The following is a 115343-nucleotide window of genomic DNA, read 5'->3' as shown; positions in this document are numbered from 1 at the left end:
ATTATAGCGCCCCAAAATAAAAAAGTGTAGAATTTTCGTTTTGGGGTATTTTCTTTTCTTAGCTGGATAGGTATGTGGAGAGATTTCTTCAGAAAGAAAATAGGTTGTATCAAATAGGTAATAGTGGATTTTAGAAAAATTTTGAAAATCAATTGACATCCGCCACTACTCAGTCATACAATGTACTTGTAATAAGTAATACTGAATAGTGTAGTTTCTCAAGATGTATGCAGTAAGCAATAGGTAATAGCGGATTTTAGAAAAAATTTGAAAATCAGTTGACATCCACCACTACTCAGTCATACAATGTACTTGTAATAAGTAATACTGAATAGTATGGTTTCTCAAAAGCTATTCAGTAAAAAATTCGCCTTAGTACTCTGTAATACTGAATATAAGTCAGACAGAATAGGGGGTAAAGGAGGATCAGAATATGGAAAATTTAACCGAAATGCTGAAAGGTTCGTTGGAAGGTTGTGTGTTGGAAATCATCAGTCGCCGTGAAACGTATGGCTATGAGATTACACGTCATCTGAATGATCTTGGGTTTACCGAAGTTGTGGAAGGAACGGTCTATACCATCCTCGTACGATTAGAGAAGAAAAAGCTTGTGAATATTGAAAAGAAACCGTCAGATATGGGGCCGCCTCGAAAGTTTTATTCGCTTAATGAAGCTGGCCGTCAGGAGCTTGAATTATTTTGGGAAAAGTGGGATTTTGTATCATCAAAAATTAACGTCTTGAAGTCAAACTAGCTTCATAAGATAAGATATTGTGTCCGATATTTTTGGGGTTTCTTGTTCTGCTTTATAAAAAAGGAGGAAAACTAATATGATGGAAATGTTCAAAAAATTAATTGGTGATAAAAAAGAGTATAAAATGATGATGGCACGAGTTGGAGCCTTGCCGGAGGACTATCAGTTTGTGTTTAAGAAAATTCAAAACTATATGTGGAATTTCTCAGCGGGTAATGGAATGGATATGCTGCACATACAGTATGAATTAATCGATTTGTTTGAAGCTGGTGCGGCGGAAGGAAGACAAGTGCTTGAAATCACTGGGGATGACGTAGCTTCCTTTGCTGACGAACTAGTGGCAAACGCTAAAACTTACGTCTCCAAGTATCGTGAAGATTTGAATGAGAGTATCATGAAGAAATTGAGAAAAAAATAAATGCAATAAATAATACCGACTGATTAGCTGGTTACACATATGAATTGCCACCATAGCTATTCAGTTATATTTTTAACTCGGTACTAAGTAGTACAGATTATCAGTAATACTGAATAGAGGGGTGTAGGCAATTTATCTTCGCAAAACATTTTTTATAAGGAGGAAAAGTATGAGTAATGTAGCCATTTCTGTAAAAGGGTTAAAGAAATCTTTTAAAGACAAGGAAGTTTTAAAAGGGGTGGATTTTGAGGTGCAGCGGGGTGAAATTTTCGCACTGCTGGGATCAAATGGAGCGGGCAAGACGACAACGGTCAACATCCTCTCGACGCTGATGAAGCAAGATAGTGGTGAAGTAGGTATTTGCGGTTTTGACGTCCAGCGTCAATCGGATCATGTTCGTCAAAGTATCAGTCTGACAGGGCAGTTCGCAGCTTTAGACGGTATGCTCACGGGGAGAGAAAACTTGATAATGATCGCCAAGTTGCGTGGAGTTTCTAGTCCTGCCCAAGTCGCTGACGATTTGCTTGCAAGATTCAGCCTAACTGATGCAGCTAACCAGAGGGCAGATCAGTATTCGGGAGGGATGAAGCGTCGGCTTGATATCGCCATGAGCTTGATCGGGACGCCAGCAGTCATTTTTCTCGACGAACCGACGACAGGGCTTGACCCTGAAGCACGGATTGAAGTGTGGGATACCGTCAAGGAACTTGCTGGCGGTGGCACAACCATCTTGCTCACGACTCAGTACTTGGAGGAAGCCGAACAATTGGCGGACCGTATCGCTATCTTGCATGGCGGAAAAATTATCACGACTGGTACTCTTACAGAACTTAAAGAGATGTTCCCACCGGCAAAAGTGGAGTATATCGAGAAGCAGCCGACATTGGAAGAAATTTTCCTTGCGATCATCGGCAAAAAGGAGGAGATGTAAATGAAGAGCAAAACAGGGGTATTATTAGGGCGCTTAATGCGTAACATCATGCGCAGTCCGGATACGATTATTACGGTAGCGATTACACCGATTATGATGATGCTGTTGTTTGTCTACGTATTTGGAGGCGCGATAAAGACAGGAACGGATAACTACGTCAATTATTTATTGCCGGGAATTTTGCTAATGGCTATCGCATCCGGTGTCGCTTACACATCCGTACGGTTGTTTACGGATGTAAAGAGTGGGCTGATGGCACGTTTCATTACTATGCCCATTAAGCGTTCGTCGGTATTATGGGCTCACGTATTAACATCACTTGTTGCTAATGTGCTTACTATCGTGGTGGTTATCCTTGTTGCGCTCTTAATGGGCTTCCGTTCCAGCGCTAATATTCTGGATTGGCTTGCGGTAGCTGGAATACTGGGGATGTTTACGCTGGCGCTGACATGGCTCGCTATCATTCCTGGGTTGACAGCGAAGTCTATGGAAGGGGCGACAGCCTACTCGTACCCACTAATTTTTCTGCCTTTTATCAGTTCGGCCTTTGTTCCTACCGAAACTATGCCAAAAATTGTTCGTGCGTTCGCTGAGAATCAGCCTGTGACTTCAATTGTGAATGCGATTCGTGCCCTCTTATATGAAGGGACTGTTGGCAACGATATTTGGATTGCAATCGCTTGGTGTGTGGGCATTATGGTTATCGCTTACTTCTTCGCGGGTAAAGCATTTAAACGTCAGTTAGGGTAAGTGCACCATCGGTTCGGTTCTCTATGGAAACTAAACTTTCCGGAAAAATATATGTGGGAAAATGGATTTAAATCACATGATTCTTAGTTATTGCTATAATTATTGGTATTCTTACTGGTTACACAGTTGGTACGTAAGTAGGTTCAGGCGTTGAGAAAAATCAGCCTGAGAGAGTTAAAGGGGAAGAGATAATATTTTGACTGCAATTCTAATCGTCATAAAATCAATGCAATGCACAAAATTTCTTCGTAAAAGAGAAGAAAGGGTCCTGACTAATCAGGATCCTTTTTTAATGTACTAGTATCAGTATGTCCAAGTTTAGAAGGTTACTTACAAACGTTGTGGAGTGTTTGCGCCAGAACTGGCTACCGCACTACATCTTGCGGAACATATACAAATTGAACAATTAGATGTACACTCATTACATGCATTTCAATTGTTTCTATTACAATCGCAAAAAAACTGCGCTCTGTTATCCGATTGAAAAAGGGGTAAAGTTTGCTATTATGATGAAAAAATTACTTCCTTGGAGATGGTGGAAGTATATTGTTTTGAGGGAGTTCGCGAAGAAAAAATAGCGCTACTATGCTAAGGTCATTCATGCATTATAGTGCGTTAATTAAATATATGTATATACATAGTTTCTCAGAGTGATGCGATGTCAGGTGTGAGCTGTGTAACAACTAGAGGTGAGTAAAGGATGTTAACGTTTTCGTTTGAAATAGACAAGGATATTCCACAGAAGGATGAGCCACGGTATGTTGCTTATGCAAAGGGCTTTATCGAAGGGGATTTAACGATTTGTGTGGGTGACAGAGTATTTTTTCAAAAGTCATGCATGAAGGTCGCAGAGCTGGGCATTTATTTAGGACAGTGGATGGAACAAGTTCAACACGGGCAGAGCGTACATATGAATTATGAAACGAGTGACCGTGATGACGTAATTCTTGGTTTCTTCTATGAAGAGGACAATCAGTGGAGGGTTTCTTCCAGTTGGCAACAATTTGAACTTCAGGAGCGTATATCTACTACAACATTAGTAGAGAGCGTTCAACGCTATTTGTATGGGCTAAATAAGGAACTGCGCGCGATAGAATATCCTGTGACGTTTGATCAGTACTTAAGAGGAGAGCGAATGATGCAGCTTTCTTACAAACGACTGTGTGATAGTAAAGCGGACACGACGCCAGTAGAGGTTTACAATGGAAGCGAGCAAGTAGGCGTAGTACGGGGCTATTATAAAAATGCGCTGATGAAAGTGCTAGACTTCATTCCGAAAGTTGGTAGTAATATCATTTATGAAATAAAGGATAGTAAGGACAATATTCGCGTTATTGCAAAGGATATAAGTAGGCAGCGTCAAAGAAAGATTTTAGTAACGTACATCGATAATAATGATGCAGAGCATGAAATGATTGTATGTGACGGAAAGTTATTGGATGCAAATTTCTTATTTACCTTTACATATAAGGCAGAAGAATATGTTGTTCACAAAACTTCACTTGGGCTTGGAAAGTTATTACGAAAGGGCTATGTAATCGCAGATTGGAATATTCGTCTTGAGGAAGATATGTATTACATCGAGATGAATGTATATGATGGGGATTATATACATGATCAATACTTACTGTTAGGCGTATTTCATGCGGTTTTGTATGGGTGATAAAGTGAAACTTTAATCCGTGGGAGTCTTACTGCCTACAAATAGCGGGATAAATGAGAAGTACCGGTATTCTTCATGGGAAGGATGCCGGTACTTTTTATCTTTCAGATATTTCAGGTGTATCATCTGTTAGCGTCAAACTTCCTCCAACTACTGTGGGTTTAAAATAAGGTTCGATAATTTATAAATCAGTCTAATCATTAATAATAAAGATTGATAATTTGTAAAAAGTTTAATCAGAAGTTTTATTTTGTAGCGTATTTCTTTGTTCAACAATCGGGTCAGCTCGGAAAGTTTTGTTATAAATGCATTTAGCATGAAAGACAAGAGATTATGCGAGACAAATCTCAACAGGCTTTGATGAAAGAAGCGGTACCGTTGCAAAGTTCTGAACAGCATAAACCCGTTTACAAAATACGTTTATAGTTTAAGGGGAACAACCACATCGCTATCAAGCTAACAAAATAAAATCCCCCCTAAAATGAAAAATGTGCTATTCTTTCTGTTTCCTCAAAGAAAAGGGTGACGTTTTTGTATGCCTATTTCCATAGGTGGGCTATATATTTATTACACAATACGACAGTATACTATCTTTTTCTAAACATGAAATTATGCATATTTAGAAAAAAACTACACTTAATAAATATTACATATAGTAAATGGAAACTTATGGTGTTATCCTTTTGAAAGGCGTAACATGTCAATCATTTTAGAAGATGTAGAGGCTCCTTGAAAAAGAAGTTCTTTTTTTCTGAAAAATGCATATTGATTCGACGTTAGTAATAAATATTCGTTTAGATGATTTTATGTTTTCTTAATTTATTCCTTTATATCTACAGTGATTATTTATTATAACAGTTTTTACATCTAAAATAAGATGTTTCAGCAAAGGGGAATATAACTATCTTTATAATGAGTTCCCAATATAATTAACGTGTTAACAAAAATGATATCTGTATTATTTTCCCCTTTTTGCTAACTAATACAGCTTCAAAAAATAGACACAACTGCTATATACTAATTGTAATTTATTATCTATTCATAATTCTGTTTATTCTGTCTTTCTAAAAATAAAAAAATATTAGACTCGCAAATATAAACGTTATAATGAGGGCGTCGAGAGGTAATCGGTTACCTACGGAGAAAATATCAAACATTTTAAAGTTGGACAGACTGAAACGATTAATTGCAGAAAGGTGCGTGACCAGAAGGGGGAATTTCTTCAAGATAGTGTAGTAGCAGTGGACATCGTATTAGCTGGTGTAAACAATATCATCAATGCTGACGAAGTATAGGGTTGGAGGATAAATGCCTCGCACATTAAGAGAGACAGCTTTAGGTGGAATCGTTTACAATATGGCGCATCTAGTAAGCGATTCATTTTTTAAGAATGGTCTATATTCTTAAGCCTAAAAAGAGACGTAAGAATAGGATACAAGGGGGATTTATTATATGAATGGGAATACTGCAAAAAAAATAGAATTTCAAGCTGAAAATACTGCAGTGAAAAATGAGAACTATCTAGATCCTAAAAAGTGGCATAAACAAGATACTACCTGGGCATTGAGCCTTTTTGGAACAGCAATTGGAGCAGGAGTACTCTTTCTACCTATTAATGCAGGTTCAGGTGGTTTATTATCATTACTGTTAATTACATTGCTTGCATATCCAGTTATGTATTACTCACATAGGGCGCTTGCTAAAATGATATACGCTTCTAATTCTGCTGATGAGGGGATTACAGGTACAATAAGAGAGTATTTCGGAAATAAGGCAAGTATCATTTTTAACATAGTATATTTCAGCTCAATTTACACAATCGTACTAATGTATTCGGTTGCGCTTACAAATACTGCAAGTAGTTTTATCGTGCATCAATTGCACATGCCGGAGCCTCCAAGGGCCATTCTATCTCTTGTATTAGTGCTCGGCCTTATCGCTATACTAAATTTTGGTCAAGATATTACTGTAAAGGTCATGAGTATGCTAGTGTATCCTTTCATAGCTTCTCTACTTTTTATCGCAATATCTTTGATTCCACAGTGGAATACGTCAATGCTTAGCTTTTCAACTGTTTCAACTGCTTCAACAGGAACAGGATATTTTGGAACGATATTGATGATACTACCGATCATCGTATTCTCATTTAATCATTCACCTATGATTTCATCATTTGTTGTGAAACAGAGGGCTACGTATGGAATAGAAGCTACTGATGCTAAATGTGCTCAAATACAAAAAGTTTGTTATATCATGACATTCGTTGTTGTTATGTTCTTTGTTTGGAGTAGCACACTAAGTTTGACTCCAGAGGATCTAAAAATGGCGAAAGAACAGAACTTATCAATCCTTTCATATCTTGCTAACGAGCTTAATTCGCCTGTAATCACAATTGCAGCTCCTATCATTGCTTTTGTGGCTATAACAAAGTCGTTCCTTGGCCATTATATAGGAGCATATGAGGTAATGCGTGACGTGATTATGAAGTTTGGTAAAACACGTGGAAAAGATATCGAAGAAAAAACAGTTAAGACAATGATCCTTACTTTTGTCGTATTAACATGTTGGTATGTAGCTTATGCAAATCCAAGTATTCTTGGAATTATTGATGCCCTTAGTGGTCCGTTAGTTGCTGCCATCTTATGTCTATTACCAATGTATGCGATTCGTAAAGTACCAGTACTGGCTAAATACAGAGGGAAAATGAGCAATGTATTTGTCATTATTATAGGTATACTTACTGTCTTAGCAAGTATTAAGTCATTATTCTAATTCGTTATTGTTAGTTCAAGTGCTAAAATAGTGGGATATGAATAAAGAATGAAAGAGATGATGGATAAGATAAATCCACATTCGAATTTTAAACAAGTAATTTAATGAGGGTTAAACTCTAATATAAAAAGACATGAACAAAGATTAGTTCATGTCTTTTTTGTGTGGACGTGATTGCTAGAAGAGCGTTTAAAGTAGCGGTAGTAAATAAAATGTTTTTACTAGGTATTTGAATAGAGGTAACTGGTCACCGCTTATGGGTAGTATAAACATAATCTCTCCGGTAAACCTTCTAATACTTCTTCAGGCACTTCCCTGACCTTAATATCCTTACCTAGGAAAAGTAGCCAATTTGTTATCTCTGTTAATTCATCGAGATTGTTAACATTGATAAAAGTCTTTAGAATGGCTGTGGATTGGTAAGGATTTGTATAGGAAATTGAAATTTTTAAAGGATGATATTTTTTGAACTGGGCAATCGCTTTTGAACCGAGTTCAAGTACAAGGTTGATTGCTTCGTCTTTCTTACTGAGTTTTTCTAAAATCTTTTTCTTACTTAATCTCTTTTTTGGCGTATAGGGTTCGACATTGATGAGATGATCGACAGGAAACATCTTCTTCTTTTCTTCTTTTACGTCAAAGCCTTCAATTATCCAATGGCTTTTTTCTTGATAAAGGTGTAGTAGATAAATTGGATAAGACTTGATTTCCGCCTCTTCTTTTAGGGTAATCAATAAATGGCTATCCAAAAGAAGGATTTGGATGAGTTTTTCTAACATAGGATGTGGGAGGTCAGAAAGCTCAAGCAAGTCGGGATTGTGGGGATTAGTCCCTTCAAAAAGTAAGAGCTGATTTAAAAGAACAAGGTCATCCTGCTGGATTTCTGAGATGAGTCCTAGTAGTTTTTCAGCTAAAGACTGACGACTCTTTAGATAGGGAAGTTGTTGATTTCTTGTGGCCATAAAGGCAATAAAAAGAGCTTTGACCTCGTTATCAGTAAAGCGAACAACGGGCAGAATAGAGTTATGCATAACAGAATATCCTCCATCTCTTCCAACTTCAGCGACAAGTGGCATCCCCATGGCTTCAATCTCTCTAATATCTCTAATAGCTGTCGATCGAGAGATATTAAATTCTCGTATGATTTCAGAAATTGTAAAGTGAGAGCGGTTATTGATATACCGCATGAGTGTATTAATCCGTTCAACTTTTTTCATGTTGGTCTCCTAAACAGTATCATTTTTTGACATGATTTAAAGTTATTATAAACTCATCAAGAGAAAAGATAAATTACTTGATTAATTTAAAAGTGAGGAAGGTTTTGAATATGAAAAATTATTCTTTAGAAGAAAAAGATAGCTTTATCGTGTTAGGTATTGGAACTGAAATTAAAAGTGAATACACAGACTTTGCTGGAATAAATAAAGAAAAGGAAGACTTTTGGTCAGCTGTTAAAGAAGATGGAAGGCTGGACACTTTAAAAGCTTTAGCTACAAATGATTACATTTTTTCTGTGAGTGAAGCGGTGAATAACAAGATGATGTATTATGCTGGTGTCATGACAGAGGCAACGATACAAGAAGAATCTAGAGTTATCCAGTTTCCAAGGGGAGAATATTTAGTAGTTAAAGGGGAAGGTAAGACGGCTGAGGAGCTAAGTAATAAGCTTACTGGCATTGCCTTTGGTCAAGTCTTACCAGCAGTAAATGATTTCGCCTATGTTGGTGGACCAAATACAACGGTTGAGATGGGGCAGCGAAACGGTTTAGTATTTGGTGAAATGTGGATCCCAGTTGTTAGGAAGTAAGGAGATTAAAGGAGGGGTGGAATTGTCCTGTATCGTTGATTTTAAAAATGTAACTATAGCTGGCTTTGAGTCTTCGCCTGTAGCAGAAGCGCTTGCTGGTTTACGTGCTCATGAAGCACGTTACTTTATGAACAAATACAAGTATGAATTTACGGTTGTACCAGCTAATGAAAGCGGGGAGACTCTTGATTATGTGAATCGCATTTTGAAAGAAGAACGTGATATTGAGTTTGCGGCCAAACCTTTAGAAACATCGTGTTTTCAAGTGGAAAATATTAAATTTGCTTATGTCTTTTATGAGGTTGGTCTTGCAGTCAACGTCATGTATACACTGGATACCCCAAAGAAGCGTGCTGTTGGATTTAAGCTTTCTGAAGGAATGGAGGTACCAAAGGAATTAGAAGATAAGTTTAAATTTGCTAGGCAAAAGTCTAAACTTGCTGGAACAATTCGAGGTTCGTTTTTTGTAATAAAAGGAGAATATAGTGTAAGTTGAAGAATCAGTCCTTTGTTATATTGAGTTGTTTTTTTTAAAGGCGCTATGAAGGCTAACAATCTTGAATTGGTAGCCTTTTTTTATATAAGTAAATAATATTTACAGTCTGCTACACACTACGTTCTTATATAATGAAACAAAAGGAAATTACTGTAAGGTGGTGGTGGGGTGAGCAAAAAAAGGCTACTTGAGTTATTCTTAGTAATTTTTGCTTTACTATTCCTTCAAGTAAGCACTTTTACCAATGAAAAATTGAACGATAAATTTGGTAACCTTACTTTCTTTGTTGTATTTCTCATGTTTTATATCAACGTTGCATTTGTAGAACGGTATTTTGATGATATACATAAGTGGATTCGAAATATCATATTTCCTCTTGCCCTGTTAGTAGTAGCTTTAATATCGCTATGGATAGGTTACTTTTAAATTCTTACTTCCGAGAACGGGAAATATGTGAAAACGAAAGTCCTTCAGTAAAAAAATGGAGGACTTTTCATCGTCTTCAAAATACGTTGAATCCCGATAATAGTACACTATATTAACTTTATATGAATAGGCATACATTAATCCTGTTCTCTCGTTAGTCATGATAAAATGAACGATAAGAAATTCATGTAAGATAAAGGGGGAAGATTCATGGTCAGTTTTAGTACTTTGCTAGCTTTTGCAATTGTTTCACTTAGCATGGTTTGTTCACCTGGGCCTAACATGATTTATCTCATTTCTCGCTCGATTACGCAGGGGCGTATGGCAGGATTCATTTCTCTTTTGGGTATCATGCTTGGCTTCATAATCTATATAATCGCAACAATGTTCGGACTTACAGCCCTTTTCCTTGCTGTTCCGTCTCTCTATGAAGCAGTTAAGTGGGCAGGTGCTGCTTACTTACTCTGGCTCGCATGGAATTCGATTAAGCCTGGTGCTACATCTATTATGGAACCTCGTACTATTGCTATTGAGCCGCCACAGAAATTATTTCTAATGGGACTTATGACGAATCTTCTGAATCCTAAGATTGCTATTTTGTATGTGTCACTTCTACCTCAATTTGAAGATCCTGAGAAAGGATCGTTGCTTCTACAAGGTGCAGTTCTGGGCTTTACGCAAATAACGGTTAGCTTTATAGTCAACCTCTTAATTGTATTTACAGCAAGTAGAGTTGCCAAATGGTTTGGCACACGCCCAACGTGGCTGCGAGTGCAGCGTTGGCTTATGGCAAGCGTCTTGACAGGTCTTGCTGTACGTCTTGCTTTTGAACGTCGACAGTAAGAGTCTTCTTCGGAAAATTTACCATCTTTTTGAAACGATTGTAAGGGGAATAAGAATGATATTAAAAATAAAGCCAGCTACTGTATGTTCTTACTTTTACCTAACGTTTTTTCAAAAATGGTAGTAGATGCTGTTTCTTTTTTAGAGGATACGGTAGGAATACCGTATTTTTTTATTTTAGGTACTCTTTTTATAATATGATCATATTATAAAAAGGGAGGAGGATATGAGTGCCTAAAATTGTTGATCAAATACAAAGGAAGAATCAGATAGCCACTGCTACTTGGCGTGTAATATTAGAAAAAGGTATTGATAAAGCTTCTATACAGCAAATCGCTGGCGAAGCAAACATTTCGGTTGGACTTGTTCAGCATCATTTTTCGTCTAAAAATGAATTAATTCATTATGCAATGAATTTAGTATTGAATCGAATGGAAGAACGGGCAAGCACTCGTACAAGTGAATTTAAGGGAACGAAAGAAGAAGCGCTTAGAAGATTAATGAAATTTATTATTCCTTCTAATAAAGAAGAAATGTTGGAAGGGAAGGTTTGGATTACATTTTTGGGTATATCCTTTAGTTCCCCAGAACTTATTGAACTTCGGAAGAAAATGGATGACCATACGAGGTATCTTATGGGAATAATTCTCGATTTAATGAGGGATCTAGGATACGTCACAGCAGGTCACAATAGAGAATTTGAATTAGAGATACTGTACGGATTTATCGATGGGCTAGTAATTCATGTCCTTCAAACACCAGATTCATATCCAGAAGAAAAAGTAAATCAACTTATTGAGTATTATTTAAAAGAAAAAAAGAGGGATTAATCGCATGAATAAAGTTTTCATTATTATTCTTGTAGTCGTTATTGTATTGATTATTAGGCAGCTTATCCCGAAGAAAGTAGATAGCTTCGATCTTCTTGGTATACCAATCATGGCTATAATCAGAACTTGTATGGGTCTTCCAAATAGATTAGACTTTATCATTACAATAGAATTAATTAGCTTGCTTATATTAGGAGCGATAGTTGGTTATTGGCAAGCTAAGAGAGTGAAAGTTTTTCATCATAACAATCAATTATGTAGTGTTGGAGGCTATACGTATATTATCGGATGGATTATTATGATTTTGGGCAGGATTATTATTTTATTGTTGTTCAATCTTAATTCGCTCATATCGACATTTCATGCGGGACAGGAACAGTTTACGAGTGAAATAATTAAAGTTCTTTCTCATGCTGGAGATTGGTTAATATGGTCTACTATTCTTGCATCTTCCATCATGTATACCGTTACCTTATATAAGGATCACCCGGATATCAAGAAATTAATACAGGTTCGTTTTAAAGAAATAAAACAACGAATAAAATATTAAATTAACTAATTGTTGTTTTATGGGCTATTGTCAGCAAGCTAAAAAAACAAATACTCCCAAATAAGCTGTTTTGTTACAAGTTAGTATAAAATTTCGCTTAGGGGGGATTATGAGATTTTAGTTTAATAGCGATAATAAATTAAAGAAATCCCTCTAAACGAATTAGAAGGGTTTCTTTTGTGTCCATCTTATATACATTCCACATAGAATCATTGATTAATTCACTACAATTTATGTTGTTTTTTTAATCCTCCAAATTCAATAGCAGTTAACCTGCAGTTTCTATAATATAACCTAATAAATGTTAATATACGTTATATATAATAGATATTTACCTTATAAAATAAGGGGGAATATTATGAATGAAACAAACGCATCTTCAGGAAGCAATTTAAAAAAAGATGTAAAATTTTCTATTATAATCCCTGCACATAATGAAGAAAAGTACATTAGAAAATGTTTAGATTCGATTGCAACGGCATCAGAGGCATATAAAGATCAAATGGAAGTCATAGTTGTTTTAAATCGTTGTACAGATAAAACAGAGGAAATAGCAAAATCTTATAACTGTATTACATTAAAAAATAACGATAAAAACTTATCTAAAATCCGAAATGCAGGGGCTAAAATAGCTAGTGGAGAAATAATCGTTACTATAGACGCTGATACCATAATGACAGAGTCTATGTTGTCTAATGTAGATAAATATTTAGCTTCAGGTAAATATATTGGTGGTGGGGTAAATGGGAAGTTTGAAAGAATATCTTTAGGAATATTCTTTTCCGCAATTTTAATAATAATCCCCTTACTTTTTAAGTATGGAGCTATATCTGTAGGGATTTTTTGGTGCTATAAAAAAGACTTTATGGCAATCAACGGATTTAACGAAAATATGCTTATGGCAGAAGATGCAGATTTCGCTAAACGGTTAAAAGAATGGGGAAAGCAAAATAATAAGAAATTCGGTACCATTAAAAATGGAATGATAACTTCATGCAGAAGATTTGATACATATGGAGACTGGGCGTTGCTTAAAAACCCAAAAGTAATTTTAGCTTATCTAAAAGGAAATGATAAAAAATATGCAGATAAAACATATTATGATAACCAAGAAAGATAAAAATAGAGAAAATTGGTAGAGAATAGCTAAGACTCTTTTAGATATAATGAGAAGCCGATAAAATCTTGTATCATGCTTAAACTTAGTTATAAAAAATGAATAGATATTACAAGAAAACCATCAATTTGATGGTTTTTATTTTTTTATAAAAAATATTTTTTGACCCCCATAAAACTATGTACCCCTCCGAATATGTATAGTGAAGAAAATAAATAGAAGAAAAAATGGTTATAAAAGAACATTGAAACTTGTGTCAAATTGTTAGATTAAGCGGGGAATTCGAAGGTAAAAGCTAAAATTACCAAAAATATAGAGAAGAGTTATTTAAAGATTGCAGATAAAATAGGAAAAGAGTAGGCAAAACAAGCGAAAGAAAATAAGAAAGTAGATTAAAATACAAATTTAATTTTTGTGCTGACAGAAAAGAATAGTCATTAAGAAAACGGTGAAATAAGTTCGTACCGAAAAATATGAGTAACGGCAAGAAGACAAACCCAAAGAAAAGTACCAAGAAAATGTGGTTAAATGGTCACTTGTTTAGTGGCCATTTTGCTATTTGAAGGAGGCTGGGAGATTACTAGTGTTGAGTTTAGTAATGAAGATCTTAAGAAAACCGAAAATAGAAGATGTCGTATGTAACATAAAAAACAACGAAGTAGATAAAGAAGCGTTTATCGTACAGTATCAGCCTTTTATTAGAAAATCAATCTCATCTGTCTGCCGCAGGTACATTACAGAGCAGGATGATGAATATAGCATTGGATTGTTTGCGTTTAACGAAGCAATTGAACAGTATTCATATAAAAAAGGAAAATCTTTTCTAGCGTTTGCTGATCTTCTTATAAAAAGAGATGTAATTGACTATATACGCAAAGAGTCTAAGCATAATCTTGTCTTTTTAAAAGAAGATAAGCAAGAGGAAATGTTAGAAATGCAAGTGTCGCTTACGGAGTATATGAAAGAGATGGAAAATAGTAACCGTAAGGAGGAAATTCTTCATTTTCAAAGTGTGCTAACTGAGTTTAAAATTACATTTTCAGAGCTTGCTAAAGAATCTCCTAAGCATCGTGATACGCGTGAACATTTAATAGAAATAGTAAAGATAATTATAAAAGATGAGGAAATGATGGAAGAGCTGTTCCGAAAGAAAAAGCTACCGCTTAAACATATTGAACCGCGTGTTAGGGTAAGTCGTAAAACGTTAGAGCGGCATAGAAAATATATCATTGCAATGTGTATTATCTTTGCAAACAGTTATACATACATTCTTGATTATATAAGAGGAGGGAAGCATGATGAATAAAGGAATTGTAATGGATATACAAAAACATAGCGTAGTTGTTTTAACACCAAATGGAGAGTTTATTACGTGTAAAAGAAAAGCGGATTCTTACATGGTTGGGGAGGAAATCTCATTTGATCAGCAAGAGCAAAGAGCATCGCGTTTTTCGATCCCTTCTTTCTTAAAGTCTGCATCATTACTTGTTGCTTGTTTTCTATGTGCGTTGCTATTTTTCTACAACCAACCGGAAGAAAAAGTATTTGCTTATGTCTCAGTTGATATAAATCCAAGTGTAGAGGTGAGCATAACAAAGGATCTTCGTGTTATAGATTTGCAAGCTTGTAATGATGATGGAAGGCGTATTTTAAAAGAATTGAAGCAATGGGAAAATAAACAATTGCAAGACGTAATACGTACTATTATAAAGCAAAGTCAAGAGGATAAGTATTTAACGAATGATAAGCAAGTTATGCTAACAGCTGTTGCAAAGGACAAGTCACTAGAACCACAGTTGGAAAAGGCTATGCAAGAATTAAAGAAAGAGTATGAGATAAAACATGTTACAGTCGTATATCAAAGTAGTACGTTGCAAATGAGAGAGAATGCTAAGAAAGCAGGAATTGGCACAGGTGTCTATATAAAGCAAGAGAATGAGAAGAAAAAATCGCTTACTCCACCTGAGTCATCGTCTAATCAGGTGGAAAACCAAGAAGAGATACAATTGCAGCCAAAGCCATCTCCTGATGCATCACCAGATTTGTCTTCTGTAAAAGAAAAAAAAGACGAGAAGCCAGAGCATAAAGAACAAAAGAAAACAGAGGAACAGCCACCTAGGCAAACAAAAGAAAATAGAGGGAATCAACAAGAAAATAACGGTAGAGGATCTCAGCAAGAAAATAGAGGGAATCAACAAGAAAACAATGGTAGGGGATCTCAGCAAGGAAATAATGGAAACCAGCAAGGGAACAAGGGTAGAGGATCTCAGCAAGGAAATAATGGAAACCAACAAGGAAACAACGGTAGAGGGTCTCAACAAGGAGATAATGGAAATCAACAAGGGAACAGCGGAAGAGGGTCTCAACAAGGAAATAATGAAAATCAACAAGGGAACAATGGTAGAGGGTCTCAACAAGGAAATAATGAAAATCAACAAGGGAACAATGGAAGAGGGTCTCAACAAGGAGATAATGGAAATCAACAAGGGAATAACGGAAGAGGGTCTCAACAAGGAAATAATGAAAATCAGCAAGGGAACAATGGTAGAGGGTCTCAACAAGGAAATAATGAAAATCAACAAGGGAACAACGGAAGAGGGTCTCAACAAGGAAATAATGAAAATCAGCAAGGGAACAATGGTAGAGGGTCTCAGCAAGAAAATAGAGGACATCAGTAAGGGAATGAAAAGAAGAATCCATAGAAAATGGAAGTGAGAGATTTATTTCAAAGCTAAAAGGATTTATTATTCTATATTTCTATTAAGAAGGAGTATGTAAAAATATAATGGAGAAAAAAATTCAACAAGAGAAAGATAAATCAAAACCTATTTTTTATGATTCTAAAGGAAGAAGAAAGAAAGCTTTTAGTTGGTTTCTATGTATCTCAATAGTTAGCATAAGTATTGTATTTTATTTTTTCTTTCAAAGTATTTTCTCGACACCAGAAATTCCAAATATGAATTCTTCTGTAAAACAAGATACTAAACTGGTACCTATTAATCAAAAACTTAGCGACGAGCAGTTAAAGAAAGAAGAATTCAAACCTAATACCGAAATGAAAAACGATGGAAATTTGGTGAATGCAACGAGCGATAGTAAACAAACGAAAGAAGTTTATGGTTTTTATGTCAACTGGGATGAAAATAGTACTGCTTCTTTAAAAGAAAATATCGATTCATTAACCACATTAGTACCGGAATGGTATCACTTAAAAGAAGACTTAACAATTAGTAGTGAGATAAAACCTGAGATTGTAAAGTTAGCAGAAAAAAATCATGTGAAAATTATGCCTTTACTTACTAACTATACAGAGAAAGCTTCTGGTCCTGATAGTGAACTTATTCATAAATTACTGAATTCTCCAGATCATGTAAAGATAAAGTTTATTAACGATTTAGTAAAGCAAGTTGAAAAGAATCAATTTTCAGGTATTAATATTGACTTTGAGGCAATACCTGAAAGTGATAGAGAAAACTTAACAAATTTCATGAAAGAACTTACTACGGTCTTTCATAAACATCATTTGCTTGTTACGCAAGATGTCCCTGCTAATGATAAGGCCTTTGATTATGGTGCCTTAGCCAAAGTAATAGATCGTATGATTGTAATGATGTATGACGAGCACTATGGAGCAGGGGTACCAGGACCAATTGCTTCAAATAAATGGTTTGAACATACGCTCAATGAACTAAATATTCCGTCTGAGAAACTTATAGTTGCTTTCGGTAACTATGGATATGATTGGGAAGTAAATAGCAAAGAACCTGCGAAGTCTGTAACTTTCTCAGAAGTTATGACAATGGCTCAGGATTCAAATATAAAAATTCAATGGGATAAGATTAGTGGAAACCCTTATTTTCGATATAAAACAGGCGAGACAGAACATACTACTTGGTTCTTAGATGGTGTTACTCTTTATAATCAAGTGAAAATCGCAATGAACAACAATGCGAAGGGATTTGCATTATGGAGACTAGGAGCAGAAGATCCTACTATATGGAAAGCTCTAAAAAATCCTATTGAGGTACAAAAAAATCCTGATGCATTACATAAAATCGATAGTTTAGATGAAGTGAATTATTCTGGACAAGGCGAAATTTTGCAGGTTGAGAATGAGAGACACAATGGATTGAGAGATTTTAAAGTAGACGAAAATGGTTATTTTACAGATGAAGTGTATCAATCACTGCCGTCTGCATATGAAGTGCAACGATATGGAAAGCCAAAAGGAAAACAAGTAGCATTAACATTTGATGATGGACCAGATCCGAAATATACGCCGGAAATTCTAGATATATTAAAAGAGTATAAAATAAAAGCTGCCTTTTTTGTACTTGGTGAAAATGCACAACTAAATCCTAGTATTGTTAAAAGAATATACGATGAAGGACATGAAATTGGCAATCATACCTTCAAGCATCCTAACGTCGCTGATACGTCTTTACTACGTACAAAAATAGAACTTAATACAACTCAGCGCCTAATTCAGGAAATAACTGGACATTCTACGGTTTTATTTAGGCCACCGTATGAAGCAGATGCTAACCCGGATTCATCAAATGAAATACTGCCTATTTTGCGTGCACAAAATATGAACTATACGATGGTGGCAGAAAAAGTGGATCCTGAGGATTGGGCGACTCCATCCACAAATGAATTAGTAAAGCGTACTCTTAATCCCATTTATAAAGGGGAGGGAAATGTTATTCTTCTCCATGATGCAGGAGGGAATCGTACCCATACGGTAGAGGCGCTGCCGATGATTATTAAAGATCTTCAAAAGAATGGATATAGTTTTGTAACAATTTCAGATTTAATGAATAAAGAACGAGATGAAGTTATGCCTCCCGTTTCTTCTGAGGGTAAGCAATATCTATTTTACAATAAAGCTATCTTTTCAGGAATGGGATATGCAAAGCATATATTAACAACTATTTTTTATATTGCTATTGGATTAGGTATTTTCCGATTCCTATTTTTAATATATTTTGCATTCAAGCAGAAAAGAAAAACAAAATCTCGTTTATTTGCTAATTCGTCTTATCAACCTTTTGTTAGTGTTGTAATAGCGGCATATAATGAAGAGAAGGTTATAGCTAAGACTATTCACTCAATTTTGGATAGTAATTATAGAGAGTTTGAAGTTATTGTCGTTGATGACGGATCGAAAGATGGTACGTCAAAAGTAATTCAAGAAACATTCTATAAGCATCCTAAAGTGCGTTTAATTCAGAAAGAAAACGGCGGGAAATCATCGGCAATGAACTTAGGGTTTCAACAATCACGAGGAGAAATCATTGTCACTTTAGATGCGGATACTATTATTGCGCAAGATGCTATTTCTCTAATGATTAGACACTTTGAAGATCATAATGTAGCGGCAGTTTCAGGGAATGTTAAAGTTGGGAATAGACAGAATTTATTGACTACTTGGCAACATGTTGAGTATATTACAGGATTTAATTTAGAACGCAGAGCTTTTGATGAGTTAAATTGTATTACAGTAGTTCCTGGAGCTATTGGAGCATGGCGTAAAAAGAATGTAGTTGAATCTGGATATTTAAGCGAAGATACATTAGCAGAAGATACGGATCTTACTATAACGTTTTTACGTCAAGGGCATAGAATTGTATATGAAGAAAAAGCATATGCTTATACGGAGTCACCTGAAGATGTGAAAAGTCTCATTAAACAGCGATATCGTTGGTCATATGGTACACTCCAATGTCTTTGGAAACATCGCAAAGCGTTGCTTAATCCAAAACATAAAACTTTAGGGTTTATTGCATTGCCCAATATGTGGTTATTCCAATATGTTTTGCAATTCATTGCTCCTTTAGCAGATATATTAATGATTATGGGGTTATTTGGTAGCAATCCACTAAAAGTTTTGGGATTCTATCTTGTATTCTTTTTAATGGATCTTCTCGCTTCTCTGTTTGCATTTAAATTAGAGAGGGAGAACCCTAAACCATTAGTATGGTTAATTTTACAACGCTTTATTTATCGTCAATTTATGACTTATGTAGTAATTAAATCTATATTCTCGTCAATTCGAGGAGTAGCAGTAGGGTGGAATAAACTAAAGAGAATGGGAAGTGTTGAGCATTCCCCTGAACATAAGGAGGCGTCATAAGAGAGCAGAGAATCTGCTCTCTTTTTTATTGATTTTAGTTGGTTGAAGCTAGAGTAGATGTAACATAAAACCTTCTGCGTCCATAACGAAATTTCTATTCATTACTGATAGTGAGACGTTATGTTAAGACACTCCTTTGTTTTCGGACTAAAGTTTTTTTATATTTTTTTAAAATGACGGACACAAAAATGTATATACTTTCGAATTATATATATGGATATCATTAATATTTATATAAAAGGGGAGAAAAAATATGAAAAAAACAAAAGAAATGTATGAAGAAATCGCTGAAGTATTAAAGGTATTGGCGCATCCTGTCCGTTTATCTTTAGTAAAAATAATGCTTGCAAAAGGCGCTACGAATGTAACAACAATGTATGGGGATTTACAAATGCCCCAAAGTACAATTAGTCAACATTTATCCAAACTAAAGGCTGCTAAAATCGTAACTGGTACTCGAAAAGGATTAGAAATTTATTATGAGGTAACGGACAATCGTACAAAAGCGATATTGGCAAGTTTAGTTTAAATGCTGACTTTCTAGACTTCAAAATTAAGAAGAGGATAGGAAAGTAATTCTGTGGCTATAATTTTTTAGAAATTTATATAAGAGCTATATTTATAAGAATATGTAATTTTCCTTCGCTACAGTTAATTCCTTTGAGAAATAAGCTTTTTTCATTTTAGGGGTATTTTTTGTTAGCTTAATAGTGATATGGCGATACCCCTATTATAAGATTTCAGAAGAATTCTTGACATAGAAGATGTAACAAAGTTGATAGGGTTCTTTTAGTCATTTAATCTTTTTATTTGATGGTCTTTTCCCCATTCAAATAGTTCATCCATAATTTGCATTAAAGATTTTCCATGTGCGCTTATTGTGTACTCAACCTTTGGTGGTACTTCTTGATATACAGTACGATGGATAATTCCATCAGCTTCAAGTTGCCGAAGTTGTTGTGTAAGAACCTTTTGCGTAATGTTTGGAATTTCTCGTTTTATTTCATTCGTTCGCATTTTTCCATCCATCAAAATACATAATATATGAACTTTCCATTTTCCACCGATTACTTCGAGTGTCGTTGCGATTGGGCAATCATCATTTTGATTCATTTAACACCTCCAAAGGTACCTCAAGGTTCCTATAGCACTTGAAAGTACGTACTTTTCAATTATATGTGACTCATTCATACTAATACTAAAGCGTTTGAATTATTTATAAGGGGGAAGAAAATATATGAAAACACTTGTAATTGTAGCACATCCTGATATTGAAAAGTCTCGAATTAATAAAAGATGGGTAGAAGAACTTGAGAAATATTCAGATGAAATTACAGTGCATGAATTATATAAAGCGGCACCGAATTGGGAGTTTAATGTTGAAGAGGAACAAAAGCTGTTAGTAGAACATGACCGATATATATTTCAATTTCCACTCTACTGGTATAGCTCACCACCGTTGTTAAAAAAATGGTTCGATGATGTATTAACATATGGATTTGCTTACGGATCTAAAGGGGATAAAGTGCAGGGGAAAGAGTTTGGTGTAGCTATTTCTATAGGTGGATTAGAAAAAGACTATGAAAATAGCGGTATCACAATGGCTGAGTTAACAAAACCTTTTCAAGCAACATGCTTATACACGGGAATGGAGTTTATTCCTTCCTTCTATTTATATGGTGCAGAATATGAAATCAGTGATGAAGAGATTGAAAAAAGTGCACCTGAATATGTGAAATATGTTATGAACAAGAAGTATTCTAATATATAAGGAAAAATAGCCATTTACTTGCTAAGTAGATGGCTATTTTATATTTGTTTTATATTCACTAAGTGTAATCTTTAGCAAATTAATAGTTAATCTAGTAAAATAAAAAACCTAATATATATAAAGGGGAGTTTTACTTGAGAACGATGCGACAATTATTACAAAAGAGAGCAATGCAATCACTGAATATGGAAGCACTTGTCGGGGGAGAGAAAAGGTATTCGTTTCAACAATATAATGAACGAGTAAACCAGCTTGCACATTACTTGTTACATTGCGGTGTGCAAAGAGGAGATCGCATAGGGATCTTATGCAAAAATAATCATCCGTTTCCAAGCGTTATGATGGCAAGCTTAAAAATTGGAGCGGTATTTATTCCACTTAATCATCAGCTTACTGCTTATGAATTAGAAACGATTGTAAAAGAAGCAAAATTAAAAGTATTAGTTATTGATGATGAATTTAGTGAAGCTTTATTAAAAATTGAAGCAGTTAAAGAAATTCCTTATGTAATTGAGACGACAAAAGAAGGCTTTGGCTCATTTGAATTAAAATTAAAGGAACAGCCAATAACAGAACCGAACGTGGAAGTTCATGAAGAAGATGATGCCATTTACTTGTTTACTTCAGGAACGACTGGACAGGCAAAAGCATGTGTAATTGGTCATAAAAACTTACACCATTATTTTACTGAGATTGCGGGGCAAAGAGAAATTCCAGCAGGTGAACGCTTTTTATCAGTGCACCCATTGTTTCATATGAGTGGCGTGCTTTCTATTTTAAATTGTATTTATCATGGCGTTACGATGATTTTCTTAGCTGATTCGAATCCTACTCTTATTTGGGATAAGATTGAAGAAGAAAAGATTACTACGATGCTTGCATTCCCAGCTGTTTATAGTTATATGCTTGATGAACTAAATAAACAAGAGCGTAACATTTCGACTTTGAAAGTAGCACAAAGCGGTGGTACAAAAGTACCGGAAACGCTCATTCAAAAATATATGGAAAAAGGAATATACATGGTGCAAGGCTATGGTAGTACAGAAGGTTGGGTCGTAACTTCATGGCATCCAAATATGGGAAAAGAAAAAATGTCTTCTGTAGGGAAAACACTTAAGCATGTAGAGTTAAAAATTATTCATCCAGAAACGGGTGATGAACTAGCAACGAATGAAGTTGGAGAGATCCACGTAAGAAGTCCTTACATGTTTAAAGGATATTGGAATAACGAAAAGGCGACCGAGAAGGTAATAAAAGATAATTGGTTTAACATGGGTGACGCCGGTATGATAGATGATGATGGATTCCTACATATTATGGGAAGATATAAAGATGTTATCGTACACGGTGGTGACAACGTATATCCAGATCAAGTAGAAGATGTAATTCATGAAATAAATGGAGTTTTAGAAGTTGCAGTAGTTGGGATTCCAAATGATTTTTGGGGAGAGATTCCGACAGCTTACATTGTAAAAGACATTCAAACATCTTTAACAGAAGAAGAAATTATTCAGCATTGTAAAGAAAAACTAGCAAGCTATAAAATACCAGAAGTTGTATTTATGGACGAATTACCGAAAAACGCTTTAGGGAAAGTGTTGAAGAGAGAGTTACGGGATGTAGTTCTTGTGAAATAAAAGGTTATTAAATAATGAGGAATCCAGTTATGTATAAAGCATAACTGGATTTTTGTTTATAAAAAACATAATAATTTACTAGATTTTGTATTTTGTGTAAGATAATAAAGAATATTCAATTAATAATTCGGAGGATGAGATGTAATGAAGCTGCCACTATTACAAGTAGAGACAGAGAGACTGATTATCCGTCCATTTCAAAAAGAGGATTATGAAAGTTGGTTAGATGGCTTCAATAAGAGGTTACCATCTCAATATAAATACGATGATGGCTATCATGATATGTCATCTTCAACACAAGAATGGTTTACGGAATGGATAAGAGGATTTGATGAGGCGGCACGACGGGATGAAATGTACGTTCTAGGTATTTTTCAGAAAGAAGATGGCGCCAATATTGGAAAGCTAGAACTTATAAAGATTTTACGTATGGACTATCAATGGGCGATGATGGGCTACTCTATTCATAATCAATATTGGAAAAATGGATACGGGGTAGAAAGTGTAATAGCTGTGCTGCCGTTGTTTTTTTATAGTCTTCAATTTCATAGAATCGAATTACATATACATGTTGATAATGAGCCATCCGTTCGTCTTGCAGAAAGAGCAGGTTTTTCATTTGAATGTAAGAGAGAAGCATTTTCTCAGGAGAATGGTAAGTGGGCAGATTTTCTCATTTATTATAAAAATAAGGAGCTAGATATATGAGGGTACTTATTACAGGTGGAAATCGAGGATTAGGGTTACAGTTAGTAAAGGTATTTCATGAAAATGGACATATCGTTTATCCGCTAGTTAGAAGTGAGGAAGCAATAGGACAATTGAATAAGGTCTTTACTTCGAGATGTTTTCCTATATTAGCAGACTTGTCAGATGATGAGAGTACTGAGCGTATTAAGGAGCAAATTGGAGAGTACACAGAGCATATTGATCTAGTTATTAATAATGCTGGAATTACTGGAAAGGAAACTGAGATTTTACGTACAAATTCAGAAGAGTTAATGGAACTATTTAACGTTCATTGTTTAGGTGTTATTCGAGCTGTAAAAGGTACATAGGTGGCTTTAACTAAGTCGAATCAACCGAGAATAATAAATGTATCCTCTCGTTTAGGTTCATTACATAAAATGGCCGGAAAAGAATTTCCACAAGGGCAGTTCTCATATTCATACCGGATCGCAAAAGCTGCACAAAATATGTTAACGCTCTGTTTACAACAAGAGTTTGCGGATAAAGGAATTCGTGTAACCGCAATTCACCCTGGAAAATTAAAGACTGACATTGGTGCTTTTGATGCGAATATGACTCCTGCTGAAGGAGCTCAAAATATATATGATTGGGTAATGGATTCAAATGAGGATGTTTCGGGTAAGTTTATTGAGCCATGTATAGGGGAGTTGAAGTGGTAATGTACGATCTTACAACCATTCAAAATATATTTGGACCTTCAAAAAAATTTTAAAAGAGGATTAGGGGATATGAGAATGAAAAAAGTAAACGTAGTCAATTATGATGCATTTAGTAATAAACAGAACATGGGAAATCCAGCAGGTATTGTATTAGAAGGAGATGGATTAGCGGAAGAGGAAATGCAACTCATTGCTGAAAAGGTCGGATTTAACGAAACAGCTTTTGTTCTTTCTTCAGAAGTAGCAGATGTAAGAATTCGCTATTTTACGCCTGGTCATGAAAATGATTTATGTGGTCATGCGACAGTAGGGACTATATATGCACTTCATGAAAGAGGATTATTAGAAGGGAAACACAATTTAACAATTGAAACGAAGGCAGGGATTTTGCCGATACATATAGGTGCGAATAAAAGTGGGGAAACTTTTATTAAAATGAGACAAGCAACACCGCGGTTTCAAAATTTTACAGGTTCCAAAGAGGCATTAGCTTACAGTATTGGTCTTGAAGGAAATGATTTAGATGAAAAATTACCGATTGTATATGGAAGTACTGGTATTTGGACTTTAATTGTACCTATTAAAAAACTTGAAGCATGTGAAAGGATGAAACCTAATAATAGTGAATTTCCATCTGTATTAAAAGAAATGCCAAAGGTTGCTATTCATCCACTTTGCTTGGAGACATATGATGCAGAAGCAAAAATGCACGGTCGTCATTTCTCATCACCTTATTCTGGAACAATAGAAGATCCAGTGACAGGAACTGCTTCAGGTGTAATGGGAGCGTATTATGCAACGTATTTGGAGAAAGATTTTGACCATGAACTGGAGTTAATCGTTGAGCAAGGACAGGAAATAAATAAAGATGGTCGTGTGAAGGTTTATGTAACGAAAGATGTAGAAAATGAGAAGTTACAAATAGGTATTGCGGGAACTGCAGTCTATGTGAAGGAGTTTGAAGTTTTAATTTAAAAGAGAAAAGCCGGTCGTATAGCCGGCTTCCTTATCTGTTCAACACTTCAATATACGAAGCATCCCCAGCTGTTCTTATAGTAGAGCGAAAATTATTATTTTCTAACGTCACAGCAACTTGTTTTAATTGTTGTGCATCATCATGATGAATAAGTAAGCTGTCGGAACCACTTTCTTCTATATGAATATGCTCAACATTTCCAATCGCTTCATGTATAGCTTTTAAAAATTCAGGTTTCATATTGTCCTCCTATATGTATGTAATGTCGTTAAATAGTATTTCCTTATTTTTGAAATATAAAAGTAAATGAAAGGAGAAATGAAAATGAATATAACGCAGTTTAAAGAACATATTACATCACTTTTTGAAGAGCATCTTAATAAATACGGTGATGACGAGTATGGCTTCACTTATATTAGTAAAGAGGAATTTCACAAAATAGGTTACACAACAAATTTGACGCTAGAAACAATTGAAGAAGCATATCGAAATGGGGTTGATATGATACTTACACATCATGCACCGTGGAGTTTTTTATTCGGTATGGAAGAGGCTTGTATTGAGAAATTAAAAGAATATGAAATGAATCATTTTTGGATTCATTTGCCGTTAGATTTTGTAAAGTTTGGCACGTGTACGTCATTATTTAACGAAATTGAGATAGATACAATACTGGAATATTCTACGTATGAGGAAGAAGAGCTACCGGGAATAGGAGAATATAAAGAAGCGATTCCCTTTTCAAACTTAGTTGAAAAACTTGAAGAGAGAATGGAAGAGAAAGTGAAGAGTTGGGAAAATCATGACAGACCAGTGAAACGGATTGCGATATTAACAGGTGCAGGAAACAATACAAATCTTATTGAGCGTGCACTAGAAAAAGGTTGTGATACGTACATAACAGGAGAAAAAACATTATATACAGTACAACATGCGAAATTTAAAGGCATTAACCTAATTGTAGGTAGTCACACGTTTACAGAAGTGTTTGGTGTAGAAAGTTTGGCTCGTAAATTAAAAGAAGTAGATCCTGCAATAGAAAATACTAGATTAAATGAAGAGCATTTGGAGTGATGCAAATGGTAACGATATATGCAAATTATGGGGAATCAAAGGTGAAGTTAACGTGGAAAAAAGATTGTACACTGCCAGAATACAAAAGAATCACGAGTGTTCACGGTTTTTGTTTTCATAGTAAAAAGGTTTTACTAATAGACCATGAGCAGCGTGGTTGGGACTTTCCTGGTGGGCATATAGAAGAAGGAGAGCTACCAGAAGAATGTTTTAAAAGAGAAGCGTGGGAAGAAGGTTATGTAAAAGGAGAATGTACTTTATTTGGATATATTATCGTTGACCATAGTGATAATCCAAATTGGAATGAAAATAGTCCGTATCCAAAAGTAGGGTATCAGCCGTTCTACCGGATGGAAATTAATGAAGTGCATAAGTTTGACGGTGAGTATGAATCCGATAAAAGGATGTTTGTTAGAGTAGAAGAGAGTGCAGCCTATCATTATAAATGGAATGAATTATATGATGAAATATTGAAGGAAGCCGTTGCAGTAAAATAAAATTATTTTTGTTATATTAAGGTGTTGGGAGGATTTCCCTTGTGTTTGTCAAATGATAGTAAAGTTGTCTTTTGAATTAAGGGAATATTCAGGGTATAAGGGTGAGGGAATGGACATTTCAGTAATCGCTGAACAACTAGTTAATGAGAAGGTTATTTCACATTATCCGAAAAGTATGAAAGTGTTGAACGGAGGAACTACAAGTACAGTATATTTGTTGGCCGCGAAATACGTTGTAAAGCTGAATGAATCAGAAGTGATACGTGAAGAAGCTGATTTTCTTTCTTTTTATGAAGGGAATACTTTATTTTCAAAGCTTTTGTATAAGGAACCTGTAAATAGATATATTGTGTATTCATTCCTCGAAGGGAGTACTTCGTGCGAACGTGGATATAAACGAATTACGCTTAGTATACTTGTAAAAGAAGCTATTAATAAGTATGAAATAGTTTCAGATATAGATGGGTGGGGATGGAAAGAAAGTCCGGTTCAATCTTGGAATGAATTTTTAACAACAAATGTGATAGAAGCTTATGAAAACCTAAAACCATATATAAGTGAGGAAGAGTATAGAACAGTTCTTAAGTTAGCAAATAATCCAAGTAGGGGGACTGGAATAAATCAGCCATTTTTATTGCATGGTGATCTTGGATTCCATAATTTTATATTTCAAGGAAATAAGCTGCATGGTGTAATTGATCCCTTACCAGTGTTAGGAGATCCTATATACGATTTAATCTATGCGTTCTGTTCAACCCCGGAAGATTTAACAAAAGAAACGATTAATTATGCGATAGAACAGTGTGTATTTCATAAAAAAGACCGTGATTTATATGAAGAAATAGTCATAGGACTATATTTGCGTATAGATACATGTTTAAGGCACCACCCGAAAGATTTAGAAGATTATTTAGCAGCTTGGCGTTATTGGATGGCCGAAATTGAGCCGACTGTATAGTACAAATATTTTGGGGGAGATAGTGAGATGAATGTTGCAGAAGCGAAAAAGGATTTAGCAATAAAAACGAAGAGAGGCTTACCAATTATATTAGCCGGCGTTTTATTTTGGATAGTTATGAGTATAACGGGCTTTGTTCTTTCGGAAAAACAAGTGGTGTGGGTATATTTAATCGGTATGGGATGTGTGTTTCCTTTCGGCTTAATGATAGCTGCTATATTGAAAATTGATATGTTTGCGAAAGGAAATCCGTTAGGGATTTTAGCAGGATTAATTGGTGGGATAAATGTATTAAATATTCCGCTTGTATTACTTGCCTATTTTCAATTTCCAGAATGGTTACCTTTTGTAGTAGCAATGTTAATAGGTGTGCATTTTATTCCGTACGTATGGATTTATGAAAGTAAAAGTTATGGTTTATTGTCAGTAGGGACTGTATTCGTAACGTCAGTTTGCGGGATTCTTTTTGCAGAAAAAGGATTTACTGTAATTCCATTATCGGTTACAGCTGTCTATTTACTTACTTTTATAAGTTTATTAATTGAAAATAAAAACGCAGATCATTATCAACAAAAATCAGCTTAATAAAAATATAGGGATAGGGGAAATGATTATGAAAAATTACGTTTGTACAACGTGTGGCGTGCAGTATGCAGCGAGTGTAGAAGAACCAGTGAGTTGTCATATTTGTGATGAAGAAAGGCAATATGTTAATCCGAAAGGGCAGTCTTGGACGACTTTAGAAAACTTGCAAACGAGTGATACATATAAAAATGAAATAATCGAAGAAGAAAATGGGCTTTATAGTATTACGACAAAACCAGGGTTTGCGATCGGTCAAACGGCATTTGTAGTGAAAACAGAATCATATCGTTTACTATGGGACTGCATTACTTATTTAGATGAAATGACAATTACGAAAATAAAAGAGCTTGGCGGATTAGATGCAATTGCATTGTCTCATCCTCATTATTATTCAACACAAGTAGAATGGGCAGAGACATTTGATGTACCAATTTATATACACGAAGATGATAAAGAGTGGGTGATGCGTCCGAGTAGTCGTATTATTTATTGGTCTGGTGAGTCTTTACAATTAGCTGATGGCTTGACCATTCATCGTTTAGGAGGTCATTTTAAAGGTGGTTCTGTCTTACATTGGGAAGAAGGTAATGATGGAAAAGGAATTTTGTTAACAGGTGATATTATTCAAGTTGTAGCAGATGAGCGATGGGTAAGCTTTATGTATAGCTATCCAAACTTAATTCCATTACCAGCGAGAAAAGTGGAAGAAATGGTGAATCGAGTGAAGCCGTTACAGTTTAATCGTTTATATAATGCTTTTCACCGAGTAGTAAAAGAAAATGCAAATGAGGCAGTTGAACGTTCTGCTGAAAGATATATGAAAGCGATAGAAGGAAAGTTGTTTCATACATAAAAGGAGAGTTAGCTTTATGAAAACGTTAGTATGCTTTGGAGATAGTATTACAGCTGATGAAACGTTTTTCAATGGAACGCCGAGGTTAACACCACGTTTGCAAGAGATGTTTCCGAATTGGGAAGTAGTGAATGCAGGTGTTCCAGGTGATAATACGTTCGACGCGTTACATAGAATTGAAGAAGATGTATTATCACATGAACCAGACTTTGTAACAGTTTTTCTTGGTACGAATGATGCAGTTTCTTTTGCTCAAGTCCCATTACAAGCATATAAAGAAAACTTAGAGAGAATTGTAAGCGCGATTTCACCAGAAAAAGTATTACTTATTAGTCCGGCGCCAGTTGATGAAGAAAGACAACGTAATAGAACAAATGAAATACTCGGCCAGTATGCAGAAGTTGTAGAGGAAGTAGCGAAGCAAACCGGGAGCCATTTTCTAAATTTGTATGCTGAGATGATTCAGGAAGAAAATTATAAAATATTCGTAGAAGATGAAGAAAAAGATGGCTTGCATTTTGGACTAGAAGGCTATGAGTATGTAGCGAAGTTAATTGGTGAAAAGTTAAAAGGGATTTTATAAAAAAGCAAAGCGATATCGCTTTGCTTTTCATCGTTTTTTTTTAGGTGGATCAATCTAGAAATGCTTGTTGCAATGCTTTTAGTCCATCGCTGTAGATGCCATGAAACAGATTAATTGCCTCTTCATCACTAACCCCTACAGGAGTGAAAGTACCAGACCACTCTACTAATGATGTGTTATTTTCAGTCCCTTCTTTAACCTGGATTGTGGATAGATAATTATTGACTGGGAATGGTGCATTCATAATTGAATACGTGTAGTAGCGTTCCTTATCATTGAATACTTCTAAGCGCTCTATAATCGTATCACCATCTGGATTAGCTAGATGACGTACGCGTCCACCTTCAGTTACTTTGCTGCTAGGTATATAAGGTAACCAGTCTGGAAGGGAGTTAAAACCTCCGATTAATTGCCATACTTGTTCAGGTGAAGCAAAAACTGTCATAGATGTAGTAGTATGTGCCATATTTATTAGACTCCTTTTTATCCCGCTATTTGCAGGGAAATAATCAGTGGGGGATGGCCCACTGATTAAAGTTTCACTTTATTTTACGTTGATTGGTAGTGGTGCATTAGGTGCTACTAGTTTTTGTTCGCGCATTTCTTCCCAGAATGCTGCTGGAATTACTGTGTTTAAGGCATTTTGGTCTTCTACAATTCGTTCCGGTTTACTTGCACCAGGAACAACGGCAGCAACTGCTGGGTTAGCTAGAGAAAATTGTAATGCAGCAGCTTTAATGCTAATTTCGTGACGATCTGCAAGAGCTTTGATTTTCTCAACTTTTGCAATGATTTCTGGTGATGCTTTTTGATATTCGAAGTGAGCACCTCCAGCAAGAATACCTGAGCTATATGGGCCACCAACAACAATATCCATATTATGCTTTACAGCTGCAGGCATTACTCGTTGTAAGGCACGCTCGTGGTCTAATAATGAATAACGGCCAGCTAACAAGGATATATTTGGCTGCGCTTCTTCTAAATCTAGCATAAGTTCAATTGATTCTACTTTGTTTACTCCAAGTCCCCAACCTTTAATGACTCCTTCTTCGCGTAAACGTGTTAGCGCACGGAATGCTCCTGTACGAGCCGTTTCAAATTGTGAAATCCACTCGTCGCCATAAAAGTCTTGTGCTAAATCATGAATGAAAACAAAGTCTAGACGATCTGTTTTTAAACGTTTCAAACTTTGCTCGATAGAACGAAGAGTTGCATCTGCGCTATAATCATTGATCATTTTATTTTTACGACCAAATTCGAAAAGTCCGCCTTTTTCACCTAAATCACGTGCAGATGGATCTTCTAGTTCATCTGAAATAGTTCGACCGACTTTTGTGCTTAAAAAGTAATCATCACGATTTCTGTTTGAAAGTGCTTCACCAAGACGAATCTCCGCTAAACCAGAACCATAAAGTGGAGCTGTATCAAAGTAACGAACGCCATTCTCCCAAGCAGCATCTACTGTAGCGATTGCTTCTTCTTCTGGGATATTACGGTACATATTACCTAGTGGTGCTGTACCAAAACCGATTTTTTCTTTTAGTAAATTACTCATTAAAGATATCCTCCTAAAATGTATTTGAAAATTAATTAATCATTGTGAATAGATGTGAAAATCAATACATGTCATTTCATCGTCTGACAAAATGCATGATAAAAATACTCACTTTAAAGTACAGGTACTAAAATGTAATTTCTAATACTACATGACTCACTCAACTCTTACAAATGCTATTATGAAATGTATTTTACATAATGAAAAGTACGTACTTTAAAGTGATATAGATACTAAAAAGTAATACAGGTACTTTTTGGTGCCGTACTACCCATCTGCTGTTTACGTATGCTATTATGAAACATGTTTAACAGGGTAAAAAGTACGTACTTTAAGGTGCTATAGATACTTAAAAGTAATATTTAAATCTTTAGCTTAATTGCCTTATAACATTATTAAAGGAGATTTTTATATGAAAACATACAATATTCCTGTAGAGGCGACTTTAGAGGTTATCGGTGGAAAGTGGAAAGTAGTTATCCTTTGTCATTTAAAGAAAGACAAAAAGAGAACGTGCGAATTAAAACAATTAATGTCTGGTATTACACAAAAGATGTTAACACAACAATTACGCGAATTAGAAGAAGATGGTGTAATTGAAAGAAAAGTGTATAATCAAGTACCGCCAAAAGTAGAGTATTCTTTAACGGATTACGGCCATTCTTTAGATTCTATACTCGATTCTCTTTGTAATTGGGGAGAAAATCATCTTGAAAAGAATGGGAACACGTCTATGCTCATAACAGCAGCAGAATAAAAAAGAAAAAAACGAACGGAAATACGTTCGTTTTTTTTGTTTTGTCATGTATATAGAGGGAGATTTTTTAGCGATATAATTACTTTTTTGTAATATAGGTACTTTTTTGTGCTGTAGGAACTAAAATGTGCCGTATAGAAAATTATGTAGTTTTACGCAACAATAAAGAGGGAATTTATAAAAAAGGAGAGGAGAACGCGTGAAACAATATAATATACCTATAGAAGCAACTTTAGAAATCATCGGGGGAAAGTGGAAGGTCGTCATTTTATGCCACTTAACGAAAGGAACGAAGCGAACGAGCGAGTTGCAACGTTTGATTCCTGAAATTTCTGTTAGAATGTTGACGCAGCAACTACGTGAGCTGGAAGAAGACGGTGTAATTACACGTGAAATTTACAAACAAATTCCGCCCCGAGTAGAATACTCCCTAACTGATTATGGGTGGTCTTTACAAAATGTGTTAAATCAATTAACTGCATGGGGAGAACGATGCATAGATAGAAAAAATACTACAGTTAAGTGAAATCTCTATATGTAATATTGAAAACCCCACCTAATGACGAGGTGGTGTTTTTCAGTATACAACTTTAGAAAGTTACAATGGTGAAAAGTAAGAATCTACACCAGATTAATAGCTGTTTTAGCAATGATGAATTTTTTATTTAATATATAATTTAAAAATCAAAACTATATACTTTTAGTAATAAAAATATATAATAAATGTAGAAACAGAAATTTATGAGCAAGGAAGTTGAAGAACATGACATTGACAATGGGCTTTATTGGATTTGGAAAATCAGCTAACCGTTATCACCTACCTTATGTAAAAATACGTGAAAATATAAAAGTAAAAACGATTTTTGCCCGCAATATTAATGAAGAATTAGCAGCTCCATATCAGAAAAAAGGTGTTTACTTCACCACTGATTTGGACGAATTGTTGAATGACAAAGAAATTCAAGTAGTGACGATCTGCACGCCAGCGCACACGCACTACGAATTGGCGAAAAAAGTTATACTTGCTGGAAAATCAGTTATCGTTGAAAAACCATTTTGCGATACAGTTGAACATGCTAAAGAATTATTAGCTATAGGCCGGGAAAAAGGTGTAGTAGTTATGCCTTACCAAAACCGCCGTTTTGATGGTGATTTCTTAGCTGTGAAGCAAGTTGTTGAACAAAGATTCCTTGGTGATATTGTTGAGGTTGAATCGCACATTGATTACTTCCGTCCAGGCTCAATCACTCACGAAGGTCCAAAAGAAGAAGGTTCATTCTACAGTTTAGGTATTCATACGATGGACCGCATGATTTCACTATTTGGCCGTCCGAATACGGTGACATACGATATTCGTAATAATGAAGTGGAAGGTGCGGTTGATAACTATTTCGATGTTGATCTACATTACGGAAATCAGCTGAAAATTAAACTGAAAACCAACCATGTTGTAGCGAAAGATTATCCACGCTTTATTGTTCATGGAACAAACGGATCATTTATTAAATACGGCGAAGATCAGCAGGAAAATGATCTGAAAGCGGGTGTTATGCCTGAGAGTGCGGGCTTTGGTGAAGATTCCCCGATGTACTATGGAGTTGCTAAATATCGCAACGCAAACGGTGACTGGATTGAAAAACAAATTAAAACGCCGCTTGGTGATTACGGTCGTTTCTATGATGCAGCGTATGAAACAATCGTAAATGGTGCACCAAAACTTGTGAAAGACGAAGAAGCAGTAACGAATATTGAAATTTTGGAAAACGGATTTGCTGCATTATCACCTTCAGTTTACAAACTTGAAGCTTTAAATTGGAACGAATAGAAGGTAGTTAAGCATAAAAGGAGGTAGGGAAGTGGCAAGTGGATCAACGCAAGTAAAATACCTCGGCATTTATCAAAAAATTAAACAGCAAATTTTAGACGCTGAATATAAAATTAACGAAAAAATCCCGAGTAGCCCTGTCCTTGCTGAAGAATTTGGCGTTTCAGTTCTTACTATTAAAAAGGCGCTGGACTTGCTAGTTAGAGACGGCTACATCATTCGCCGGCGCGGAAGTGGAACGGTGGTTCAAGATTGGCGTCAGCAGGAAAAGGCCCGAATGATTCAAACTTTAACAGGTACGAAAGCAGTTTACGGTAGTGAGGTAGAAAGTAAAGTTATCGAGTTTATGATTGTAGGTGCCGATGAAATAGTTGCTGAAAAATTGGGGGTTTCCGTTGGTGATTTTGTCTATAAAATCATTCGCCTCCGCATCATTCACAGCATTCCGACGATTATGGAGCATACATGGATGCCCATTTTGGTCATCCCAGGTGTTGAAGCTTCAGTTTTAGAGGAGTCGATATACTCGCACATTCAAAATAAACTAGGCCTTGAAGTAGGGACATCCGTTGTCAGGGTCAAAGGAATTCGCCCAGATGATAAAGAAAAGCAATTTATGAACTTAACAAATCAAGATTTTCTAATGAGAGTTGAACAAGTGGCCTACTTAACGGATGGACGCACTTTTGAGTACTCTTACGCCGATCATTTGCCGGAAACCTTTGAATTCGAAACAGTCATTACCGCAAAAAGTTATAAAGAGGCATAAAAAATAGGTTGGGGCAAGTATTGCTTCAACCTATTTTTATATCTTCAATATAGTAGGAACGATTATTATTCATCAGCTGTAATAAGCATGGACGTGTTCCCATTTTTTTCAAGGTGAACTTCTCCCCAACTGCAGAGGGAATCGAGTATCGCTCCTAAAGACGAACCGTAATCGGTTAAAGAATACTCTACTTTCGGTGGCACTTGGTCATATACTTTTCTTTGAATTACATCATCTTCTTCTAATTCACGTAATTGTTGTGTTAACATTTTTTGAGTAATACCAGGCATTAAACGTTTTAATTCGCTCGTTCTTTTTGTTCCTTTCTTTAAATGGCAAAGGATAACGACTTTCCACTTTCCACCAATAACTTCTAAAGTTGCTTCGACAGGAATATTATATGTCTTCATAAAAAACTCCTTTGATAAATTTAGATTACAGTTTTGGATTCACATACTAAAATTATTTCTTTTTAGTGCTTATAATACTTTAAAGTGCGTACTATTTATTGTGCTAAATATCGTTCATAATAACCGATGTAAGAGAGAAATAAGCAGAACGGCACTTGAAAATGCATACGTTACTTTTTAGTACCTATAATACTTTAAAGTGCGTACTTTTTATTTTGCTAAATATATTTCATAATAGCACATGTAAGTAAGAAATGAATAAAATGTATTTTGAAGTGCATTGGAAATTGGTTCGCCATAACGCTATGGGGAAATTCACACAAAAAATGATTAATTACTCCAAGACTTAACAGTTGATTAATCTTACTGTAATGTATAAAATTACAGTAAGATTTTTAAAAGTGAGTGGTCATCGTCTGTAAAATGTAGTTTCAATAATTTTATAAAAGAAGCATGAAAAGAAACGAAACATTGCCGAATAAATAAGATTACGTGTATTTGTTTCTGAACTGTAATCTTTTTTAATACATTTCAATAACAGATATTTAAAATGTACGTTTCATAAAGAAAATTAAAGGAGTGAGTGAAATATGGTGGTTTTATATACAACAGCAAGCTGTGGTTCATGTCGAAAAGCGAAAGCATGGCTTGAAGAGAATCAAATTGATTATACTGAAAAAAATATCGTTTCCAATTCTATGACAGTGGATGAACTTAAATCCATTCTTCGTTTAACTGAAGAGGGTGCTACTGAAATTATTTCAACTAGATCCAAAACTTTTCAAGACTTAAATATAAATATAGATGAGCTTTCGCTGAATGAATTTTATAAATTAATAATTGAGCATCCGCTAATGTTGCGTCGCCCAATTATGCTGGACGAGAAAAGATTACAGATTGGTTTTAATGACGAAGAAATTCGTAAATTTTTACCACGTAGCGTTCGAACATTCTTAAATATTGAACTGCAAAAGTTGGCTAATTAATAAGTAATAGTATGAAAGAGAAATTTTTTGAAAGGAGGAAACAGAAGGTGATAGAAGTATGCGTAACAGTTAATTATAAAGATAGAAACTATCAAACAAATGTTATTGTAAGTAAAGATACGGTGTGGACAAAAATTAAACAATTGGCAGAAGAACAAGTCAAAAAACAGTGGGATTTTTAAATTTGATTATTTAAAAAATGAAGTTGTAGGTTAGAGATTATAACTAAATCCAAGACTTTTCAGCAATTAAATATAAAAAAATTTGAAAGGAGGAAACAGAAAATGATAGAAGTATGCGTAACAGTTAATTATAACGATAGAAACTATCAAACAAATGTTATTGTAAGCAAAAATACGATATGGACAAAAATTAAACAGTTGGCAGAAGAACAAGTGAAGAAACAATGGAGCCTTTAAATGTATTTTTAACTTAAAAAGCTAAATGAAGTTATGGAATATAGGCGAGTTCGGATAGAATATAAAGGAATTTATTTTTTATGGTAAGAATTATTTATATATATTTTAACATTTGACCAACCTATCTGTAATATTTATGGCTACAGTATGTTAATATACGAGAAACAACATTTTTGATCATAGGAGGAAAACAATGAACAGCGACTTTACCTTGGCCATTCACAGTTTAACTTATTTAGCTTTACAGCCAGACCGGATGTCAACAAGTAGTGCTATTTCAGAAAGTGCAGGTGTTCATCCAGTACGCATTCGAAAAGTGCTAAGTTTGTTAAAAAAACATAAGTTCATACAATCAAAAGAGGGAACTGGTGGAGGTTTTATTTTCGCTCGTGATTTAAGTGAAGTTAATCTCTGGCATATTTATCAAATAACCTCTGAAGGTGCATTGCAGCCGAAGTGTCCGGAATCGAATGATCAGTGTGTTGTAGGATCGAACATGCGAAAAGTTCTTTTTGCCATTTTCTTAGGCGCGGAAGAGCATCTAGGTGAATACTTAAAGAATTATACAATGAAAGAAGTTGTTGATCTTATTAATCAAGAACGTTAAGCGGCTTAAAGATTATATAGCCGTGAGTTCTTAATACTTAAATGTAATGAAAAATATTACAGTTCGATTTCGTTCTTATATCTTTTATATCGTCACAAAAAATATTTATAAGAAGGTGAAAAATTATGATGTCAAATAATAATCAAGTTTTAAAAGTAGGAGATTGGGTTCGTGGAATATCAAATGAGGGTGAATTCATAGTTGGTTACATTGTATCCCTTGATAAAGTGGAAGATGTAGTTACAGTTAGCATTGTGAAACGTGACGACAAGTACACAATAAACGAAGCGATTTTACTCTTTAGTAAACACGTTAACAAACTCCCTGAATCAAAGGTAATCAATAAGGAGCAAATTCTTTATCTTATAGATCTAGCATTATTAACAGGGGATGAAGAATGGTTTATTGAGCTTTCTTCAAAATTAAACTCGATAAAAGAGCTAGTTAATGGGGGAGTTTAAAAATTATAATAAATATGATATCTATTTGTATTTTTAAGTTTCTGTAAAATCAATCCTTTGGTTTTAAATAGTTCCATTCATCAAATATTATCTATCATCAATAGCTTAGATGTGTAAAGTCATTTCACTGCCAATAACGAAAATTATGTAAATAAGCTGTCCAAATGGGCAGCTTATTGTAATTAGTCACGTCTAAATGGACCTTTTGGAGCAATTAGCTCTAAATTAGTACCATCTGGATCACGGAAGTAGGCAACACCTGTACCAAATCCAGATTTCAAGCCATCATCTTCTTGGAAGACAATAGGTTCTCCATCTGGTTCTATTCCAATTGCTTTTAGACGTTCTACAGCGGCATCGATATCTTCTACTTCAAAACAAAGATGCATCGCACTAATTTGATCATTTGAGTAAGAGGCTTTATCTGATTTAGGGACAACGTATTCTAGAATGTCGATATTCAAATTGTCTAAGTGTAGGTTGGCATATTTAATACGAGTATCTTCAAGTCCTTGGGTTTGCGCCATTCTCTTTCCGCCATTCTCTTTCCGCCAATTTCATCGATGTTTGATATTTTCTTACCTGTTAATGCTTCATAAAAAACGATAGATTTTTCTAAATTACTTACTGTAATTCCCACGTGATTTACTTGTGAGAATCCTGCTGTTTTTTCACTCATTTTTGTTGCCTCCTATTTTTAGGTGGTGTAGTGTATTTGTTTCACCAATCTTTTACTGTAATTAAAATGAGCCTTTAGTAGGAGTTCTATTCTAAGTCGTTTGTAACAACACACGAGAAATATAAGAGTGTTTTTTGATCGGAAAAGAATCTAGTATCGGCTAGATTCTTTTTATTTTTCATTTGTCTTGATACAAAAATTTGATGAATTTGAATTACAGCCATTAAGCAAAAAAGTTTGATATGAAAAATATTATTCTTTAGTACATACATTTTTAAGATGTTAAATATATTTCATAATAGTCTCTGTAAGATAGGGATAAGTAGAATAGTACTTTTTATAACTTTGAATATCATTCATAATAGCACCAGTAAGAAGAAAACAAGCTTTACGGTACTAGTTACCAACGGTGTTACAGCATTTTATTCAGAATCAGATTGATTGAAAGGTTGTACTATATGGCCTAATAATTTCAGGGAAATGTCGGTTGGCATAAAACAATTATGGAGGTTAAAGATATGAGTACTTCAAATTTGAATGAAATAAGTAAACAAATTTTAAAAGAGGAGGAAACACTTCAATTTTCCTCTTTTACAAATGAAGATGCCTTGCAAATAGGTTTATTTATCGTTGAAACAGCAAAGCGAGAGGGGAAATTGATTGCTGTTGATATAACGAAAAATGGTGTGCAATTATTTCATTTTAAGATGACAGGGACAACTGAGGAAAATACGAAATGGATTGAGCGTAAAAAACGAGTCGTTTCTTTGCATAATCATAGTTCGTATTATATGCAGATACAAAGTGAAATAACTGGAATCTCTTATAATGAAAAATATCTTTTAGATACTTCGGAATACGCTGCGTTTGGTGGATGCTTTCCTATCCAAATAAAAAACGTAGGGGTTATTGGGATGATAACAGTCTCAGGATTACCACCAGAAGTAGATCATGAATTGGTTATAAGAGCAGTTAAAAATCATTTAAACCAGTAGTTGTAGTTAATGAATAAATAATAAATTTTAGGGGGCAATACTATGCCATTAATTGAGCTAAATACTTGGCCGACCATGTCAACAGAAGAAAAAAAGGAATTCATTTATAATGTAACTGAACTTACAACAAAACTATTAAAAATTGTCCCTGACAAAATTCAAGTGTTGATAACTGAACTTGAGAAAGAAAATTGGGGGAAAGCTGGGGCTGTAGCAAGTGATGCTACCTTTGCTGAGAAAAGTAGGGTGTCCAATTGGGAGACAAAAGAGTCTTACGATACACCGGGTCGTAACGTTGATGGAATGGCTATTATTAAGATTGATATATGGAATACATTTGATCAAGATACAAAGGATAAGTGGGTAAACGAACTTACACAAGTGACATCTAAATATACTCATGCACCTATGGATAAAGTGCTAATTCTTATTCGTGAAATGATTCCAGGAAACTGGGGACAAAGTGGTGTAACGGGAGCTAATGCAGATTTCCTTTCCAAAAGTCGTACATTTTAATGATTAAATAAAAAGGCAAAAATGAACATATTTCTGTTCGTTTTTGCCTTTTTTGATATTTGTCTGCGGTAATGAATATAATCCTTTATATTTTTAAGCAATATCCTCTAAAGTTGCCTCTATCGGAAAAGTGTATTTCTTTATATGAAAGCCTTCCTCGTGGAATGTAGATTTCAATTTTTGAGCAAAATAAGCTAGGTTATGTAAATGTTACTTTTTAGTACCTATAGTACTTTAAAGTACGTACTTTTTATTATGTTAAATATCATTCATAATAGCACATGTGAGAGGGAAACAAGCTTTATGGTACTAGTAATTAACTATGTTACTTTTTAGTACCTACAGCACTTTAAAGTACGTACTATTCATTATGTTAAATGTATTTCATAATAGTACATGCAAGAGAAAAGTAAGAAGTACGGTACTAAAAAATGCCTATCGTACTTTAAAGTGCGTTCTTTAAAAAGAGAATGAAACCATTCATAATAGCGTTTGTAGAGATTAAATATATTTTTTGAAAGATAAAAAGGCTTTTTTATCGCACTATTATGATAGGAATTATAGGGAATAGGGGAAACTCAATTGAATTCATATACAGCATCGTCTTCAGAATTTCAGACGAATCGAAGAAGTATATTTGCGCTATTAGCGCTAGCAATTAGTGCGTTCGGGATTGGGACAACTGAATTTGTTAGTGTCGGTTTATTACCATCTATTTCGGAAGATTTACATGTGTCGGTTACAACAGCTGGTTTAACAGTTTCTTTATATGCGTTAGGCGTAGCGTTTGGTGCTCCAGTATTAACGTCGTTAACAGCTAATATGTCACGAAAAACGTTATTAATGTGGATTATGGTTATTTTCATTATTGGTAACGGAATTGCAGCTGTCGCAACAAGTTTCACTGTATTACTTATTGCGCGAATTGTGTCTGCGCTTTCGCATGGTGTGTTTATGTCAATTGGTTCAACGATTGCTGCGGCACTTGTACCAGAAAATAAACGTGCTAGCGCGATTGCAATTATGTTTACGGGCGTAACAGTTGCGACTATTATAGGGGCACCAATTGGAACATTTATTGGTCAACAATTTGGCTGGAGAACATCATTTTTAGCAATTGTAGTAATTGGAATTATTGCCTTAATCGCAAATAGTATTCTCATTCCATCGAATATGAAAAAAGGTACGTCTGTATCATTCCGCGATCAATTTAAATTGATTACGAATGGAAGACTGTTACTAGTTTTCATCATTACTGCATTAGGATATGGGGGGACATTCGTAACATTTACGTATTTATCTCCGTTATTACAAGAGGTAACAGGATTTAAAGCAAATACGGTTACTATCATTTTATTAGTGTATGGAATCGCCATTGCGATAGGGAATGTGATTGGCGGGAAATTATCGAATCATAATCCAATTCGAGCGCTATTTTACATGTTCTTTATTCAAGCGATTATATTATTTGTTTTAACATTTACAGCACCATTTAAGGTAGCTGGGTTAATCACAATTATTTTCATGGGACTATTCGCATTTATGAATGTTCCAGGGTTACAAGTATATGTCGTAATGTTAGCTGAACGATTTGTACCGAGTGCTGTCGATGTTGCATCGGCAATTAATATTGCGGCGTTTAATGCTGGGATTGCTCTTGGTGCTTATTTAGGCGGTATTGTAACGAACTCGTTAGGGTTAATTCATACGGCTTGGGTAGGCGGCATTATGGTAGTAGGTGCTGTTATTTTAACAGCATGGAGTATGACATTAGAAAAAAGAGATCAAGCAAAATAAAAGGAGAGAAAATAAAATGAAAAACTTACAAAGTAAAACAGTATTAAATAATGGTGTAGAAATGCCTTGGTTCGGTTTAGGTGTATTTAAAGTAGAAGAAGGACCAGAACTTGTAGAAGCAATTAAATCAGCGATTAAAGCAGGATACCGCAGCATCGATACAGCGGCGATTTACGGAAATGAAACAGCTGTAGGTGAAGGCATCCGTGCTGGTATTGAAGCGACTGGAATTTCCAGAGAAGAATTATTTATCACTTCAAAAGTATGGAACGCAGATCAAGGATATGAAGAAACAATTGCTGCATATGAAGAGAGCTTAAAAAAATTAAAACTAGATTATTTAGATCTATATCTTGTTCACTGGCCTGTAGAAGGAAAATATAAAGATACGTGGAGAGCGTTAGAAACACTTTATAAAGAAAAGCGCGTACGTGCAATTGGTGTAAGTAACTTCCAAATCCATCACTTGCAAGATGTAATAAAAGATGCTGAAATTAAGCCAATGATTAACCAAGTGGAATACCATCCACGTTTAACGCAAAAAGAATTACAAGCTTTCTGTAAAGAACAAGGTATTCAAATGGAAGCATGGTCACCGCTAATGCAAGGTCAATTATTAGATAATGAAACATTACAAGCAATTGCTGATAAACACGGTAAAACAACAGCGCAAGTTATCCTACGTTGGGACTTACAAAATGGAGTTATTACAATTCCAAAATCAACGAAAGAACACCGTATTATTGCAAACGCTGATGTATTTAACTTTGAATTAACGAAAGAAGATATGGAAAAAATCGATGCGTTAAATCAAAATCACCGCGTCGGTCCAGATCCTGATAACTTTGATTTCTAATAGAAATGAGTAAAAAGAGTGCAAAAAGTTGCACTCTTTTTTTATAGTTTCTATTCAATAAAGTGTTTCTGTTTATGACTTTTGAATTGTTTTAGGCTATGTGGAAAACTGATTTTAAAATAGTATAAAGTTTGACATAAAATAATGCATTCTATAATATGTATGCTATAGCATGTATATTATAAGTTGTTTGGAGGTGGCATATGGGCTTATATGATTTAACAGGATATCTTGTTCATCGTACTGATGTGAAGTTAACAAATTATATAATGTAAGTTATTAATCACATATTCCTTATAAAATTCATCATTTATATGCTATAGCATATAAATGTCTTTTCTTAACTTGTAATGTTCAAAATTTAAATAATATAGTAGAAAATTTATGAAACAAGGAGATTTTAATTATGGAAAAATTCATATTAGCGTTTGATAGAGAGCTTGTAATTGCAGAAAAAAAAGACTCAACATGGAGCGTTCAATCGCAGTTTGTAGGTGCTAATCCAGTTGCGTTAGCTTTAGATCCATACGACCCAGAAAGAATGTATTGTGGTACTTTTGATAGGGGGTTATGGAGAAGCAAAGATGGAGGAAGTTCATGGGAAGCGATTGGGACTTTACCTTCTTTTGGTGAAGTGTTCCCAGCTAATGCTATTCATATGAGAGCTATTACAGCAGTTTCTGTATCTCCAGAGAAGGGTGATGACGGTAACGGGATCGTATATGTAGGAACTGAACCGAGCGCCATGTTTGTATCCAAAAATGGAGGAGACAGTTTTGAATTGCTAACGGATTATCGACAAATGCCATCGTATTCATCATGGTTCTTTCCTCAAAGAACATATACGCACCACGTAAAACATATTGAAATTGATGCTAATAATCCAGAAACTATTTATACAACGATTGAGGTTGGGGGATTAATTAAAAGTGTAGATGGCGGTATGACGTGGACTGAGGAAAAAGAGGGGAACTATCCTCAAGATATTCATATTCTTAAATCGCATCGCAATGCTCCAAATCGTTTATACGGGGTGTTAGGTGATTCATTCTTGAAAGAACCAGGTCAAGAATATGCGGAGAGTAATGATGGAGGTAAGACTTGGAACTATATGTGTAGTGGGTTAAAGCATCATTACGCATATCAAATGGCAGTTAACCCAAATGATCCAGAAAATATTATTATCGCAACATCTTCAAATCCACACGTAGCGCATGATTACAATAATGGAAATTGTGAATCATTTATTTATAAGAAAGAAAAAGATCAACCTTGGGCAGAAATGAATGCAGGTTTACCAACTCCTAAAGGCACAATCATACCAGTATTAAAGGCAACAAGTGATGGAACGTTTTATCTGTTTAGCAATAAAGGAGTGTATCAGTCAGTAGACGGTGGTTCAAATTGGACATCATTAGAGATTCCTTGGGAGAATAGATTTATGGAACAACATCCTTATGAGATGTTAATTATTAAATAAGCAATGAGTATAGTTTTTACTACTATTCATTAAGAATGGTTAGTTGAATTTAAATTAAAAATGTAAAAAGCCAGGTAATGGGTTATTCATGCCACCTGGCTTTTTTGCTGGTTAAAGTTATATTTGTGTAAATATGAAACACGCAGGATATATTAATAGAGAATGGATAAAATAGTATCGAATGATCACTAGATTGTATCAATGATGTTATAAGACGTTTTTTAGGTGAACTGAAGTGGTTTAAATGAAGCGGTTTAGTTAGATTCAGTATGAATGGCAAATTGGTGTTATGGAGTTCAATGATTCAAAAATGAACTCATTTAAACGCATATTATCTTCGAAATGTATCATTTTGAAGGATATTAGAACTCAGGAGGAAATGAATCATGACAAAAGATTTCTATACTGCACTGAAAGAAAGACGTACTTACTATGGAATTAATAAAGAGGTACAAGTATCAGATGAAAAAATTAAAGAAATCGTGGAGTTTGCTGTGAAACATACTCCATCAGCTTTCAATTCTCAAACTGCGCGATTAGTTGTATTATTTGGTGAAGCTCATAATAAATTATGGGATATTACAACTGAAACATTAAGAAAAGTAGTTGGAGATGGAGATTTTTCAGGAACGCAACAAAAAATGGATTCCTTTAAAGCTGGTTATGGAACAGTACTATTCTTTGAAGATGAGGCTATCGTTAAATCGCTTCAAGAAAAATTTGCTGCATATTCTGAAAACTTTCCAATTTGGTCACACCAAGCATCAGGTATGCATCAATTAGTCGTGTGGACAGGTTTAGAAGCAGAGGGATTAGGGGCATCTTTACAACATTATAATCCATTAATTGATGATGAGGTAAAACAAGAATGGAATGTTCCTGCTAATTGGAAACTAATTGCACAAATGCCATTTGGTAATCCAACAGCTGCACCAGGAGAAAAAGAATTCCAACCGCTTGAAGAGCGTGTGAAATTTCATAAGTAATATTCAAATGTAATAATACGGTCTAGTTATAGTAGAGTTATTCGCTCTATTTAGGGATAGGGACATGCTATTGGTGAAATCCGAAAAAACACTATTATATTTTTAAAAAGAACAAGGCGATCATTTTTGATCGCCTTGTTTAACATTTGTACAATTAATCTACGCATTAAGCTTAATAAGCTAAACAGCATGAATCATTATTTATATTATCGAGTTATAGTTACCAAACGTTATTCAACACTATTTTACCTATTGCTTTATTCGACTCCAAATGATCATGTGCTTGTGCAACTTCATCAAACGTAAATGATTTAGAATTTAGCAGTGGGCGAAGTTTTCCTTCTTCTACTATTTGCGTTAGTTTAGTTAAAATTTCCCCGCAAGCGTCACGTTTATCTGTATGTAATATTTTTAACGCCATAAAAGTAACGTGCAGAGTAAGTCCTTTTGCGTGTAAAGGAGAGAGGTCATGGGTTGAACGAGCTGCAATTGTTACGACAGTTCCATTGACTGCGGCAGCTTCAAAAGAATGATCAAGATTTTTGCCACCTACCGTATCAAATATAACTTCAAATCCGTTGCCATTCGTATGTTTTTGAACATATTCTTGAACAGATTCTTCTTTATAATTAATAGCTATGTCGGCTCCTAGACGATGGGCTATTTCAATTTTGTTCTGCTGAGAAGCTGTTGTAAAAACTTTAGCACCTGCCCATTTAGCTAGTTGAATGGCAACGTGTCCCACGCCACCAGTAGCTCCATGAATGAGAACATTTTGACCAGGTTTAATATTTGCACGATCAAATAAAGATTCCCAAGCTGTAATTGCAACTAATGGCAAGACAGCTGCTTCTTCCATTGTTAAATTGTTAGGTTTGTGAGCAATCAGTCGTGCATCAGCAAGCATAAATTCTGCAAGTGCCCCACCAGTTTCTTTAAAACCTCCGGCACAACCGTATACTTCATCCCCAGATTTGAATTTTGAAACACCTTCTCCTACTTCAATAACAATACCAGCTACATCTCCGTGTAATATAGCTGGAAACTCAGGGGCGACTGCTGAAACGGTACCACTACGCATTTTAGTATCGATTGGATTTACACTTGTTGCCTTTACATGGATTAGAACATGACCTGGTAAAAGTTTCGGTTTTGAAACTTCCTCTAATTGAAATACAGATGAATCCCCAAAAGAATGGATAATTTGTGCTTTCATTGTTTATTACCTCCTGTTCGTGGTTATAGCATAGCAAAGCACAAAAAATAAGTATAATATTTTGAATTTGGCTAGTGAGAATCTTATATAAAGAAGAGGAAAGTGTGTGAAATGATGTAACGCACTTGCAAAAGCAACTGTAAAGCTTTTTGAAGAAAGGATAGATGTTATTTTTTACAGCATGATTTATTAATTACGTTTATCCCGCTATTCGCCGGGCAGTAAGACCCCCACCTCAAAATTCAGCGGAAGCAAAGAAGTTATGTGGGGGTCAGGCCGCCTGTAAAAGCCCGATTGGTGAGGGCTAATAATCAGTGGGGGATGAACAAAACCCCAACTGATTAAAGTTTCACTTTATTATTACTCACTTAGTATAGGTACTTAAAAGTGCCTACATCACTTTAAAGTACGTACTGTTATTCATGTTATGACCGATTTATAATAACACTCGTAGCACAAAGTTATAACGATTATGTTTGGGGTAATACGATTACCATCGGCAACAAGGTGTACAGTATTGTTTGTGAATTTTGGAAAAAATACCGAAAGTAAAGAAAATTATAGATTTATATGAATGAAGGAAAGTGAGTGAAACACATGGAAAAGTTTGCGAATCATTTTGGATATAATCGTATGTTTGCGAAAAATCAACTTACGTTAGGAGTTCACATTCCGATTGAAAATTATCAGTTTCATGCACCAACAATGGAAAAACAAGTAGAACTGGTACAAAAAGCGGAACAATATGGTTTTACAGGCGTATGGCTTCGAGATGTTTTGCTGCAAGACCCTGACTTTGGCGATCCTGCAACAGGTCAAATTTACGATATGATGATTTATTTGACGTATTTAGCAAGCAAAACAGAGAAAATCGCATTTGGAACGTCGGCAACTGTATTATCACTTCGTCATCCATTGCGTGTGGCGAAAGAAATTGCGACATTGGATCAACTATTTCCAGAAAGAATTATGCTCGGCGTTTCATCCGGTGACCGACGTGCCGATTTTAAAGCGTTAGGTGTTAGTCATGAAACAAGAGGTGAAAAGTTTAGAGAAGCGTTTGCTTACTTGGAAGAGATTTTGTATAAAAACTTCCCATCTATCCAGTCGACACTAGGAGAAGTGCATGGTGCAAATTTAGTTCCAAAACCGTCTAAGCATGTTCCAACCTTTATTACAGGTTTTAGTCAGCAAAATATGGAATGGTTCGCTGAACATGGAGATGGATGGATGTATTATCCACGTAGTCCGGTACATCAGGCGGCAGCAATTGGACAATGGAGAGAACTAGTAGAGGATTATCATCCAGATGTATTCAAACCATTTATACAGCCGATGCATTTAGACTTATCTGAAGATCCAAATGAACGCCCTACACCAATCCGTTTAGGTTACCGTACAGGACGTAAGGCACTAATTGAATTGCTTGATATATACCGAAGTATTGGTGTGAATCACTTATTCCTTGCTCTATTTGATGGTAAACGCCCGGCTGACGAAGTATTGGATGAGCTAGGAGAAGAAGTACTACCTCATTTCCCTGCATTGTAAAGGAGTGGAAAGAATGAAAGCAATAGGACTTATGCAATATGGAGATAAAAATGTATTACAAGAGATGGAAATGAACAAGTAATGGATTCAATGACATTTCTTTTATTCGGAGCGACGGGGGATTTAGCGAAACGAAAAATTTACCCTGCTTTATACAAACTATTTAGTAATCAAAATATACCGCAATCTATTTCTATTATCGGTATTGGCAGAAGGGTAATGTCAGATGTGGAATTTCAAACAAAGGTAGAACAATCTCTTGCTACATTTTCTAGAGTATCTACTGATGACGAATCAGGAGTAGAAGAATTTATTAGCACATTTCGTTATTGTCAATTAGATAAAGCGAATATAGAGGACTATCAAGATTTGTTGAGTCTTGTAAAGAGGCGTGAAACAGAATTAAACATTCCTAAAAACCGCATGTTTTACCTATCTGTTGTACCAGAAGTATTTGATGTAATTGCTTTAAATATTAAGGAAAGTGGATTGTGGGCCACAAAAGGATTGAAAGGTCTTATTATAGAGAAGCCTTTTGGTCATAGTTTAAAATCTGTTCGCGAGTTAAATACAAAGTTAATTAAAGATTTTGATGAAACTGATATTTATTGTATTGATCATTATCTTTGAACATGAATGGTAACTAGGAATACACAAAAAAAGTATTACGAAATAAAAAATCTTTAATTCAAGACATATTTATTGACGGTCATAATTTATGTAGTTAATATACTAGATATAAGGTTATTTAATTACTAAAAGTAATTAGATAAATATTTTTTTGTTGGGTCTAATAAATAAGTAAAATGCAGTAGAAATGCTTTGAATTGCCACTATTAATATTGGGGACAATGAGAGAGCGAAAGGTATAAAAAGAATTGGAATTAGATAACTCTTTGTTTTTTATAAAAACAGGAAGTATAAGAGTATGAGCTTTTGTACAATTCATTTTTAGTATATTGACCAGGATTATACAACAAGAGGGGGACTAAAATTGGAATCAATGACCTTTGTTTTATTTGGAGCGACAGGGGACTTAGCGAAACGAAAAATTTACCCCGCGCTATATAACTTATATAGAGATCAAAAGCTTCCAAAGCAAATATCCGTTATCGGGCTTGGAAGACGCCAAGTATCTCATGAAGATTTTCAAGAAAGAATAAAAGAATCAATAGAGACGTTTTCTCGTCAGAGGGAAGAAGGTACTCCGGAACTCGAAGGTTTTTTAGATAATTTCCGCTATTGTCCATTAGATGTGAGTAAGCCGGAAGACTATGAGAGATTATTACAAGTCGTTCGTGAAAGGGAAGAAGAACTACATATAAAAGGTAATAGAATGTTCTATCTTTCCGTTGCACCTGAATTTTTCGAGACAATTGCTTTAAATATTAAGGAAAGCGGACTTGATAAAACGGATGGATGGAAACGCCTAATGATTGAGAAACCGTTTGGGCACGACCTTACATCTGCTCGTGAGCTTAATGATAAACTTAGTCGCACGTTTGAAGAAGACGAGATATACCGTATTGATCATTATTTAGGTAAGCCGATGATTCAAAACCTTGAAGCATTAGAATTTGCAAATCCTGTTCTCCAATCGATTTGGAATAAAGAACATATAGCGAATGTACAAATCACAGCGAGTGAAACAGTTGGGGTTGAAGAAAGAGCAGGATATTATGATCGTGCAGGAGCTATTCGTGATATGGTTCAAAATCATATGTTACAAATATTAATGATGACTGCTATGAATCTGCCGGAAAAAATTAACGCATGTGAAATTCGAGAGGAAAAACGAAAGGTAATGGAGACGCTTCGTAAAGTGAAAAAAGAAGACGTTCAGAACCATATTATTCGTGGACAATACTCTTCAGGAGAGATAAAAGGCGGGCAAGTTGTAGCATATAAAGAGGAGCCGGGAGTAAATCCTTCTTCTAATATAGACACATTTATTGCTGCTCGCTTATGGATCGATAATCCATTTTGGACTGGCGTTCCATTTTATATACGAACAGGCAAACGAATGAAAGAAAAGTCTACTCGTATTGTAATCGAATTTAAAAATACGTTAAAACAGCAATATCAAGATAATAATCCAAATGCAGAACCTAACTTATTAATAATTGAAATTAGCCCAGGTGAGAATGTTTCATTACAGTTAAATAGTAAAAATCCATTGAAAAATGGAGAAATTGAACCAATCCGTATTAACTTTACTTGTGAGCAAGCGGATGTGGGAGTACCTGAAGCGTATGAAAGACTCATTCATGATGCTGTGAGTGGAGACGCTACATTCTTTGCACATTGGAGAGAAGTTGAATTGTCATGGGAATGGGTACAACCAATTCTTGAAGCATTCGAGGAAAACTTATTGCCACTTCATGAATATGAGTCGGGTTCATATGGTCCAGATGCGTCTAATGAACTATTGCAAGAAAGTGGATTTAAATGGTGGTTAGATCAAGAAACGGAAAAATAAGTACTTTCTTTAATGAAAGCATTTAGGGGGACGATTACTATGACACAAAACATAAATCAATTAGCAGTGAATACACTTCGTACGTTATCAATTGATGCAATTAATGCGGCAAATTCAGGTCATCCAGGTCTTCCGATGGGAGCAGCACCGATGGCTTATGCATTATGGGCGAATCATTTAAATCATAATCCTAATCATCCAAAATGGTTTAACCGTGATCGATTCGTTTTATCGGCGGGACATGGATCGAGCCTACTATATAGCTTACTTCATTTAGCTGGATATGACGTTTCAATTGATGACTTGAAAAGCTTCAGAAAGTTAAATAGTAAAACACCAGGACATCCTGAGTTTGGGCACACTTCTGGAGTTGAAGCGACTACAGGACCGTTAGGACAAGGGATTGCAAATGCTGTCGGAATGGCAATGGCAGAAGCGCATTTAGCAGCGAAGTTTAATAAGGATGGTCACTCTATTATAGATCACAATACGTACGCTTTAGTTGGAGACGGTGATTTAATGGAGGGTGTCGCTTATGAAGCGATGTCAATGGCAGGGCATATGAAACTTGGCAAGTTAATTGTACTGTATGATTCAAATGAAATTTCACTTGATGGTGAATTAAACATTGCTTTCTCTGAAGATATTCAGAAAAGGGTAGAATCTGCACATTGGCAATATGTAAGAGTTGAGGATGGAAACGATGTCGATGCTATTACAAAGGCTATTCAATTAGCGAAAGACAATACGGACCAACCTACTCTTATAGAAATTAGAACGATTATAGGTTATGGAAGTCCAAAAGTTGCTGGAACGAACAAAGCACATGGTAACCCGCTGGGGGCAGAAGAAGCGACAGCGACAAAACAAGTGTATGGTTGGCATTATGAAGAAGACTTCTTTGTGCCTGAAGAAGTAACAGCTCATTTTAATGATTTGAAACAAAAAGGTATTGAAAAAGAGGACGAATGGAATGAGCAGTTCAACGTATATAGAGAATCAAACCCTGCACTAGCAGATGAATTAGAAAAAGCGATTACAGGTGAGGTTTTAATCGAAGCGAAAGACATTCTATCCTTTGATACTGAAAAAACGATTTCCACTCGTGTTGCAAGTGGGGAAGCTATTAATCATTATGTGAAATCGATTCCTTCTATTTTCGGTGGAAGTGCGGATCTTTCTCATTCTACGATGACAGATATAAAAGGTGAAGGTGTGTACGCGGTAGAATCGTATGCTGGCCGAAATATATACTTCGGTGTACGTGAACATGCAATGGGAGCGGCAGCGAATGGACTGGCTCTTCATGGAGGAGTAAAACCGTTCGTAAGTACATTCTTTGTATTTAACGATTATCTTCGTCCATCTATTCGACTTGCTGCATTGCAAAAGTTACCTGTTACGTACGTATTTACACATGATTCGATTGCTGTAGGAGAAGATGGTCCAACGCATGAACCAATTGAACAATTAGCAGCTCTTCGGGCAATTCCAGGTTTAACAGTTATCCGCCCGTCAGATGCAAATGAAACAGCGAGTGCGTGGGCTTATGCATTACAGCAAACGGATAGTCCAGTCGTTTTAGTACTTAGCCGTCAAAATTTACCGATATTTAATGAAACGAAAGCGAACATAGAGAATCTTTCTAAAGGAGCTTACGTATTAACGCAAACAAATGAAAATCCGGATGTGATTTTAATTGCGACAGGTTCTGAAGTTTCTTTAGCTGCTAGTGCGAAAGCAAAATTAGAAGAAGATCATGTTTCAGTCCGCATCGTTGCAATGCCAAGCTGGGAGTTATTCGATCGCCAATCGAAAGAATATAAAGAATCCGTTCTTCCGTCTTCTGTAACGAAACGAGTATCTCTTGAGATGGGTGTATCTCTTGGATGGGAGCGTTATGTAGGACAAGAAGGAAAAGTACTATCAATTGAAACATTTGGAGCTTCAGGAATTGGAGCTGAAGTCATGAATCTATTTGGATTTACGACAGAAAATGTTGTTCAAATTACAAAAAATGTATTGAATTCTTAAGCTATGACTGTGAATACCTTTCCGGACATATCAACTTATAAGTGCTGAAAATGATATGTCAAAAAGGTATTCAAGATTGTAGTGATATGAATTTTTAATAAAAGATGATTTGCGGAGGAATTATATTATGCGAGTAGGATTAATTGGTTTAGGTAAAATGGGATTAAATTTAGGGAAAAATTTAATGGATCATAAACATGAAGTAGCAGCATTCGATTTAAATACGAGTGCAGTGGAAGAAATGAAAGAGTATGGGGCTACAGGTGTATCTAGTTTAAATGAACTTGTTCAGTCATTACAATCACCAAGAATTCTTTGGGTTATGGTACCGCACGCTGTTGTTGATTCTGTTATTGATGAGGTTACACCATTGCTTTCAAAAGGAGATATTTTAATTGAAGCGGGTAATTCACATTATAAAGAGTCAATTCGCCGATATGAGCAACTAAAGAAAGATGGCATTCACTTTATGGATGCAGGAACTTCTGGCGGAATGGAAGGCGCTCGTAATGGTGCTTGTTACATGATTGGAGGAGATCAAGAAGCTTGGGACATCGTTGAACCTATCTTCCGTGATACTGCTGTAGAAAATGGATACTTATATGCTGGAAAAGCTGGTAGTGGTCACTTCTTAAAAATGGTTCATAACGGAATTGAATACGGTATGATGGCTGCTATTGGTGAAGGATTTGAAATTCTAGAGAAAAGTGAATTTGATTACGATTATGAAAAAGTATCAAGAGTATGGAACAACGGTTCAGTCATTCGCTCTTGGTTAATGGAATTAACAGAAAATGCATTTTCTAAAGATGCAAAACTTGATGAAATTAAGGGCGTTATGCATTCTTCTGGCGAAGGGAAATGGACAGTAGAAACAGCATTAGACCTTCAAACAGCAACTCCTGTTATCGCAATGTCTCTATTAATGCGCTATCGCTCATTAGACAATGATACATTTACAGGAAAAGTTGTAGCAGCTCTGCGTAATGAATTTGGCGGACATGCAGTAGAAAAGAAATAAAGTGAAACTTTAATCAGTGGGGCTTCATCCCACACCAATCGGCCTTTTACGGGATAAGCATATTAAACATGTAACTCATCAACGTTTAAAAACTGGAGGGAATTGATCATGAAATTTTTTATTGATACTGCAAATCTTGAGGACATAAAAAAAGCATATAAACTTGGAGTTTTAGCTGGTGTTACAACGAATCCTTCTTTAGTAGCAAAAGAGGGCGTTAAGTTTGAAGACCGTATCGCAGAAATTTGTCAGGCAGTACCTAAAGTTGAGTCTGTTTCGGCAGAAGTAACGCCAGATGCTGTTACAGCTGAAGAGATGATTGCTCAAGCAGAAGAATTAATTAAAATTAACGGTGGCGATAAAAACGTCACGATAAAACTTCCGATGACGCTAGCAGGATTAGAAGCTTGTCGCTATCTTACTGAAAAAGGTGTGAAAACGAACGTTACCCTTATTTTCACTGTAAACCAAGCTCTTTTAGCTGCTCGAGCAGGTGCAACGTACGTTTCTCCATTTTTAGGACGCTTAGATGATATTTCTGAAGATGGTGTACTATTAGTTGCGAAAATTGCTGAATTATTCGATGTTCATCAATTAGATACACAAATTATTGCGGCTTCTGTCAGACACCCAGATCATGTAACTCGTGTAGCGATGGCAGGTGCTCACATTGCAACAATTCCTTATAAAGTAATTGAACAACTTGCTATGCACCCATTAACAGACCAAGGTATTGAGAAGTTTGCTGCGGATTGGGCGAAAGCTCCTAAATTATAATGAAGTGAAGTTTTCGCTAGTTGCTTTTTCAAGAGAGGGCCACGCTCTATGTAATTTCATCCTGTAAACTTAATCTTGAGTTTGGCATCTTATTACGTGAAAACGGCAATATAATAAAGAAACGATTCATTTTCAAAATAGCACAATAGATATGAAAAGGACCCCCTTATGAGAGTAAAGTTAGTTAGCATATAATTCTCATAAGGGAGAGTCTTTTTTTCTTATAAAACATGGTGTTCTCAAGTATATATTTAATCGAGAAAGATTTTGGAGAGTGTTCTTTTGTTATAGGAATATTTTGAAAGGGGTTACATGGTGGGTTCGAAATATATAATTGGTGTAGATATTGGGACAACTAGTACAAAATCAGTTTTATTTTCAATTGATGGATCTGTTATCGCAAGCCATGGGATTGAATACCCTTTATATTCTCCCGCGCCAGAAATAGCAGAACAAGATCCAGAAGAGATTTTTCAAGCAGTGATACATACGATTAAAGAAACTTTGCAATCAAGTAAAGTACAGCCAATCGATATTCTTTGTGTTTCTTTTAGCTCGGCAATGCATAGCGTCATTGCTGTAGACGAAGAGGGGAATCCATTAACGAAATGTATTACTTGGGCGGATAATAGAAGCGCAAGCTGGGCAGAGAAAATAAAGAATGATATGAATGGTCATGAAATTTATCTTCGTACGGGAACGCCAATTCATCCTATGTCACCACTTTCGAAATTAGTTTGGCTACAGAATGAGCAGGCGGAATTGTTCGCAAAAAGTTATAAATTTATTTCTATTAAAGAGTATGTTTTTTATAAGTTATATAAGGAGTATGTAATTGATTATTCTATAGCATCAGCAACAGGAATGTTCAATTTGAAATCTTTAAATTGGGATGAGGAAGCTCTTCGTGTTGCAGGAATTTCAAATGAAAAGCTTTCTAAAATTGTTCCAACGACGCACAGTTTAATAGGATTAGATGAAGAACTTGCAAATGAGATGAATTTACTTGTTTCTACTCCTTTTATAGTAGGAGCGAGTGACGGAGTACTATCCAATTTAGGTGTAAATGCAATAGATCCTGGCGTTGTGGCTGTTACAATTGGTACAAGCGGTGCGATACGTGCTGTAACAAATGGTCCTGTAACAGATCCAAAAGGTAGAATTTTTTGTTATGCCTTAACTGAAGACCATTGGGTAATCGGTGGACCAGTTAATAACGGTGGTATGATTTTCAGGTGGGCTCGTAATCAATTAGGCACTTCAGAGATTGAGCTTGCGAAGCGTTTAGGAAAAGATCCATATGAAGTGCTTACTGAAATAGCAGCAAAAGTTAATCCGGGATCTGACGGTTTATTATTTCATCCTTATTTAGCGGGGGAAAGAGCTCCTTTATGGAATGCAAATGCGCGAGGATCTTTCTTTGGACTTGGATTGCATCATAAGAAAGAACATCTTATCCGTGCTGTTTTAGAAGGGGTAATTTATAATTTATATACAGTTCTTCTCGCTTTAAAAGAACTAATTGGCGAACCGAAAAAAATTCAAGCGACAGGCGGTTTTGCAAGGTCGGAACTTTGGAGACAGATGATGGCGGATATTTTTCATCAAGACGTATATGTTCCTGAAAGTTTCGAAAGCTCTTGCTTAGGGGCTGCAATCCTCGGTTTATATAGTATAGGTGAAGTAGATACGTTGCATATAGTTTCTGAAATGGTAGGTGCGAGTTTCCACCATGAACCCAACATGGAAAGTGTGGAAAAATATAAAGATTTAACACCAATCTATATTCGTCTGTCCCGTCAATTGGAAGAAGAATATGAAAGTATAGCAGCGTACCAAAAAAAGTGGGTTTAAAGCCTATTTAACAGGAAAATATGGTAACGTATAAAGAGGTACTCCAATTTTTTTAGGGTACTCATTCAACATAAAATATTTTAAGAAGTATGATGAATGAAAAATATAGGGAGAGAGGGTTATGAAAATGAAGGATAACAAAGAGTTTATTGGATATGTTGGAACTTACACGAAAGAAAATAGCGAAGGAATATACAAGTTTACTTTAGATATGGAAGCAAAGAAAATTAGTAATGTAACACTTGCGGCCAAGCTGGATAACCCTACATATGTAACGATTAACCGAAATAATGAATATCTCTATTCCGTTGTTAAGGAAGGCGAATCTGGCGGTGTAGCTGCTTATTCTATTGATAGTCATACTGGAGAACTAAAAGCGAACAATAGACAAGTAGTAGAAGGTGCTTCTCCTTGTCATATTAGTGTTGATAGTGGAAACCATACAGTAGTTACAGCGAATTACCATAAAGGAACGATTGAGTCTTTTGAAGTAACTGAAGAAAATGGAACTGTAAATCCTGCCTCATCTATTATGGCGCATGAAGGTTCAGGTCCAAATAAAGAAAGACAAGAAAAACCACATGCACATTACGCAGGATATACTCCTGATGAAAAATATGTGGTCGGTGTTGATTTAGGAATTGATAAGTTAATTACGTATGAAATAAAAGATAGTACATTAATAGAAGTAAATAGCTTGTCTGTGAAACCAGGAAGTGGTCCAAGACATATTACTTTTCATCCAAATGGAAAGTACGCCTATGTGATGACGGAGCTGAGTTCAGAGGTCATTGTGTTAGCGTATCATTCGGAAGAAGGATCCTTTACAGAATTACAGTATATTTCTACCGTTCCCGAAGAAGTTGATGGAAATAGTCAAGGTAGTGCTATTCATATTTCTTCTGACGGCAATTTTGTATATGCAGGTAATCGTGGTCATAATAGTATCGCTGTTTTCAGTGTGGATCAAAACTCAGGTCAGCTTACATTTGTTGAACATACATCTACAGAAGGAAATTGGCCGAGGGACTTTGTATTAGATCCGACTGAAAAATTTCTTGTTGCTACAAATGAAAAGTCACATAATCTTGTGCTATTTTCAAGAAATGAATCTACAGGAAAGTTAACACTCTTACAATCTGATGTTGTTGTGCCAGAGCCTGTTTGTGTTAAGTTTTTAAATGTGTAGCTCATGTTCGACATAATTTCATCTATCCAAAAAAATAGAGTATAGAAAAAGCAAAGCGATATCGCTTTGCTTTTTACTGTTTCTTTTTCGGTCTACGTACTAACTCGCCGCCGCAGTTTGGACAAACGTTTTGTCTTTCTTCTGTACATGGTGCACAAAATGTACATTCATACATGCAAATGTATGCTTCAGAATCTTGCCCCAGTGATTGATCGCAAATTTGACAGTTTGTTTTCATTGCTAGTGCCATAGTAATTCTCCTTTTAATTTGAAAATTTATAATTTAATTATAATTCATTAGGTAGAAACTGTCTTTTTCAATTGAAAGGAAATTGAATGATAAAGTTATGAATTGAAACGAAAGATGTTGGTTTATTTTAAAATTGATTATTTATTACAGTTGGAATATTATGAAATAGTCAAAAGACAACAGGGGGTATAGATTTTGACTAATCATAACGATCATTTAAAAGCAAACTGCGAAAAATGCTTCGGTCTATGTTGCGTTGCATTACCGTTCGCAGCATCGGTAGATTTTGCAGTGAATAAAGATGGTGGTAAACCATGTTCCAATTTACAATCAGATTATAAATGTAGTATACATAAAAATCTTAGAGGAAATGGCTATAAAGGCTGTACAGTATTTGAATGTTTCGGTGCTGGGCAAAAGATTTCTCAAGTTACATTTAACGGGGTTGATTGGCGGAAAGATGCTAAGCATGCGAGACAAATGTACGATGCTTTTCCGGTTATGCATCAACTTCATGAAATGCTTTGGTATTTAAATGAGGCTATTCTTTTAAAGGCGACACAATCGATTCATAAAGAATTAAGTAAAGCGATTGAAGAGACTGAGCGTCTATCAAATTTAAGTTCAGATGAGTTAATGAAAATAAATGTTCCATTACACAGAGCGGAAGTGAACATTCTCCTTTTAGAAACGAGTGAATTAGTATGGAAGGAAATGAATGCTGCGCGTAAGAAACGAATCATTCACCGCGGCGCAGACCTTATGGGAGCAAATCTGAAAAAGAAAAATTTACAAGGGGCGAATTTAAGAGGAGCATATTTAATTGCGGCTAACTTAAATGGTGCGGATTTAAGAGGAGCAGATCTCATCGGAGCAGACTTGCGAGATGCAGATATTCGCGGGGCCGATTTTACAAATAGTATTTTTCTGACGCAAGTTCAAGTTAATGCGGCGAGAGGGGACAAACATACGAAATTACCGAAATTATTGTCCCGTCCATCGCATTGGAGTGCGTAAAGAGTATGGAGTGAGTTAGTTTGGATATATTTCGATATTTAGGAGAGATGCAAGAGGATGTTTTTTCGTTAGCAGTAGAACAAATAGAAGCGAAGTATTATGATATTTGTTGCATGTTAGCATCAAGTGCGCATGCCGAGCGAATTAAATCGATTCCTTTAGATTCATATGAAAAGAGTATGAGGATAGGTTTGAGAGAAACATTAGAAGTTGCTGAAAGTGAAGAAGCAAAGGCAATTTACTTTGAGTATGATCTTGATAATGAATGGGATAGTCAGTTTTATATTTGTGAGGAATACGCTCCACTTGAAGAAGAGGATGATGATTGGGCTTCTGAATGGACGTATGATATTGAGGGACCAAGGTCTGTAGAATTAGCGGATCTGTATGCTGAAAATGGCTTTGATACAAGTGCAAAAGCTGTTGGTATAACTTTGTATTTAATTGCTAAAACGCTGTGTAGTTTTATAAGTGTATGTAGTGAAGTGCAAAGTAATATACCGATTTGTATTGGTTTTCACGACCAAGATCCAATTATGCGAACAGGCAGAGACTAAGTCTCTGCCTGTTTTTTATACTACGTTCTCTTTTCAAAAGTAGTAATTAGAACACTACATATAATAAGGATACCACCAATGAAAAAGTTACTGCTTAACGTCTCATTTAATAAAATCCAGCCGAGTAGCGAACCAACGATCGGTTGGAAGAAGAAAAATAAGGAACCGATGCTAGCATCCATTAATTCTAGTCCTTTATTCCAAAGGAAAAATGCACCTGCCGTTGAGACGATTCCTAAATAAAGTACGCCTAATACTACATACATGTTCATATGTTCAATTGGGTTTGATTGGAATTCCCATATCATAAAAGGTGTAATGAAAAAGAGTGAAAAGAATATTGCATACGTTGTAATAACTAAAGATGAAAATTGTGCTGAAACAATCTTCACATAAATGGATAGTAAAGCCCATGTGATAGCGGCTCCAACTAAAATAATTGTACCGATAAAATAGGATCCAATTTCAATATCCCATCCGATTACGATAATGACACCGATTGTCGCTATTATAGTTGATAAAAGTCTACGAGTAGTTAGTTTCTCTTTTAAAATGAGCGTTGCAAATATAACCATAAATGCAGGTGTAGCTGATGTCACTAAGGAACCTGTATGAGCATCGGATAATTTCGTTCCGATAAATTGACATGTGATTGAAATGAAATACCCGATGAATCCAATCCAAGCAAATAATAGCCAATCTTTTTTGTGCATGGTTACTTTTTTCTTTTGCTTTTTTTCAGTTATTTTCAAAATCACATATAAAACAACAAAAGCGATAATAAAACGTAGCCAAACGAGTGTAAGTGGCGGGATAAAGTCGAGTACGTATTTACTAACAACGTACATACCGCCCCATATACTTGCTGCTAGAGATAAACATATAGCTCCTAAAATTGTTTGTTTCATTTGAATTACCTCCGTCTATTTTTAGGGTTATGATTTATTCCCTAAGACGAGGCATAGTGCACTTGTTATATGAATGCCCGTCTTAGATTATAGACGGACTACAGGTTGATCGTTTTCGAATGAAGTGTTGTAGTACATGAGCGTAGTCTCCTTTCTTTTTTTATAATGACATTATAACTTAATTTTCCGATTATTACAGAGTGTTATGTAAAATATTGTTATTAAGTTGTATGCCAGTGATTATCCGGATCCAATTCGTATAGAGAAGGGAGATCTTGTTTCTGTTAGTGAAAAGCATAAGGGACCAAAAAAATGGATAACTGGGTGTGTTGTTCGGAGGAGAAATATAATAGGAAAGGTTGTGTACCAGAGCAAATAATAAGCAAGTGTGCAGATGAAAGTGGAGTTATTATAAAGCGATATACTGCAAAAGAATTACAATTGAGTAGTGGAGAAATACTAATTGGGTTAGCAGAACTGAATGGATGGATTTGGTTTGAAACGGTAAATGGCGAAGCGGGATGGGTACCGAAAGAAAATTTGCAGCAATAATAGGACACATATTTTTGAATAGTATAAGATGAGACGTGAAATTGTGTATAAATTGTGAATAACAAACCGTCACGTTTGACTGTACAGTTTATGTATTGTATGATTATAGTAATATAAACAAGGGGGGAAGATCGTTGGGAAGGTGTATCGAATCGGACAGTTGGCTCTCATGGCTCACGTGTCGAAACGAACGATTGATTATTATACGAATCTAGGTATCTTAAAAGCGGAGCGATCTCAATCTAATTATCGCTATTACGACGAAACAGCATTTGAGACATTACAATTTATTGAGAAGTGCAAAGAAATGCATATGCCGCTTTGTGAGATTAAAGAGAAAATCGAGGAGAAGAAAAAGCTGCTCGGTATCAATGAACACGTTTCGAAACATGTGAATGAAGTGACAGACCATATTCATAGATTAGAAGCAGAGTTAACGGAGTTAAAGCCTCTTTTAGATGAATTGACTGATTCACAACGTGAAAAAATATCGAAATCTTTATCAGGTCAAACGACAGCTTTAATACAGACACTTGCTCTATTATTATAGAATAAGTGAAATCCGACCTCTTTAATTTTTGTATCGGGCTATGTTTTCTAACGAACAAATAAGAAAACATTATAGTATACAGGAGGTGGACACCTTAGTTTTTTTAACTAAGGGGATTCATTGGAAATATTTAATTTAGTCATGGTTGCGATTTTAATCGCATTTACTGGATTTTTCGTAGCAGCAGAGTTTGCGATTGTAAAAATACGTTCAAGTCGCATTGATCAGCTTGTTGCGGAAGGGAAACGCGGCGCATTAGCAGCGAAAAAAGTAACAACAAATTTAGACGAATATTTATCTGCTTGTCAATTAGGTATTACAGTTACAGCGATGGGACTTGGTTGGTTAGGTGAACCGACGATAGAAAAATTATTACACCCGTTATTTGAGAAATGGAATTTAAATCCGTCTATCTCATCAGTATTAACATTTGGTCTTGCATTTATGACGATGACGTATTTGCACGTTGTAGTCGGGGAATTAGCTCCAAAAACGATGGCAATTCAAAAAGCTGAAAAAGTGACATTGTTATTAGCAGGTCCGTTAATGATATTCTATAAAGCTATGTATCCGTTTATTTGGGTATTGAATGGTTCTGCTCGTGTTGTAACTGGTTTATTCGGTTTGAAGCCAGCTTCTGAACATGAAGTAGCTCATACAGAAGAAGAGTTACGTCTTATTCTTTCAGAGAGCTACGAAAGTGGAGAAATTAATCAAGCTGAATACAAGTATGTAAATAATATCTTTGAATTTGATAATCGCATTGCGAAAGAAATCATGGTACCGCGTACGGAAATTGTTGGTTTCTATCTTGAAGATTCAGTAGAAGAACACATGAAAGTAATCCAAAATGAACGATACACACGTTATCCGATTTTTGGAGAAGATAAAGATGATATTATCGGTATGGTCAATGTAAAAGATTTCTTTATTCGATATATGAACAACGATAAAGAAGATTTATCATCGATTCGCACGTATATGCGTCCGATTATTGAAGTTATGGAAACTACTCCAATTCATGATTTATTACTGCAAATGCAGAAGAAGCGAATTCCAATGGCTGTTTTATATGATGAGTACGGAGGAACAGCTGGAATTGTAACGCTTGAAGATATATTGGAGGAAATCGTCGGCGAAATTCGTGATGAATATGATGAAGATGAAGCACCACCAATTCAACATGTGAACGAATACCATAAAATTGTTGATGGAAAAGTGCTTATCTCAGAAGTGAAAGATTTGTTTGGATTACACATTGAAGAAGATGATGTGGATACAATCGGTGGATGGATTATGATGCAAAATCATGAAATTGAAGAAGGACAATACGTTGAAGCAGAAGGTTATGAATTTAAAGTGTTAGAAAAAGATGCTTATCAAATTAAACGTGTTGAAATTCAAAGAATGGAACAAGAACAAGAACAAGAACAAGAACAAGAGAAAGCAGCAACTGTGTAAGTTGCTGCTTTTCTTCTAGCGTATAATAAAATGTGAAATTAGGAGCGGATATTTTGATTCAAGTAGCCTTACGTGTATATCGATTACAATTGTATGCGATCTTTAGTGGTTTACTACTTATGTGGACGATTACTCCGTTTGGAAAACAAGTGACAGGGTTCGGTATTGGATTAGCTGTAAGTGCATACTGTCTTTGGTTATTAGCTCGTAGAGTGGAGAAACTAGGAAGAAGTATCGTACTGAAAGAAAAGGCTCCTGGATTAGGGGTTTTAAACCGATTTGCAGCTGCAATATTAGGGGCTATCATTATGTATGAAATTGAGCATGAAATGGAAATGTGGGCATTTGGTACTGGAATATTAGGTGGTCACTTTTTAATGATTGCGAATTTAGCCTATGCAAATATGCAGTTAGTAAAGGAAGAAGAGAAGCAAAGAGAACAAGCTTCGAAAAACATAGAGTTATAATGAGAGGAACCTAACTGGGTTCCTTTTTTGTGTTTGAGAATAAATTGCGCAATAGTTAATATACTATGAGCAATTTAATAATGACAATCGAATTAGCGACCAAATATAATACGCTCCTTTTTTAGGTTTTTCAATAGTGTAGAAAAAATTTCGAGAAAATTTAAAAACCCATCGATTTCTAAAGCTTAAGTGTGTTATCATGACAAAAGAATTTGTGAAAGAGGTGGATACCAATGTTACAAGCGCTACTTATTTTTGTGCTTCAAATTATTTACGTTCCCATTTTAACGATCCGTACGATTTTGCTTGTAAAGAATCAAACAAGATCCGCTGCTGCTGTTGGATTGTTAGAGGGAGCAATTTACATTGTCAGTTTAGGTATTGTGTTTCAAGATTTATCAAATTGGATGAACATTGTTGCCTATGTCATTGGCTTTAGTGCGGGACTATTATTAGGCGGTTATATAGAGAATAAATTGGCAATTGGTTATATTACGTATCAAGTTAGTTTACTAGACCGTTGTAATGAATTAGTAGATGAATTACGTCACTCTGGATTTGGTGTTACAGTATTTGAAGGTGAAGGTATTAATTCTATACGTTATCGGTTAGATATCGTTGCAAAGCGTTCTAGAGAAAAAGAACTGTTAGAAATTATTAATGAAATTGCACCGAAAGCATTTATGTCTTCTTATGAAATCCGTTCGTTTAAAGGTGGATACTTAACGAAAGCGATGAAGAAGAGAGCGTTAATGAAGAAGAAAGATCATCATGTATCGTAAAGAAAAGGGGAGAAGCTGAGAAGCTTCTCCCCTTTCTATTTTTCTATAGTATTATGCCGCATTGTAACTTTTAGAGTGTTTGTTTCTTTCTTTTTTAAAATATGAAGTGAAACAAAACCAATAATCCCGAATATACCGAAGGCAAACCATGGTGTATGCAGGCCCTTCATATTTGATGTAAACCATGTACCAGTATAATTACCAATGATAAAACCAAATGCGAGTGATAGTTGATAAAATCCGAAATAAGTAGCTGTATAGGATTCGTTACTGTAATTTGCAATAGCGATATCAGCGTTAGGTAATACGAGCGTTTCACCAATTGTAAAGAAAATTACACAAATAAATAACCAATATGGATGTTGGAATAAAGGGATGAGTAAAAAGGAAATCCCCATTAATAAAACACCGTATTTAATGATAGAAAGTGTGTTGTACTTATGAAAGAGTTTTCGGAATAACACCATGAATATGACGCCTGTTATTGCATTTATTGTAATAACTGATGCAGCGAGCTGGTTACTATGACTAATGTTTTTCATATGAAGTGGAAGTGCGACAGTAAGTTGAGTAAACATAATGTAGAAGAAAATCATAATAAATGAAAACAAAAGGAAAGATTTATTTTGTAAGATAGCTTGTATTCCTAGTGTAATAGACGTGTTTTCAGTAGAAACTTGGAAATGGTTTTTAAGTAAGTAAAAGATAAGAGCGAATATTAGCATAAGAGATCCTGTTAGTGCGAAAGCGTATATCGGATTTAGAGAGAGTAAGAAACCTCCTGCAATTGGTCCGATTATCGCACCGCAATTAAAACTAAGGTTTAAGTATGTAAATAAATTTTTCCTCATATGAGCTGGTTGTGAACCGAATATAGCACGAGCTGCAGGTTCGTAAAATGCAGTTCCAAAACCGATAAGTGCGGAAGAAATAGAAATTGTATAGAAATCAGAGCATATTCCTAAGGCTATAAATCCGATTCCTCTTAAAAATAATCCGGCTATCATCATAATGATATAGCCTATTTTGTCAGCGATTAATCCTGAGAATAAAGGGATAACGCGTGATGTGATTATAATAACCGTCAAAACTGTTCCTACTTGCATAGCTGAAAAGTGAAGGGAATTTAATAGATAAATAGCTAGAAATGCATATACCGCAAAATATCCAAAAGACATAAAAAATGAAGAAATAAGCATGAAACGTATCGGTATTGAGAAATTTTTCATAGAACTCCTCCTAGGTATGTAACCATTAAAATTAATTACTGGTTAACAATTTTATATTATAATTATACATAAAGTCAGAAAAAAGTAAATTTTAAGAAGAAGGTGGATGGAATTGAATCAAAATGCACCAAATGAATTAGAATATATTCGGGAATTTTTAAATACATGGAAAATACCAAATGATACGAGAGAGCCAATTGATTTGTTGCAAACAGAAGGTGATATAAAGCAATTTATGAAAAAACAATTTCATGAAGAGTTTCTTTTTCATACGATAGATGAATTGAAAAGTTTTCGAGAAGACATTCGACTAACAATTAAAGGGGAAGGATCGTTGCAAAAGTGGTTAGAGAAATATCCATTTCAAGTACATGTAAAGGAAGATATGAAAGGTATTACATATGAACCATTGCACGAAGAGAGTATGTATACAAAAGTATTAAGCATTGTTTTAATGGCGATTCAAGAAGATTTGTGGAGAAGGTTAAAAGCATGTCCAGATTGCCGTTGGGTCTTTTACGACCATTCTCGTAATGGAAGTAAAAGATGGTGCGGTATGTACGCTGGAGAGGAAGGAGGTAGAGCGTGCGGTACGATCGCGAAAGTGAAAAATTACCGGGCGAAGAGAAAAGGAAGAACGGGTTATAATGTGTAATTTATATTAGGGGAAGAAAATTGGATGGGGGAATGTAGAATATGAAAGGTACACAAATGTTAGCTTTAAATAAAAAGTGTTGGGATACAGTTGCACCATATTTCTTTCAAGTGGATTGTTTACCTAAATATGGTCCGTATACAGCGTCTGAAGATGAGATTCATTTGTTCGATTCAATCAGAAATAAGAAGGTTCTTGATATTGGATGTGGAAGTGGGCATTCATTGCAATATATGGCAGAACATGGGGCAGAGGAAGTATGGGGACTTGATCTTTCAAGTGAACAAATTAAAACAGCGAATGAAACGTTAAAGTGTTGGAATCCAAAGTTAATATGCGGAGCAATGGAAGAAGAAGGAGATATTCCGAAAGGGTATTTTGATATTGTATATTCCATCTATGCATTAGGTTGGACTTCAGACTTAGGAAAAACGTTGGAACTGATTCATTCATATTTAAAGCCAGGAGGAAGTTTTATTTTTAGCTGGGAGCATCCAGTATATTCAAACTTACAGTATGGTACAGAAGAAGTTGCTTTAAAGTCTTCTTATCATGAGGAAACCCCTATTACCTTTGAAACATTTAAAGGAGAAAATGTACAAGCGACATTATATAAGAGAAAAATGAGTACATACATAAATGAGTTAAATAGAGCCGGATTTACAATTGAGAGAATAGAAGAACCTGAACCATCTAGCATATTTGATGGAGAAATAGCTGAGCCTTCTACGAAGTATTATTCTTTATATAAAGCTAGGATGGTGCCGACGACGTTCATTATTAAGGTAAGGAAGTAAATAATGCTGCATAAAGAAGGGGAAAAAATGAGTCATATTAATATGGTGAAAATTGGTGAAGTGCAAAACTCTATAGATGAAAAAGTGTACAGTAATTGGGGAAGTGTTATTTCTAACATTAATATATATCCAGAGTATATTGGAGGATTAACTGGCCTTGAGGATTACTCTCATGCAATTGTTATTTTTTATATGAATGATTTCCAGGAAGAAAATAACGAGTCGTGGGCTAGAAAGCCAAGGGGACTAAGTGATTTAGATGAAAAGGGATGTTTTGCGCAACGGACAAAGTATCGTCCAAACCCCATTGGAATTACTACTGTCAAAATATTGTCCATTGAAAATAATGTTATGACTGTGCAAGGATTAGACGCTAATGATCAAACGGCTATTTTAGATATAAAACCATATATTGCTGCTTTTGATGCAAGGGAAAATGTTAGTGTTCCAGATTGGATGAATAAATTGATGCAAGATTATTTTTAATGCTAATACAAAAAGATTTGCAGTTCATAATTGCAAATCTTTTTGTGTTAAATATTGTATGCATGGTTTATTTATCTCTTCGGTTGAAAAATATGCTGAAAGAAGTATTTGTGATGTAAGTTATCTATAACTTTATTTGCTTGATATGTGCGGTGTTGTTCTAGTCGAAGTCTTTGCTCCATCATTTTTATTGCGTGATCTGATAAACGTAACATTATACATTTCTCCTTTTCTATAAATATAGGTTTCTAATTGATATCGTTCCCATATTTATAACTAAGGAGGCATACTGTGTAACATAGGCAAAAAGCACCTTCCTCTCCCATTACGCTTACGAGGTTAGCTGTCGGACTCGGGAAGTGAGAGTTTCCCTACTTAAAAAAGATTCGCCCCAAGTAGCATGGCTACAAAAATGGTTCCCCCGCTCCAAAATTTGGACTCAGCAAAAGGTTTTATAAAGTAAAAAATAACATAAAGAGATGAACAAGTCAAATTATTTTATGTTTTCTGTCTTTTTAATTGCGTAAGAATCATACCATCAGGAAGTATTGTATCTGATACTGTAATGAATCCGTGTTTTTTATATAATGTAATAGCAGGGGTATTCGCTTTACCTGTTTGTACAATGTACGTCATTGAAGAAGGGAACATGCTAAAAATATAAAGTAGCAGTTTCGTTGCGATTCCTTTTTTAAAAAAATCGGGCGATACAACGAGTCGGTGAATATCAATTAAATTTTCTTCTTGTATAAAAGAAATAAAGCCGACAAGTTTATTTGCAGAAAAATATCCGTAGAATGTTTCAACGCAACTTTGAATATCGTTTACAGTATCATATAAACGGGGTATTGCAGTATTGTTTAAATAGACTGCTTCAACTTTATAGGCTGGGATTTGAACTTGTAATATGGATGATGCTACTTCAAAAGAATTGGAATGTAATTTGTGAATCATAGATAAGGAACCTCCTTTAAATATGGTATATTAATATAATTCCTTTTTGGCTAAGTTTGACAATATTTTTCTTTTTTGCATATAATATATGTATCTCCATACATATATGATTCTAAGATATATTTCTATAGTAGAATATATTTAGTGTAAATGAATTTATAATCTTATATAAGAGTTTTGTTACTCTTATGTTTGATCATACAAACTATAATAGAAATGGAGGACTAAAGATGGGATGGATTATCACATTAATAGTTGGTGCTATTATAGGGGCAATTGCTAGTTCTATAACGGGTAAAAATTTTCCAGGTGGTATGTTTGGAAATATTATCGCAGGTTTATTAGGTGCTTCGTTAGGTGGTAGATTATTTGGATCTTTTGGGCCATCATTTGGTGGGATTCATGTCGTGCCAGCATTATTAGGAGCAATCGTTTTAATTCTTATTGTATCATTTGTAGTGAAAGCTGCAAGGAAATAAAGATATAGATTATAATGAGAAGCCCTGAATAAGGGCTTTTCATTATTCAAAGAGGTGATTTCGTTGGAGAAAGTAAATATAAGAAAAAGAGATAAGTTGAAAAAGTTTTTTAGGGAACAAAATTATTTAGCGGTGTTACTTGGATTTGCGTTATTGTTCATTAACATATTACTGCTAACGAAAATTTCTTTTGTGTTTACTCCGTTTATCGTCTTTTTAAAAACAATTTTCTTCCCGGTATTATTGGCGGGAGTGCTATTTTATATTTTACATCCATTCGTTTCGCTTTTAGAAAAGAAAGGTGTTTCAAGAATCGTATCAATAGCCTCCATATATTTAGTAGTACTAGGGTTATTTGTATTTTTAGTTGTAACTGTAATCCCAATTATTAAAGATCAAATTGATGCATTAATAGATAACTTACCGTATTTCGGTCATGAAATTGAGCGAGCAGCACGTAGATTTGGGGAAAGTAATTTACTAGGCAAAATTCAGGAGAATTTAAATATTGATGTAGCGAGTATGGTAAAAGACTACACAGTTGATTTTACGAAATCTTTATCATCGGTAACAGGAAATGTAACTGGATTTTTAAGTACTGTTACAGAGGTCGTTTTAACGTTTGTAATGGTTCCGTTTATATTGTTCTATCTTTTAAAAGATGGTGAGCAATTACCGAATCACTTTTTAAAGTTTATATCTGAGCAAAGGCAACCAGCTGCGAAGAGAATACTAGATGATATGCATTATGCGATTAGTTCGTATATTAGAGGGCAAATTATCGTTAGTTTATTTATCGGGATTATGCTATTCATTGGTTATCTTATAATCGGCATTAAATACGCGGTATTACTTGCTATTTTGGCAATGATTGTAAACGTTGTTCCATATGTAGGCCCTATTATTGCGATAACGCCAGCGTTAATTATCGCTTTTATTGATTCGCCAGCAATGATTTTAAAGGTAATTATCGTAATGATGGTTGTACAATTAGCAGAGGGAAAATTTATTTCACCACAAGTAATGGGGAAAAAGTTAGATATTCACCCGATTACTATTATATTTATCATTTTAACTGCAGGAAATTTATTTGGAATTATGGGGGTTATTTTAGCAATTCCAGGATATGCGATATTAAAAGTGTTAGTTACGCATAGTTATAGATTTGTTAAGTTGAATACGTAAAGAAGAGCTAAAACAGATAAAACTGTTTTAGCTCTTTTTTATTAATAATTGATTTGCATATTGGCGTGCCCATTAATCAGCTTCTAATAGCGTCTAGAGAAGTTTTTTTACTTTATAATGGGCATCAATTGTTTTTTTATATCGAAAAATGTAATTTCATTTGCTGCATTTAATAAGAAGTATGTTTAGGTTTTTTGTATATATATTAAAATGTATTTTCAAAGTTTGATAGCAATGTAGCGGTATCCCTATTAAAAATCAAGGTTATAGATAACTGGTATATCCATTCTAGGGAAACCGCCCATACCTGTTCCAGGGAAACCGCCCATACCCATTCCAGGGAAACCACCCATACCTGTTCCAGGGAAACCGCCCATACCTGTTCCAGGGAAACCACCCATACCTGTTCCAGGGAAGCCACCCATACCCATTCCAGGAAAACCTATAATACGGTGAGAATCTAATGTCATGTTTCCACCTACTTTTTATAAATATTTCATACTCTTTTACATGCTATGCTTAAAGAAAATAAAGGAGCTTATTCTCATTTGAAATTAGGCAAACTAATTACTGATAAGTGGGGTTATGTGAACTTCGTATGTATAGGATATAGATAAAAGGACTTTCAATCTTCGAATAAGAATTTAATAATTTATACAATGAATTGATAAACTGGGCAATCTGTTCATGTTAGAGTTTGTTATCATCAATTCTTTTAAACGAAAGATATAGTATTATCATTTCGAGAAGATTCTTTTATCTCCAGTTTTGGTAGCGATAAGGACTTTTGGGGAGGAGAAATCAATTACTCTTGTTTAGTTTATAGTAAACAAATTAGTCTCATGCGTAGGCTTTTAGTTCAACAATAGGTAGATTACTTTCCTTTAGTTTGTAATTAAATATTATATCGTCCATGCGAAAATTCACATCAACTTCAAGAGAAATGAGAGTACCCCCGATTTCTACTTGCTTTCCGTTCTCAGTCTCAAAAGTGAGCGCACCGTCAAATATTGCTATATACTCATCGCAGGTGTATAAATATATAGCGATATGTGTGAAATGTATAATTACCCCTAAAGTATCATCGTTAGTCTGAATATTTCTCTTAAACTTATCGATTTTTTTAGTACACCAACCCATAACTTCACCCCGTTTTTCTATTGTAAAGAAATTCTGTATATATTGATTATATATGGTGTGGAATAAATTGGTGATGGTTATTGTTAAAATTCCAAATACAGAAAATCAGAAAATTCAGTTTTACGAGAAGGAAAAATGTGATAAACTGTAAAAAATAACTAAAAAGCAATGAAAGAGAAGAGTACATATTCAAAACTTTTCAGAGAGCTGATATGTGGTGGGAATCAGTATGGGATGGATATGGAATGGGCTCTGGAGCTTCTCACTGAAATGAGTAGGTAAAGACGGTTACTTCACGTTATCGAAGTATGAAGTGAGCTAATGATAGCTAATTAAAGTGGTACCGCGGGAGTCTCTCGTCCTTTTTATAGGATGAGGGGCTCTTTTTATTTTTATTTTGAGGAAGGAGGAGTTAGTGTGAGTGAAAAAATAATGTTAACAGGAATTAAGCCAACAGGTTATCCGCATTTAGGAAATTATATTGGTGCAATTAAACCAGCATTACAAATGTCAAAAAATAATGAAGGAAAAGCATTATTTTTTATAGCTGACTATCATGCGTTAAATGCTGTGCATGATCCGGCGAAGTTCAATAGTTATACGAAAGAGGTAGCAGCAACTTGGTTATCGCTTGGACTTAGTGAAGACGTTATTTTTTATCGCCAAACAGAAATACCGGAGATTTTGGAATTAACGTGGATACTATCTTGCCTAACTCCGAAAGGACTTATGAACCGCGCTCACGCGTACAAAGCGAAGGTAGAGCAGAATAAAGAAGCAGGAGTAGAGATCGATGCAGGTGTGAATATGGGGTTATACACATATCCTATTTTTATGGCGGCTGACATATTATTATTTCAAGCTACTCATGTACCTGTCGGAAAGGATCAAATTCAGCATATTGAAATCGCTCGTGACATTGCGACGTATTTTAATCATACATTTGGCATAACATTTACGCTTCCAGAGTATGTAATACAAGAAGAGGGTGCTATTTTACCTGGTCTTGATGGAAGAAAAATGAGTAAAAGTTATGGGAATGTTATCCCGTTATTTGCAGAGCAAGAAAAACTGCGGAAATTAATATTTAAAATAAAAACAGATTCTTCACTTCCAAATGAACCGAAAGAGCTAGAAACATTATTTACAATTTATAAAGAATTTGCGACAGAAGATGAAATTCAGTCGATGCGTGAAAAGTATGGAACCGGCATTGGATGGGGCAATGTGAAAAAAGAATTATTCCGTGTTGTTGACCGTGAATTAGCAGGTCCTCGGGAAAAATACGAAATGTATATGAATGAGCCGCATTTATTATATGAAGCGTTAGAGAGAGGTGCTGAGAGGGCACGAGCTATTGCGAAGGTAAATTTAGCGGAAATTAAAAAACGGATTGGATTTGAGAGGGGACGCTGAGCGTTCCCTTGTTTTTTTCTATATAAGATTTAATGATTTATTCGTCATATTGTTACGTAAAGTAAGGGGTTTTATATTTTCTTTCGAAACTTATTAGTTGCATATATTAAAAAATATGCTAATATAGGGTTGCTTATTAAACGTGTTTAATAAGTATAATTAAAGTTACTTATTAAAGAAGTTTAATAAGTGAGGGTCATTCAATAAAAAAGGAGAGGATTGTATGTTTGCACCTGGTGTTCACATTTATACTGCTACTCATCCGTTACATCCGGCGGAACGAAACTCTGGTAAAGAATATGGAAAACCAGTAAAGATAGGTAACAACGTTTGGGTTGGCGGGGGAGCTATTATTAATCCTGGTATTTCAATTGGGGATAATGCTGTAATTGCTTCTGGAGCAGTTGTGACAAAAGATGTACCTAATAATGTAGTAGTTGGAGGTAACCCGGCTAAAATTATTAAAACGATAGATGAATAAAGGGCGTGCATTAATAAATTGATGTCATTATCGTATAGACAATTTGAAAGGTGTTTCATATGAAGAAATATTGTACCGGCAATCATACAAAGACATTACTAGCCTCTAGAAACGCTCTATTCCTCTTATTCGCTTTGCCAGGTGTCGCGTTTGCTACATGGATTTCTAGAACGGCAGCGGTGCGAGATATTTTAGCAGTGTCAAATGCAGAAATGGGATGGATTTTATTCGGACTATCTGTCGGTTCAATAATTGGTCTACTAAGTGCAAGTCGTTTCATTGACTGCAGGGGAGCTAGGGACGTAATTATAGGCAGTATGTTTTTTATGATTATTGGATTGCTTTGTTTAGGTATTAATATTTATTTTGCTTCTAGTATGGGGGCTTTTGGTAGCTTACTAGTATTTGGAGTAGGATATGGATTAGCAGAAGTTGCATTGAATGTAGAAGGTTCTGCCATTGAGCAGAAACTAGGAACAATTCTTCTTCCGAAATTCCATGGATTTTTTAGTATAGGAACTTTAGTGGGCGCGCTCAGTGGTTCTGCCGCCATCTCGCTTCACATCCCAATTCTGTATCAGTTTCTTGCCATTTCGGTCGTGTTTGTATTACTTGTATGTATGTTGTATCGTTTTCTTCCGTATGGAACAGGAAAGCAGGAAAAATTGCGGAACAAAAAGAGAGCGAAGCGTACGTCCTTACGCATGGAAAAAAAGGTGTTTTTAATTGGTCTTTTCGTGCTTGGAATGGCGTTCGCAGAAGGAAGTGCAAATGATTGGCTACCTATCGTGATGGTAGACGGACATCAGCAAAGTGTAGTGACAGGTTCTATTATGTACACTATTTTTGTATTGGCAATGACATTAGCTCGAATGTGCAGTAGTTATTTTCTTGATCGATTCGGTCGTGTCGCTGTCGTACGTGCTACTATTATGTTGGCAATTATAGGAATGACAATTGTTATATTTGGGAGTAACTCATATTTTCTAGCACTTGGTGTAGTACTGTGGGGGATTGGTGCCGCGTTAGGTTTCCCAATTGGTCTTTCAGCCGCTGGAGAGGATAGTGAAAACGCGACTTCTAATGTTGCTACAGTTTCTATAATCGGTTTTACAGCGTTTTTAGTCGGCCCACCATTTTTAGGGATACTTGGAGAAGCATTTGGAATACGTAATGCTTTGCTAGCTGTTTTATTATTTGTTATCTTGTCTGGAATTGTATCGTCTGTTACGAGAGAGAATACATCGAGTTAAATGCGGAGTGCCGCTAGTAGAAATATATCATCTCTATTGCTTTAGAAAATGATGTATGATATATTGTCAACGCAACTTATTAAAAGTGTTTAATAAGTATGTTGATTAAGGTGGTGAGCGATTTGAGTGAACAATTTGTTACTCAAAAATCGATTAAAGAAACGATCTTTCGCGGCATTCGTACAGCTCTTCTAGAGCGAGGTAGTGCAACGAAAGTTGAACTTAGTAATACATTAGAAATTAGTTTTCCAACGATAAGTAAATTTATAGAAAAAATGAAACAAGACGGTGAAGTCACTTTAGCTGGTTTAGATGATTCAAGTGGCGGAAGAAGAGCGAAACGATATGAATATAATCCGGAATATATGTTAGGCTTAGCGATATTTTTAGAGAGAAATGAGACAAACTATACAATTTTTAACTGTTTAGGGGAAGTAAAAGAACAAGGCAGTACTTCAAGTGTATTAATTGATACGGGCCTAGACGTATTAACAGAACAAATAGAAAGTCTAATAGCTACGTTTCCGAAAATAAGTTCCATATCAATTGGAGTGCCTGGTGCGGTCGATAATGGGCGTATTTTCTACATTCCTGGATATGAAAAGTTTCAAAATTTTAATTTGAAAAGTCACTTGGAGGAACTGTTTTCTATACCAGTAGTAATAGAAAATGATATGAATGCCGCAGTGCTCGGCTATCATAAAAACACGGGAAATAATGACAATTCCTCTCTTGTATATTTGTATTCAGGTCAAAATGGCCCAGGTGCAGGGATTATGGTAAATGGAGATGTCGTACGCGGAAGTACATTTTTCTCAGGAGAGATATCTTTCGTCCCGCAGTACGATAATAAAAATTTCCTACAAGCTTTGAGAAGTGGAGATGAAGTTAAAGATTCAAATAAGCTAGAGGGATATAATATAGATGCTATTACCCGTTTAATATCTACATTTATAGCTATTATTAACCCTCATGCCTTTATTTTCTGCGATGATGAAGTGAACCAATTTGTAATAAATCAAATTGTAAAAACTTGTCCGCAGTATATTCCGGCAGAACATATTCCGAAAATAACAGTGAGTAGTTGGAAAGAAGATTATTTATATGGATTAAAAAGTCTTGGACTTGATCTCATGATTACTAAAACGAATAAAGAAAATTAAATGTACTGGCAATGAAGCATCCAATTGCCAGTTGAATAACATAAAAGAAAAGGTGTCGATTATGAAAATTGAACATGTAGCAATTTGGGTGAATGATTTAGAAGGAATGCGTGATTTTTATAAACAGTACTTCGGTGGTGAAGCAAATAGCTTATATCACAATCCGAAAAAGCAGTTTGAATCGTATTTTATAACTTTTGAAGGTGGAGCACGTCTAGAGCTTATGAGACAGGTAGGGATAGATGAAAAAGTACAAACATCAACGATAGGATATGCTCATATTGCTTTTTCTGTAGGTAGTAAAGAAAAGGTGAACGAATTAACTAATATATTAAGAGAAGCAGGATACCCTGTGTTAAACGGCCCGCGTACTACAGGGGATGGTTACTACGAAAGTGTAGTAAGTGATCCTGAGGGAAATCAGATTGAGATAACGATCTAACATTTTATTTACTAAAAACGAATAAACCTATAAAACTTTGTTGTTCCCCAAAACGCTTATAAGAAATCTATTATTTCTTCAGAAAGGGGACATAACATTGAGTGAGTCAATTTTGATTTTCTGTATATATCCATTGCTTATTTGTATTTTTTCAATAGCTGTGACATATAAAGTAGGTACATTTTACGTCATGCCAATGGTAACATTTCTTATTTTTCTTATGTTAAATGTTACAGTGCACGATCCAGCATTTTTCTTTTGGGTTGGCATGTATACTATTCTTTCATATATTGTTTCTTATATAACTATCCTTTTTATAAAGGGATATAAAGTTGTAGAAAGAGAACGTTAATATCATTTTGGGGAAATAGGAATTTATGGTGAACGGTAACAACCTCATTTCACGTTATAATGACGGGAGATGAGGTTGTTTTATTTCTATTTTTAATTGGAGTGATGAAAATCGCGAAGAATCCCCTCAATAACTGGATGAAGAGTACTAGGCAATTCATCAAGCGGAGAGAAGCGTAATTCTTTTGACTCGGTTTGATCACATATAAGTTCACCATGGAATTCTCGGCAAATATAAACAACGAGCACACCATGTACTTGATCACCGTTTGGATAGACTTGAAAGAAATCAGATCCTGAGTATGTACGGAAAAGTTCTGGATTTTTAATGATAAGTCCAGTTTCTTCATATACTTCTCGATTTAAAGCGTCTTCTAACGTTTCGTTATATTCTAAGGCGCCGCCAATAATGCCCCAGCGCTTAAAATCTGTACGGAGCTGCAATAATATTTCATTTTTCTCATTTAATATAATGGCGTGTGATCCGATTAAAATGAGTGGATGATTTCCTACTAGATTTCTCATGTCTTCAATATACCCCATATTTCTTCTCCTTATATTTAATAATAGTTAGGCAGTTCTTTTAACATTTTTTCTGTTTTACGTGCTGTAAATGCTAAGTTATGATCATCTTTTGTTCTAAAAAATAATGTGCGTAAAAAGATTTTAATGTTTGCGCATAAAATACAATACTCATTAAGGGAAAGGCGTTTTCTAATTTGAGGAAGCCTTTTTATTTTTTTATAAATAATTGAAATTAACTCATCTTGCGGAAAGTCATGATATAGCATCGATAGTAACGGTGTAACAATGCGTTCATCTTCGTTATTATGAAATAGATCCGATGGAATGAACATTTTATTTAATAAACAATGAATTAATTCTTCGTACCACTCAAAGGTCGTATAGGAATTGTGAACAATTTCAGTGAAGGCATCAGATACGTGTGCAAGACAATGAGCCCATCCTTTATTTTCAATATAGCCTCGAAAATCCATTTCCAAGTTTGTATATGTAATGAGTTTGGTTTTTATTTCCTCAATATCCTCCTCTGTAAAAAAATAGTGCGAGTTAGCGAATTGGAGTATTAAGGCAATTAACGAAACAGTATAAGAACGTGTGAAAACCCCATCTGTATGTGGGGAGTGAATGTCACAATATAAATACTCATCACTTAAACAAGTTTGTAAAAGTAATTTCAGTTGATCGTCCATAAGGAATTCATGATGAATAAAATGCACAAAACATTTATATATAAGTTGATAACGGGCATAACTATCAGTCGTTCCAATATACTGAAGCATGTTCAAAGTTAACTCATTTACATCTATATGTTGCAGTTGCGTATAGTCATTTTGTTGTATAAGCTCTAACTGTTGTTGCAGTGCTGTAATATCCAATGGAGAACCTCCTCCGCACTTTAAAGATGCGATCTTTTCTAGTATTCTATATATTCAAGGACAATCCTGCTCATGCAAGGAGAACGAGTAGAAATTCGAGAATGACATAGATGAGGGAAGTATATGATGACTATAAAACAGTTAGAAAGACATTTTAAAATAAGAAGAAATGCTTCTTCTATAATGATAAAAGAAAATAATGCAGAGGTTTTTACAGAAGAGCCATTAGAAGAGATGATACAATATTACGTTGCGGAGGCTAAAAAAGAGGGAATAGATAACTTACATTTTGAAATTTCTTCAAAAAGCCCAAATTATGATGTATATAAGAAATGCTTTGGAAAGTATTCATTTGAACATATTGCTGAAAGTATAATAGTATTTAAAGATATATATGAAGTGAACGATATAGAAAGTGATATAGATTTTAAGCTTATTGAAGAGGTTGGAGAAGATGCTTTTTATTCTCTTTGGAATGAGCTGATGGAAGAAGAAATAGTGTTTGATCAATTTGTAAATATGATGGAACAAGAAATTGGTGGGCGATGGAAAGAACATTGTTTAACAGCGATTGCAAATGAAGAACCGATAGGAATTGTAATCCCGCATATTGAGAAAGGGACGCTAGAAGAAGGAAGACTTATGTGTTTCGCGGTTGTTCCAAATATGCGAAATAAAGAGTATGAAGCAGCATTATTTACAGGTGCGATGTTTGTCTTAAAGGAAATAGGCGCATCTTATTATATTGGCGAGACAAATGTACAAAACGAGTGGATGAAGGATGTCTTTGAAAAGAACGGATGTCAGCAGCTGAGTTCTATTGAGCGATATGTGAAAAGGTTTTAGGAGGATGAATGGTGTATACTCTCGAACTCATTTAGCGGGAGGGTTATATGTAAACTTTTCATTCAGTCACTTTACTCTATCCAGATGTATTTCGAGGGAATCCGTGTACAACTTATGAACAAATAAAAGAACTTTTTGCATGTTTGTAAGATAAAAAGAAAAATCGAAACGACAAAGCAAGCGTTCCTATAATACAATAGAGAAGGATTAGACTATACAAAGAAAGTGTTGGTGAGAGAATGGAGCAGCAAAGAAATTGGCTACAAGCAACTGTAGAACGAAATGAAGATAATACGTTACATATAAAGTGGGAAAATAATATAGAAGAAGTTCGTATTTATTGGAGTACTTCACCAGAGTATATTGAAGAGAATGGAGAATTACTTGCAACGGTAAATGGAGAATCATCACATACAATTGAAAACATAAGTGAAAATGAGCGTCCATATTTTAGGTTAGTAGGAAGTAATGGACAAGCAGTGACAGTAGCTGAGCGTAGATTACCATTACAAGGTGCGTTTAACTTCCGTGATATGGGAGGGTATGAAACGACTGAAGGCCGTAAAGTAAGATGGGGTAAATTATATCGTTCGGAAGAATTAGCAGGATTAACAGAATGGGATATCGAGTATTTACAGAAGTCTGGCTTAAAATTAATTTGTGATTATCGTACAGATTTTGAAGTGAAACATAAGCCAAATCCAGGTATTACAGGCGCTCGTCAAGTATGCTTACCAGTTATGCAAGACTTAGCGAAAGATTTAAATATAAATGAGTTTTTCCAAGTGGGTGATTTATCAGTATTAGGCAAACCAGGCGAATACCTTGTGAAAATGAATCAAGATTTCGTAAGTGGTAATGAGGCGTTTGTGAGCTTCTTACAACTCGCTCAAAGTCCAGAAAACTTACCGTTAGTAAACCACTGTACAGCTGGAAAAGACCGTACAGGATTTGGTTCTGCATTATTATTACTTCTATTAGGTGTATCAGAAGAAACAGTAATGAAAGACTACTTACTAAGTAACGGTTTCCGTGAAAAGTTAAATGAAAAAATGATGGCATTTTTAGGTGCGAAATTACAGAACGACGAAAGTAGAGCAATATTAGGTGCAATGTTTGAAGCTCGTGCTGAATATTTACAAGCTGCGATTGATGAAGTTAAAAAGCAATATGGATCAGTTGAAGTATACGCTGAAAAAGCTCTTGGCTTTACGAAGGAATCGTTAGAGGAAATGAAAGAATTATTGCTAGAAGATAAATAATGAGGAGGGAGGCTGATTGGATTAGCCTCCTTTTATTATTGTTGCTATAATTTTGCTTATGAGGATTGTTGTGCACCGGGGAGAAAATGGATGAAAAGAACTTACGAATCGGGGGATAAAATGATTCATACACGTTTAAAAGCAGAGGGGTTAAGAGGAAAGCTATCAACAATACTAAGTCAAGATTATAAGGAACTAGCTGTTCAGAATTTAAAGGTGATTGGAACGGGAGTGCAAAATATTGTTTTTCGCGGAGATTCAGAAAAGGGAGCTTTAGCTTTTCGAGTGCCGTGGGAACGTGAAGTAGAAAATATAAATGAAGATTTATTTAATAGCCGGATTTCTTTGCAAAAGGAAACAGAGCTTTCTAAGTTTTGTTATTCAAAAGGTATTCCAGTGCCAAAGATACATGAATTGCATCTTTCTGCCGAACTTGATTTTTTAATATCGGATTATGTATCTACTGATCATATGCCAATTTCTGCATGTAAAATAGGGAAGTTAGTTAGTGAGCTTCATAGTATACCAATCGATGGTTTACAATATGAGCAGAACATTAGAGAGCCGATTAGTAAGTATATAGCGGAACGCATTGTGAAAAGAGTGGAAGGGTTTAATACAATTACAGATTGTGGGATTAAACTTCCGGATGTACAAACAATTAAACATATTCTTAGTAGGGCTGATCATATAAAGAGTTTATTGCATATGGACATTCGACCAGCAAACTTAATTGGATATAATGGAGAAGTTAAAGCGATAGTTGATTGGGATAACGCTCTAATTGGTCATCCATTATTGGAGCTTATGAGAATAGCTGAAACGAATGAGGTTAATTGGGAAGAATTTAAAGCGGGATATAAGAATGATAGTATCTTTAACGCTACCCCGCATATTGTTAGTTTATTTTATAGGTTAGATACAGCGGTCATGCTTGCAAACTTATTTATAGCACATTTGAAAATAGAAGATAAAGGTGTATTCTATAAAGAGCGAGTCAAAGCACTTTATAATGAAATATATATAAGCTTATAATTAAGCTATGAGAATGAAGTTTTTAAATTAGGAATTGAGGAGAACATCATGAAATACAAAGTAATACTATTCGACGTAGACGATACATTATTAGATTTCCCTGAAACGGAAAGGAACGCATTACATAACGCGTTTGTACAGTTCGGCATGCCTACAGGATATGATGATTATCTTGCAAGTTATAAAGAGATTAGTAATGGATTATGGAGAGATTTAGAAAATAAAATGATTACGCTAAGTGAATTAGCGGTAGACCGATTTAGACAATTATTTGCACTTCATAATATAGAAGTAGATGCACAGCAATTTAGTGATGTATACCTTGAAAACTTAGGGAAAGAAGTACATCTTATAGAAGGTGCAGTGCAATTATGTGAGAACCTTCAAGATTGCAAGTTAGGTATTATTACGAATGGATATACTAAGGTGCAACAATCAAGAATTGGAAATTCGCCTGTATGTAACCTCTTTGAACATATTATTATTTCAGAAGAGGTTGGCCATCAAAAACCAGCACGTGAGATTTTTGATTATGCATTTGAAAAGTTTGGAATTACTGATAAATCCAGTGTACTAATGGTTGGAGATTCCTTAACTTCTGATATGAAAGGCGGAGAAGATTACGGTATTGATACTTGTTGGTATAATCCGAGTCTGAAAGAAAACAAGACAAGTGTTAAGCCGACTTATGAAGTGGAGAGTTTGCTGCAAATTTTAGGGATTGTAGATACTGCGGAAAAAGTGTAGTCTGTTCCTAATCTGAATGAAATCGTATCGACGTTTCGACAAGAGATATCGTTTTAACGACATGTTATGACAAAAAAGACCTTTATTATAAGGGCTTTTTTTACATTAATCCTCAAAAATAAAAATCTCATCAATCGTACTATGAAGTACCTTCGCAATATCATGAGCAAGCTGCAAGGAAGGGTTGTATTTCCCTTTTTCGAGATGGCTAATCGTTTCACGGCGTACACCAACACTTTTCGCTAAATCTTCTTGTGTCATATTCAATTTGGCGCGGTATTCTTTTATCTTCGTTACGAACGCCATGGTGCATCTTCCATTTCATCAACAGGTTTATCGTAAAAGAACATAGAGAACCCAAACGTAAGAATAAGTGTGCCGAAAATAAGAGCGATATCAATCTCTTGTAGCGCCGGGTTTGGAAATAACATTTCAATAAACATAATGATAGCGGTAGTTAGTAATGTAACGATAAATGCATTGCGGCACGATTTATTGACGATTTGTTCAAACAGTTCATCGTGTTGAACCGTTCTATATGTTGTGAAAAAGGAGAAGAAACAGAACATAGTAAACAATCCTTTTTCATAAAAAAAGCCGAGGAAACCGAAGAAACCGAGAAATCCTAAATATTTTATCCAAGTTGTTTTCACGATAGATTCTCCTTTCGATGTTAGAAATAAATCACGTTATGTTATAAATATATCACATATGGATATGAATGGTAATAATAGTTTTCCGATTCTTTTCATAATAATAGTAAAAAGACTAAATATACTGCGAAATAAAGAGGATAATATTGTAAAATGGTTGTGAGGAGGGGGAGGAAGGAATGTTAACTGGGATAATGATCGTTATATTACTTGTAGTGATTACTGTAATTGCAACGGTGTTAATTGGGCGAAATGGTGATGCGAATTATAGTAAAGCGACGAAAGGGAATATTAAACGGCTTACGATGATTTATATTATACTAGCCGTTGTTTTAATCGTTGGATTAGGAGTGTACATTTATTTTAAAGGTTAAATAAACTGAAAAATGTAAAAATCTAAAAATAGAATTATGCTATAATATTAATATAGTTAATTGGTAATTAAGGAAAGGATTGGATATAATGATTGAAATTACGAATGTGTCAAAAAGTTATAATGGGTCTACCTATGCAGTAAAAGATTTAAGTTTATCTGTGCCTAGCGGAGAAATCTTTGGATTTTTAGGACCGAATGGTGCTGGTAAATCAACGACAATTAAGATGATTACTGGTATTCATGGGGTGGACAAAGGGACCATTACGATCAATGGCAAAGATATTATGAAAGAGCCGATGGAAGCGAAAAAGACGTTTGGATATGTTCCGGATAGTCCAGATATGTTTTTGCGATTGAAAGGAATCGAATATTTAAACTTTATGGCAGATATGTATGAAGTGCCGAAAGAACAAAGGCAAGAGCGAATAGAGTCGTTAGCGAAGAAGTTTGATCTTTATAATGCTTTATCTGATCAAATTCAAAGTTACTCGCACGGTATGAGACAAAAAATCGTTATTATTGGTGTGCTCGTGCACGAGCCAGATGTATGGATTTTAGATGAACCGTTAACAGGTCTTGATCCGAAATCTGCATATATTTTGAAAGAAATGATGAGAGAACATGCAGATAAAGGGAAGATTGTATTTTTCTCTACACACGTATTAGAAGTTGCGGAAAAAATATGTGACCGTGTTGCTATTATTAATAAGGGAAATCTTCAGTTTAAAGGAAATTTAAATGAAATGAGAGATCATTTTAAATCCAATGAATCACTTGAAAAAATGTTCTTGGAGATGACGGGTAATGAGTAAAATTTGGACGTTAACGAAGGTATTATTGAAATTAAATTATGCAGATTTTATAACTGATAAGAAGAAACGATGGGCATATTTATTCTCCTTTGCAGCTATTTTATTTGTTGGCTTTTTAATATTTGGTTCTATAACGCACGCGATGTATGAGGGGATGAAACATTTAGGGCAAGACCCAGGAATGATTATCGCAATGGGACTTGCGATTGCGAGTATATGGGTATTTTTAATGAGTATAACGAACATTTTAACCGTATTTTATTACAGTAATGACATTGAAATGTTACTGCCGTTACCATTAAAACCAGCACAAATTATCTCGGCAAAATTTTTAACGGTATTAATTACACAATACGTAATGAGTTCATTCATTTTATTACCAATCTTTATTACGTACGGTTTGAAAAGTGGCGCATTTATTACATATTACATATACATGATTTTTATTTACTTACTCTTCCCGATTGTGCCGTTAGTATTAGCTTCGTTACTGATGACAGTTATTATGAGGTATACAAATATAGCGAAAAATAAAGACCGAGGCAATATATTTATTGGAATCGTAAGTATACTATTTATTGTAGGAATTAATGTATTTTTGCAGTGGAGAAATAAAAGTTCGTTTTCTGAAGATGCAATTACGAATTACCTTGCGAACAACGAATCTTCTCTTTTAATACAAATGACAAATTATTTTCCAACTACATATTTTGGAGCAGTCGCATTGGTAGAAAATGCGAATTGGAAGGGTCCTTTATACGTAATGATCTTTGCAGTTATTTCATTTGTATTTTTTGTGTTGTTTTATTATATTTCAGAGCGTACATATTTAAAAGGGGTTATTGGACTTTCAACGAGTACAGCAAAGAAACAAGCTATTACGTCGGAAGGTTTACAGAAATCAACGGTACAAAGTTCACATTTAAAAGCATTTGTGAAAAAAGAATTTAATACGTTATTCCGTACACCGCAATTTTTCTTAAATTGCATTGTGCAAACTTTCGTTATGCCAATTATGCTGTTCTTTGTTTTATTCGTACAAGATGGAAATTTAAAGTGGATTACAGGATACATTAATAATCCAGAATCAGCAGGTTTCGCGATTGGTGTTGGCCTTTGTGCATCCTTATTTTTAATGGGGAGTAACGTTATTGCAACAACGTCATTTTCACGAGATGGAAGCTCTTGGTTTGTGAATCGTTACTTACCAGTAAAAGCTTCAGATATCTTTTTTGCGAAAGCAATCACGGCTTGGTTAATTAATGTAATCATTTTAGCAGTATTCGGTATTACGATGGCAGTTGTAGCGGGAGTTTCACCAGTCTTTATGATACTTTGGTACTTGCTAAGTGCGAACGGGTTATTGTTAATTAATTTAATCGGTACACGCTGGGATGCACAAACTGCAGATATACATTGGGATACCGAACAGAAATTATTTAAAAGTCGATATACAACTTTATGGAATTTTTTAGCTAATATTTTAATAGCTTTAGTTATTGTAGCGGGAGTAAGTGTATTATACTTCTTCCTTCAAGTAGGACTGTGGGTTATGTTTATTGTTTTATTTATAATGTTTACGATTGTAAATTATATCTTTATTAAAATTTTAAAAATAGGTGCAGAACGCATATTGTCAAATATTAATTAAGAAGGTAGATCCTCTGTATTCGTGCAGGGGATTTATCCATAGATGGAGGAGAAAAGGTGAAGAAAATAGCAATTGTAACAGGGGCAACTCGTCTGAATGGAATTGGTGCAGCTGTATGCAAGGTGCTTGCTCGAAAGGGGATAGACATTTTTTTCACGTACTGGTCTCAGTATGATAAAGCGATGCCATGGGGAATAAATGATCAAGAGCCCTTTTTGTTGAAAAAGGAGATTGAAAGTTACGGTGTTCGATGTGAAATGGCAGAGATCAACTTATCGCAGTCTTATTCGCCTAATCGTGTATTGTATATGGTATCAGAACGTTTAGGTGAGCCATCTATTCTTATTAATAATGCGGCGTATTCTACTCATACGAAAATTGAAGAGTTAGATGTAGAACAGTTAGATAAACATTACACGGTCAATGTGCGTGCTACTATGTTATTAAGTTCATTATTTATTAAACATTTTTCACTTAAAACGAGTGGTAGTATTATAAATCTTACTTCTGGGCAATCATTGGGACCAATGCCAGATGAATTGGCATACGCAGCAACAAAGGGAGCAATAGAAGCATTTACAAAGTCAGTTGCACCAGTTGCTATGGAGAAGGGGATTATAGTTAATGCTGTTGATCCAGGACCAACGAATACAGGATGGATTACAGAGGAATTAAAGCATCATTTAGTCTGGAAATTCCCGCAAGGTAGAGTTGGAGAACCAGTGGATGCTGCCCGTTTAATTTCCTTTTTAGTAAGTGAAGAAGCGAAGTGGATTACTGGGCAAGTCATTCATTCGAACGGAGGTTATTCATAATAATATTATGTTAACATGTGTTGAGAAACAAAAATATTTTATTTTTTTTTATAAATAAAATGTCAAGAAAGATAAAAATTTGATAGGAGAGCATATCGTCATATGAAGATAGTAATTCTTGATGTGACAATATACTCTTTTTCTTTTACTACAGAGCAGAAAAATGAAGTAGAAGAAACTCGAATATTCAAATCGGCTTATCAGTTTTTGTACGTATTATTATGAAGATTACTGTCGGAAAGATGGTAATTCATGTGAAAAGGGATTTTTTAAGGGGAAATCGAATCGTAAAGGGGAGGATAAATTACGTAAACATAGGGGGATTTATATGAAAATGAAAAAGGTCGCTATCGCATCGATAACAATTGGTACAATGCTTACTATGGCAGCTTGTAGCCCTTCGGCAGATAAAGAGACAGAAAAGAAGGAGCAAGTAACTGCACAAAATGATGGAGAAGCAAAAACGACAAGTACAGACGAAACGTCAAAAACAACGAAAGATAATGAAAAAGAAACAAATACTTCTTCAAATGAAAAAACAGATAAGGAAGCAAAAAATACAAAAGAATCATCAGGAACAGAAAGTAACGGTAAAACATCAACTCAAAACGAGAATGTGAAAACAAAAGAAAAAGAAACGACAGGAAAAACGAATGATCAAACTACTAGTGGGAACACAACGAAAGATCCGAAGAAAAGTGTTGCTGTGAAAACAAGTGTAAAAGAAGTTGTTGCGTTAGTTGACAGCTTAGACAAGCAATTAGCTGCGAATCCTAAATTAGAAACAGTAAATAAACTTGGAAAACAAATTAATGAGAAGTGGGATGTAATTGAAAAAGATATAGAGGCATCACATCCAACTGAATACAAAACAATTGAACAAAGTTTGTATCCATTAATTATAAGAGCGGAAAAAGAAAAGATAGATGTTAATAAAATGAAGTCATTAACGACGAAAACGAAAAAGGATTTAAATCAGTTATTGACTAAGCTTTCATAGTTTCAAACAAGCCTACTCGTATGAGTAGGCCTTCTTAGTTTGTTGAGGTAGTATGCGAGGCTGGCCATAGCTAGTCTGACTCTATTAATGTTCATTTTTAATTACGATGCGAAATGAACCGAATGCTTGTTGGCTCATATAATTATTTTTGCTGACTTTATAAGGAAATGGAAAAGCAACTAATTGGAAATTACTTTCTTGTTCCACTATAGGTAATGTGAAATTAAAAATTTGTCTCGTTTCAGGAGCGACCGTAGTATAAGCAACTTTTTGGTTATTTAATAGTTCAACTTGCTCCCAATCTTTAAAGGCCACGATTGCATAACTCATTTCTTCTGTCGTTTCATTTCCGCTAGATATAGTTAGCTCTTTACCTTCATTCTCAGAGAGCACTGCTTGTAGTTTTTCCTCATTTCTAGTAACAAATAATGGTTCATAAAGATCATCTTTTAAAACAGTTTTCGGCTGTACAAGAGTAAGTTGTATTTTCTCATTATCTTTATGATGAGTATTAATCGAATATCGCATACTTAGAACCTCTTCTAATATAGCTGCTTTATTTAGGTCATTATCTTTTAATTTATATTCAGGTTTTTTAATTATTAAAAAGGTTAATTCCCTAGCAGTAGGAGAAATTTGTAAATGGATTTTAGTAGTGAGCGAACTGTTGGGCTTTATATCGAAAGAATAGTGGGATACCGCATTTGGAGCGTAGTCTATTTTAAAAGACTTTTGTTCGTAATCTTCTAAAACAATCAATCCATATTTTCGGTCTTCATTAATATTATGTACAAATGATAACGATACGTTGATCTTATTATTCTCACTAATAATTTCACTTCCATTGTCGATATGTTGACCTTGATCATCCTTTAGGCCGTAAGAAACGGTGTTAGTTTGCGGCTCTCTCTGTTTTTCTTCTTTCATCTTTTCTTTAGAAGGTGCGTGAGATAAATTCGGGCTTTGTATAATTGAAGTATTGAACAAAATATAAATTATAAGTATCGAAACTAGTAAAATACCGATAATAAGATATATCTTTTTCATAAATAACACCTCTTACATTCGAGAGTTTAAACCCAATTGAAACAATATATGAAAATTTCAAAAATCTCAATGGTTTGTCTTGAAATTAACTTTTATTTTACATTTGATTCATCTTATTGAATAGAAAGAAATTTAGGGATTGCAAGATGATAAGTCTCAGGAATTGTCCACTTTAATTCAATATTCATAGTATGAAACATGAAGACAAAAATATATGCAGAGGTGAGGTGAATAAAGAATGCTTTGCAATTATTTTTACAATGAAACGCAAATGCGCCCTTTAGGAGGACAGGGGCCAGCGCAAAGTATAATTCTAGCTTGTTTATCAGGCTATACAAGCACAACATATGCAACGTAGTTATTATTCATTATAATCGTATTATGTGATGTGTATTATACAAGGATGGAATTTTTTTTCGATCGTTACCATATGAAACTGTATATGTTTTATAGTGAACAATGCCAAAACAGAAATAGCTCTTTGATGGAGAGAGGCTACAAAAACATAAATTTCATACTTAATAAAAATTTGAAAAAGAAAAAAAGATTGCCTCTTAAGAGGCAATCTTTTTTAGAGAGAGTGTCTTAAAAATAGTTGAATTGCTTTTGCAGGTACATAGAATTTCCCGTTGCTCTCTACAACGATGCCTCCTAATTCATAATCTTTCCCACCAATATAGATAATGTTTTTATTAACAAACAATTTGGCCTCCGTATTATTGCGTTTTACTACAAGCACAGGGTTAAGTGCATCTTGCTTGTCAATCGTTACATTTGAACCAATTTGTTTAAAGGATGTTTCAGCATCTAAGAATAATTTCTTAGTTATTTCTTCTAATTGAAAGCCCATTGCTTTAGCCATTATTTTCGCAATGTCTGTATTTTGGACTAAACCGTATGGCTTTTGAGGACCGTAAGAGTATAAGAATACATCTTCACCTGTATGCCCACCAGTTGTAAAACCGATGTTCGCACGGTTGGCCAATAATTTAGTAAGAATTGGACCTACATCAGTTTTCTTATTTGCAGTTTTTAACTTTTCTCTTTCATCATTAGTTAGGTTGTCTAAACCATAAAGTGCAGCTACTTCTTTTATATTAGATAAATCATCTTTTAGTTTATTTGTAGCACCTTCAAGTGTCATTTTCGCCTTTTTCAGTGGGGCAATGTAAGCTGATACTGGTGTAGTATCATATCCTTTTGTTGTATTACTGTTACCAATGGAAATACCGCTATTACCATGATCCGCTAAAGCAATAACCATAGTGTTACCATCTTTCTTCGCAAATTCTAATGCTTCTGTAACTGCATCATCAAACGCCAATACATCGCTAATCATCCCGATTGGGTCATTTGCATGTGCTGCCCAATCTGACTTACTGCCTTCAACGAATAAGAAGAAACCATCTTTATCTTTTGATAATGTTTGAATGGCTTTGCTTGTCATCTGGGAAAGAGTTGGCTGCTTAGGATTGGTTATTCTACGATCCATATCGAACGCAAGGGCAGTATTAGAGAAAGAACCCCAGATTTTATTTGATTTAGAGTTTAATAACGCATCTTTTGTTTCGACAAAGTCGTAGCCTCTGTCTCGAATGACTTTTACTAAATCTTCGTTGTCTTTACGAATTCCATTGCTTGTCGTCGGCTGAAGCGCTGCCTTTCCACCACCTAAAACAACTTCCATATTTTGATAAACTTGCTGTTCACCAAGCACTTCGAAATTTTTACGGTTAACGTGGTGGGCAGAGAAACTAGCAGGAGTAGCATGCTGAATTTCTGAGGTAGCAATGATTCCTGTCGCACGGCCGGAACGTTTTGCGCCTTCTAAGACGTTGGCAACTGGATGAAACTTGCATTCTTCTTTCACTGGTTCTAAGCCAGGTGAATTCACAACAGAAGGTAATACGCCCACGTAACCTGAATTTGATTTGTTTCCTGTCGCTAAAGCTGTGGCTGCCGGTGCAGAGTCCGTAATAGCTGATTCTGCGGAATACGTACGAACACCTCCGGATACAATTTGATCTAGTGTAAGAGGTGAACCTTTATACCACCGAGCCAATGTTGTAGCAGAAGAACTTGTCCCATCTATAACCATGAAAATTACATTTTTAGGTTGCTTTTCTGCTTTTTTCACCTCAGCTTTTACCTCGTTATCGTTCATCATGATTCCTGCTGCTAATGTACCTATAGCTATCGTTCCTGCTAAAGTTAGTCCTATTATCTTTTTACGAAGATTAGTCATTGTGGTTCCTCCATAGGTTGTTTTCGATATCTCAATCTACCGTTCGTATGTAAACAAAATTTATTATTAGTAGTACCCTATTACCACGAAACTAACAATAATAATTGAGTCAAAATACTGGGCACAAAAAGTTAAATTCAAGCTATTTCTTCAGCAAAATATTCTCTTCATATAAAACCTCTTTGCATCCTTAGTTACACAGTCTTTCCTATAAAAAGAATCTTTTCTTTATTTTATGGGAAACATTAGAAAAAGGATGGTGGGAACATGACAATTGATCGAGTTTGTACAATTGGGCCAGCGAGTAATAATGAAGAAACATTAGCGCAGTTAATAAACAATGGTATGAAAATTGTTCGATTAAATTTATCACATGGCACGCATGAAAGTCATAAAACAATCATGCGTTTAGTAAAATCGTTAGATGATTCTATTAAAATTCTAGGGGATGCACAAGGTCCTAAAATAAGATTGGGTGAAATGAAAGAGGAACCAATTACACTTGAAGCAGGGGAGTTATTTACTTTACATACCAATCCAGTACAAGGGAGTAAAGAAGAAGCAAGTGTTGATTATGTAGGGATTGTGAATGACGTGAAAGTTGGAAGTAGAATTCTTATTAATGATGGAGAAGTTGAACTAATTGTTGAAAAGGTAAGTGCGGACAAAATAGAAACGAGGATAAAAACAGGTGGAAATATTGCTTCTCATAAGGGGGTAAACTTACCAGGTACAATAGTTAGTTTACCAGCTATTACAGAAAAAGATAAAAAAGATATTCAGTTTCTTTTAGAAGAGAATGTTGATTTTATTGCGTGTTCTTTCGTTCGAAAACCTAGTCATATAAAGGAAATACGAAGTTTTATACATGAACATAAAGAAACATCTCCTAATTTAATTGCAAAAATAGAAACGATGGAAGCGATCGAGAATTTTCAAGACATATGCAAAGAAGCGGATGGCATTATGATCGCAAGGGGAGATTTAGGTGTGGAATTACCGTATCAATTTATTCCGCTTTTGCAAAAAATGATGATTCGTGAGTGCAATCGAACGAATACATATGTCATTACAGCGACACAAATGCTTCAATCTATGGTAGATCATTCTATTCCTACAAGAGCTGAAGTAACTGATGTATTTCAAGCTGTACTGGACGGGACGAATGCTGTTATGCTTTCTGCTGAAAGTGCGTCAGGGGAGCATCCAATCGAAAGTGTGAAAACGTTACGTCTCGTTTCGGAATTCGCTGAGCATGTGAAAAAAGATGGGCCTTTTGCGATGAAAGATGTACTGGAATTGCTGCATAAGTCTCTTTAGTATGAAAATATATATTTATCGATTATAGTATTAATTGGATACTTATGCTAAACCAGCGAAAATTTGTTGTTCTTTCTGTATGAATTTAACTTTTTATGGAAAGATATGTTAGTAAGTATACGATTTGAACGTTCTATTTTTTAGAGTGTGATAGGAGGAGAATGAATATGTCAGATATTGAAGTAGGCGAAGTTTTTAGCCTTAGCGACGAGAATAATGAAGAACAAGAAGTTGAAGTACTTGGAGCGATGGATGTCGAAGGAGCAGAATATATTGCGGTTGCCTTTGTTGAAGATATTCAAACAGAAACTGAGGAAGACATTGATATCTTCTTTTTAAAAGTAGAAGAAGATAGTGAATTCTCATACATTGAGAGTGACGAAGTATTTGAAAAAGTATCTGCTGCGTTTGAGAAGATTTTGGACGAGCAAGAACAAGAATAGTTTGACACAAGAGGGAGATGTATATCTGCCCTCTTTTTTGTATATGATTGAAAAATTTTTCTCGAACTTCTGTTTTTCAATCTACTATGAATCATACACTTCTTTTGTGTTCGCGGAAGCCGCATCTAATAAAAGGAAAATCGCTGCTATAATATGCAGAACGATTGCTATATAAGGAAAGAAGGCAACTAGAATAGTTAGGATACCTATATAATTAGAATAGGTTTTCATGCCTTTCTTTTTAGCCAATAAAATTGTAATGATATGTAAAGTGATTACTATAAGTAGCGGTATCCCGTATAAGTCAACTATTCCTTGATGTAAATAATAAGGAATTAATAAAAGGTGGGATATACCTGTAGTCCACTTCAATGCTTTTATGACTGTCTTCAAAGTTAATTCCTCCTAAATAATATGTACGTATGAATATGTTACCAAATATAGTGGTGAATGGATATTTTTTTGTATTCACATTTCGGGAAAATAGATAATTATATTATGTTAACTGATTAGTTCTTTATCCCGCTATTTGTGGGAGTCGGGCTACTCGTAAACGCCCGTTTGATGAAGGCTAATAATCAGTGGGGGGTGTCCCCCACTGATTATAGTTTCACTTTTATGCACAAGAAAAACCACCCAAATGAGGATGGTTCGTATTATAAATAATTAGGTAAGTAAGAAAGGGGAACCTTTACTTCACTACCTTCCTTCATATTTCGCAGCATAACTGTTTCTGTAGATAGTTCCTCTTCACCAATGATAAGCACATACGGGATATTTTCTTTATTGGCATAATTAAGGGCACGTTTCAATTTACGTCCGGCTAGTTCAAGCTCGATTTTTAAGGAAGTAGTAGAACGTAATTGCTGGGCGATTTGTAAGCATTGTAATTCTGTCCCGAGTGGGATGATAAAAAGATCTGCTGTAGATGCTATTGTTTCTTGTTTTTGAAGCGCGGTATAAATAACATCTAATCCGAATGAAATACCGACTGTTGGATAGTTCATATTATCACCACGGAATGCCCCAATAATATTATCGTATCGACCACCGCTACCGATGCTGGATGTAATCGAGCCGTCTTTTAGAAAAATTTCATACACGGTACCTGTGTACATCGTGAGCCCTCGTGCTAAAAACGGATTGAATATAGCATTTTCATTTATTCCGAGGGCGATTAAATATTGCTGTAATTGTTGCAATTCGTTTACTCCATCGGCGACAAGTGTATTATTGAAAGTGTCCTTAAAGTCGGCAATAGTGAGCTTTAGGCAAGATAAAACAGTATTACATATTGTATCGGCCATTTCTACAGTAATCCCGCGCTCCAATACATCTTTTCGTACACCATCAATCCCAATCTTTTCGATTTTATCCAATGATAAAATTATGTCACTCGTTAATTCGGTAGGGATGTTAATAGACTGGAGAATACCATTTAATAATTTTCGGTTATTATATTGAATCGTTACTTTTAAGTTTAACGTTCGGAACAGTTCAAATGCCATGCTCATGAGTTCAGCTTCGGCCATGACTGATTCTACACCAACTATATCAACATCGCATTGTATGAACTCACGAAATCTCCCTTGTTTAATCGGACCATCTCGAAATACTTTCCCAATTTCATAACGTTTAAAAGGGAGGCGAATATTTGGATTCATCGCCACGACTTTTGCGAATGGAATTGTTAAATCGTAACGTAAAGCAAGCTCGCGTTTTCCTTGATCTTGCAGTGTATATATTTCCTTTAAAATTTCATCACCACCGCCGTACTTGTATGACATAAGTTCATACATATTTAACGTTGGTGTCTCTAACGGTTTACAGCCATAACGTTCAAACGTATCTTCACAGGCTCTTTTAATTTTATTTCGCAGCGCTTGTTCCTCTGGTAAATAGTCTTTCGTTCCTTTTACATTTTTCATTTCCACCCAAATCACTCCTTTTTTAAATTAAAAAAAGCTATGCAGGTATAAAAATACCCACATAGCTTTATGAACGCTTCGTGGGTCAACAGGAAAAGCCCTGTACCCACGAAGAAAAATTTTTCTTCGGATACACGGCGTTACGTATGATGATGAAGTTGGAAAGAAGTATTAAAATTTTGCATTAGAAATCTCTCCTTAACAATAAGTTTTTCCAAATTATATCAGATGATTTTTGAAATATCAATATTTTCAGTTTTGAAAAATACGTGAAGTTATGTAGGAGAAATGGAAAAGAGTGTATAATAAAACTTAATAATATGAAATAACCTTTTAAGGAGAGCGCTATGAAAAAAGATAAGACTAATGCGATGCGAATATTAGATAAAGAAAAAATTGAATATTCGATGATGTCATATAATCCGGACGATGGGAAAATTGATGGTGTTTCAGTTGCTGGGAAAATTGGACGAGAAGTGAGAGAAGTATATAAAACGTTAATTGCTCAAGGGAATAGTAAAAATTATCATGTTTTTATCATCCCGGTAGATGAGGAACTAAATTTAAAAGCTGCCGCAAAAGCAGTAAGTGAAAAGAAAATTGAAATGATTCCTGTAAAAGATATTACGAAAGTATCAGGATATATTCGCGGCGGTTGCTCACCAGTAGGAATGAAGAAGTTATTTTCTACATGTATCGATGGTAGTGCTCAATCGCTTGAAACGATCATTGTAAGCGGCGGGAAAATCGGTATACAAGTTGAGTTGAAAGTGGATGACTTGGCGAAAGTGACGAGAGCGGAATTTGGGAATGTAACGAAATAAATTGGGTATAGAGCCCTTACATATTTGGAATAAAGTTATTTAACAATCTTAATCAAGACTTCATTTCTAAAAAATACGTAATATGAATCCCACAACATATAGGATATGTTGTGGGATTTTTCTACTGGAAATGTGAATATTTGTTTTGGATAGTGAACTAATTCTAGTTTAGATAGGAGATTTAAGTTTTTTTACGACTGAATCCTATAAAAAATAAAAAAAACCTTATTTAATCTTTTAAAAACGAACGTTTTTATAAAATTTATTAAAAATGTTCATATTTTGATTGCGTATACACTAAAGGGTTGTTATATTATCAATATAATAATTTTAAATAACATCACTCGTATATACTCGGTAATATGGTCCGAGCGTTTCTACCTAGTTCCCAATGAAAGAACTGGACTACGGGTTAAAGTATTCGGTCGTTCGATGTATTGAGCCGCTACCGATCTATAATTAAGCAATGGCCTCATCTTTTGCTTAATTAACTTTGACTACCGTAGTTCTAGAAAGTAGAGATTCTTCTACAGTTTCTAGAACTTTTTTCTTTGGACCAAAACATCGAGTATAGAAAACAACAAGAGAAAGAGGAGAGATTATTTATGAAGAAAAATCTGTTGAAAAAATATGGTGCCCTAGCAACTACTATCGCATTGTCATTCGCAATACTTGCAGGATGTAATGCTAGTCCAAAACAAGTAGTTGAGGCAAAAAGTAATCAAAACCCTATCTTAATTCAAGGCCCAATGCCAATAGAAGCTGAAAAATTTGCAAAAAGGTTAAAAAATGTGAAAGAAGAAAAATCTGGGAGTTTTGTATTTTATAAAGGAACTGTAGACAATTATCCTGTAATCGTTGCGAAAACAGGTAAAGGAATGGAAAATACAGCAGCCGCTACAGCAGTGGCTATTGAAAAATATAAGCCTATGGCAATTATTAACCAAGGAACATCAGGTGGACATGATCCTAATTTAAATGTATTTGATATTGTGTTAGGAAAACAAGTCGCGAATATAGGTTCACTAAAAACAACAAATATGGATGAGAACCAAGGAATTGAACCGGAAAAATGGATATCTATGGACTTGATGGCTTCTGAAGGGAGTGCAGGAGAAGATCCAAATGCTGAGAAAATCCGATACTACGAGGGAGATAAAGATTTACTTGCAGCAGCTAATGCGGTAAAAGATAAATATACAAAAGGTAAAGTGGTTGAAGGTACTATTGGTTCAGCAGACGTTTGGAATAATGAAGTTGATAGAATTAAGTGGTTCCATACAAAATACGGTACATCTGTAGAAGAAATGGAAGGTGCAGCAGCAGCGCAAATCGCAAAAGCTTATGACGTACCATTTTTAGGGATTCGAGTATTATCTAACAATAAAACAAACGGTGGAAAATACAACCCAAATACAGCAGCAGCAAATCAAGAATATGTATATGAAGTAGTTAGAAAGTATATAGATTCGGTGCCAAATAAATAAGCATATAAATAAAAGTAGTACTATTTTTACCATAAACGTCAAGTAACTCCAAAAGTTTCCGAGACAGATAGACCTATATTAGGATTAGTAGTTGGAAAAGAAAAGCTTGTTTCTTATTTGAAAAAGATAAGAAATGAGCTTTTTTATGTAAAATTGCATAAAAAAATTGAAGTTTATAAGTTATCATTAAACTACTTTTTACTGTAAGAGAATATTTTAATAGTCTTTACTAGAGAAGAATATTCTTTGTGAAAATTAAAATTGTTTATGTAATTGAAGAAACTGAAATTTAGGAGAACAGTATGAAAAAGAAACTATGTACATAGGCTTTTTGGATTAATCAATTCAAATTATATTTTAAAGGGGAAATGGGTATATGAAGTTCCGAAACACAAAACTTGCTATGGTTACACTATCTTCATTTTTCATTTTAGGTTCTGCATCTCTATCATTCACAGATATCATACATGGTGAAGTAGTTTCTGCATCTCCACAAGTAGATACGTTTTCAGCACAAGAGATTACTGTAAAAAACTATGACGATACATATTATAATAACGCTATAGGAAAAACGGGTTTAGAATTAAAGAAGGAACTTCATAATGTTATTGATAATCATACAAAGATATCATACAGTGCGGTTTGGGAAGCGCTAAGAGATACTGATGAAGATCCAAATAATAAAAATAATGTGTTGCTCTTATATACTGGGCGTTCGCAAGGGAAATTTACGAATGGTTCAGGAGTTGATAACTGGAACCGAGAGCATGTTTGGGCAAAATCTCACGGTGATTTTGGAACGGCTGCAGGACCTGGAACAGATCTACATCATTTAAGAGCGACGGATGTATCTGTAAATAGTTCACGTGGAAATCTGGATTTTGATAATGGTGGTATGAATCATTCGGAAGCGACAGAATGTAAATATGATAGTGATTCTTGGGAACCTCGTGATAGTGTAAAAGGAGATATCGCTAGAATGCTGTTTTACATGGCTGTTCGTTACGAAGGAGACAACGGCGAAATAGACTTAGAACTAAATGAAAAGGTGAATAACAACAAAGATCCATACATGGGGAAACTATCTATTTTACTAAAATGGAATGAACAAGACCCTGTCGATGATTTAGAGCGAAAGCGTAATGAAGTGATTTTTACAAAATATCAACATAATCGCAATCCTTTTATTGATCATCCTGAATGGGTAAATGAAATTTGGAACTAAGATTTTTAAAGGATTTTTAGTGACATTATACTTTGACAGAAGGGATTGATCATTATGATCAATCCCTTCTTATGTTTATGCTAGAATAAATGGTTTTCATAGGAGTGGAATAGATTATAATAAAGCTTTTTACTTAAAGCAATAGTTTCAAGTGGTAAGCTTTATTTTCCTTCATTTGTATATGACTTTCACCGCACATACAAATTATTGCAACATTAGACAGGGAAACGAAAAAAATCCAAGAATATGTAATATAAAAAGAAAAGAGGGAAAGAGATGTGGAAAACTACGGATCTATGTGATGAATTTGAAAAGGAATTACAAATATGTCGCCAGTCTTTTCAATCTTATGGAAAGAAAGAACAATTCTATGGGAAAATCGCAACGGTAAAAGTGAAGGATGATAATGTACTAGTAAAAGAGGGGTTACAAACACTGCCGGAAGGTACAGTATTAGTTGTTGATGGCGGAGCTTCTAAAAATTGTGCGTTACTCGGTGATAATTTGGCAGCTATTGCAGAAGAAAGAAACTTAGCAGGAATTATTGTAAATGGGTATGTTCGTGATTCTAGTGAATTAAAAAATATTAATATTGGTATTGTAGCGTTAGGGACAATGCCAAATAGAAGTGTAAAAGAAGGAAAAGGAGAAAGAAATATTCCGGTGCAATTTGGTGAAGTTGAATGGAAGCCGAATGAATATGTTTATGTAGATGAAGATGGAATTATTGTTAGTGATAAAAGCTTACATAGTGAGGGATGACTTCTATTAATGGAAGCTTATTAAACTATTATTCTTAGAAAATAAATCTGATAAAGCATGGACAAAATTCTTTGTCAATAGTAAAATAATACAGAAAATCAAAATTTGCAGAATGTATAGGTTTATCGTTTTACGATAAAGTGAAACTTTAATCAGTGGGGATTTTGTTCATCCCCACTGATTATTAGCCTTCACCAATCGGACATTTACGGGCAGCCCGACCCCGACCTAACTTCTTTGCTTTCGCTGAATTTGAGGTGGGGGTCTTACTGCTCGGCAAATAGCGGGATAACTTGAAAAGGGAGTAAATTTTGCCTAGAAAAATGAATGTAATCACAATGGTGCGTTCATAAACGAAATTATTTTTCCTATACAAATATAGCCGCGAATAATGCGGGTAGGAGGTGTTGTGCATTTTGTTCGACACTTACAAAAAGAGAGTGTCAATCACACGCCCTTAAAGGGTCTTTTTTTGTGTAAATGTTAGTAAAGGGAGGGAATTTTGGAATGGCAATGTTAAAGAAATGGCTGCTTACATCATTAATGGCAGTGGCACTTGTATTTGTTTCTTTTGCGAATACAGTACATATTACGTTTGCTGAAGGAAAGACGGCGAAACTTGCAATTATTGGTGAATCACAAAAAGGAATTATGTTATGTCCAAAAGAAGTTTCCATTGAAGATGGAGAAACAGCTTTTAGTTTGTTACAAAAAGTCATGGGTGACAAAGTAATATCTGAAAGTATGTCATTTGGAACGTATATAAAGGGCATCGACGGATTAATGGCCGGAGCAACGAGCGGTTGGTTGTATGATGTAAATGACAAATCTGCAGAAGTTGGGGCAGATAGTTATAAATTAGAGTCTGGGGATGTCGTTGCATTTCGTTACGTTGCGGACTGGAGCAATATGAGTCAAGAAACATTGCAACAAACGTTAGATAAATTTGGCACTTGTAAAACTGTAGAAGAGCCAAAGACAGAGGAACCAAAACCAGAGGAACCCAAAACAGAAAAATCCGATGGTAAAACAGAGGAACCAAAACCAGAAGAACCGAAAACAGAAAAACCAGACGGTAAAACAGAAGAACCAAAACCAGAAGATAAAACAACAGAACAACCAAAGCAAGAGAAAGTTGAAATTCCAGCAGCACAATTAAATGAAGCAATTTCTAAAACGTCAGAAAAGATGTTACAAGATGGAATTGGTAGTGATTGGGTTGCGATTGGACTCGCTCGTTCAGGTGTAAATATTCCACTTGAAACGAAAATAAACTATGTTCAGCCAGTAGCTGAAAAGGTTAAGAAGCGTTTAAATCGTTTTTCAGCAACAGATTTAGCTAGAACGATTATTATGATGAATGCAATGAATGTAGATCCTACAAAGGTAGAGGGACAAAATTTAGTACAAAATTTATTTGAATCAGATAAAGTGAATTCTGTTACTGGATACGCATTTACATTACTTGCATTAGATACAAAGAAATATGAGGTTCCGGCCGAAGCGAAATGGAATCGAGCTACTTTAGTACAAGCACTTTTAAACACGCAGCATACAGACGGTGGCTGGACGTATGATAGTTCAAGTAGTAAAGAAAGTGCTAGTAGCGTTGATGTAACAAGTATGGTATTAGCAGCATTAGCTCCTTATCAAGATCAAGCAGATGTAAAGCCATCTATCCAAAAAGCTGTTGATTATTTATACAAGCAGCAGCTAGGTAATGGTGGTTTTGCCGCTGATGGACAAGAGAATTCTAATAGTACTGCACAAGCGATTATTGGACTATCGCTAGTTAAAGATGTAGATCACGATCGTCTTAATAAAGCGGTACAAAATTTAATGTCATACCAGCTTCCAAATGGTGAGTTCAAATGGTTACCGAGTGATCAAAAAGGTAGCGGAATGGCTACAGAGCAAGCATTTTTAGCGTTACTTCAGTTTAAAGATTTTGGAAAATCGATTTATGATTGGACAAATGTAGTAGAGAATGAAATCGATACGAAACCAATTGTAGAGCCAGAGACAACTGTAGAAGAAAAAGAAGTTGTAGAACAGCCGAAACAACAAGAAGAGTTACAAAAACAACCAAAAGATGAAAATCTAAAAGTTGTTGTAGATAACGAACGAGTTAATAAAGAAACAAACAAGAATAAGAATCAATTACCACAAACAGGAGCATCTTCTCATAGTGCAGCAACAGAAGTAGGTATGGGTGTATTATGTATTGCTTCTGCATATGTATTATGGAGACGTAAAGCAGCTTAACAAAAATTAGGAGCAATCATTTGCTCCTAATTTTATTATAAAAGTGAGAGCCAATAATGAGTGGGGATGAACAAAATCTCCACTCATTAAAGTTTCACTTTAATATGAAAGGTGAGGGACAGCATGAGTAAGATGAAATGGTTCATTTCTTTAATTCTTTCATTGGGATTATTAGCCGGATGTGAAGAAACGGCTGTAAAGCCTGAGAAGAAGGCAGAACCGAAGCAAGAAGAGCAAAAAGAAGTAGCGAAACAGGAAGAACAAAAAGATGTACCGAAACCGGAAGAGAAACAAGCTGAACCGGAGCAGAAACCACAAGAAGAGCAGAAAGATAAACAAGAACAAAAAGTAGAAGAGAAACAAAAAGAAGAAAAAGCGCAGGCACAACCGGAAGTAAAAAAAGAAGAGCAGCCAAAGGAACAGCCTGCTGCAAATAAACAACCAGAACAACAAAAAGTACAAGAAGAGAAACCTCAGCAACCGAAAGCACTAGAAGTAAAAGAAGAAGCAAAGGTTGTTAATCAGCCGAAAGAAACACCAAAGCAGGAGCAAAAAGAAGATCCAAATAAAGGGCAACAGGTAACTGTGCCGGTTCCACCAACACCGGCACCAGATCCAGTACCGCCAGTGCCAGATCCAGTAATACCAAAACCAAAACAAGTTACTATCTCCGTAAAAGGAAATGAAGGATACTTATTAGGTGCGAAAAAGGTTGATGTTCAAGAAGGCGACACAGTGTATAGTGTGTTAAAGAGCACAGGATTAGATGTTGATGCAATGGGCTCTAAAGGAGATGTTTACGTAAAAGGTATTGAAAATTTATATGAAAAAGATGTAAATGATAATAGCGGATGGAAATATCGTGTGAACGGATCGTTTCCAAACCGTAGTGCTGGTGTAGTTACAGTTAAACCAGGAGATACAGTTGAATGGGTGTATGTATACTAAATTAAGAAAGGATCTTCGGTAAAGGACTATGAAAATAAGCTTTTCTTCTTTACATCCTTTTGTGAATTTTTTCTATTATATTGGGGTGATGATACTATGTATGATGTGTCTTCATCCTCTTTTTTTAATTGGAGCGATTGTACTAATAGTAATCTTAAATATAGTACAAGGGAATGGTGAGAAAATAAGAAAGATGCTGCCTAGTACTTTTATATTCTTTTTGATGGTAATTTTATTCAATTCTTTGTTAACGCATAGAGGAGCGACTACTTTATTTTATTTAGGAGATAGCCGGATTAAGCTTGAGGCTTGTATGTATGGACTTGTAATGGGGTTATTATTAGTTGCGATTATGTTTACGTTTGCTTCTTATAACGATATTATTTCGAGTCATAAATTTTTATATTTGTTTTCAAGAATTTCACCGAAAGTTGCATTGTTAACGATGATTACAGTGCGATTTGTTCCTTTATTTATTAGGCGGTTAAAGAAAATTACACTCGTCCAAAAAACGAAAGGTGTACAATTAGATTCAGGTTCACTCATTGAGCGTATAAAAAATGGGATGAAATTACTGCAAGTGTTATTAGTTTGTTCGTTAGAAGATGCACTACAAACAGCAGATTCTATGCAAGCTCGTGGATTTGGTGTAACGAAACGTACGACTTATATTCGGTATAGAATGGAAAGACGCGATTGGTACACGCTAAGTTATTTAAGTATTCTATTTATAGCCTCATTCATATTTAGTTATTATGGCGGAGGGAAATTGATTATTTATCCGAAAGTGGAATCAATACTGTTCCAGCAATATGATGGAATGATGTTTTTCCTATTTATGATGTTTATTAGTTTACCGATTGTAATGGAAGGAAGGGAATGGATATGGTGGCGCATGCAGAAATAAAGAATTTATCATTTATATATGCTGATGAAAATGAATACGCGTTACAGCATATTTCTCTTTCTGTTCAAAAAGGAGAATTTATAGTACTTGCTGGTGGTTCTGGTTCTGGGAAGACAACTTTATTGAAACATTTTAAAAAGGAGTTACTTCCAATTGGCACGCGTTCTGGGCATACATATTATGATGGTGCTTTATTAGAAGATGTACCAGATTTATTATCTGCACAAGAAATTGGTATGGTATTTCAAAACCCAGAAAATCAGCTCGTAATGGATACAGTTATTCAAGAATTAGCATTCTCTTTAGAAAATATCGGGCTACCATCACATATTATTCAAAAAAGAATAGCGGAACTCATTAGCTTTTTAGGATTTCAAGATTTGTTACATCAATCTGTTCATACTTTATCTGGTGGTCAAAAACAACTAGTAAATTTAGCAGCAGTATTAGTCATGCAGCCGAAGCTACTATTACTGGATGAACCGACAGCGCAGCTAGATCCGATTGCTGCAAAAGAGTTTTTAGGATTGTTAAAACGTATTAATGAAGAACTCGGAATTACGATAGTTTTAAGTGAACATCGTTTAGATGAAGTTATACCGCTCGCAACACGCGTTGTTTGTATGGATAATGGCAGAATCATTTATGATGGTACTTCTAAAAGTGTGATAGCGAACATGTGGGAAGTAGAAAAGTTCCATCCATTCATTCCCAAAATTCCAAGATTGTTTTTAGAGTGGAATGTAGAAGATATTCCGTTTACAGTACGAGAAGCGCAAATGAAAATGAATGATTTTTCAGCGCTATCATATAGGAATGAGCAAGTAGAACAATGTGAAAAGCAAGAAGTAATTTTAAGTGCAGAACATATATCTTTTCAATATGAAAAAAATAGTCCACTTATTTTACGAGATTTAACAGTGAACATCGAAAAAGGAAAATGGACAGCTCTAGTTGGGAAAAACGGAACTGGGAAGTCTACACTGTTAACGATTTTAGCAGGATTGCAAAAAGCTAGAAGAGGTAAGGTAAAGTGGAATGGAAAAGTGATACATAAAATTGATTCGAAAGAACGATTTAAAAGTATTGGGTATGTATCACAGCATCCATACTATCATTTTACATTTGATACAGTATGGGAAGAGGTTTATGAGCGTGCTCGTGAATTATATGGCGAAGAGGGAAAAGTAATAGCAGAAGAAATGTTGGAAAAGTTCTGGTTAGATTCGCTTAAAGAGCGCCATCCGCATGATTGTAGCGGCGGGGAGCAACAACTACTTGCATTATGTACAACGTTATTATCAAAACCAACTTTATTATTACTCGATGAGCCGACAAAGGGACTAGATCCATGGAAAAAGGAAAGAGTAGGAGAGCTGTTTAAACAATTGCAAAAAGAAGGTGCAACAATTGTAATGGCAACGCACGATATTGAGTTTGCAGCGAAATACGTTGATCAATGTATGATGTTATTTGACGGGAAAGTCATTATGAATGATGCACCGAAAGAGTTCTTTAGTGGTAACTTCTTTTATACAACATCTATTAACCGATTCATCCGTAGAGAGTTGCCATTTGCATTAACGTGGGAGGATGTGTACGAAGCGTGTCCAAACGATATGTTGCGTTTATAATATTTATTTTTGCCGTTGTAATATGTACACTACTCTTTACGACTCTTATTATGGACGGGTATTACATGGTAAGTAGTTTGTTTTTATTAGCTGTCATTATGCTACCTTTCTACGTCCGTTTTGAAAGGAGGGCGTTTGTTTCACGTGAAATTGTTATCGTTGCTGTGTTAGCGGCGATTGCAGCAGTTAGCCGGGTACCATTTTCGATATTACCGAGTGTACAACCGACTTCCTTTGTCATTATCGTTTCTGCAATTGTTTTTGGAAGTGAAACTGGCTTTATGATCGGGGCAACGGCGGCCATTGTATCTAATATTTTTTTAGGACAAGGTCCGTGGACGCCGTGGCAAATGTTCTCTTGGGGTATGATCGGATTTATAGCGGGATTACTCCGAAATACATTTTTGATGAAAAAACTGTGGGGGAGACTGTTGTACGGATTCGTCGTTGGATTTTTATTTGGCTGGATTATGAATTTCTGGGGTCTTCTCGGTTTTATACAGGAAGCAACTTGGGAAACAGTTATTGCTTACTATGTCGCAAGTTTTTCTTTCGATCTTAGTCACGCGATATCGAATGTTATTTTCCTGCTGTTATTTAGTACGTCATGGATTACGATCCTCACAAGATTTAAAAAGAAATACGGTATATTAGATGAGCATAACGTGACATAGAAAAGCATACTCATATAAGGTAGGGTCGCGACTTACATATTCGTTTGCCTCTTTCATGCTTCTTACATATTGTAAGGAGCATTTTTTTATTGTCAAAAAATAGATCCAATATAAGTCGGCTATTATATAAAAATATTTGTATAATATTAGGTGAGAATTATTTTCAAAGAGGAGGTGTATAGTTAATGAAGTTAGTTATTCCGAAGCAACATGGTGCATGGGCTATGCTTGTTATACCATTTCTATTAAGTGTCATACTTGGGAACCCTACTTTCTATCATATCCCACTGTTTTTAGCGTGGTTCTTTATCTATTTAGCTACGTATCCATTTCTTATGTACATAAGGAAAAGACGAAACAAAGAGTTTCTACACGCTACAATTGTTTATTCTATCATTGCATTCGTATTTGGGATGATTTCTTTATTATATGAATGGCGAATTCTTTTATTCGCAGTATTAATGATTCCATTGTTTATTGTAAATATGTATTACGCTCGTCAAAAAAATGAACGAGCATTACTAAATGATATTTGTGCGATTATAGTGTTTTGTATAGGTGGTTTAATAAGTTATTATTTTTCAATGAAGCAAATCGATAAAACCGCAGTATTCATTGCGCTTATTTCATTTTTGTATTTTTTAGGAAGTACGTTTTATGTGAAAACAATGATTCGTGAGAAAAATAATCCGAAGTATCGTCTCATATCTTGGGGGTATCATATTGTATTGACGGTAATTGTATTTGCTATCAATCCATGGTGTTCTCTTATATTCGTACCAAGTGTCATTCGAGCAATTATATTGTATGGTAAAAAAATTTCTATATTAAAAGTAGGGGTTTTAGAAATTGTTAATTCTGTATATTTTTTAATCATAACGGCAATAATAATGAAGTATGCCATTTGAAAAAACTTCCCATCTATTGATGGGAAGTTTTCAATCTTTTTCTAAAATGTGAACGGTATAATCACATCTTTGCAATGCTTGCTCTACGGCGTAAAGGGATTGTTCAATACGTGCGCGATTAAAATCTTTTTCAACTGTTTGTAGTGCTTCTTCTAAACAATGTTTTGCTTCTTTTAATGATTGAAAAGAATCTTGTACATATCCGCGGGCGTTTTGATACATTTCATAGTCCTCCTTTTTTACTCATATACATGTAGTATGAACACTGAGGAGAAAAATATAATTTGTTATATTTATTTGACAATTAAAATGAAATTACGTATAGTTTATTATAAAGTGAATATTTTCTTATCCAGAGAGGTGGAGGGACTGGCCCGATGAAACCCAGCAACCGCGATGCAGGTGCTAATTCCAGCAGAACATTTTTGTTCTGGGAGATAAGACGAAGATATACGTAACTTCTTCTTATCGGAGAGGTTTTTTTGTTGCAAAAAAACCGATTACGAAAACATATAATAAGAAGAAAGGGGTTGCGAAGTACTGTGACACTCGAAAAATACGTAAAACTGCGTAGTACAGTTTATGAATATATGATAGAGCAAGATAAGCCAATATCATTGTTAGATATTCAAGAACATATCGTTTCGCATCATGAAGGAAAATTCACGAAAAAAATGTTACATCAATTTTATTTATCAAGACTATTAGATGAACTCAAACTGGATGGGAAAATTACTTTAGCTGATGATGAATATCGCTATGCTGAAAAAGGGGTATTTTATAAAGCGGGAAAAGGGAGCTAGGCTCTCTTTTTTTTTGAAGTATGTAGTGTAAAAGACTGCTAAAGCAGCCTGATACAAGGGAATGGTGTTGAGTGTGTAGTGTCAAAGATTGAATGTGCCTGAAAGAGGCACTTCATTATCGGCTGCAAATAAAAGAGACACCTTCGCCGAATAGGTGTCAGTCGTTTTGTCACGTAGACTCGCTACTTGACAGTAATTAGAATAACATGTGGGGTTTTTGAAGTCAAAAGGGAATTAAAGGAAGAGGTGATAGGATGTACGCTTACTTATTAAAAGATATAACGAAATGGATTCCAAAGTACATTATAGATAAAGGTTATGAATATTATGAAGAGGGACATGTAGAAGATGTTGAAATACAAGACAAGAAAGTATTTGCTTTCGTTACTGGAAATGCAGGAAACTATGAAGTAATTATTGACCTTACTGATTTTACAAAAAGCAGCTGCGAGTGTCCGAATGAAAATTATTGTAAGCATATGGCGGCAGTTGTGTATGATATTCAAGATGCTGGTGAGAGTACAGTTAAAGAACAACTGAAAGGTTTAGAAAAAGAAGAATTACTAACAGTACTAAATCGTTTGTTACAAAGTTCAAAAAATGTCCAAATCGTAGAGACGATGTTAAAGAAAGGGAAGATTTAACTGTAGAGGGGAGTTGCTTTGTAGTGAACGTACTAATTATATACGCTCACCCTAGTCCTTCAAGCTTTAACGCAGCGATTTTAGAGCATGTGCAAAAAGGACTTGGGGAAACAAATCATTCTGTTACGCTACTTGATTTATATAAAGAACAATTTGATCCAGTGCTTGTATTTAATGAAGAGAAAAAAAGACGGGATTTACTATATGAAGAAGAGACGAAGCGATATAGAGAATTAGTGAAAGCGGCGGATACTCTTCTTTTCATATATCCGATATGGTGGTGGGGCATGCCTGCTATTTTAAAAGGATTTATCAATCGTATTTTTGTAGCTGGATTTGCTTATAAATATGAAGGAGCCCTGCCGAAAGGTTTATTGAAAGGAAAGAAAGCATGGGTTATTAATACGTTAGACTCACCGTTATGGTACGTGGCACTATTATATCGATCAGCGGATTGGATTATGATGAAAAGAGGAGTTTTACGTTTTTGTGGTATTCGTGATATAAAACGGTCTGTTTTTCAATCTGTGAAAACGAGTAAACTAGAGAAGCGGGAAAAGTGGTTATTACAAATAGAAGAAAAGGCTCGTACATTATGAATGAACTTGATCGTATTATAAATTGTTGTCAGTATGATAATGAACTTTTTCGGACGTATATTACATGTTTACTTCAATTGAAAAAATGTAGTGAAACGTTTCAACAAATGAAGATTCAATTAAGAAATGATTACTTAATAAGAGGGATTTGTGAAAGAGAAGTTGATGAGGTAGTACGGGGAAGTAAAGAATATGAAACGTATTGTCTTCCTAAAGCGTTACAGTGGAATTTCTTTGGGGAAAATCCACATCTGATTGAAAAAGTATGTGAGGATTTTTTTGCATTTGCGGCATTAAATCTTACGGAGATAGAGTGGAAGAAGATTATAAATTGCATGGGAAATAAAGTGAAACTTTAATCAGTGGGGTGTTCCCTCCCACTGATTATTAGCCTTCACCAATCGGGCATTTACGGGCAGTTAATCTCCTGCCTAACATAGGGGAAGGTTTACTGCCCGTTAATGCGGGGTAAATGAATTATTATGTAAAAAAGCTAGTATAAAACTAGCTTTTTGTTTAAATAAATAAGAAACACAGACTAATGATAAATCCTGCATAAAGTAAATTAACAACACAAAATCCCATAATATCACGAGCGCCTAAACCAGCTATTGCTAATGCCGGTAATGCCCAGAAAGGTTGAATTAAATTTGTCCAAGCATCGCCCCATGCAATTGCCATCGCTGTTTTCGCAGCAGGTACACCAAGTTCAGCGCCAGCTGGAATCATAATTGGTGCTTGCACAGCCCATTGTCCGCCTCCAGATGGAACGAAAATATTAACAATTCCAGCACTTAAAAATGTAAAGAGCGGGAATGTGGTTTCATTTGAAATGCTAATAAAGAAAGTAGAAATAGCTCCTCCAAGCGAAAGCCCTTCACTATTTACTCCAATCATCATCCCCATAATTCCGGCATAGAACGGAAACTGAAGTAAAATACCAGAAGCGCTCTTTGTTGAGTCAGAGAAAGCGCGAATATATTGAATCGGAGTACGGTGGAAAATAAGACCCGCAATTAATAACATAAAAATAACGATATCAAGTGTAAGGTTAAAGCCTTTCGTACTAAAATAGTTAAAAATATAAATAAGACCTAATAGCCCGATGCAAAGTGTAATAATCATACTATTTTCCATTTTTTCAGCGAATGTTTTTTGCTCTACTTCTTGAGCAGCAGCCTCTTCATGGAACACGCTAGGGTCTACTGTAATCGTATGTTTTTCATCTGGATGCATTGCTTTATTAATGAGAGGCATCGTAATTAAAAAGATAATGACTGGAACGAGAGCGTATGGTGAGAATAACGTTTCTGTTATTGGAATCGCTTCTTTAATACTTCCAGCTGTCGTTTTAATTAACGTTTCACCGCCTGTTGCTAACGTAAGAGGGATAGAAGCAGAAAGGCCTGCATGCCAAATGAGAAATCCGGAGTAAGAAGAAGCGATTGCTAACCTATAATCTAATCCTTCTAACTGTCTTGCCACTTCTTTTGCATATAAAACAGAGACAACAATACCAAATCCCCAGTTTATGTATGCTCCTAGTAAACTTACAATTGAAATTGCGATAATACCTTGGCCATTCGTTTTCGGTAGTTTTGCTGCTTTCGTTAACCCTTTTTTAATAAGAGGGGCATTTGCTAAAGCAGATCCCGTCACGAGTACAAGAGCCATTTGCATAGAAAAGGCAAGAAGTCCCCAAATTCCATTGCCCCAATGCGTAATCATTTCTACCGGTGTTTGGTGCGTTGCAAACATGCCGAAGAAGATAACGAAAACAGTTAATAAGCATGATAAAATAAACGGTTCTGGCAAGAAACGCTGCACAAGGGCAACACATCCATTTGTAAATGAACGAAACAAAATAAATCAACCTCCTTATGTATGTTCATCCCGCTATTTGCGGGCTAATAATCAGTGGGGGATGAACAAACCCCCACTGATTAAAGTTTCACTGTATTACAATATTCGAGGTTGTTTGAGTAATATCCTTTAATATATAGAAAATTCAGATTTTTAAGGTGGTTGTCATAATGTCTAGGTAGATTGATATTTTATATTGAAATGTTATTTCATTTTGAACTGAAATTGAAAAGAATGCTCTATATACAAGGGAAAGAGGTGGTCATAGACGAATATGTCCATCAAATTACAGTTTACCCCGCTATTTGCGAGCAGTAAAACTCCTACCTCGAAATTCGGCGAATGCTAGGAAGTTAGGTGGGAGATAACTGCCCGTAAACGCCCGATTGGTGCGGGCTAATAATCAGTGGGGGATGGACAAAACCCCCACTGATTAAAGTTTCACTGTATGTAAGAGCCAGATTATTGAAGAAGGATATCAGCTATTTTTAACGAATTCTGAATTACAAACAAACTTTATCAAAAGTGGTGAGATAATATAGAGAATAAAACAAATTTCTTTTTGGATATGAAAATGGAAAAATATATAGTTAGCAAGCTTCGGAGCGCTGGTTGTGTTTTCGCAGAAGATGAGACCCGGTTACTTATTTCAGAGGCACTAACTTCAGAGGACCTTATGGAAATGGTAGAAATGCGAGTCAACGGTTTACCTCTGGAATACGTTGTTGGATATACGGAGTTCTGTGGTTTACGAGTAGAAGTGGATCGAGGCGTTTTTGTACCGCGTAAACGTACCGAGTTCCTTGTTCATCAAACAGAGGCATTGTCACGTTCTAGCGATATCATTGTTGACCTATGTTGTGGGTCAGGTGCTGTGGGTGCAGCACTGGCAGCAACTTTGGGACGAGTTGAATTGTATTCTGTTGATATTGACCCTATCGCAGTACAATGCGCTAGCCGTAATGTAACGAATTTTGGCGGTCATGCTTTTGAAGGTGACTTGTATAAAGCTCTACCAGACTCACTTAAGGGCCATGTAAATATCCTAGTTGCGAACGTACCTTACGTTCCTACCGAAATAATAAAGTTTCTCCCCCGGGAGGCACGCCTATATGAACCAAATGTGACGCTTGACGGGGGGGGAGGATGGTCTTAACATTCTGCGAAGAGTCGCAGAAGAAGCTTTACTCTGGTTAGCTTTGGATGGACATCTTTTGATAGAGACGAGCAAAGTTCAGGCACCCCAGGCTTTTGAAATCTTTGCTGGTGCTGGGCTTAGCACAAAAGTCGCTAGAAATAAGGAACTGGACGCTACTGTCATTATTGGTTCTAATTCTAGCTGTTAGAGTAAATAGGCATTATTCAATGAATATAATTAATCCCTACAAGGGGGCGAATCCGTAAAAAGTGCACCTCCGATTGTTAGACTGTGTCTAATAATCGGAGGTGCACTTTTTATTTACCTTATTGAACTAAAGTATCTGTTAGCTTAATAGCAAATGATTAAAATCCACTATTTCTCCCAAAGCTCGATCAATCGACCTTCAGGATCTTTAATCCAAATAAACTTTCCAAATTCACTAATCTCTTCTTTCTTTTCAAGAGGTACACCAATATGTTCAAGATGCTGAATAGTCTCGTTTAGATTATGTACTTGGAAATTTAACATTACTTGTTGTTCTGTTGGAAAATAACTGTCATTCTCGGCAAAGAAAAGATAGTCTCAGTTCCTAATTCGGGTTTAATCACGGTCCCATTCCAATTTTCTATTTCAATCTTCAACACTTCACTGTACCATTTTTTTATAACATCAAGATTTTTAGTTCTCCAAAATATTCCTCCGAAACCTTTTATCATTGTATTTAACCCCTGTCTGTCTTTTAATTTTTAATGTGACTATGTATTCAATATATCAAAACAAAAGAGTAATAGTAAGTGGGAAATAGGAGGCCTGGAAAAATGAATAAAGCAATGATAAAAGACCGCACATGAGGTAAAAGCAATGTGCGGTCTTTTAAATATAGTACAGTATTACGAAGTTTCGCTAATTTTAGTCTCTGTATGAGTGTTAGTAGCAATTCTTTTCTTAACCTTAAAGTGATAGTAGGTGTAGCAAAAGATAATAAATGGTACAGTACAATAGATTCCTAGTCTTTGATCTGGGATAAAGATAAGACTTAATAATATAATGCCATACAATCCAAAGCCAAGAATTGGTACAAGAGGATAAAGTGGAGTTTTGAATTTTAAGTCTTCTAATTTTCCACCTTCGGCTAAATAATGTTTACGGAAAAAGAATTGAGAAACACAAATTGACATCCAAACAATGATTGTAATGACTCCAGAAATTGAAATTAACCATAAGTAAACCGTTTCAGCAGCTACAACGCTTGTCAAAAGAGAAAAAGCAGAAATAGCGATCGTCAAGATTAAAGCGTTTAAAGGTATTCCTCGTGATGATAATTTCTTTAAAAAGGCTGGGGCCATTTCATTTTTTGATAATGACCAAAGCATTCGAGTTGCAGCATACAGTCCTGAGTTTGCGACAGAAAGAACAGCAGTAAGAATAACAAAGTTCATAATATCAGCTGCATATGGAATACCGATATTATCAAAAACAGCAACAAATGGGCTCTTCGTTAATCCTGCTTCTTCCCAAGGAATTAAAGCTACAAGAACAAAGATTGCTAAGACGAAGAAAAACATCGTGCGCCATATAATATTTCTAATAGAACGAGGTAAAGTTTTCGCTGGATCTTCACTTTCACCTGCTGCAATTCCGACAAGTTCGGTACCTTGGAAGGAATAATTGACCGTAACCATTGTTAATAAAATAGCGGCCAGTCCATTCGGGAATAAACCACCATGATTTACGAAATTTGAAAATAACGGAGCTGGTTCGTCTCCTTTTAAGTCAATAAAACCGAACATAGCCGCGCCGCCAAGGATAATAAAAGCAATAATGGCAGATACTTTAATACTTGAAAACCAAAATTCTGTTTCTGCATAACTACGAGCGGATAATGCGTTAATCGTGAATATTGTAACGCCAAATACTAAACACCAGACCCAGACGGGAATATCAGGAAACCAGCGCTGCATCGTAATACCGGCAGTTGTAAATTCAAGACCGGTCGTATTCGCCCAGCTTAGCCAATACAACCATCCGATTGTAAACCCAGTTGCAGGGTTAATAAACTTGGTTGCATATTCCTGGAAAGAACCTGATACAGGCATTGCTACGGCAAGCTCACCAAGACATAGCATAACGAGATACATTAATAACCCACCGGCCATAAAGGCAAGTACGGATCCACCAGGTCCAGCTTTACTTATAATAAAACCAGATCCGTTAAATAACCCCGTTCCAATCACACCACCGAGTGCAATCATGAATAAATGTCTACTTTTCATCGTGCGCTTTAATTCATTGTTTGTATTGTTTACTTGCGTCATTGTTTTCCTCACTTTCATAATTGGTAGTATGAAAATTGATGTTTTTCCGTATTATGGAATGTATTCCGTGATGTGAAATCTTGTTCTAATTTTCAGATAATTAAGAGAAAAAGTCAATATTTTTTTGTTTGCGTTTTCAAAATGTTGATAGCTTATCTTTTGTTTATTTTGAAAATTAAATAAATTAATTGATTTCAGTTTGAAATTTTGTTAAATTGATAGTTAATTAGGCTAAACACACTACAAGTAAAGTTGAGGCGAGTTATGGTACAGTCCATTGATCGAGCAATAGGTATTATTAAGCTATTGAATTCTACAAATGAAAAAGAGTATTGGGCTATTTCTGATATAGCTGATAGAACACATCTCCCGGTTAGTACAGTACATAGGTTACTGAACTCTCTAATGGAGCATGGGTTAGTTACGCAGATTTCAGAAACAAAACAGTACAAGATTGGACCAATGTGGATGGAAATAGGATTACGCCAATTGGAGAAGGTAGACTACAGATCTGTTGCAAGAGAAGTGATGAAGCGGTTGGCCTCTGAAGTTGAAGAAAGTGTTTATTTGAACATTCCAAATGGAACACATTCTATTATCATTGAAAGAATTGATAGCCCTTTAAAAATTAGAGTTATCGATAACTTAGGGGAGCAGATTCCACTTTCGATTGGCGCCGCAAATAAAACGATGCTTGCCAATATGAACACGAATGAAATGGAACACATTGTAGAACATTTACTTTCTTCTTTACCAGAACAAAAGCAAATTCTTTTCGATCAAATAAAGCAGATAAGAAACGAAGGGTATGCTGTGAGTTATGGTGAAAAAACAGAAGGGACAGCTTCAGTAGCTGCACCTATTATAGGATTTAATCATAAAGTAGTAGGAGCATTAAGTATCGGATTGATTAGTCATCGCATTAATGATGATCGACTATCTTTTCTTATTAGTAAGGTAAAACAAGCTGCTCATGAAATATCAATAAAAATCGGCAGAACATCAGAAGTATAATTTTGATAACTGTCGTCATTTTTTATTCATATATTGGAATTGATTTTCATAATGCGGAAAAATAGGGGGATTTATATGTCAAAGTGGCAATCTAAAGAACAAATGGTGCAATTATTAAGCGATCTTGTTGAAATTCCTAGTATTACAGGTTCAGAAGCTGAAGTTATATTGCCAGACTTTGTTGTAGAACAATTATCTGACTTACAGTATTTCAAACAAAATCCGCATCATTTGCAAAAAAATCCGACGGGGGATGGACGATATTTTGTTACAGCCCTAGTAAAGAAAAGTGATAGTACGAAAAATACTGTAATTCTTGTTAGTCACTTTGATGTTGTAGATGTACAAGATTATGGAGTATGGAAAGAAGATGCATTTAACCCTAAAAAATTAACATCTATGTTTTATTCTCATAAAGATGAGCTACCAGATCATGTACGTGAAGATATTGAACAAGGAGATTGGCTCTTTGGTAGAGGAACAATGGATATGAAATGTGGTCTAGCTTTACAAATGGCGATGGTTGAGCAAGCTTGTGAAGGAAGATTTGATGGGAATGTTCTTTTATTGGCTGTTCCAGATGAAGAAGTGAACTCTGTAGGGATGAGAGCTGCAGTGCCGAGATTATTAGATTTAGCAAAAGAACATGACTTAGATTATAAAACGGTCTTAAATTCAGAGCCTATGTTTTCAAGACATCCTGGTGACCAAAATAAGTATATTTATACTGGTTCTATTGGTAAAGTGTTACCTGGTTTCCTTTGCTATGGAAAAGAGACACATGTAGGCGAACCTTTTGCAGGATTAAATGGGAGCTATATGGCTGCATTATTAACAGCTGAATTAGAGTTGAATACTGACCTTTGTGATATTGTAGATGGTGAGGCGAGTCCTCCACCAACTAACTTGCTTCAAAGAGACTTAAAGGAGGATTATTCTGTACAAATTCCTCATCGTGCTGTCACGTTATTTAATTTGTTTTTACTAGAAAAAAAAATGACAGATGTAGTTTCATTGTTACGCCAAAAGGTAACGAAAGTAGCAGAGAAAATCGAAGAATCATATGAGGAGCGCGCGTATCATTTTTCTAAGTATAATCCGTTCATACCGCCGAGTCTCAAAGTAAATGTATTAACGTATGAAGAGCTTATCGCTTATGCAATTGAACAACATGGAAGAGAAAAAATAAATGAAATTCAATCCGATATTATAAAAAATAGAGAAGATAAAGATGATCGTGCGGTAACTATTGATTTAGTAGACAAATTAACTATCTTATGTAAAGAAAAGGCTCCAATGATTGTACTTTTCTTTGCTCCGCCATACTATCCAGCTGTGAGTTCACGCAACAATCCTTTAATTAAAGAGGTAGTCGTAGAAATGGAAAAGTATGCCCACTATAATCATAGCATTACATTTGAAAATCAAAATTATTTTGGAGGAATTTCAGATTTGAGCTATGTGGGCTTACAGAACCCATTGGATTCAATGAGTTCTCTTGTAGACAATATGCCATTATGGGATAAAGGATATTCGATTCCCCTTCAGGAATTAGAAGAGTTTGACGTTCCAGTATTAAATATGGGACCGGTAGGAAAAGATGCACATCAATGGACGGAGCGTTTGGACGTAAATTACGCATTTGAAACGTTATTAGATATGTTACCTATATGTATTGAAAAACTACTTGTTTCTAATAAAGTTACACAGTCATAGTTTCTGTGTAAGGGGGATAAAAAAAGACCGTAATTGGTCTTATCCCTGTCAAGTAGACAGCATTAAAAAGACTAAGCAGCCATCGAGATTCGGTATTCTATCGGAGCTCGGTGGTTGAGTCGTTTTTGGAACCGTTTATAGTTATAAAAATAAATATATTCTTCAATTGCTTGTATTAAATCTGCTTCTGTTTTAAAATGATTCAAATACAACATCTCCGATTTAAAATGGGAGAAAAATGACTCAATACAGGCATTATCATGGCAGTTTCCTTTGCGAGAGTGGCTGCCAATGATACCTAAACCTAAAAGTTGTTTGTTGTAGGCGTGAGATGTGTACTGGAATCCCTGATCTGAATGGAGAATGGTTCCACGCACATCTCTTTTTTGTGCCAACATTTCAAT

The 115343-nt window shown here is 35.2% G+C and carries 120 protein-coding genes, 8 pseudogenes, 3 riboswitches and 1 other annotated feature; of the genes and pseudogenes, 100 read left to right on the top strand and 28 right to left on the bottom strand.

Annotation, left to right across the window (positions count from 1 at the left end):
* The first annotated feature begins 433 nt into the window (after positions 1 to 433).
* The 6 genes from JDS80_RS06930 (at position 434) to JDS80_RS06905 (ending at position 7288) form a co-directional block, all read left to right on the top strand.
* Positions 434 to 754, top strand: coding sequence for a PadR family transcriptional regulator (locus JDS80_RS06930; RefSeq protein WP_071747531.1), 321 nt, complete (start codon positions 434 to 436; stop codon positions 752 to 754).
* Between the two features lie 76 nt (positions 755 to 830).
* Complete coding sequence (locus tag JDS80_RS06925) at positions 831 to 1172, top strand: DUF1048 domain-containing protein (RefSeq protein WP_071747530.1); 342 nt, start codon at positions 831 to 833, stop codon at positions 1170 to 1172.
* 169 nt (positions 1173 to 1341) lie between these two features.
* Positions 1342 to 2103: an ABC transporter ATP-binding protein gene (locus JDS80_RS06920; RefSeq protein WP_199637640.1), complete on the top strand. Its 762-nt coding sequence runs from the start codon at positions 1342 to 1344 to the stop codon at positions 2101 to 2103.
* The gene (locus JDS80_RS06915) at positions 2104 to 2853 is read left to right on the top strand and encodes an ABC transporter permease (RefSeq protein WP_199637638.1); all 750 of its coding nucleotides are present in this window, start codon (positions 2104 to 2106) and stop codon (positions 2851 to 2853) included.
* Between the two features lie 700 nt (positions 2854 to 3553).
* Positions 3554 to 4516 (top strand): tubby C-terminal domain-like protein, encoded by a 963-nt coding sequence (locus JDS80_RS06910; RefSeq protein WP_199637636.1) that lies wholly within the window; start codon positions 3554 to 3556, stop codon positions 4514 to 4516.
* A 1452-nt stretch (positions 4517 to 5968) separates the two neighbouring features.
* Complete coding sequence (locus JDS80_RS06905) at positions 5969 to 7288, top strand: aromatic amino acid transport family protein (protein ID WP_199637634.1); 1320 nt, start codon at positions 5969 to 5971, stop codon at positions 7286 to 7288.
* 254 nt (positions 7289 to 7542) lie between these two features.
* Here JDS80_RS06905 and JDS80_RS06900 read toward each other — a convergent pair whose 3' ends face one another.
* Positions 7543 to 8505 carry a helix-turn-helix transcriptional regulator gene (locus JDS80_RS06900; RefSeq protein ID WP_199637632.1) on the bottom strand — a complete coding sequence of 321 codons (963 nt, stop codon included), beginning with the start codon at positions 8503 to 8505 and terminating at the stop codon, positions 7543 to 7545.
* Between the two features lie 110 nt (positions 8506 to 8615).
* On the opposite strand from JDS80_RS06900, the gene JDS80_RS06895 reads away from it, so the two are divergent.
* The 11 genes from JDS80_RS06895 to JDS80_RS06845 all read left to right on the top strand — a co-directional run bounded on the left by JDS80_RS06895 (position 8616) and on the right by JDS80_RS06845 (position 20022).
* Positions 8616 to 9095, top strand: coding sequence for a GyrI-like domain-containing protein (locus JDS80_RS06895; protein WP_199637629.1), 480 nt, complete (start codon positions 8616 to 8618; stop codon positions 9093 to 9095).
* Positions 9082 to 9591, top strand: coding sequence for a phage tail protein (locus tag JDS80_RS06890; protein WP_199637627.1), 510 nt, complete (start codon positions 9082 to 9084; stop codon positions 9589 to 9591). Before JDS80_RS06895 ends, JDS80_RS06890 begins: the two co-directional genes overlap by 14 nt.
* Positions 9592 to 9759: 168 nt before the next feature.
* Positions 9760 to 10017, top strand: coding sequence for a DUF3963 domain-containing protein (locus JDS80_RS31370; protein WP_199637625.1), 258 nt, complete (start codon positions 9760 to 9762; stop codon positions 10015 to 10017).
* Between the two features lie 210 nt (positions 10018 to 10227).
* Positions 10228 to 10860 (top strand): LysE family translocator, encoded by a 633-nt coding sequence (locus JDS80_RS06880; RefSeq protein ID WP_071771917.1) that lies wholly within the window; start codon positions 10228 to 10230, stop codon positions 10858 to 10860.
* Positions 10861 to 11090: 230 nt separating this feature from the next.
* Positions 11091 to 11690, top strand: a complete 600-nt coding sequence (locus JDS80_RS06875; protein ID WP_071771916.1) for a TetR/AcrR family transcriptional regulator — start codon at positions 11091 to 11093, stop codon at positions 11688 to 11690.
* A 4-nt stretch (positions 11691 to 11694) separates the two neighbouring features.
* Positions 11695 to 12240, top strand: a complete 546-nt coding sequence (locus JDS80_RS06870) for a hypothetical protein (RefSeq protein WP_199637623.1) — start codon at positions 11695 to 11697, stop codon at positions 12238 to 12240.
* 358 nt (positions 12241 to 12598) lie between these two features.
* Positions 12599 to 13360, top strand: a complete 762-nt coding sequence (locus JDS80_RS06865; RefSeq protein ID WP_071747518.1) for a glycosyltransferase family 2 protein — start codon at positions 12599 to 12601, stop codon at positions 13358 to 13360.
* A 580-nt stretch (positions 13361 to 13940) separates the two neighbouring features.
* Complete coding sequence (gene sigI, locus JDS80_RS06860) at positions 13941 to 14663, top strand: RNA polymerase sigma factor SigI (RefSeq protein WP_199637621.1); 723 nt, start codon at positions 13941 to 13943, stop codon at positions 14661 to 14663.
* The gene (locus JDS80_RS06855) at positions 14653 to 16035 is read left to right on the top strand and encodes an anti-sigma-I factor RsgI family protein (RefSeq protein ID WP_199637619.1); all 1383 of its coding nucleotides are present in this window, start codon (positions 14653 to 14655) and stop codon (positions 16033 to 16035) included. Before sigI ends, JDS80_RS06855 begins: the two co-directional genes overlap by 11 nt.
* Before the next feature lie 107 nt (positions 16036 to 16142).
* Positions 16143 to 19493, top strand: coding sequence for a trifunctional glycoside hydrolase family 18/polysaccharide deacetylase/glycosyltransferase family 2 protein (locus tag JDS80_RS06850; RefSeq protein WP_199637617.1), 3351 nt, complete (start codon positions 16143 to 16145; stop codon positions 19491 to 19493).
* A gap of 253 nt (positions 19494 to 19746) precedes the next feature.
* Positions 19747 to 20022, top strand: coding sequence for an ArsR/SmtB family transcription factor (locus tag JDS80_RS06845; RefSeq protein WP_071747511.1), 276 nt, complete (start codon positions 19747 to 19749; stop codon positions 20020 to 20022).
* A gap of 260 nt (positions 20023 to 20282) precedes the next feature.
* Here JDS80_RS06845 and JDS80_RS06840 read toward each other — a convergent pair whose 3' ends face one another.
* The gene (locus tag JDS80_RS06840; RefSeq protein ID WP_071747510.1) at positions 20283 to 20606 is read right to left on the bottom strand and encodes a winged helix-turn-helix transcriptional regulator; all 324 of its coding nucleotides are present in this window, start codon (positions 20604 to 20606) and stop codon (positions 20283 to 20285) included.
* Positions 20607 to 20730: 124 nt separating this feature from the next.
* On the opposite strand from JDS80_RS06840, the gene JDS80_RS06835 reads away from it, so the two are divergent.
* The 5 genes and pseudogenes from JDS80_RS06835 (at position 20731) to JDS80_RS06815 (ending at position 25285) form a co-directional block, all read left to right on the top strand.
* The gene (locus JDS80_RS06835; protein WP_071747509.1) at positions 20731 to 21264 is read left to right on the top strand and encodes an NAD(P)H-dependent oxidoreductase; all 534 of its coding nucleotides are present in this window, start codon (positions 20731 to 20733) and stop codon (positions 21262 to 21264) included.
* 134 nt (positions 21265 to 21398) lie between these two features.
* Positions 21399 to 22901 carry a class I adenylate-forming enzyme family protein gene (locus JDS80_RS06830; RefSeq protein ID WP_071747508.1) on the top strand — a complete coding sequence of 501 codons (1503 nt, stop codon included), beginning with the start codon at positions 21399 to 21401 and terminating at the stop codon, positions 22899 to 22901.
* Positions 22902 to 23045: 144 nt separating this feature from the next.
* On the top strand, positions 23046 to 23609 hold the full coding sequence (locus tag JDS80_RS06825) for a GNAT family N-acetyltransferase (RefSeq protein ID WP_071747507.1): 564 nt from the start codon (positions 23046 to 23048) through the stop codon (positions 23607 to 23609).
* Positions 23606 to 24310, top strand: a pseudogene (locus tag JDS80_RS06820) (SDR family NAD(P)-dependent oxidoreductase). The gene JDS80_RS06825 and the pseudogene JDS80_RS06820 overlap by 4 nt, the downstream one beginning before the upstream one ends.
* 75 nt (positions 24311 to 24385) lie before the next feature.
* Complete coding sequence (locus JDS80_RS06815) at positions 24386 to 25285, top strand: PhzF family phenazine biosynthesis isomerase (protein ID WP_199637615.1); 900 nt, start codon at positions 24386 to 24388, stop codon at positions 25283 to 25285.
* A gap of 31 nt (positions 25286 to 25316) precedes the next feature.
* Here the strand turns inward: JDS80_RS06815 and JDS80_RS06810 are convergent, their stop codons facing one another.
* The gene (locus JDS80_RS06810; RefSeq protein WP_071747504.1) at positions 25317 to 25526 is read right to left on the bottom strand and encodes a hypothetical protein; all 210 of its coding nucleotides are present in this window, start codon (positions 25524 to 25526) and stop codon (positions 25317 to 25319) included.
* Between the two features lie 84 nt (positions 25527 to 25610).
* Here JDS80_RS06810 and JDS80_RS06805 point away from each other — a divergent pair, with 84 nt between their 5' ends.
* Genes JDS80_RS06805 through JDS80_RS06780 form a run of 6 tightly spaced genes read left to right on the top strand, consistent with a single transcriptional unit; the run spans position 25611 to position 29836 of the window.
* Positions 25611 to 26360 carry a Nif3-like dinuclear metal center hexameric protein gene (locus tag JDS80_RS06805; protein WP_098888719.1) on the top strand — a complete coding sequence of 250 codons (750 nt, stop codon included), beginning with the start codon at positions 25611 to 25613 and terminating at the stop codon, positions 26358 to 26360.
* A gap of 5 nt (positions 26361 to 26365) precedes the next feature.
* Positions 26366 to 26857: an NUDIX hydrolase gene (locus JDS80_RS06800; protein WP_071747514.1), complete on the top strand. Its 492-nt coding sequence runs from the start codon at positions 26366 to 26368 to the stop codon at positions 26855 to 26857.
* A gap of 52 nt (positions 26858 to 26909) precedes the next feature.
* Positions 26910 to 27815, top strand: coding sequence for a phosphotransferase (locus JDS80_RS06795; protein WP_199637613.1), 906 nt, complete (start codon positions 26910 to 26912; stop codon positions 27813 to 27815).
* A 27-nt stretch (positions 27816 to 27842) separates the two neighbouring features.
* Entirely contained in the window at positions 27843 to 28400 is a 558-nt protein-coding gene (locus tag JDS80_RS06790; protein WP_071771907.1) for a DUF7010 family protein, read from the top strand.
* Between the two features lie 28 nt (positions 28401 to 28428).
* A complete protein-coding gene (locus JDS80_RS06785) occupies positions 28429 to 29253 on the top strand; it encodes an MBL fold metallo-hydrolase (protein ID WP_071747501.1) in 825 nt (274 codons plus the stop codon).
* A gap of 16 nt (positions 29254 to 29269) precedes the next feature.
* Complete coding sequence (locus JDS80_RS06780) at positions 29270 to 29836, top strand: SGNH/GDSL hydrolase family protein (protein ID WP_071747500.1); 567 nt, start codon at positions 29270 to 29272, stop codon at positions 29834 to 29836.
* 49 nt (positions 29837 to 29885) lie between these two features.
* Here the strand turns inward: JDS80_RS06780 and JDS80_RS06775 are convergent, their stop codons facing one another.
* The gene (locus JDS80_RS06775; RefSeq protein ID WP_098888720.1) at positions 29886 to 30302 is read right to left on the bottom strand and encodes an SRPBCC family protein; all 417 of its coding nucleotides are present in this window, start codon (positions 30300 to 30302) and stop codon (positions 29886 to 29888) included.
* Between the two features lie 78 nt (positions 30303 to 30380).
* Positions 30381 to 31391, bottom strand: coding sequence for an aldo/keto reductase (locus JDS80_RS06770; RefSeq protein ID WP_199637611.1), 1011 nt, complete (start codon positions 31389 to 31391; stop codon positions 30381 to 30383).
* A gap of 412 nt (positions 31392 to 31803) precedes the next feature.
* Here JDS80_RS06770 and JDS80_RS06765 point away from each other — a divergent pair, with 412 nt between their 5' ends.
* From JDS80_RS06765 to JDS80_RS06750, 4 genes are all read left to right on the top strand, one after another.
* On the top strand, positions 31804 to 32148 hold the full coding sequence (locus JDS80_RS06765; RefSeq protein ID WP_000860819.1) for a winged helix-turn-helix transcriptional regulator: 345 nt from the start codon (positions 31804 to 31806) through the stop codon (positions 32146 to 32148).
* Between the two features lie 199 nt (positions 32149 to 32347).
* Positions 32348 to 32674: a winged helix-turn-helix transcriptional regulator gene (locus JDS80_RS06760; RefSeq protein ID WP_071747496.1), complete on the top strand. Its 327-nt coding sequence runs from the start codon at positions 32348 to 32350 to the stop codon at positions 32672 to 32674.
* A 237-nt stretch (positions 32675 to 32911) separates the two neighbouring features.
* Positions 32912 to 33973, top strand: a complete 1062-nt coding sequence (locus JDS80_RS06755; RefSeq protein ID WP_199637609.1) for an oxidoreductase — start codon at positions 32912 to 32914, stop codon at positions 33971 to 33973.
* Positions 33974 to 34004: 31 nt separating this feature from the next.
* Positions 34005 to 34742, top strand: a complete 738-nt coding sequence (locus JDS80_RS06750) for a UTRA domain-containing protein (protein ID WP_199637607.1) — start codon at positions 34005 to 34007, stop codon at positions 34740 to 34742.
* Between the two features lie 65 nt (positions 34743 to 34807).
* Here JDS80_RS06750 and JDS80_RS06745 read toward each other — a convergent pair whose 3' ends face one another.
* A complete protein-coding gene (locus JDS80_RS06745; RefSeq protein ID WP_061131035.1) occupies positions 34808 to 35152 on the bottom strand; it encodes a winged helix-turn-helix transcriptional regulator in 345 nt (114 codons plus the stop codon).
* Between the two features lie 590 nt (positions 35153 to 35742).
* Here JDS80_RS06745 and spxA point away from each other — a divergent pair.
* The 5 genes from spxA to JDS80_RS06720 all read left to right on the top strand — a co-directional run bounded on the left by spxA (position 35743) and on the right by JDS80_RS06720 (position 37625).
* Complete coding sequence (gene spxA / locus JDS80_RS06740; RefSeq protein WP_000261180.1) at positions 35743 to 36138, top strand: transcriptional regulator SpxA; 396 nt, start codon at positions 35743 to 35745, stop codon at positions 36136 to 36138.
* 47 nt (positions 36139 to 36185) lie between these two features.
* Positions 36186 to 36320 (top strand): BA3454 family stress response protein, encoded by a 135-nt coding sequence (locus JDS80_RS06735; protein WP_000573519.1) that lies wholly within the window; start codon positions 36186 to 36188, stop codon positions 36318 to 36320.
* 102 nt (positions 36321 to 36422) lie between these two features.
* Positions 36423 to 36557, top strand: a complete 135-nt coding sequence (locus tag JDS80_RS06730) for a BA3454 family stress response protein (protein ID WP_071747492.1) — start codon at positions 36423 to 36425, stop codon at positions 36555 to 36557.
* Between the two features lie 193 nt (positions 36558 to 36750).
* On the top strand, positions 36751 to 37164 hold the full coding sequence (gene saiR / locus JDS80_RS06725; protein WP_071747491.1) for an Rrf2-family transcriptional regulator SaiR: 414 nt from the start codon (positions 36751 to 36753) through the stop codon (positions 37162 to 37164).
* A 125-nt stretch (positions 37165 to 37289) separates the two neighbouring features.
* Complete coding sequence (locus JDS80_RS06720) at positions 37290 to 37625, top strand: IDEAL domain-containing protein (RefSeq protein WP_071747490.1); 336 nt, start codon at positions 37290 to 37292, stop codon at positions 37623 to 37625.
* A 182-nt stretch (positions 37626 to 37807) separates the two neighbouring features.
* Here the strand turns inward: JDS80_RS06720 and JDS80_RS06715 are convergent.
* Positions 37808 to 38304 (bottom strand): annotated as a pseudogene (locus JDS80_RS06715) (VOC family protein).
* 518 nt (positions 38305 to 38822) lie between these two features.
* Between JDS80_RS06715 and JDS80_RS06710 the strand changes: the two are divergent.
* The 6 genes from JDS80_RS06710 to JDS80_RS06685 all read left to right on the top strand — a co-directional run bounded on the left by JDS80_RS06710 (position 38823) and on the right by JDS80_RS06685 (position 44934).
* Positions 38823 to 39299, top strand: a complete 477-nt coding sequence (locus tag JDS80_RS06710) for a heme-degrading domain-containing protein (protein ID WP_242477347.1) — start codon at positions 38823 to 38825, stop codon at positions 39297 to 39299.
* A 42-nt stretch (positions 39300 to 39341) separates the two neighbouring features.
* Positions 39342 to 39815, top strand: coding sequence for a tautomerase family protein (locus tag JDS80_RS06705; RefSeq protein WP_071747487.1), 474 nt, complete (start codon positions 39342 to 39344; stop codon positions 39813 to 39815).
* Positions 39816 to 40397: 582 nt separating this feature from the next.
* Positions 40398 to 41612 carry an MFS transporter gene (locus tag JDS80_RS06700; protein WP_199637603.1) on the top strand — a complete coding sequence of 405 codons (1215 nt, stop codon included), beginning with the start codon at positions 40398 to 40400 and terminating at the stop codon, positions 41610 to 41612.
* Positions 41613 to 41628: 16 nt separating this feature from the next.
* Positions 41629 to 42468 carry an aldo/keto reductase gene (locus JDS80_RS06695; protein ID WP_199637601.1) on the top strand — a complete coding sequence of 280 codons (840 nt, stop codon included), beginning with the start codon at positions 41629 to 41631 and terminating at the stop codon, positions 42466 to 42468.
* Between the two features lie 406 nt (positions 42469 to 42874).
* Positions 42875 to 43948 carry a WD40/YVTN/BNR-like repeat-containing protein gene (locus JDS80_RS06690; protein WP_199637599.1) on the top strand — a complete coding sequence of 358 codons (1074 nt, stop codon included), beginning with the start codon at positions 42875 to 42877 and terminating at the stop codon, positions 43946 to 43948.
* Between the two features lie 386 nt (positions 43949 to 44334).
* Entirely contained in the window at positions 44335 to 44934 is a 600-nt protein-coding gene (locus JDS80_RS06685; RefSeq protein WP_199637597.1) for a nitroreductase family protein, read from the top strand.
* 220 nt (positions 44935 to 45154) lie between these two features.
* Here the strand turns inward: JDS80_RS06685 and JDS80_RS06680 are convergent, their stop codons facing one another.
* Positions 45155 to 46150, bottom strand: coding sequence for a zinc-dependent alcohol dehydrogenase family protein (locus JDS80_RS06680; protein WP_098888726.1), 996 nt, complete (start codon positions 46148 to 46150; stop codon positions 45155 to 45157).
* Positions 46151 to 46390: 240 nt separating this feature from the next.
* Here JDS80_RS06680 and JDS80_RS32095 point away from each other — a divergent pair.
* The 9 genes and pseudogenes from JDS80_RS32095 (at position 46391) to JDS80_RS06640 (ending at position 57055) form a co-directional block, all read left to right on the top strand.
* Positions 46391 to 46592, top strand: a pseudogene (locus JDS80_RS32095) (hypothetical protein).
* 155 nt (positions 46593 to 46747) lie between these two features.
* Positions 46748 to 47701, top strand: a complete 954-nt coding sequence (locus tag JDS80_RS06675) for an LLM class oxidoreductase (protein WP_071747481.1) — start codon at positions 46748 to 46750, stop codon at positions 47699 to 47701.
* A gap of 81 nt (positions 47702 to 47782) precedes the next feature.
* A complete protein-coding gene (locus JDS80_RS06670) occupies positions 47783 to 48331 on the top strand; it encodes a glucose-6-phosphate dehydrogenase (protein WP_199637595.1) in 549 nt (182 codons plus the stop codon).
* 364 nt (positions 48332 to 48695) lie between these two features.
* A complete protein-coding gene (zwf, locus tag JDS80_RS06665; RefSeq protein WP_199637593.1) occupies positions 48696 to 50180 on the top strand; it encodes a glucose-6-phosphate dehydrogenase in 1485 nt (494 codons plus the stop codon).
* A 39-nt stretch (positions 50181 to 50219) separates the two neighbouring features.
* Positions 50220 to 52214, top strand: a complete 1995-nt coding sequence (gene tkt, locus JDS80_RS06660) for a transketolase (RefSeq protein WP_199637591.1) — start codon at positions 50220 to 50222, stop codon at positions 52212 to 52214.
* Positions 52215 to 52341: 127 nt separating this feature from the next.
* A complete protein-coding gene (gene gnd / locus JDS80_RS06655) occupies positions 52342 to 53235 on the top strand; it encodes a phosphogluconate dehydrogenase (NAD(+)-dependent, decarboxylating) (protein ID WP_071747477.1) in 894 nt (297 codons plus the stop codon).
* A gap of 108 nt (positions 53236 to 53343) precedes the next feature.
* Entirely contained in the window at positions 53344 to 54012 is a 669-nt protein-coding gene (fsa, locus tag JDS80_RS06650; protein WP_000667692.1) for a fructose-6-phosphate aldolase, read from the top strand.
* A gap of 312 nt (positions 54013 to 54324) precedes the next feature.
* Entirely contained in the window at positions 54325 to 55866 is a 1542-nt protein-coding gene (gntK, locus tag JDS80_RS06645) for a gluconokinase (protein ID WP_199637589.1), read from the top strand.
* A gap of 121 nt (positions 55867 to 55987) precedes the next feature.
* Complete coding sequence (locus tag JDS80_RS06640; RefSeq protein WP_430634470.1) at positions 55988 to 57055, top strand: lactonase family protein; 1068 nt, start codon at positions 55988 to 55990, stop codon at positions 57053 to 57055.
* Between the two features lie 73 nt (positions 57056 to 57128).
* On the opposite strand, the gene JDS80_RS06635 is transcribed toward JDS80_RS06640, so the two are convergent.
* A complete protein-coding gene (locus JDS80_RS06635) occupies positions 57129 to 57305 on the bottom strand; it encodes a DUF1272 domain-containing protein (protein ID WP_199637587.1) in 177 nt (58 codons plus the stop codon).
* 195 nt (positions 57306 to 57500) lie between these two features.
* On the opposite strand from JDS80_RS06635, the gene JDS80_RS06630 reads away from it, so the two are divergent.
* Positions 57501 to 58322 carry a pentapeptide repeat-containing protein gene (locus tag JDS80_RS06630; RefSeq protein WP_199637585.1) on the top strand — a complete coding sequence of 274 codons (822 nt, stop codon included), beginning with the start codon at positions 57501 to 57503 and terminating at the stop codon, positions 58320 to 58322.
* Between the two features lie 20 nt (positions 58323 to 58342).
* Positions 58343 to 58879, top strand: a complete 537-nt coding sequence (locus JDS80_RS06625; RefSeq protein WP_199637583.1) for a hypothetical protein — start codon at positions 58343 to 58345, stop codon at positions 58877 to 58879.
* A gap of 20 nt (positions 58880 to 58899) precedes the next feature.
* Here JDS80_RS06625 and JDS80_RS06620 read toward each other — a convergent pair whose 3' ends face one another.
* The gene (locus JDS80_RS06620) at positions 58900 to 59787 is read right to left on the bottom strand and encodes a DMT family transporter (RefSeq protein ID WP_199637581.1); all 888 of its coding nucleotides are present in this window, start codon (positions 59785 to 59787) and stop codon (positions 58900 to 58902) included.
* A gap of 214 nt (positions 59788 to 60001) precedes the next feature.
* Between JDS80_RS06620 and JDS80_RS06615 the strand changes: the two are divergent.
* From JDS80_RS06615 to JDS80_RS06595, 5 genes and pseudogenes are all read left to right on the top strand, one after another.
* Positions 60002 to 60339 (top strand): annotated as a pseudogene (locus JDS80_RS06615) (SH3 domain-containing protein).
* A 142-nt stretch (positions 60340 to 60481) separates the two neighbouring features.
* A complete protein-coding gene (locus JDS80_RS06610; protein ID WP_071747471.1) occupies positions 60482 to 60889 on the top strand; it encodes a MerR family transcriptional regulator in 408 nt (135 codons plus the stop codon).
* A gap of 120 nt (positions 60890 to 61009) precedes the next feature.
* Entirely contained in the window at positions 61010 to 62350 is a 1341-nt protein-coding gene (locus tag JDS80_RS06605; RefSeq protein WP_199637579.1) for a hemolysin family protein, read from the top strand.
* Positions 62351 to 62403: 53 nt separating this feature from the next.
* Positions 62404 to 62817 carry an ATP synthase subunit I gene (locus JDS80_RS06600; protein WP_071747469.1) on the top strand — a complete coding sequence of 138 codons (414 nt, stop codon included), beginning with the start codon at positions 62404 to 62406 and terminating at the stop codon, positions 62815 to 62817.
* A 233-nt stretch (positions 62818 to 63050) separates the two neighbouring features.
* Positions 63051 to 63599 carry a DUF2179 domain-containing protein gene (locus JDS80_RS06595; RefSeq protein WP_000938435.1) on the top strand — a complete coding sequence of 183 codons (549 nt, stop codon included), beginning with the start codon at positions 63051 to 63053 and terminating at the stop codon, positions 63597 to 63599.
* A 35-nt stretch (positions 63600 to 63634) separates the two neighbouring features.
* Here the strand turns inward: JDS80_RS06595 and JDS80_RS06590 are convergent, their stop codons facing one another.
* Entirely contained in the window at positions 63635 to 64828 is a 1194-nt protein-coding gene (locus JDS80_RS06590) for an MDR family MFS transporter (RefSeq protein ID WP_199637577.1), read from the bottom strand.
* 112 nt (positions 64829 to 64940) lie between these two features.
* On the opposite strand from JDS80_RS06590, the gene JDS80_RS06585 reads away from it, so the two are divergent.
* Genes JDS80_RS06585 through tsaA form a run of 3 tightly spaced genes read left to right on the top strand, consistent with a single transcriptional unit; the run spans position 64941 to position 66766 of the window.
* On the top strand, positions 64941 to 65483 hold the full coding sequence (locus tag JDS80_RS06585; RefSeq protein ID WP_199637575.1) for a CGNR zinc finger domain-containing protein: 543 nt from the start codon (positions 64941 to 64943) through the stop codon (positions 65481 to 65483).
* Between the two features lie 41 nt (positions 65484 to 65524).
* Entirely contained in the window at positions 65525 to 66280 is a 756-nt protein-coding gene (locus JDS80_RS06580) for a class I SAM-dependent methyltransferase (protein WP_199637573.1), read from the top strand.
* A 27-nt stretch (positions 66281 to 66307) separates the two neighbouring features.
* Entirely contained in the window at positions 66308 to 66766 is a 459-nt protein-coding gene (gene tsaA / locus JDS80_RS06575; RefSeq protein ID WP_199637571.1) for a tRNA (N6-threonylcarbamoyladenosine(37)-N6)-methyltransferase TrmO, read from the top strand.
* A 71-nt stretch (positions 66767 to 66837) separates the two neighbouring features.
* On the opposite strand, the gene JDS80_RS06570 is transcribed toward tsaA, so the two are convergent.
* Both JDS80_RS06570 and JDS80_RS06565 read right to left on the bottom strand, forming a co-directional pair.
* On the bottom strand, positions 66838 to 66981 hold the full coding sequence (locus tag JDS80_RS06570; protein ID WP_002137343.1) for a hypothetical protein: 144 nt from the start codon (positions 66979 to 66981) through the stop codon (positions 66838 to 66840).
* A 97-nt stretch (positions 66982 to 67078) separates the two neighbouring features.
* Positions 67079 to 67221, bottom strand: a riboswitch (cyclic di-AMP (ydaO/yuaA leader).
* Positions 67222 to 67264: 43 nt separating this feature from the next.
* A complete protein-coding gene (locus tag JDS80_RS06565) occupies positions 67265 to 67720 on the bottom strand; it encodes a GNAT family N-acetyltransferase (protein ID WP_199637569.1) in 456 nt (151 codons plus the stop codon).
* A 230-nt stretch (positions 67721 to 67950) separates the two neighbouring features.
* Here JDS80_RS06565 and JDS80_RS06560 point away from each other — a divergent pair, with 230 nt between their 5' ends.
* The gene (locus JDS80_RS06560) at positions 67951 to 68199 is read left to right on the top strand and encodes a GlsB/YeaQ/YmgE family stress response membrane protein (protein WP_000539733.1); all 249 of its coding nucleotides are present in this window, start codon (positions 67951 to 67953) and stop codon (positions 68197 to 68199) included.
* A 63-nt stretch (positions 68200 to 68262) separates the two neighbouring features.
* Positions 68263 to 69384 carry an AI-2E family transporter gene (locus tag JDS80_RS06555; RefSeq protein ID WP_199637567.1) on the top strand — a complete coding sequence of 374 codons (1122 nt, stop codon included), beginning with the start codon at positions 68263 to 68265 and terminating at the stop codon, positions 69382 to 69384.
* 251 nt (positions 69385 to 69635) lie between these two features.
* Here the strand turns inward: JDS80_RS06555 and JDS80_RS06550 are convergent, their stop codons facing one another.
* Together JDS80_RS06550 and JDS80_RS06545 are read right to left on the bottom strand one after the other, a co-directional pair.
* The gene (locus JDS80_RS06550) at positions 69636 to 69854 is read right to left on the bottom strand and encodes a hypothetical protein (protein WP_199637565.1); all 219 of its coding nucleotides are present in this window, start codon (positions 69852 to 69854) and stop codon (positions 69636 to 69638) included.
* A 370-nt stretch (positions 69855 to 70224) separates the two neighbouring features.
* Positions 70225 to 70524: a hypothetical protein gene (locus JDS80_RS06545; protein ID WP_199637563.1), complete on the bottom strand. Its 300-nt coding sequence runs from the start codon at positions 70522 to 70524 to the stop codon at positions 70225 to 70227.
* A gap of 159 nt (positions 70525 to 70683) precedes the next feature.
* Positions 70684 to 70891, top strand: a binding site (T-box leader).
* A 5-nt stretch (positions 70892 to 70896) separates the two neighbouring features.
* Between JDS80_RS06545 and JDS80_RS06540 the strand changes: the two genes are divergently transcribed.
* The 6 genes and pseudogenes from JDS80_RS06540 (at position 70897) to JDS80_RS06515 (ending at position 75631) form a co-directional block, all read left to right on the top strand.
* Entirely contained in the window at positions 70897 to 71940 is a 1044-nt protein-coding gene (locus JDS80_RS06540) for a tryptophan--tRNA ligase (protein ID WP_199637561.1), read from the top strand.
* 211 nt (positions 71941 to 72151) lie between these two features.
* Positions 72152 to 72421: pseudogene (locus JDS80_RS06535) on the top strand (DapH/DapD/GlmU-related protein); the annotation flags it as partial.
* Positions 72422 to 72480: 59 nt separating this feature from the next.
* The gene (locus JDS80_RS06530) at positions 72481 to 73674 is read left to right on the top strand and encodes an MFS transporter (RefSeq protein WP_199637559.1); all 1194 of its coding nucleotides are present in this window, start codon (positions 72481 to 72483) and stop codon (positions 73672 to 73674) included.
* A gap of 122 nt (positions 73675 to 73796) precedes the next feature.
* Entirely contained in the window at positions 73797 to 74837 is a 1041-nt protein-coding gene (locus tag JDS80_RS06525; RefSeq protein WP_199637557.1) for an ROK family transcriptional regulator, read from the top strand.
* Positions 74838 to 74898: 61 nt separating this feature from the next.
* Entirely contained in the window at positions 74899 to 75279 is a 381-nt protein-coding gene (locus tag JDS80_RS06520) for a VOC family protein (RefSeq protein WP_199637555.1), read from the top strand.
* A gap of 97 nt (positions 75280 to 75376) precedes the next feature.
* Positions 75377 to 75631, top strand: a complete 255-nt coding sequence (locus JDS80_RS06515) for a YbeF family protein (protein WP_199637553.1) — start codon at positions 75377 to 75379, stop codon at positions 75629 to 75631.
* Between the two features lie 92 nt (positions 75632 to 75723).
* Here the strand turns inward: JDS80_RS06515 and JDS80_RS06510 are convergent, their stop codons facing one another.
* Both JDS80_RS06510 and JDS80_RS06505 read right to left on the bottom strand, forming a co-directional pair.
* Entirely contained in the window at positions 75724 to 76173 is a 450-nt protein-coding gene (locus JDS80_RS06510; protein ID WP_199637551.1) for an NUDIX hydrolase, read from the bottom strand.
* 17 nt (positions 76174 to 76190) lie between these two features.
* Complete coding sequence (locus JDS80_RS06505) at positions 76191 to 77030, bottom strand: DUF2785 domain-containing protein (RefSeq protein WP_199637549.1); 840 nt, start codon at positions 77028 to 77030, stop codon at positions 76191 to 76193.
* A 123-nt stretch (positions 77031 to 77153) separates the two neighbouring features.
* Here JDS80_RS06505 and JDS80_RS06500 point away from each other — a divergent pair, with 123 nt between their 5' ends.
* From JDS80_RS06500 to JDS80_RS06485, 4 genes are all read left to right on the top strand, one after another.
* Positions 77154 to 77876, top strand: a complete 723-nt coding sequence (locus tag JDS80_RS06500) for a GNAT family N-acetyltransferase (protein WP_199637547.1) — start codon at positions 77154 to 77156, stop codon at positions 77874 to 77876.
* A gap of 239 nt (positions 77877 to 78115) precedes the next feature.
* On the top strand, positions 78116 to 79138 hold the full coding sequence (locus JDS80_RS06495) for a tyrosine-protein phosphatase (protein WP_199637545.1): 1023 nt from the start codon (positions 78116 to 78118) through the stop codon (positions 79136 to 79138).
* A 90-nt stretch (positions 79139 to 79228) separates the two neighbouring features.
* On the top strand, positions 79229 to 80173 hold the full coding sequence (locus JDS80_RS06490) for a phosphotransferase family protein (RefSeq protein ID WP_071744134.1): 945 nt from the start codon (positions 79229 to 79231) through the stop codon (positions 80171 to 80173).
* Between the two features lie 48 nt (positions 80174 to 80221).
* Positions 80222 to 80920, top strand: a complete 699-nt coding sequence (locus JDS80_RS06485) for a YjjG family noncanonical pyrimidine nucleotidase (RefSeq protein ID WP_199637543.1) — start codon at positions 80222 to 80224, stop codon at positions 80918 to 80920.
* 105 nt (positions 80921 to 81025) lie between these two features.
* Here JDS80_RS06485 and JDS80_RS06480 read toward each other — a convergent pair whose 3' ends face one another.
* Positions 81026 to 81226, bottom strand: a complete 201-nt coding sequence (locus JDS80_RS06480; protein ID WP_071744136.1) for a helix-turn-helix transcriptional regulator — start codon at positions 81224 to 81226, stop codon at positions 81026 to 81028.
* Positions 81214 to 81573 carry a DUF3796 domain-containing protein gene (locus tag JDS80_RS06475; protein ID WP_000859232.1) on the bottom strand — a complete coding sequence of 120 codons (360 nt, stop codon included), beginning with the start codon at positions 81571 to 81573 and terminating at the stop codon, positions 81214 to 81216. The genes JDS80_RS06480 and JDS80_RS06475 overlap by 13 nt, the downstream gene beginning before the upstream one ends.
* Positions 81574 to 81752: 179 nt before the next feature.
* Here JDS80_RS06475 and JDS80_RS06470 point away from each other — a divergent pair, with 179 nt between their 5' ends.
* The 6 genes from JDS80_RS06470 to JDS80_RS06450 all read left to right on the top strand — a co-directional run bounded on the left by JDS80_RS06470 (position 81753) and on the right by JDS80_RS06450 (position 86227).
* Entirely contained in the window at positions 81753 to 81947 is a 195-nt protein-coding gene (locus JDS80_RS06470; protein WP_000955218.1) for a hypothetical protein, read from the top strand.
* Between the two features lie 88 nt (positions 81948 to 82035).
* Positions 82036 to 82761 carry an ABC transporter ATP-binding protein gene (locus JDS80_RS06465; protein ID WP_071744137.1) on the top strand — a complete coding sequence of 242 codons (726 nt, stop codon included), beginning with the start codon at positions 82036 to 82038 and terminating at the stop codon, positions 82759 to 82761.
* The gene (locus JDS80_RS06460) at positions 82754 to 84412 is read left to right on the top strand and encodes a putative ABC transporter permease subunit (RefSeq protein WP_199637540.1); all 1659 of its coding nucleotides are present in this window, start codon (positions 82754 to 82756) and stop codon (positions 84410 to 84412) included. Before JDS80_RS06465 ends, JDS80_RS06460 begins: the two co-directional genes overlap by 8 nt.
* Before the next feature lie 56 nt (positions 84413 to 84468).
* Complete coding sequence (locus JDS80_RS06455) at positions 84469 to 85227, top strand: SDR family oxidoreductase (protein WP_199637538.1); 759 nt, start codon at positions 84469 to 84471, stop codon at positions 85225 to 85227.
* A 102-nt stretch (positions 85228 to 85329) separates the two neighbouring features.
* Positions 85330 to 85452: a hypothetical protein gene (locus JDS80_RS31935; protein WP_083596109.1), complete on the top strand. Its 123-nt coding sequence runs from the start codon at positions 85330 to 85332 to the stop codon at positions 85450 to 85452.
* A 103-nt stretch (positions 85453 to 85555) separates the two neighbouring features.
* A complete protein-coding gene (locus tag JDS80_RS06450) occupies positions 85556 to 86227 on the top strand; it encodes a hypothetical protein (RefSeq protein ID WP_199637536.1) in 672 nt (223 codons plus the stop codon).
* Positions 86228 to 86311: 84 nt separating this feature from the next.
* Here the strand turns inward: JDS80_RS06450 and JDS80_RS06445 are convergent, their stop codons facing one another.
* Positions 86312 to 87274, bottom strand: a complete 963-nt coding sequence (locus JDS80_RS06445; RefSeq protein WP_199637534.1) for a hypothetical protein — start codon at positions 87272 to 87274, stop codon at positions 86312 to 86314.
* A 238-nt stretch (positions 87275 to 87512) separates the two neighbouring features.
* On the opposite strand from JDS80_RS06445, the pseudogene JDS80_RS32090 reads away from it, so the two are divergent.
* Positions 87513 to 87727 (top strand): annotated as a pseudogene (locus tag JDS80_RS32090) (DUF3947 family protein).
* Positions 87728 to 87845: 118 nt separating this feature from the next.
* On the opposite strand, the gene JDS80_RS06440 reads toward JDS80_RS32090, so the two are convergent.
* Positions 87846 to 89519 carry an alkaline phosphatase gene (locus JDS80_RS06440; protein WP_199637532.1) on the bottom strand — a complete coding sequence of 558 codons (1674 nt, stop codon included), beginning with the start codon at positions 89517 to 89519 and terminating at the stop codon, positions 87846 to 87848.
* A 267-nt stretch (positions 89520 to 89786) separates the two neighbouring features.
* Here JDS80_RS06440 and JDS80_RS06435 point away from each other — a divergent pair, with 267 nt between their 5' ends.
* Positions 89787 to 90839, top strand: coding sequence for a pyruvate kinase (locus JDS80_RS06435; protein ID WP_199637529.1), 1053 nt, complete (start codon positions 89787 to 89789; stop codon positions 90837 to 90839).
* 167 nt (positions 90840 to 91006) lie between these two features.
* Positions 91007 to 91282 carry a DUF1292 domain-containing protein gene (locus tag JDS80_RS06430; protein ID WP_071744143.1) on the top strand — a complete coding sequence of 92 codons (276 nt, stop codon included), beginning with the start codon at positions 91007 to 91009 and terminating at the stop codon, positions 91280 to 91282.
* A gap of 84 nt (positions 91283 to 91366) precedes the next feature.
* Here the strand turns inward: JDS80_RS06430 and JDS80_RS06425 are convergent, their stop codons facing one another.
* Both JDS80_RS06425 and JDS80_RS06420 read right to left on the bottom strand, forming a co-directional pair.
* On the bottom strand, positions 91367 to 91675 hold the full coding sequence (locus JDS80_RS06425; protein ID WP_071744144.1) for a hypothetical protein: 309 nt from the start codon (positions 91673 to 91675) through the stop codon (positions 91367 to 91369).
* Positions 91676 to 91938: 263 nt separating this feature from the next.
* Positions 91939 to 93216: a histidine--tRNA ligase gene (locus JDS80_RS06420; RefSeq protein WP_199637527.1), complete on the bottom strand. Its 1278-nt coding sequence runs from the start codon at positions 93214 to 93216 to the stop codon at positions 91939 to 91941.
* A gap of 341 nt (positions 93217 to 93557) precedes the next feature.
* On the opposite strand from JDS80_RS06420, the gene ybaK reads away from it, so the two are divergent.
* The 10 genes from ybaK to JDS80_RS06370 all read left to right on the top strand — a co-directional run bounded on the left by ybaK (position 93558) and on the right by JDS80_RS06370 (position 104844).
* Positions 93558 to 94034: a Cys-tRNA(Pro) deacylase gene (gene ybaK / locus JDS80_RS06415; protein WP_199637525.1), complete on the top strand. Its 477-nt coding sequence runs from the start codon at positions 93558 to 93560 to the stop codon at positions 94032 to 94034.
* A gap of 324 nt (positions 94035 to 94358) precedes the next feature.
* Positions 94359 to 94462: riboswitch (purine riboswitch) on the top strand.
* Between the two features lie 177 nt (positions 94463 to 94639).
* Positions 94640 to 95521 (top strand): 5'-methylthioadenosine/S-adenosylhomocysteine nucleosidase, encoded by an 882-nt coding sequence (locus tag JDS80_RS06410; RefSeq protein ID WP_199637524.1) that lies wholly within the window; start codon positions 94640 to 94642, stop codon positions 95519 to 95521.
* A 376-nt stretch (positions 95522 to 95897) separates the two neighbouring features.
* Entirely contained in the window at positions 95898 to 96746 is an 849-nt protein-coding gene (locus tag JDS80_RS06405) for an endonuclease I family protein (RefSeq protein ID WP_199637522.1), read from the top strand.
* Positions 96747 to 97022: 276 nt separating this feature from the next.
* Positions 97023 to 97508, top strand: coding sequence for a ribonuclease E activity regulator RraA (gene rraA / locus JDS80_RS06400; protein WP_071771854.1), 486 nt, complete (start codon positions 97023 to 97025; stop codon positions 97506 to 97508).
* 507 nt (positions 97509 to 98015) lie between these two features.
* Positions 98016 to 99773: a DUF4430 domain-containing protein gene (locus tag JDS80_RS06395; protein WP_199637520.1), complete on the top strand. Its 1758-nt coding sequence runs from the start codon at positions 98016 to 98018 to the stop codon at positions 99771 to 99773.
* Positions 99774 to 99896: 123 nt separating this feature from the next.
* Positions 99897 to 100721, top strand: coding sequence for a DUF4430 domain-containing protein (locus JDS80_RS06390; RefSeq protein ID WP_199637518.1), 825 nt, complete (start codon positions 99897 to 99899; stop codon positions 100719 to 100721).
* A gap of 28 nt (positions 100722 to 100749) precedes the next feature.
* Positions 100750 to 101628: an energy-coupling factor transporter transmembrane component T gene (locus JDS80_RS06385; RefSeq protein ID WP_071744154.1), complete on the top strand. Its 879-nt coding sequence runs from the start codon at positions 100750 to 100752 to the stop codon at positions 101626 to 101628.
* Positions 101601 to 103262 (top strand): ABC transporter ATP-binding protein, encoded by a 1662-nt coding sequence (locus JDS80_RS06380; RefSeq protein ID WP_199637516.1) that lies wholly within the window; start codon positions 101601 to 101603, stop codon positions 103260 to 103262. The genes JDS80_RS06385 and JDS80_RS06380 overlap by 28 nt, the downstream gene beginning before the upstream one ends.
* A complete protein-coding gene (locus tag JDS80_RS06375; protein WP_098889822.1) occupies positions 103235 to 103936 on the top strand; it encodes an ECF transporter S component in 702 nt (233 codons plus the stop codon). The genes JDS80_RS06380 and JDS80_RS06375 overlap by 28 nt, the downstream gene beginning before the upstream one ends.
* 185 nt (positions 103937 to 104121) lie before the next feature.
* Positions 104122 to 104844, top strand: a complete 723-nt coding sequence (locus JDS80_RS06370; RefSeq protein ID WP_098889823.1) for a YwiC-like family protein — start codon at positions 104122 to 104124, stop codon at positions 104842 to 104844.
* 30 nt (positions 104845 to 104874) lie between these two features.
* Here JDS80_RS06370 and JDS80_RS06365 read toward each other — a convergent pair whose 3' ends face one another.
* On the bottom strand, positions 104875 to 105066 hold the full coding sequence (locus JDS80_RS06365) for a hypothetical protein (RefSeq protein ID WP_071744158.1): 192 nt from the start codon (positions 105064 to 105066) through the stop codon (positions 104875 to 104877).
* A gap of 123 nt (positions 105067 to 105189) precedes the next feature.
* A riboswitch (SAM riboswitch) is annotated at positions 105190 to 105288 on the top strand.
* A 38-nt stretch (positions 105289 to 105326) separates the two neighbouring features.
* Here JDS80_RS06365 and JDS80_RS06360 point away from each other — a divergent pair.
* From JDS80_RS06360 to JDS80_RS06345, 4 genes are all read left to right on the top strand, one after another.
* The gene (locus JDS80_RS06360; protein WP_002110869.1) at positions 105327 to 105647 is read left to right on the top strand and encodes a hypothetical protein; all 321 of its coding nucleotides are present in this window, start codon (positions 105327 to 105329) and stop codon (positions 105645 to 105647) included.
* A 254-nt stretch (positions 105648 to 105901) separates the two neighbouring features.
* Positions 105902 to 106291 carry an SWIM zinc finger family protein gene (locus JDS80_RS06355; RefSeq protein ID WP_098889824.1) on the top strand — a complete coding sequence of 130 codons (390 nt, stop codon included), beginning with the start codon at positions 105902 to 105904 and terminating at the stop codon, positions 106289 to 106291.
* A 23-nt stretch (positions 106292 to 106314) separates the two neighbouring features.
* Positions 106315 to 106890: an NAD(P)H-dependent oxidoreductase gene (locus JDS80_RS06350; protein WP_199637514.1), complete on the top strand. Its 576-nt coding sequence runs from the start codon at positions 106315 to 106317 to the stop codon at positions 106888 to 106890.
* Positions 106887 to 107249, top strand: a complete 363-nt coding sequence (locus tag JDS80_RS06345) for a group-specific protein (protein ID WP_199637512.1) — start codon at positions 106887 to 106889, stop codon at positions 107247 to 107249. The genes JDS80_RS06350 and JDS80_RS06345 overlap by 4 nt, the downstream gene beginning before the upstream one ends.
* Positions 107250 to 107406: 157 nt before the next feature.
* On the opposite strand, the gene JDS80_RS06340 is transcribed toward JDS80_RS06345, so the two are convergent.
* Positions 107407 to 108753, bottom strand: a complete 1347-nt coding sequence (locus JDS80_RS06340) for a short-chain fatty acid transporter (protein WP_071744162.1) — start codon at positions 108751 to 108753, stop codon at positions 107407 to 107409.
* A 574-nt stretch (positions 108754 to 109327) separates the two neighbouring features.
* Between JDS80_RS06340 and JDS80_RS06335 the strand changes: the two are divergent.
* A pseudogene (locus JDS80_RS06335) lies at positions 109328 to 110099 on the top strand (putative protein N(5)-glutamine methyltransferase).
* Between the two features lie 167 nt (positions 110100 to 110266).
* Here JDS80_RS06335 and JDS80_RS06330 read toward each other — a convergent pair.
* Positions 110267 to 110610, bottom strand: a pseudogene (locus tag JDS80_RS06330) (VOC family protein).
* Between the two features lie 174 nt (positions 110611 to 110784).
* Positions 110785 to 112209, bottom strand: coding sequence for an amino acid permease (locus JDS80_RS06325; RefSeq protein ID WP_098889826.1), 1425 nt, complete (start codon positions 112207 to 112209; stop codon positions 110785 to 110787).
* Positions 112210 to 112473: 264 nt separating this feature from the next.
* On the opposite strand from JDS80_RS06325, the gene JDS80_RS06320 reads away from it, so the two are divergent.
* Together JDS80_RS06320 and JDS80_RS06315 are read left to right on the top strand one after the other, a co-directional pair.
* Positions 112474 to 113223, top strand: a complete 750-nt coding sequence (locus JDS80_RS06320; RefSeq protein ID WP_000250741.1) for an IclR family transcriptional regulator — start codon at positions 112474 to 112476, stop codon at positions 113221 to 113223.
* Positions 113224 to 113298: 75 nt separating this feature from the next.
* Entirely contained in the window at positions 113299 to 114939 is a 1641-nt protein-coding gene (locus JDS80_RS06315; RefSeq protein ID WP_071744167.1) for a M20/M25/M40 family metallo-hydrolase, read from the top strand.
* A gap of 71 nt (positions 114940 to 115010) precedes the next feature.
* Here JDS80_RS06315 and JDS80_RS06310 read toward each other — a convergent pair.
* The coding region (locus tag JDS80_RS06310) for an IS3 family transposase (RefSeq protein WP_199637510.1) at positions 115011 to 115343 on the bottom strand (333 nt) is incomplete at its 5' end.

Origin of the sequence: Bacillus cereus group sp. N8 (assembly GCF_016483685.1) — a bacterium.
GTDB classification, from domain to species: Bacteria; Bacillota; Bacilli; order Bacillales; family Bacillaceae_G; genus Bacillus_A; species Bacillus_A proteolyticus.
Note: the sequence above shows the minus strand (reverse complement) of the source record. Positions and strands in the feature narration are given on the sequence as shown.

Coding starts and splice junctions, on each gene's coding strand:
- JDS80_RS06930 (WP_071747531.1), top strand. CDS start 434: ATGGAAAATTTAACCGAAATGCTGAAAGGTTCGTTGGAAGGTTGTGTG.
- JDS80_RS06925 (WP_071747530.1), top strand. CDS start 831: ATGATGGAAATGTTCAAAAAATTAATTGGTGATAAAAAAGAGTATAAA.
- JDS80_RS06920 (WP_199637640.1), top strand. CDS start 1,342: ATGAGTAATGTAGCCATTTCTGTAAAAGGGTTAAAGAAATCTTTTAAA.
- JDS80_RS06915 (WP_199637638.1), top strand. CDS start 2,104: ATGAAGAGCAAAACAGGGGTATTATTAGGGCGCTTAATGCGTAACATC.
- JDS80_RS06910 (WP_199637636.1), top strand. CDS start 3,554: ATGTTAACGTTTTCGTTTGAAATAGACAAGGATATTCCACAGAAGGAT.
- JDS80_RS06905 (WP_199637634.1), top strand. CDS start 5,969: ATGAATGGGAATACTGCAAAAAAAATAGAATTTCAAGCTGAAAATACT.
- JDS80_RS06900 (WP_199637632.1), bottom strand. CDS start 8,505: ATGAAAAAAGTTGAACGGATTAATACACTCATGCGGTATATCAATAAC.
- JDS80_RS06895 (WP_199637629.1), top strand. CDS start 8,616: ATGAAAAATTATTCTTTAGAAGAAAAAGATAGCTTTATCGTGTTAGGT.
- JDS80_RS06880 (WP_071771917.1), top strand. CDS start 10,228: ATGGTCAGTTTTAGTACTTTGCTAGCTTTTGCAATTGTTTCACTTAGC.
- JDS80_RS06870 (WP_199637623.1), top strand. CDS start 11,695: ATGAATAAAGTTTTCATTATTATTCTTGTAGTCGTTATTGTATTGATT.
- JDS80_RS06865 (WP_071747518.1), top strand. CDS start 12,599: ATGAATGAAACAAACGCATCTTCAGGAAGCAATTTAAAAAAAGATGTA.
- JDS80_RS06855 (WP_199637619.1), top strand. CDS start 14,653: ATGATGAATAAAGGAATTGTAATGGATATACAAAAACATAGCGTAGTT.
- JDS80_RS06850 (WP_199637617.1), top strand. CDS start 16,143: ATGGAGAAAAAAATTCAACAAGAGAAAGATAAATCAAAACCTATTTTT.
- JDS80_RS06845 (WP_071747511.1), top strand. CDS start 19,747: ATGAAAAAAACAAAAGAAATGTATGAAGAAATCGCTGAAGTATTAAAG.
- JDS80_RS06840 (WP_071747510.1), bottom strand. CDS start 20,606: ATGAATCAAAATGATGATTGCCCAATCGCAACGACACTCGAAGTAATC.
- JDS80_RS06835 (WP_071747509.1), top strand. CDS start 20,731: ATGAAAACACTTGTAATTGTAGCACATCCTGATATTGAAAAGTCTCGA.
- JDS80_RS06825 (WP_071747507.1), top strand. CDS start 23,046: ATGAAGCTGCCACTATTACAAGTAGAGACAGAGAGACTGATTATCCGT.
- JDS80_RS06815 (WP_199637615.1), top strand. CDS start 24,386: ATGAAAAAAGTAAACGTAGTCAATTATGATGCATTTAGTAATAAACAG.
- JDS80_RS06810 (WP_071747504.1), bottom strand. CDS start 25,526: ATGAAACCTGAATTTTTAAAAGCTATACATGAAGCGATTGGAAATGTT.
- JDS80_RS06805 (WP_098888719.1), top strand. CDS start 25,611: ATGAATATAACGCAGTTTAAAGAACATATTACATCACTTTTTGAAGAG.
- JDS80_RS06800 (WP_071747514.1), top strand. CDS start 26,366: ATGGTAACGATATATGCAAATTATGGGGAATCAAAGGTGAAGTTAACG.
- JDS80_RS06795 (WP_199637613.1), top strand. CDS start 26,910: ATGATAGTAAAGTTGTCTTTTGAATTAAGGGAATATTCAGGGTATAAG.
- JDS80_RS06790 (WP_071771907.1), top strand. CDS start 27,843: ATGAATGTTGCAGAAGCGAAAAAGGATTTAGCAATAAAAACGAAGAGA.
- JDS80_RS06785 (WP_071747501.1), top strand. CDS start 28,429: ATGAAAAATTACGTTTGTACAACGTGTGGCGTGCAGTATGCAGCGAGT.
- JDS80_RS06780 (WP_071747500.1), top strand. CDS start 29,270: ATGAAAACGTTAGTATGCTTTGGAGATAGTATTACAGCTGATGAAACG.
- JDS80_RS06775 (WP_098888720.1), bottom strand. CDS start 30,302: ATGGCACATACTACTACATCTATGACAGTTTTTGCTTCACCTGAACAA.
- JDS80_RS06770 (WP_199637611.1), bottom strand. CDS start 31,391: ATGAGTAATTTACTAAAAGAAAAAATCGGTTTTGGTACAGCACCACTA.
- JDS80_RS06765 (WP_000860819.1), top strand. CDS start 31,804: ATGAAAACATACAATATTCCTGTAGAGGCGACTTTAGAGGTTATCGGT.
- JDS80_RS06755 (WP_199637609.1), top strand. CDS start 32,912: ATGACATTGACAATGGGCTTTATTGGATTTGGAAAATCAGCTAACCGT.
- JDS80_RS06745 (WP_061131035.1), bottom strand. CDS start 35,152: ATGAAGACATATAATATTCCTGTCGAAGCAACTTTAGAAGTTATTGGT.
- spxA (WP_000261180.1), top strand. CDS start 35,743: ATGGTGGTTTTATATACAACAGCAAGCTGTGGTTCATGTCGAAAAGCG.
- JDS80_RS06730 (WP_071747492.1), top strand. CDS start 36,423: ATGATAGAAGTATGCGTAACAGTTAATTATAACGATAGAAACTATCAA.
- saiR (WP_071747491.1), top strand. CDS start 36,751: ATGAACAGCGACTTTACCTTGGCCATTCACAGTTTAACTTATTTAGCT.
- JDS80_RS06720 (WP_071747490.1), top strand. CDS start 37,290: ATGATGTCAAATAATAATCAAGTTTTAAAAGTAGGAGATTGGGTTCGT.
- JDS80_RS06710 (WP_242477347.1), top strand. CDS start 38,823: ATGAGTACTTCAAATTTGAATGAAATAAGTAAACAAATTTTAAAAGAG.
- JDS80_RS06705 (WP_071747487.1), top strand. CDS start 39,342: ATGCCATTAATTGAGCTAAATACTTGGCCGACCATGTCAACAGAAGAA.
- JDS80_RS06695 (WP_199637601.1), top strand. CDS start 41,629: ATGAAAAACTTACAAAGTAAAACAGTATTAAATAATGGTGTAGAAATG.
- JDS80_RS06690 (WP_199637599.1), top strand. CDS start 42,875: ATGGAAAAATTCATATTAGCGTTTGATAGAGAGCTTGTAATTGCAGAA.
- JDS80_RS06685 (WP_199637597.1), top strand. CDS start 44,335: ATGACAAAAGATTTCTATACTGCACTGAAAGAAAGACGTACTTACTAT.
- JDS80_RS06680 (WP_098888726.1), bottom strand. CDS start 46,150: ATGAAAGCACAAATTATCCATTCTTTTGGGGATTCATCTGTATTTCAA.
- JDS80_RS06675 (WP_071747481.1), top strand. CDS start 46,748: ATGGAAAAGTTTGCGAATCATTTTGGATATAATCGTATGTTTGCGAAA.
- JDS80_RS06670 (WP_199637595.1), top strand. CDS start 47,783: ATGGATTCAATGACATTTCTTTTATTCGGAGCGACGGGGGATTTAGCG.
- tkt (WP_199637591.1), top strand. CDS start 50,220: ATGACACAAAACATAAATCAATTAGCAGTGAATACACTTCGTACGTTA.
- gnd (WP_071747477.1), top strand. CDS start 52,342: ATGCGAGTAGGATTAATTGGTTTAGGTAAAATGGGATTAAATTTAGGG.
- fsa (WP_000667692.1), top strand. CDS start 53,344: ATGAAATTTTTTATTGATACTGCAAATCTTGAGGACATAAAAAAAGCA.
- gntK (WP_199637589.1), top strand. CDS start 54,325: ATGGTGGGTTCGAAATATATAATTGGTGTAGATATTGGGACAACTAGT.
- JDS80_RS06640 (WP_430634470.1), top strand. CDS start 55,988: ATGAAAATGAAGGATAACAAAGAGTTTATTGGATATGTTGGAACTTAC.
- JDS80_RS06635 (WP_199637587.1), bottom strand. CDS start 57,305: ATGGCACTAGCAATGAAAACAAACTGTCAAATTTGCGATCAATCACTG.
- JDS80_RS06620 (WP_199637581.1), bottom strand. CDS start 59,787: ATGAAACAAACAATTTTAGGAGCTATATGTTTATCTCTAGCAGCAAGT.
- JDS80_RS06595 (WP_000938435.1), top strand. CDS start 63,051: ATGTTACAAGCGCTACTTATTTTTGTGCTTCAAATTATTTACGTTCCC.
- JDS80_RS06590 (WP_199637577.1), bottom strand. CDS start 64,828: ATGAAAAATTTCTCAATACCGATACGTTTCATGCTTATTTCTTCATTT.
- JDS80_RS06580 (WP_199637573.1), top strand. CDS start 65,525: ATGAAAGGTACACAAATGTTAGCTTTAAATAAAAAGTGTTGGGATACA.
- tsaA (WP_199637571.1), top strand. CDS start 66,308: ATGAGTCATATTAATATGGTGAAAATTGGTGAAGTGCAAAACTCTATA.
- JDS80_RS06570 (WP_002137343.1), bottom strand. CDS start 66,981: ATGTTACGTTTATCAGATCACGCAATAAAAATGATGGAGCAAAGACTT.
- JDS80_RS06565 (WP_199637569.1), bottom strand. CDS start 67,720: ATGATTCACAAATTACATTCCAATTCTTTTGAAGTAGCATCATCCATA.
- JDS80_RS06560 (WP_000539733.1), top strand. CDS start 67,951: ATGGGATGGATTATCACATTAATAGTTGGTGCTATTATAGGGGCAATT.
- JDS80_RS06550 (WP_199637565.1), bottom strand. CDS start 69,854: ATGACATTAGATTCTCACCGTATTATAGGTTTTCCTGGAATGGGTATG.
- JDS80_RS06545 (WP_199637563.1), bottom strand. CDS start 70,524: ATGGGTTGGTGTACTAAAAAAATCGATAAGTTTAAGAGAAATATTCAG.
- JDS80_RS06540 (WP_199637561.1), top strand. CDS start 70,897: ATGAGGGGCTCTTTTTATTTTTATTTTGAGGAAGGAGGAGTTAGTGTG.
- JDS80_RS06530 (WP_199637559.1), top strand. CDS start 72,481: ATGAAGAAATATTGTACCGGCAATCATACAAAGACATTACTAGCCTCT.
- JDS80_RS06520 (WP_199637555.1), top strand. CDS start 74,899: ATGAAAATTGAACATGTAGCAATTTGGGTGAATGATTTAGAAGGAATG.
- JDS80_RS06510 (WP_199637551.1), bottom strand. CDS start 76,173: ATGGGGTATATTGAAGACATGAGAAATCTAGTAGGAAATCATCCACTC.
- JDS80_RS06500 (WP_199637547.1), top strand. CDS start 77,154: ATGATGACTATAAAACAGTTAGAAAGACATTTTAAAATAAGAAGAAAT.
- JDS80_RS06495 (WP_199637545.1), top strand. CDS start 78,116: ATGGAGCAGCAAAGAAATTGGCTACAAGCAACTGTAGAACGAAATGAA.
- JDS80_RS06490 (WP_071744134.1), top strand. CDS start 79,229: ATGAAAAGAACTTACGAATCGGGGGATAAAATGATTCATACACGTTTA.
- JDS80_RS06485 (WP_199637543.1), top strand. CDS start 80,222: ATGAAATACAAAGTAATACTATTCGACGTAGACGATACATTATTAGAT.
- JDS80_RS06480 (WP_071744136.1), bottom strand. CDS start 81,226: ATGGCGTTCGTAACGAAGATAAAAGAATACCGCGCCAAATTGAATATG.
- JDS80_RS06470 (WP_000955218.1), top strand. CDS start 81,753: ATGTTAACTGGGATAATGATCGTTATATTACTTGTAGTGATTACTGTA.
- JDS80_RS06465 (WP_071744137.1), top strand. CDS start 82,036: ATGATTGAAATTACGAATGTGTCAAAAAGTTATAATGGGTCTACCTAT.
- JDS80_RS06460 (WP_199637540.1), top strand. CDS start 82,754: ATGAGTAAAATTTGGACGTTAACGAAGGTATTATTGAAATTAAATTAT.
- JDS80_RS31935 (WP_083596109.1), top strand. CDS start 85,330: ATGAAGATAGTAATTCTTGATGTGACAATATACTCTTTTTCTTTTACT.
- JDS80_RS06450 (WP_199637536.1), top strand. CDS start 85,556: ATGAAAATGAAAAAGGTCGCTATCGCATCGATAACAATTGGTACAATG.
- JDS80_RS06445 (WP_199637534.1), bottom strand. CDS start 87,274: ATGAAAAAGATATATCTTATTATCGGTATTTTACTAGTTTCGATACTT.
- JDS80_RS06440 (WP_199637532.1), bottom strand. CDS start 89,519: ATGACTAATCTTCGTAAAAAGATAATAGGACTAACTTTAGCAGGAACG.
- JDS80_RS06435 (WP_199637529.1), top strand. CDS start 89,787: ATGACAATTGATCGAGTTTGTACAATTGGGCCAGCGAGTAATAATGAA.
- JDS80_RS06430 (WP_071744143.1), top strand. CDS start 91,007: ATGTCAGATATTGAAGTAGGCGAAGTTTTTAGCCTTAGCGACGAGAAT.
- ybaK (WP_199637525.1), top strand. CDS start 93,558: ATGAAAAAAGATAAGACTAATGCGATGCGAATATTAGATAAAGAAAAA.
- JDS80_RS06410 (WP_199637524.1), top strand. CDS start 94,640: ATGAAGAAAAATCTGTTGAAAAAATATGGTGCCCTAGCAACTACTATC.
- JDS80_RS06405 (WP_199637522.1), top strand. CDS start 95,898: ATGAAGTTCCGAAACACAAAACTTGCTATGGTTACACTATCTTCATTT.
- rraA (WP_071771854.1), top strand. CDS start 97,023: ATGTGGAAAACTACGGATCTATGTGATGAATTTGAAAAGGAATTACAA.
- JDS80_RS06395 (WP_199637520.1), top strand. CDS start 98,016: ATGGCAATGTTAAAGAAATGGCTGCTTACATCATTAATGGCAGTGGCA.
- JDS80_RS06390 (WP_199637518.1), top strand. CDS start 99,897: ATGAGTAAGATGAAATGGTTCATTTCTTTAATTCTTTCATTGGGATTA.
- JDS80_RS06385 (WP_071744154.1), top strand. CDS start 100,750: ATGAAAATAAGCTTTTCTTCTTTACATCCTTTTGTGAATTTTTTCTAT.
- JDS80_RS06380 (WP_199637516.1), top strand. CDS start 101,601: ATGGATATGGTGGCGCATGCAGAAATAAAGAATTTATCATTTATATAT.
- JDS80_RS06370 (WP_098889823.1), top strand. CDS start 104,122: ATGAAGTTAGTTATTCCGAAGCAACATGGTGCATGGGCTATGCTTGTT.
- JDS80_RS06365 (WP_071744158.1), bottom strand. CDS start 105,066: ATGTATCAAAACGCCCGCGGATATGTACAAGATTCTTTTCAATCATTA.
- JDS80_RS06355 (WP_098889824.1), top strand. CDS start 105,902: ATGTACGCTTACTTATTAAAAGATATAACGAAATGGATTCCAAAGTAC.
- JDS80_RS06345 (WP_199637512.1), top strand. CDS start 106,887: ATGAATGAACTTGATCGTATTATAAATTGTTGTCAGTATGATAATGAA.
- JDS80_RS06325 (WP_098889826.1), bottom strand. CDS start 112,209: ATGACGCAAGTAAACAATACAAACAATGAATTAAAGCGCACGATGAAA.
- JDS80_RS06320 (WP_000250741.1), top strand. CDS start 112,474: ATGGTACAGTCCATTGATCGAGCAATAGGTATTATTAAGCTATTGAAT.
- JDS80_RS06315 (WP_071744167.1), top strand. CDS start 113,299: ATGTCAAAGTGGCAATCTAAAGAACAAATGGTGCAATTATTAAGCGAT.